86 protein-coding genes, 1 pseudogene and 1 riboswitch (2 of these 88 cut by a window edge) are annotated in these 115,343 nt (G+C 71.3%); of the genes and pseudogenes, 54 read left to right on the top strand and 33 right to left on the bottom strand.

Translation table 11 applies throughout. The features are described from left to right. Nucleotides 1–30, bottom strand: the beginning of a protein-coding gene (pta, locus tag ACTMTU_RS27340; protein ID WP_441266110.1) for a phosphate acetyltransferase. It extends 2,052 nt beyond the left edge of the window; 30 of the gene's 2,082 nt are visible here — the first part of the coding sequence; it begins with the start codon at nucleotides 28–30; its stop codon lies beyond the left edge, outside the window. 303 nt (nucleotides 31–333) lie between these two features. Between pta and ACTMTU_RS27335 the strand changes: the two genes are divergently transcribed. Next, nucleotides 334–1,359, top strand: a complete 1,026-nt coding sequence (locus ACTMTU_RS27335; protein ID WP_441266109.1) for an ATP-dependent 6-phosphofructokinase — start codon at nucleotides 334–336, stop codon at nucleotides 1,357–1,359. A 185-nt stretch (nucleotides 1,360–1,544) separates the two neighbouring features. Continuing rightward, entirely contained in the window at nucleotides 1,545–2,600 is a 1,056-nt protein-coding gene (locus tag ACTMTU_RS27330; protein WP_441266108.1) for a helix-turn-helix domain-containing protein, read from the top strand. Between the two features lie 44 nt (nucleotides 2,601–2,644). Here ACTMTU_RS27330 and ACTMTU_RS27325 read toward each other — a convergent pair whose 3' ends face one another. The 6 genes from ACTMTU_RS27325 to ACTMTU_RS27300 all read right to left on the bottom strand — a co-directional run bounded on the left by ACTMTU_RS27325 (nucleotide 2,645) and on the right by ACTMTU_RS27300 (nucleotide 9,468). Then, nucleotides 2,645–3,265, bottom strand: a complete 621-nt coding sequence (locus ACTMTU_RS27325) for a helix-turn-helix domain-containing protein (protein WP_441266156.1) — start codon at nucleotides 3,263–3,265, stop codon at nucleotides 2,645–2,647. Nucleotides 3,266–3,549: 284 nt separating this feature from the next. After that, entirely contained in the window at nucleotides 3,550–4,374 is an 825-nt protein-coding gene (locus tag ACTMTU_RS27320; RefSeq protein WP_441266107.1) for a carbohydrate ABC transporter permease, read from the bottom strand. Beyond that, the gene (locus tag ACTMTU_RS27315) at nucleotides 4,374–5,240 is read right to left on the bottom strand and encodes a carbohydrate ABC transporter permease (RefSeq protein ID WP_441266106.1); all 867 of its coding nucleotides are present in this window, start codon (nucleotides 5,238–5,240) and stop codon (nucleotides 4,374–4,376) included. Before ACTMTU_RS27315 ends, ACTMTU_RS27320 begins: the two co-directional genes overlap by 1 nt. Before the next feature lie 7 nt (nucleotides 5,241–5,247). Continuing rightward, nucleotides 5,248–6,606: an ABC transporter substrate-binding protein gene (locus ACTMTU_RS27310; RefSeq protein ID WP_441266105.1), complete on the bottom strand. Its 1,359-nt coding sequence runs from the start codon at nucleotides 6,604–6,606 to the stop codon at nucleotides 5,248–5,250. Between the two features lie 154 nt (nucleotides 6,607–6,760). Next, nucleotides 6,761–7,441 (bottom strand): response regulator, encoded by a 681-nt coding sequence (locus ACTMTU_RS27305; RefSeq protein WP_441266104.1) that lies wholly within the window; start codon nucleotides 7,439–7,441, stop codon nucleotides 6,761–6,763. Beyond that, nucleotides 7,438–9,468, bottom strand: a complete 2,031-nt coding sequence (locus tag ACTMTU_RS27300) for an ATP-binding protein (RefSeq protein WP_441266103.1) — start codon at nucleotides 9,466–9,468, stop codon at nucleotides 7,438–7,440. Before ACTMTU_RS27300 ends, ACTMTU_RS27305 begins: the two co-directional genes overlap by 4 nt. 127 nt (nucleotides 9,469–9,595) lie before the next feature. Between ACTMTU_RS27300 and ACTMTU_RS27295 the strand changes: the two genes are divergently transcribed. The 3 genes from ACTMTU_RS27295 to trxA all read left to right on the top strand — a co-directional run bounded on the left by ACTMTU_RS27295 (nucleotide 9,596) and on the right by trxA (nucleotide 11,892). After that, nucleotides 9,596–10,969, top strand: coding sequence for a cation:dicarboxylate symporter family transporter (locus tag ACTMTU_RS27295; protein ID WP_441266102.1), 1,374 nt, complete (start codon nucleotides 9,596–9,598; stop codon nucleotides 10,967–10,969). Nucleotides 10,970–11,154: 185 nt separating this feature from the next. Continuing rightward, nucleotides 11,155–11,547, top strand: coding sequence for a MerR family transcriptional regulator (locus tag ACTMTU_RS27290; protein ID WP_441266101.1), 393 nt, complete (start codon nucleotides 11,155–11,157; stop codon nucleotides 11,545–11,547). Between the two features lie 3 nt (nucleotides 11,548–11,550). Beyond that, a complete protein-coding gene (gene trxA, locus ACTMTU_RS27285; RefSeq protein WP_441266100.1) occupies nucleotides 11,551–11,892 on the top strand; it encodes a thioredoxin in 342 nt (113 codons plus the stop codon). Between the two features lie 31 nt (nucleotides 11,893–11,923). On the opposite strand, the gene ACTMTU_RS27280 is transcribed toward trxA, so the two are convergent. The 3 genes from ACTMTU_RS27280 to ACTMTU_RS27270 all read right to left on the bottom strand — a co-directional run bounded on the left by ACTMTU_RS27280 (nucleotide 11,924) and on the right by ACTMTU_RS27270 (nucleotide 15,277). Continuing rightward, the gene (locus ACTMTU_RS27280) at nucleotides 11,924–13,360 is read right to left on the bottom strand and encodes a WGR domain-containing protein (RefSeq protein ID WP_441266099.1); all 1,437 of its coding nucleotides are present in this window, start codon (nucleotides 13,358–13,360) and stop codon (nucleotides 11,924–11,926) included. 64 nt (nucleotides 13,361–13,424) lie between these two features. Beyond that, a complete protein-coding gene (locus ACTMTU_RS27275; RefSeq protein WP_441266098.1) occupies nucleotides 13,425–14,120 on the bottom strand; it encodes a response regulator transcription factor in 696 nt (231 codons plus the stop codon). Next, nucleotides 14,117–15,277, bottom strand: coding sequence for a sensor histidine kinase (locus tag ACTMTU_RS27270; RefSeq protein ID WP_441266097.1), 1,161 nt, complete (start codon nucleotides 15,275–15,277; stop codon nucleotides 14,117–14,119). Before ACTMTU_RS27270 ends, ACTMTU_RS27275 begins: the two co-directional genes overlap by 4 nt. Before the next feature lie 109 nt (nucleotides 15,278–15,386). On the opposite strand from ACTMTU_RS27270, the gene ACTMTU_RS27265 reads away from it, so the two are divergent. Beyond that, nucleotides 15,387–16,916, top strand: a complete 1,530-nt coding sequence (locus ACTMTU_RS27265) for a hypothetical protein (protein ID WP_441266096.1) — start codon at nucleotides 15,387–15,389, stop codon at nucleotides 16,914–16,916. 215 nt (nucleotides 16,917–17,131) lie between these two features. Next, nucleotides 17,132–19,381 carry a HelD family protein gene (locus tag ACTMTU_RS27260; RefSeq protein ID WP_441266095.1) on the top strand — a complete coding sequence of 750 codons (2,250 nt, stop codon included), beginning with the start codon at nucleotides 17,132–17,134 and terminating at the stop codon, nucleotides 19,379–19,381. Between the two features lie 106 nt (nucleotides 19,382–19,487). On the opposite strand, the gene glgB is transcribed toward ACTMTU_RS27260, so the two are convergent. The 4 genes from glgB to ACTMTU_RS27240 all read right to left on the bottom strand — a co-directional run bounded on the left by glgB (nucleotide 19,488) and on the right by ACTMTU_RS27240 (nucleotide 27,838). Further along, on the bottom strand, nucleotides 19,488–22,199 hold the full coding sequence (gene glgB, locus ACTMTU_RS27255; protein WP_441266155.1) for a 1,4-alpha-glucan branching enzyme: 2,712 nt from the start codon (nucleotides 22,197–22,199) through the stop codon (nucleotides 19,488–19,490). A gap of 354 nt (nucleotides 22,200–22,553) precedes the next feature. After that, the gene (locus tag ACTMTU_RS27250) at nucleotides 22,554–23,930 is read right to left on the bottom strand and encodes a maltokinase N-terminal cap-like domain-containing protein (protein WP_441266094.1); all 1,377 of its coding nucleotides are present in this window, start codon (nucleotides 23,928–23,930) and stop codon (nucleotides 22,554–22,556) included. A gap of 177 nt (nucleotides 23,931–24,107) precedes the next feature. After that, on the bottom strand, nucleotides 24,108–25,844 hold the full coding sequence (treS, locus tag ACTMTU_RS27245; protein WP_441266093.1) for a maltose alpha-D-glucosyltransferase: 1,737 nt from the start codon (nucleotides 25,842–25,844) through the stop codon (nucleotides 24,108–24,110). Further along, entirely contained in the window at nucleotides 25,841–27,838 is a 1,998-nt protein-coding gene (locus tag ACTMTU_RS27240; protein ID WP_441266092.1) for a maltotransferase domain-containing protein, read from the bottom strand. Before ACTMTU_RS27240 ends, treS begins: the two co-directional genes overlap by 4 nt. A gap of 474 nt (nucleotides 27,839–28,312) precedes the next feature. Between ACTMTU_RS27240 and glgP the strand changes: the two genes are divergently transcribed. From glgP to ACTMTU_RS27205, 7 genes are all read left to right on the top strand, one after another. Next, nucleotides 28,313–30,988, top strand: a complete 2,676-nt coding sequence (gene glgP, locus ACTMTU_RS27235) for an alpha-glucan family phosphorylase (RefSeq protein WP_441266091.1) — start codon at nucleotides 28,313–28,315, stop codon at nucleotides 30,986–30,988. Between the two features lie 457 nt (nucleotides 30,989–31,445). Beyond that, a complete protein-coding gene (locus tag ACTMTU_RS27230) occupies nucleotides 31,446–32,981 on the top strand; it encodes an FG-GAP repeat domain-containing protein (RefSeq protein ID WP_441266090.1) in 1,536 nt (511 codons plus the stop codon). A 297-nt stretch (nucleotides 32,982–33,278) separates the two neighbouring features. Continuing rightward, nucleotides 33,279–34,835 (top strand): FG-GAP repeat domain-containing protein, encoded by a 1,557-nt coding sequence (locus ACTMTU_RS27225; RefSeq protein ID WP_441266089.1) that lies wholly within the window; start codon nucleotides 33,279–33,281, stop codon nucleotides 34,833–34,835. Nucleotides 34,836–34,858: 23 nt separating this feature from the next. Then, complete coding sequence (locus ACTMTU_RS27220; RefSeq protein ID WP_441266088.1) at nucleotides 34,859–38,506, top strand: LamG domain-containing protein; 3,648 nt, start codon at nucleotides 34,859–34,861, stop codon at nucleotides 38,504–38,506. A gap of 126 nt (nucleotides 38,507–38,632) precedes the next feature. Then, nucleotides 38,633–45,502, top strand: coding sequence for an RHS repeat-associated core domain-containing protein (locus tag ACTMTU_RS27215; RefSeq protein WP_441266087.1), 6,870 nt, complete (start codon nucleotides 38,633–38,635; stop codon nucleotides 45,500–45,502). A 118-nt stretch (nucleotides 45,503–45,620) separates the two neighbouring features. Further along, entirely contained in the window at nucleotides 45,621–45,914 is a 294-nt protein-coding gene (locus tag ACTMTU_RS27210; protein ID WP_441266086.1) for a hypothetical protein, read from the top strand. Nucleotides 45,915–46,028: 114 nt separating this feature from the next. Beyond that, the gene (locus ACTMTU_RS27205) at nucleotides 46,029–46,499 is read left to right on the top strand and encodes a hypothetical protein (protein ID WP_441266085.1); all 471 of its coding nucleotides are present in this window, start codon (nucleotides 46,029–46,031) and stop codon (nucleotides 46,497–46,499) included. Between the two features lie 63 nt (nucleotides 46,500–46,562). On the opposite strand, the gene ACTMTU_RS27200 is transcribed toward ACTMTU_RS27205, so the two are convergent. Then, nucleotides 46,563–47,240 (bottom strand): helix-turn-helix transcriptional regulator, encoded by a 678-nt coding sequence (locus tag ACTMTU_RS27200; RefSeq protein ID WP_441266084.1) that lies wholly within the window; start codon nucleotides 47,238–47,240, stop codon nucleotides 46,563–46,565. Nucleotides 47,241–47,514: 274 nt separating this feature from the next. Between ACTMTU_RS27200 and ACTMTU_RS27195 the strand changes: the two genes are divergently transcribed. Beyond that, nucleotides 47,515–48,960 carry an NCS2 family permease gene (locus tag ACTMTU_RS27195; RefSeq protein WP_441266083.1) on the top strand — a complete coding sequence of 482 codons (1,446 nt, stop codon included), beginning with the start codon at nucleotides 47,515–47,517 and terminating at the stop codon, nucleotides 48,958–48,960. 69 nt (nucleotides 48,961–49,029) lie between these two features. On the opposite strand, the gene ACTMTU_RS27190 is transcribed toward ACTMTU_RS27195, so the two are convergent. From ACTMTU_RS27190 to ACTMTU_RS27165, 6 genes are all read right to left on the bottom strand, one after another. Beyond that, entirely contained in the window at nucleotides 49,030–50,607 is a 1,578-nt protein-coding gene (locus tag ACTMTU_RS27190) for a sensor histidine kinase (protein ID WP_441266082.1), read from the bottom strand. Nucleotides 50,608–50,666: 59 nt separating this feature from the next. After that, on the bottom strand, nucleotides 50,667–51,407 hold the full coding sequence (locus tag ACTMTU_RS27185) for a Clp protease N-terminal domain-containing protein (RefSeq protein WP_441266081.1): 741 nt from the start codon (nucleotides 51,405–51,407) through the stop codon (nucleotides 50,667–50,669). Between the two features lie 49 nt (nucleotides 51,408–51,456). Then, entirely contained in the window at nucleotides 51,457–52,155 is a 699-nt protein-coding gene (locus tag ACTMTU_RS27180; protein WP_441266080.1) for a response regulator, read from the bottom strand. 163 nt (nucleotides 52,156–52,318) lie between these two features. Beyond that, the gene (locus ACTMTU_RS27175) at nucleotides 52,319–54,346 is read right to left on the bottom strand and encodes a M4 family metallopeptidase (RefSeq protein WP_441266079.1); all 2,028 of its coding nucleotides are present in this window, start codon (nucleotides 54,344–54,346) and stop codon (nucleotides 52,319–52,321) included. A 436-nt stretch (nucleotides 54,347–54,782) separates the two neighbouring features. Next, entirely contained in the window at nucleotides 54,783–56,825 is a 2,043-nt protein-coding gene (locus ACTMTU_RS27170; protein ID WP_441266078.1) for an ATP-binding cassette domain-containing protein, read from the bottom strand. Continuing rightward, a complete protein-coding gene (locus tag ACTMTU_RS27165) occupies nucleotides 56,822–58,834 on the bottom strand; it encodes an ABC transporter ATP-binding protein (RefSeq protein ID WP_441266077.1) in 2,013 nt (670 codons plus the stop codon). Before ACTMTU_RS27165 ends, ACTMTU_RS27170 begins: the two co-directional genes overlap by 4 nt. 151 nt (nucleotides 58,835–58,985) lie before the next feature. On the opposite strand from ACTMTU_RS27165, the gene ACTMTU_RS27160 reads away from it, so the two are divergent. Genes ACTMTU_RS27160 through ACTMTU_RS27145 form a run of 4 tightly spaced genes read left to right on the top strand, consistent with a single transcriptional unit; the run spans nucleotide 58,986 to nucleotide 62,668 of the window. After that, nucleotides 58,986–59,927, top strand: coding sequence for an ATP-binding cassette domain-containing protein (locus ACTMTU_RS27160; RefSeq protein WP_441266076.1), 942 nt, complete (start codon nucleotides 58,986–58,988; stop codon nucleotides 59,925–59,927). Next, nucleotides 59,924–60,712: an ABC transporter permease gene (locus ACTMTU_RS27155; RefSeq protein ID WP_441266075.1), complete on the top strand. Its 789-nt coding sequence runs from the start codon at nucleotides 59,924–59,926 to the stop codon at nucleotides 60,710–60,712. The genes ACTMTU_RS27160 and ACTMTU_RS27155 overlap by 4 nt, the downstream gene beginning before the upstream one ends. 32 nt (nucleotides 60,713–60,744) lie before the next feature. Continuing rightward, nucleotides 60,745–62,019 (top strand): sensor histidine kinase, encoded by a 1,275-nt coding sequence (locus ACTMTU_RS27150; protein WP_441266074.1) that lies wholly within the window; start codon nucleotides 60,745–60,747, stop codon nucleotides 62,017–62,019. Beyond that, complete coding sequence (locus tag ACTMTU_RS27145; protein WP_441266073.1) at nucleotides 62,012–62,668, top strand: response regulator; 657 nt, start codon at nucleotides 62,012–62,014, stop codon at nucleotides 62,666–62,668. The genes ACTMTU_RS27150 and ACTMTU_RS27145 overlap by 8 nt, the downstream gene beginning before the upstream one ends. A 32-nt stretch (nucleotides 62,669–62,700) precedes the next feature. On the opposite strand, the gene glgX is transcribed toward ACTMTU_RS27145, so the two are convergent. After that, nucleotides 62,701–65,007 carry a glycogen debranching protein GlgX gene (glgX, locus tag ACTMTU_RS27140; RefSeq protein ID WP_441266072.1) on the bottom strand — a complete coding sequence of 769 codons (2,307 nt, stop codon included), beginning with the start codon at nucleotides 65,005–65,007 and terminating at the stop codon, nucleotides 62,701–62,703. A gap of 198 nt (nucleotides 65,008–65,205) precedes the next feature. Here glgX and ACTMTU_RS27135 point away from each other — a divergent pair, with 198 nt between their 5' ends. The 7 genes from ACTMTU_RS27135 (at nucleotide 65,206) to ACTMTU_RS27105 (ending at nucleotide 75,662) form a co-directional block, all read left to right on the top strand. After that, the gene (locus ACTMTU_RS27135) at nucleotides 65,206–66,432 is read left to right on the top strand and encodes an Ig-like domain-containing protein (protein WP_441266071.1); all 1,227 of its coding nucleotides are present in this window, start codon (nucleotides 65,206–65,208) and stop codon (nucleotides 66,430–66,432) included. A gap of 188 nt (nucleotides 66,433–66,620) precedes the next feature. Continuing rightward, a complete protein-coding gene (locus ACTMTU_RS27130) occupies nucleotides 66,621–67,868 on the top strand; it encodes a L,D-transpeptidase (RefSeq protein ID WP_441266070.1) in 1,248 nt (415 codons plus the stop codon). A gap of 74 nt (nucleotides 67,869–67,942) precedes the next feature. Then, nucleotides 67,943–68,710: an enoyl-CoA hydratase/isomerase family protein gene (locus tag ACTMTU_RS27125; protein WP_005311653.1), complete on the top strand. Its 768-nt coding sequence runs from the start codon at nucleotides 67,943–67,945 to the stop codon at nucleotides 68,708–68,710. Between the two features lie 191 nt (nucleotides 68,711–68,901). Next, nucleotides 68,902–71,508 (top strand): class III lanthionine synthetase LanKC, encoded by a 2,607-nt coding sequence (gene lanKC, locus ACTMTU_RS27120; protein WP_441266069.1) that lies wholly within the window; start codon nucleotides 68,902–68,904, stop codon nucleotides 71,506–71,508. 43 nt (nucleotides 71,509–71,551) lie between these two features. Beyond that, the gene (locus ACTMTU_RS27115) at nucleotides 71,552–71,680 is read left to right on the top strand and encodes a SapB/AmfS family lanthipeptide (protein ID WP_364598633.1); all 129 of its coding nucleotides are present in this window, start codon (nucleotides 71,552–71,554) and stop codon (nucleotides 71,678–71,680) included. 212 nt (nucleotides 71,681–71,892) lie between these two features. After that, a complete protein-coding gene (locus ACTMTU_RS27110; RefSeq protein ID WP_441266068.1) occupies nucleotides 71,893–73,890 on the top strand; it encodes an ABC transporter ATP-binding protein in 1,998 nt (665 codons plus the stop codon). Continuing rightward, nucleotides 73,887–75,662 carry an ATP-binding cassette domain-containing protein gene (locus tag ACTMTU_RS27105; protein ID WP_441266067.1) on the top strand — a complete coding sequence of 592 codons (1,776 nt, stop codon included), beginning with the start codon at nucleotides 73,887–73,889 and terminating at the stop codon, nucleotides 75,660–75,662. Before ACTMTU_RS27110 ends, ACTMTU_RS27105 begins: the two co-directional genes overlap by 4 nt. Before the next feature lie 57 nt (nucleotides 75,663–75,719). On the opposite strand, the gene ACTMTU_RS27100 is transcribed toward ACTMTU_RS27105, so the two are convergent. Then, on the bottom strand, nucleotides 75,720–76,307 hold the full coding sequence (locus ACTMTU_RS27100) for a LuxR C-terminal-related transcriptional regulator (RefSeq protein WP_441266066.1): 588 nt from the start codon (nucleotides 76,305–76,307) through the stop codon (nucleotides 75,720–75,722). A 441-nt stretch (nucleotides 76,308–76,748) separates the two neighbouring features. Here ACTMTU_RS27100 and ACTMTU_RS27095 point away from each other — a divergent pair, with 441 nt between their 5' ends. Both ACTMTU_RS27095 and ACTMTU_RS27090 read left to right on the top strand, forming a co-directional pair. Further along, the gene (locus ACTMTU_RS27095) at nucleotides 76,749–77,252 is read left to right on the top strand and encodes an ATP-binding protein (RefSeq protein WP_441266065.1); all 504 of its coding nucleotides are present in this window, start codon (nucleotides 76,749–76,751) and stop codon (nucleotides 77,250–77,252) included. A gap of 517 nt (nucleotides 77,253–77,769) precedes the next feature. After that, a complete protein-coding gene (locus tag ACTMTU_RS27090; protein ID WP_441266064.1) occupies nucleotides 77,770–78,393 on the top strand; it encodes an ADP-ribosyltransferase in 624 nt (207 codons plus the stop codon). 58 nt (nucleotides 78,394–78,451) lie between these two features. On the opposite strand, the gene ACTMTU_RS27085 is transcribed toward ACTMTU_RS27090, so the two are convergent. Next, complete coding sequence (locus ACTMTU_RS27085) at nucleotides 78,452–79,090, bottom strand: GNAT family N-acetyltransferase (RefSeq protein WP_441266063.1); 639 nt, start codon at nucleotides 79,088–79,090, stop codon at nucleotides 78,452–78,454. Nucleotides 79,091–79,192: 102 nt separating this feature from the next. Here ACTMTU_RS27085 and ACTMTU_RS27080 point away from each other — a divergent pair, with 102 nt between their 5' ends. Then, nucleotides 79,193–79,408, top strand: a complete 216-nt coding sequence (locus ACTMTU_RS27080) for an EF-hand domain-containing protein (protein WP_005311639.1) — start codon at nucleotides 79,193–79,195, stop codon at nucleotides 79,406–79,408. A 69-nt stretch (nucleotides 79,409–79,477) separates the two neighbouring features. Here ACTMTU_RS27080 and ACTMTU_RS27075 read toward each other — a convergent pair whose 3' ends face one another. The 4 genes from ACTMTU_RS27075 to gcvT all read right to left on the bottom strand — a co-directional run bounded on the left by ACTMTU_RS27075 (nucleotide 79,478) and on the right by gcvT (nucleotide 83,909). Beyond that, nucleotides 79,478–80,863 (bottom strand): L-serine ammonia-lyase, encoded by a 1,386-nt coding sequence (locus tag ACTMTU_RS27075; RefSeq protein WP_441266062.1) that lies wholly within the window; start codon nucleotides 80,861–80,863, stop codon nucleotides 79,478–79,480. 194 nt (nucleotides 80,864–81,057) lie between these two features. Next, nucleotides 81,058–82,317, bottom strand: coding sequence for a serine hydroxymethyltransferase (glyA, locus tag ACTMTU_RS27070; protein WP_441266061.1), 1,260 nt, complete (start codon nucleotides 82,315–82,317; stop codon nucleotides 81,058–81,060). Between the two features lie 22 nt (nucleotides 82,318–82,339). Beyond that, nucleotides 82,340–82,714, bottom strand: a complete 375-nt coding sequence (gene gcvH, locus ACTMTU_RS27065) for a glycine cleavage system protein GcvH (RefSeq protein ID WP_159686883.1) — start codon at nucleotides 82,712–82,714, stop codon at nucleotides 82,340–82,342. Between the two features lie 79 nt (nucleotides 82,715–82,793). Further along, a complete protein-coding gene (gcvT, locus tag ACTMTU_RS27060; RefSeq protein ID WP_441266060.1) occupies nucleotides 82,794–83,909 on the bottom strand; it encodes a glycine cleavage system aminomethyltransferase GcvT in 1,116 nt (371 codons plus the stop codon). Nucleotides 83,910–84,057: 148 nt separating this feature from the next. Beyond that, a riboswitch (glycine riboswitch) is annotated at nucleotides 84,058–84,154 on the bottom strand. A gap of 206 nt (nucleotides 84,155–84,360) precedes the next feature. Between gcvT and ACTMTU_RS27055 the strand changes: the two genes are divergently transcribed. The 10 genes from ACTMTU_RS27055 to ACTMTU_RS27010 all read left to right on the top strand — a co-directional run bounded on the left by ACTMTU_RS27055 (nucleotide 84,361) and on the right by ACTMTU_RS27010 (nucleotide 95,426). Beyond that, nucleotides 84,361–84,984, top strand: coding sequence for an AAA family ATPase (locus tag ACTMTU_RS27055; protein WP_441266154.1), 624 nt, complete (start codon nucleotides 84,361–84,363; stop codon nucleotides 84,982–84,984). Between the two features lie 807 nt (nucleotides 84,985–85,791). Beyond that, on the top strand, nucleotides 85,792–86,541 hold the full coding sequence (locus ACTMTU_RS27050; RefSeq protein ID WP_441266059.1) for an enhanced serine sensitivity protein SseB: 750 nt from the start codon (nucleotides 85,792–85,794) through the stop codon (nucleotides 86,539–86,541). Nucleotides 86,542–86,675: 134 nt separating this feature from the next. Continuing rightward, entirely contained in the window at nucleotides 86,676–87,467 is a 792-nt protein-coding gene (locus tag ACTMTU_RS27045; protein ID WP_441266058.1) for an enhanced serine sensitivity protein SseB C-terminal domain-containing protein, read from the top strand. Nucleotides 87,468–87,678: 211 nt separating this feature from the next. Then, nucleotides 87,679–89,349 carry an ABC transporter substrate-binding protein gene (locus ACTMTU_RS27040; protein ID WP_441266057.1) on the top strand — a complete coding sequence of 557 codons (1,671 nt, stop codon included), beginning with the start codon at nucleotides 87,679–87,681 and terminating at the stop codon, nucleotides 89,347–89,349. An 86-nt stretch (nucleotides 89,350–89,435) separates the two neighbouring features. Then, complete coding sequence (locus ACTMTU_RS27035; protein WP_441266056.1) at nucleotides 89,436–90,437, top strand: ABC transporter permease; 1,002 nt, start codon at nucleotides 89,436–89,438, stop codon at nucleotides 90,435–90,437. Nucleotides 90,438–90,447: 10 nt separating this feature from the next. Then, nucleotides 90,448–91,401 (top strand): ABC transporter permease, encoded by a 954-nt coding sequence (locus ACTMTU_RS27030; protein ID WP_441266153.1) that lies wholly within the window; start codon nucleotides 90,448–90,450, stop codon nucleotides 91,399–91,401. A gap of 6 nt (nucleotides 91,402–91,407) precedes the next feature. Further along, nucleotides 91,408–92,406, top strand: coding sequence for an ABC transporter ATP-binding protein (locus ACTMTU_RS27025; RefSeq protein ID WP_189471313.1), 999 nt, complete (start codon nucleotides 91,408–91,410; stop codon nucleotides 92,404–92,406). After that, nucleotides 92,403–93,776, top strand: a complete 1,374-nt coding sequence (locus ACTMTU_RS27020; protein ID WP_441266055.1) for an oligopeptide/dipeptide ABC transporter ATP-binding protein — start codon at nucleotides 92,403–92,405, stop codon at nucleotides 93,774–93,776. Before ACTMTU_RS27025 ends, ACTMTU_RS27020 begins: the two co-directional genes overlap by 4 nt. A 46-nt stretch (nucleotides 93,777–93,822) precedes the next feature. Next, the gene (locus ACTMTU_RS27015; protein WP_441266054.1) at nucleotides 93,823–94,476 is read left to right on the top strand and encodes a trimeric intracellular cation channel family protein; all 654 of its coding nucleotides are present in this window, start codon (nucleotides 93,823–93,825) and stop codon (nucleotides 94,474–94,476) included. Nucleotides 94,477–94,574: 98 nt separating this feature from the next. Then, nucleotides 94,575–95,426, top strand: coding sequence for a thioesterase family protein (locus ACTMTU_RS27010; RefSeq protein WP_441266053.1), 852 nt, complete (start codon nucleotides 94,575–94,577; stop codon nucleotides 95,424–95,426). A 140-nt stretch (nucleotides 95,427–95,566) separates the two neighbouring features. On the opposite strand, the gene ACTMTU_RS27005 is transcribed toward ACTMTU_RS27010, so the two are convergent. Continuing rightward, a complete protein-coding gene (locus ACTMTU_RS27005) occupies nucleotides 95,567–96,187 on the bottom strand; it encodes a TetR family transcriptional regulator (RefSeq protein ID WP_441266052.1) in 621 nt (206 codons plus the stop codon). A 106-nt stretch (nucleotides 96,188–96,293) separates the two neighbouring features. On the opposite strand from ACTMTU_RS27005, the gene ACTMTU_RS27000 reads away from it, so the two are divergent. From ACTMTU_RS27000 to ACTMTU_RS26990, 3 genes are all read left to right on the top strand, one after another. Beyond that, on the top strand, nucleotides 96,294–96,449 hold the full coding sequence (locus tag ACTMTU_RS27000) for a hypothetical protein (protein WP_167306813.1): 156 nt from the start codon (nucleotides 96,294–96,296) through the stop codon (nucleotides 96,447–96,449). 44 nt (nucleotides 96,450–96,493) lie between these two features. Further along, a complete protein-coding gene (locus ACTMTU_RS26995) occupies nucleotides 96,494–96,865 on the top strand; it encodes a hypothetical protein (RefSeq protein ID WP_441266051.1) in 372 nt (123 codons plus the stop codon). A 132-nt stretch (nucleotides 96,866–96,997) separates the two neighbouring features. Next, nucleotides 96,998–98,161, top strand: a complete 1,164-nt coding sequence (locus tag ACTMTU_RS26990; protein ID WP_441266050.1) for a cysteine desulfurase family protein — start codon at nucleotides 96,998–97,000, stop codon at nucleotides 98,159–98,161. A 79-nt stretch (nucleotides 98,162–98,240) separates the two neighbouring features. Here the strand turns inward: ACTMTU_RS26990 and ACTMTU_RS26985 are convergent, their stop codons facing one another. Beyond that, nucleotides 98,241–98,942, bottom strand: coding sequence for an N-acetylmuramoyl-L-alanine amidase (locus ACTMTU_RS26985; RefSeq protein WP_441266049.1), 702 nt, complete (start codon nucleotides 98,940–98,942; stop codon nucleotides 98,241–98,243). A gap of 61 nt (nucleotides 98,943–99,003) precedes the next feature. Between ACTMTU_RS26985 and mnmA the strand changes: the two genes are divergently transcribed. Then, on the top strand, nucleotides 99,004–100,131 hold the full coding sequence (gene mnmA, locus ACTMTU_RS26980) for a tRNA 2-thiouridine(34) synthase MnmA (protein WP_402245669.1): 1,128 nt from the start codon (nucleotides 99,004–99,006) through the stop codon (nucleotides 100,129–100,131). 90 nt (nucleotides 100,132–100,221) lie between these two features. Here the strand turns inward: mnmA and ACTMTU_RS26975 are convergent, their stop codons facing one another. Next, a complete protein-coding gene (locus tag ACTMTU_RS26975) occupies nucleotides 100,222–101,028 on the bottom strand; it encodes an alpha/beta fold hydrolase (protein ID WP_441266152.1) in 807 nt (268 codons plus the stop codon). A 174-nt stretch (nucleotides 101,029–101,202) separates the two neighbouring features. Then, nucleotides 101,203–101,925, bottom strand: a pseudogene (locus ACTMTU_RS26970) (alpha/beta fold hydrolase); the annotation flags it as partial. Between the two features lie 117 nt (nucleotides 101,926–102,042). On the opposite strand from ACTMTU_RS26970, the gene ACTMTU_RS26965 reads away from it, so the two are divergent. The 10 genes from ACTMTU_RS26965 (at nucleotide 102,043) to ACTMTU_RS26920 (ending at nucleotide 113,595) form a co-directional block, all read left to right on the top strand. Continuing rightward, complete coding sequence (locus ACTMTU_RS26965) at nucleotides 102,043–102,582, top strand: TIGR00730 family Rossman fold protein (protein ID WP_441266048.1); 540 nt, start codon at nucleotides 102,043–102,045, stop codon at nucleotides 102,580–102,582. Nucleotides 102,583–102,589: 7 nt separating this feature from the next. Next, on the top strand, nucleotides 102,590–103,288 hold the full coding sequence (locus ACTMTU_RS26960) for an SDR family oxidoreductase (protein WP_441266047.1): 699 nt from the start codon (nucleotides 102,590–102,592) through the stop codon (nucleotides 103,286–103,288). A 25-nt stretch (nucleotides 103,289–103,313) separates the two neighbouring features. Beyond that, on the top strand, nucleotides 103,314–104,327 hold the full coding sequence (locus tag ACTMTU_RS26955) for a methionine synthase (protein WP_441266046.1): 1,014 nt from the start codon (nucleotides 103,314–103,316) through the stop codon (nucleotides 104,325–104,327). Nucleotides 104,328–104,357: 30 nt separating this feature from the next. After that, nucleotides 104,358–106,541 carry an NAD-dependent DNA ligase LigA gene (gene ligA, locus ACTMTU_RS26950; RefSeq protein ID WP_441266045.1) on the top strand — a complete coding sequence of 728 codons (2,184 nt, stop codon included), beginning with the start codon at nucleotides 104,358–104,360 and terminating at the stop codon, nucleotides 106,539–106,541. A gap of 309 nt (nucleotides 106,542–106,850) precedes the next feature. Next, nucleotides 106,851–108,983 carry a putative bifunctional diguanylate cyclase/phosphodiesterase gene (locus tag ACTMTU_RS26945; protein ID WP_441266044.1) on the top strand — a complete coding sequence of 711 codons (2,133 nt, stop codon included), beginning with the start codon at nucleotides 106,851–106,853 and terminating at the stop codon, nucleotides 108,981–108,983. A gap of 571 nt (nucleotides 108,984–109,554) precedes the next feature. Beyond that, nucleotides 109,555–109,851: an Asp-tRNA(Asn)/Glu-tRNA(Gln) amidotransferase subunit GatC gene (gene gatC, locus ACTMTU_RS26940; protein WP_005311569.1), complete on the top strand. Its 297-nt coding sequence runs from the start codon at nucleotides 109,555–109,557 to the stop codon at nucleotides 109,849–109,851. 5 nt (nucleotides 109,852–109,856) lie between these two features. After that, nucleotides 109,857–111,353: an Asp-tRNA(Asn)/Glu-tRNA(Gln) amidotransferase subunit GatA gene (gatA, locus tag ACTMTU_RS26935; protein WP_356621119.1), complete on the top strand. Its 1,497-nt coding sequence runs from the start codon at nucleotides 109,857–109,859 to the stop codon at nucleotides 111,351–111,353. Further along, nucleotides 111,350–111,592 carry a hypothetical protein gene (locus tag ACTMTU_RS26930; RefSeq protein WP_441266043.1) on the top strand — a complete coding sequence of 81 codons (243 nt, stop codon included), beginning with the start codon at nucleotides 111,350–111,352 and terminating at the stop codon, nucleotides 111,590–111,592. The genes gatA and ACTMTU_RS26930 overlap by 4 nt, the downstream gene beginning before the upstream one ends. Nucleotides 111,593–111,608: 16 nt before the next feature. After that, nucleotides 111,609–113,120 carry an Asp-tRNA(Asn)/Glu-tRNA(Gln) amidotransferase subunit GatB gene (gatB, locus tag ACTMTU_RS26925; RefSeq protein ID WP_441266042.1) on the top strand — a complete coding sequence of 504 codons (1,512 nt, stop codon included), beginning with the start codon at nucleotides 111,609–111,611 and terminating at the stop codon, nucleotides 113,118–113,120. A gap of 187 nt (nucleotides 113,121–113,307) precedes the next feature. Continuing rightward, nucleotides 113,308–113,595 (top strand): hypothetical protein, encoded by a 288-nt coding sequence (locus ACTMTU_RS26920; RefSeq protein ID WP_441266041.1) that lies wholly within the window; start codon nucleotides 113,308–113,310, stop codon nucleotides 113,593–113,595. 53 nt (nucleotides 113,596–113,648) lie between these two features. On the opposite strand, the gene ACTMTU_RS26915 is transcribed toward ACTMTU_RS26920, so the two are convergent. Then, on the bottom strand, nucleotides 113,649–114,557 hold the full coding sequence (locus ACTMTU_RS26915; RefSeq protein WP_441266040.1) for a hypothetical protein: 909 nt from the start codon (nucleotides 114,555–114,557) through the stop codon (nucleotides 113,649–113,651). A gap of 269 nt (nucleotides 114,558–114,826) precedes the next feature. Between ACTMTU_RS26915 and ACTMTU_RS26910 the strand changes: the two genes are divergently transcribed. Then, on the top strand, nucleotides 114,827–115,343 hold the beginning of the coding sequence (locus tag ACTMTU_RS26910; protein ID WP_441266039.1) for a phosphocholine-specific phospholipase C. It continues 1,586 nt past the right edge of the window; 517 of the gene's 2,103 nt are visible here — the first part of the coding sequence; its start codon is at nucleotides 114,827–114,829; its stop codon lies beyond the right edge, outside the window.

Here is a 115,343-nt window from a genome sequence, read left to right as displayed (position 1 = left end):
GATCCCGGTCACGTAAACGCTCCGCGCCACGCGTACTCTCCCGTCCAAGTCCATGGGTGCGATCCGGGGCGTGCCCCGGCCCCCGCCGCTTCGCCGGCCCACCCGGTGCTCCGCCGTACGACGGCGGGGCCCGGGCGCGCCGAAAGGCCGCACGGGGCGGCAATGCCCTCTTGACAATACCTCCGCGGGTGGCTAAGGCGCCCGCCGGGCGGGAACGACGGTGCCGACGGCCCCGAGCGGCGCGGAGTAGCAGGGAGCGCGGGCGTTCCCCGGCCCGTGGGACAATCGGATGTGGGCTCACAAGGACCACTGACGAGCAGGAGACACAGCACGATGCGCATCGGAGTGCTCACCGCAGGCGGAGACTGCCCGGGTCTGAACGCAGTGATCCGGTCGGTCGTGCACCGTGCCATGACGGGTCACGGCGACGAAGTCATCGGTTTCGAGGACGGATTCAAGGGACTCCTCGACGGCCACTACCGTCCGCTCGACCTCAACGCCGTCAGTGGCATCCTCGCCCGCGGTGGCACGATCCTCGGCTCGGCCCGCCTCGAGCGCGGCCGGCTGCGCGAAGCCGCCGAGAACGCGGCCGAGTTGGCGAAGCAGTACGGCATCGACGCGCTCATCCCGATCGGCGGCGAGGGGACGCTCACCGCGTCCCGGATGCTGGCAGAGGCGGGGATGCCCGTCGTCGGCGTCCCGAAGACCATCGACAACGACATCTCCTCCACCGATCGCACCTTCGGCTTCGACACCGCCGTCATGGTCGCCACGGAGGCCATCGACCGTCTGAAGACCACCGCCGAGTCGCACCAGCGGGTCATGGTCGTCGAGGTCATGGGCCGGCACGCCGGGTGGATCGCCCTGGAGTCGGGCATGGCCGGCGGCGCGCACGGCATCTGCCTGCCCGAGCGGCCCTTCGAGGTGGACGATCTCGTCAAGATGGTCGAGGAGCGCTTCGCCCGCGGCAAGAAGTTCGCGGTGATCTGCGTCGCGGAGGGCGCCCACCCCGCCGAGGGCTCCATGGAGTACGCGAAGGGCGAGATCGACCAGTTCGGCCACGAGCGCTTCCAGGGCATCGGCAACCGGCTCGCCGCCGAGCTGGAGCGCCGGCTCGGCAAGGAGGCCAAGCCGGTCATTCTCGGCCACGTCCAGCGGGGCGGCACACCCACGGCGTACGACAGGGTCCTCGCGACCCGGTTCGGATGGCACGCGGTGGAGGCCGCGCACCGGGGCGAGTTCGGCATGATGACCGCTTTGCGTGGCACGGACGTGAAGATGGTGCCGCTGGCGCACGCGGTCACCCGGCTGAAGACCGTCCCGGACAACCGGATGTTCGAGGCCGAGTCCGTCTTCTGAGGATTCGCCCCCGGCCGAACGGCCTTGATCGTCCCCCCGTGGCGATCAAGGCCGTTCGGCGTTCCCCCCGCCGGTGGTTGGCGAAGACCACTCTTGAGTTACCCGCCGCCGCTCGCAAGGCTGTTCCCTGTCCGGGACGTGTCCCACCTTGTCCCAGCAGGTGGGCGGCAGAGGGGGAGCAGCGGATGGACTTCGCCGGGAGCGGTGCCCCGGATCCGGATCGGGTACGGGACCCGGCCGAGTTCGTTGCTGCCATGCAGGCGCTCAAGGACCGCTCGGGCCTGACCTACCGGGAGTTGACGTCCCGTGCGGAGGCGGTCGGGGACGTGCTGCCGCGTTCCACCGTCGCCAACATGCTCGGCCGCACCACGCTGCCGCGCGAGGAACTCGTCGCCGCGTTCGTGCGGGCCTGCGGGGCGGGCCCGGGTGAACTCGACGCGTGGCTGCGGCTGCGCAAGGAGCTGACCCGCCGCGAACGGCCGGGGATCGCGGTGTCGGAGGCGACGGACGGGGGACAGGGCGGACAGGCGCCGGCCCTCACGGAGTCCGGACGCGAACCGCGTTCCGGGGACGAGCCGGCGCCCGCCACGGCGGACGGGGTGTCACTCCGACCCGGCACGGCCCCGCGGCCGGACGGGCCGGAACCTGCGCCGTCCGGCGCCCGGCGGCGGCTCCGGCCGCTGCCGGCGGTGGCGGCGGCCGTCGTGATCGCCGCCGCGGTCACCGCGGCCGCGCTGCACTTCGGAGGCGGCACGGAGGCGGACGACGAGCCGCCCGCGGTGAGCGGGCCGGCTCCCGGACCGGTACAGATACGGGCCGTGGACTCCGGGCTCTGTCTCGCGGAGCAGGGCGGGCAGAACGGCCAGCTCTACCAGCAGCCGTGCTCGCCGGACTCCATCCCCAGGTTCTCCCTGAAACGGATCGGGACCGACTGGCGGCTCGAGACGTTCCACACCACCTTCGGCTGGGGCTGCACCGGCGTCCAGGAGAAGTCCACAGAGGCGGGCGCCCCGGTGGAGGACCAGGAGTGCGGCAAGCGCGGCCCGGCGGAGGCCTTCCGCTTGGAACCGGTGGGCAAGCCCGTGCGCGGCTACCGGCTGCGGCCCGTCCACAGCGGCCTGTGTGCCGGGGTGGAGGCGGCCGACAGTGAGAAGAAGGGCGCCGACATCCGTCAGCTCGGCTGCACGGACGACGGCACGGGCCAGCTGTTCTCGTTCGACCCGAGGCCCGGAAGCTCCTGAAGCCCGAAGCACGCGGGCTCCTGAAGCCCGAGGCCCGCGCGCTCCTAGTGCCCGGGGCCGCGCGCCAGCTCCCAGAAGTGGTCCACGATCCGGTCGAGGTACTCACGGCCCGGCTCGCCGGTGTCGTCGGAGGCCGCGCCCCAGCTGAGGGTGGCCACCATCCGGGACTGGTAGTCGGCGTGCAGTTGCTGGAGGACGTCCTGGAGATGGCCGCGTTCCAGCGGCAGCATCTTGCCCACCGGGCGCACGTAAGCCTGCCAGCGCGAGGTCACCGCGCCCCGCAGCAGCTCGGCGAGCTCCTTGTCGCGGCCGGTCGCGGCGAGCAGTTCGCGGGGCGCCAGGCCGAGCGCTCCCGCCAGGGCCGCGGTCTGCCGCTCGTTGCCCCGCCATCTGCCCGACTCCTCCATCCGCAGATAGGCGGAGGCGTCCATGCCGAGGCGCCGGGCCAGCTCGTCGGGCGCGAGACCGCGGGCGATCCGGTGCTCGCGCAGGCTCGTCGCGGTGGAGAGAAGCTCTCCCGGCGAGCACCACAGCACGCCGGCCAGGGCGGTCAGCTCCCGGGTGTCGGGGACGGCGAGCCCTCGTTCCCACGCGGTCACGGTCTCGGGAGTGACCGGCATTCCGTACTGGGCCCGCAGCCCGTACGCCACATGACCCGGCGCCATCCCCAGGGCCTCGCGCAGTCGGCGCGCGGCGGGGGCGTTGAACGGAGGGGAGGGGTTGTGCTGCACGCGCACAACCTAGGGGCGGCGGTCGCCCGCTGACTACGGTGCGTACACCCAAAGCCACAGCTTGTCGAAAGCTCCGACCTGATCACGCGCCCGTACCGTCGGGACGGCCATGGCCGGGCCGGTGGGGAGTGGGTCACCGCGGTTACCGGGCGGTTCCGTGGCGCCGGGAGCGTACCGCGCCGCCGGGCGGGCCGGCCGTGGCGATACGGGCCTGTCCGTCACCCCTTCACCGCCCCGCCCAGGGCGAAGCCGCCGCCCAGCCTGCGGGAGATCAGGATGTACAGCACCAGCACCGGTGCCGAGTACAGCATCGAGAACGCCGCGAGCTGTCCGTAGACGACCGAGCCGTAGTTGCCGAAGAACGTGAAGATCGAGACGGACGCGGGCAGCTGCTCGGGGCTCAGGAGCAGCATGAAAGGGACGAAGAAGTTCCCCCAGAGCATGATGAACGTGTAGATCGTCACCACCGTCACTCCGGGGCCCATGAGGGGCAGCACCACCCGTGTCAGTGTCTGCAGGTTCGACGCCCCGTCCGTCCACGCGGCCTCCTCCAGCACCACCGGGACGCCGTCCATGAAGTTCTTCATCAGCCAGACGGCGAAGGGCAGTTGCGCGGTCGCCAGGAACAGCGCCGTGCCGTACATCGTGTCGATCAGGTCGACCTGCACGAACAGGCCGTACACCGGGACCATGATCGCGGTGATCGGCAGACAGGTCGTGAACAGGATGGTCAGAAGGTACGAGCGGCCCCAGCGCGACCGGTGCCGCGAGAGCGGATAGGCGGCCAGTGCCGCGCACACCACGGAGACCACCGTCGCGCCCCCGCACAGCAGCAGACTGTTGAGCATCGGCGTGTACGTGATCTCGTCGGTGAGCACCGCGTCGAAGTTGCCGGCCGTGACCGACGAGGGGACCCGCAGCCGCAGGTCCGCCTCCGCGTCCACGGAGGCGAGGACCAGCCACAGCAGTGGCACCGCGAACGCCGCCGCGGTCATCAGCAGCGCCGTGTCGGCCGCGAGGCGCGCACGGGTCGCGCGGCGCATCACAGCTCCACCTTCATCAGCCGCAGATAGACGACCGAGAACAGCGAACCCACCAGCAACAGCAGCAGCGCCACCGCCGTGCCGTAGCCGATCAAGGACTTGAGGAACGCCTGGTCGTACATGAACACCGGCAGGGTCTGGCTGCGGTTGCCCGGTCCGCCGCGGGTCATCGCCCAGATCAGGCCGAAGACCGAGAGGGTCGAGAGGGTGTTCAGCATCAGGTTCGTGCCGATGGAGCGCCGGATCATCGGCAGGGTGATGTACAGGACACGGCGCGGGCCGGACGCCCCGTCGACCTCGGCGGCCTCCGTCACCTCCCGCGGGATCTCCGACAGCGCCGCGGAGTAGATGAGCATCGAGAAGGCGGTGCCGCGCCACACATTGGCGAACGACACGGCCAGGATCGGCAGGGTGAACAGCCAGTTCTGCGCCGGCAGATGCAGCCAGTCGAGGATCGCGTTCAGCGTGCCCTCGCGGCGGAAGAAGGTGTAGAGCAGGAACGCCGCCACGATCTCCGGCAGCACCCACGCAGTGATCACCAGGGTTCCCGTGAGGGTACGCACGGGACGGGACGCGGCACGCATCAGACCGGCGAGGGCCAGGCCCAGGGTGTTCTGGCCGACGATCGCGGACACGAAGGTGAAGACGAGGGTCAGCCCGACGGCGTTGCGGAAGTCGTCGTCGGCGAAGGCACGGCGGAAGTTGTCCCATCCGACGAACTCGGACCCTGCCTGGCCCGTCAGCTGGGTGTCGGTGAAGGCGATCCAGACGCAGTAGCCGATCGGGCCGGCGAGGAACAGCAGCAGCAGGATGGTGGCGGGGGTGAGCGGTACCCACCGCCACCATCCCGTTCGGGAGGCGCTCACCGGTCGCTCACTTGGCGACGACGGCGCCGTCGGTGATGGTCTTCAGTTGTTCGTCGTACGCCTTCGCCGCTTCCGCCGCGGAGGCGTCCCCGGTGGTCACCTGTTCCATCGCTTCGCCGATCGCCGTCGAGACCTGCGGATACACGGGCAGCGCCGGCCGGTAGTGCGTGTACTGGACGAGGCCGGTGAAGAACTCGATGCCCGGCATGGACCTCAAGTAACGCGGATCGGCCGCCACATCCTCGCGCACGGCGATCTGCGCGCCGACGACGCACCACTTCGTCGCGTTCTCCCTGGTCTGCAGCGTCTTCACGAACTCGAAGGCGAGGTCGGGGTTCGCGGCCTTCGCCGGGATCGACCAGGCCCAGCCGCCCGACATCGACACCTTGCCCGGCGCCTGGCCGTGCTGGGTGGGCATCGGAGCCTGGCCGAGCTTCTCGCTCCACTCGGGCCACTCCTTGGGGCCCTTGTTGATCCAGTTCTGGCCCATCCACGAGCCGTCGAGCGAGATCGCGAGCTTCCCCTCCGGGAACCATTCGGTGGCGACGCGGGTGCCCACATTGGGGTCGAGCGCGTCGGAGACGTCCGGCCCGAGCTTCTCCTTGTAGACCGTGCCGACGAAGTCGAGGGCGTCCTTGAAGCCCTGCCCTCCGGTCACCCACTTCTTGGCGGAGGGATCGTAGAGCGGGTCCTCGCCCGTGCCGTACAGCAGCATCTCGAAGCCCTGCATGACGGCCGCCTCGCCGGGGCCCTTGCCGGTGTAGACGTTGAACGGGACGACGCCGGGGACCTTCTCCTTGACGGTGCGGGCGGCGTCGAGGATCTCCGCCCAGTTCTTCGGCTGCCAGTCGGCCGGGAGGCCCGCCTTCGCGAAGATCTCCTTGTTGAACCACAGGCCCCGGGTGTCCGTGCCGTCCGGAACGCCGTACGTCTTACCGTCCTCGGCCTTCGCGGCGCTCTTCGCGGTGTCGACGAACCGGTCCCACTGGTCCCAGCCGGCGAGCTGGTCGTCGAGCGGCTTCAAGTATCCGGCCTTGATGTCGGAGTTGATGCGGAAGGTGTCCTCGTAGACCAGGTCCGGCGCGGTCTTCGGGGAACGCATCATCTGCTGGGCCTTGGTGGCGTAGTCGTTGTCCGGGGCCTGGATCGGGACGAGCTTGACCTTCTTGCCCGGATTCTCCTTCTCGAACTGCCGCTTCGCCGCCTCCAGATAGGCGTCCTTGAAGCGGATCTTGTTGTCCGTGGAACGGTTGTAGACGACCTCCACGGTGTCCGGGTCGCCGCCGGACCCGCTGCCGCAGGCGGTGAGGGTCGCCGCGAGGGCGGTGACAGCGATGGTGAGGGCCAGTGGGGCGGTGGGGCGCACGGGCACGACCTCCTCGGAGCCGGGGGCGCCGGGCAGGACTGCGGTGCGCTTGCTGCCGCGAGCGAGCTGCGGGGCGCGTGGGCTGCTGCCCGGTGACCGTATGACCGGTCAGTTGACAAAAGCAATCCCCGTGCAGAACACGCGACTTGACGGCTCAGCGGACGGTGCTGATCCAGCGGTACTGGAGCTCGGGGCGGCCGATCTGCCCGTACTGGGGCGCGCGGTCGGCCCGGCCGGCGGTGACCAGGTGCTCCAGATAGCGGCGTGCGGTGATCCGCGAGATGCCGACGGCCGCGGCCGCCTCCGTGGCGGTGAGCCCTTCCGTCGACTCGCGCAGGGTGCGCGTGACCGCCTCCAGGGTGGGACCGCTGAGGCCCTTGGGGAGGGACGTGGTGACACGGGGCGTGCGCAGGGTCGCGAGCGCCCGGTCCACCTCGTCCTGGCCGCTCGCCTCGCCGGCGGAGGCACGGAACTCCGCGTAACGGGTGAGCCGGTCGCGGAGGGTGGCGAACGTGAACGGCTTGAGGACGTACTGCACGACCCCGAGCGACACACCCTCGCGGACGATCGCCAGATCGCGTGCGGAGGTGACGGCGATGACATCGGCGGAGTGGCCGGCCGCGCGCAGCGACCGTACGAGCGCCAGCCCGTGCCCGTCGGGCAGGTACAGGTCGAGCAGCAGCAGGTCCACGTCGGTGCGTTCCAGGGCGCGCACGGCCTCGGCCCGTGAATGGGCGATCCCGGCGACCTTGAACCCGGCGACGCGTCCCACGTAGAGGGCGTGCGCGTCGGCGGTGACGGGGTCGTCCTCGACCACGAGAACTCTGATCGTCACGCCGGCACCTCCGCGGGATGCAGCGGCAGCCGCACGGTGAACTCCGCGCCGCCGTCCGGGCCCTGGGCCAGCACGATGGTGCCACGGCCGCGGTGCACCGCCTGCTGCACGAGCGCGAGACCGAGGCCGCGGCCCGCGCCGTGGGTGGACCAGCCGCGCCGGAACACCTCGGCGGCGTCGTCCGGGTCGACACCGGCGCCGGTGTCACCGACGCGCAGCAGCAGCTCACCGCCCTCGACCCGCGCGGTCACGGTGACCCGCGCACGTACGGCGCGGGGCGGCGCCGCGTCCGCGCTGTCGAGGGAGACGCTGCCGTCGGGGACGCTGCGTTCGGGAACGCTGTCTTCGGGCGGCGCGGTCCCGGGGTGGGGCGGCGTGCCAGGTGCGTGCGGGCCATGCGCGTCCTCGCCGTGGGCGTCCGCGCCGTGGGCGGGCGGCTCGTCCGCCGTACGGGAGGCGGGCACCGACGGCGCCGGTGCCGGCACGGGCGCGGTGCCGGCGGGGGAGGGCGGATCGGGCACGGCCGGTGCGGCCGACCTCGTGGCCGTTACGGCCGGGGCGGTGGCCGGGGTCGCGTGCAGGGCCTCGTCAGGCGCCCCGTCCGGCTGCTCGTCCGGCTCCTCGTACGGCGCTTCGGGCGAGCGGGGCGCGGGAGCCAAGGGTGGGGCCGCCGCCGGTGCGGCGGCGACGGGACGGGATTGCGTGCCCGTCTCCGACGCCGCGTCGACGGCGTTGTCGATCAGGTTGCCCAGGATCGTCACCAGGTCGCGGGAGGGGAGCGAGCGCGGGATGACGCCGTCGTCGATGCGGCTGTCCTCCGCGAGGACCAGTTCCACGCCGCGCTCGTTGGCCTGCGCCGCCTTGCCGAGCAGCAGGGCCGCCAGCACGGGTTCGCCGACCGCGTCGACGACGCGGTCGGTGAGGGCCTGGGCCAGTTCCAGTTCGGCCGTGGCGAAGACGATCGCCTCGTCCGCCCGGCCGAGTTCGATCAGTGACACGACCGTGTGGAGCCGGTTGGCGGCCTCGTGGGCCTGGGACCGCAGGGCCTGGGTGAAGCCCCGCTCGGAGTCCAGTTCACCGGAGAGGGCCTGGAGCTCGGTGTGGTCGCGCAGGGTGACGACGGTGCCGCGCTGCTCCCCGCCCACCACGGGCCGGCTGTTGACGACGACGACCCGGTCCGCGGAGAGATGGAGCTCGTCCACGCGCGGCTCGGAGGCCAGCAGCGCTCCGGTGAGCGGCCGCGGAAGTCCCAGGTCCGCGACATGGCGGCCCACGGCGTCCTCGCCGAGCCCGAGCAGCTCACGCGCCCCGTCGTTGGCGAGCGCGATCCGCCGGCCGCCGTCGAGCATGACGAGACCTTCGCGCACGGCGTGCAGCGCGGCCTCGTGGTAGTCGTGCATGCGGCCGAGCTCCGCCGCGTTCATCCCGTGGGTGTGCCGCCGCAGCCGGGCGTTGATGACATACGTGCCGGCCCCGCCGAGCACCAGCGCCGCACCCGCCATGGCGAGCAGCGCCGTGACCTGGTCACGCACCTGCTCGGTGATCTCCTCGACGGTGATGCCCGCGCTGACGATGGCGACGACCCGCCCGCCGTCGTACACCGGCGCCACCGTGCGCACCGACAGCCCGAGCGTCCCGACGTACTGCTCGCTGTAGACCCGACCGTCCAGCGCCGGCTCGATGTGGCCGAGATACGTACGTCCGATCCGGTCCGGCTCGGGATGCGTCCAGCGCCGTCCCTGGGGATCCATGATCACGACGAAGTCCATGCCGGCGTCCTTGCGCAGGCCCTCCGCGTACGGCTGGAGGAACGCCGACGGGTCCTTCGACCGTACGGCCTCCGAGACCGAGGGGGAGCGCGCGGCGGCGGCCGCGGTGGCCCGGGACTGCAGGCGCGCGCTCTCCTCCGCCTGCGACCGGTCGGTGAGGTAGGCGAAGAGCGCGCAGCCGGCCACGATCGCGGCGACCAGCACGACCTGCATCGCGAAGAGCTGGGTCGCCAGGCTGCGGGGACGGGGGATGCGCATGCCGCCAGTCTGCCTGGCCGGATTTGTGTGAACGAAACGAACGCAAGGGTGACCGGTGTCACAGCCTGATGGATAGTCGCTGAGATCCATCGGGACGTGGACGAACATTCGAACGAGGAGGCACCCCGTGGCCACTACAGCCGCAGGCAAGCGGGACCGTACCCATTATCTGTATCTGGCAGTCATCGGCGCGGTGGTGCTCGGCATCATCGTCGGTTTCGCCGCCCCCGGGGTCGCCGTCGAGCTCAAGCCCATCGGCACCGGGTTCGTGAACCTCATCAAGATGATGATCTCGCCGGTGATCTTCTGCACGATCGTGCTGGGCATCGGCTCGGTCCGCAAGGCCGCCAAGGTCGGCGCCGTCGGCGGTCTGGCACTCGGCTACTTCCTCGTCATGTCGACCGTCGCCCTCGCCATCGGTCTGCTCGTCGGCAACCTGCTCGACCCGGGTGCCGGCCTGCACCTCACCGACGCCGCCCGTGAGGCCGGCGCCAAGCAGGCCTCCGGAGCGAGCGAGAGCACCGCCGACTTCCTCCTCGGCATCATCCCCACCACGCTGGTCTCCGCCTTCACCGAGGGCGAGGTGCTGCAGACGCTGCTCGTCGCGCTGCTGGCGGGCTTCGCGCTGCAGGCCATGGGGTCGGCCGGCGAGCCGGTGCTGCGCGGCATCGGACACATCCAGCGCCTGGTCTTCCGCATCCTCGCCATGATCATGTGGGCCGCGCCCGTCGGCGCCTTCGGCGCCATCGCCGCGGTCGTCGGCGAGACCGGTCTGGACGCCCTGAAGTCGCTCGCCGTCATCATGATCGGCTTCTACGTCACCTGCGCCGTGTTCGTCTTCGTGGTGCTGGGCCTGCTGCTCCGCCTGGTCGCCGGGGTGAACCTCTTCTCGCTGCTGAAGTACCTGGGCCGCGAGTTCCTGCTGATCCTCTCCACCTCCTCGTCCGAGTCCGCGCTGCCGCGTCTCATCGCGAAGATGGAGCACATGGGCGTGAGCAAGCCGGTGGTCGGCATCACCGTCCCGACCGGCTACTCCTTCAACCTCGACGGCACCGCGATCTACCTGACTATGGCGTCGCTGTTCATCGCCAACGCGACGGGCGCGCCGCTGAGCGCCTCCGAGCAGATCTCCCTGCTGGTCTTCATGATCATCGCTTCGAAGGGCGCGGCGGGTGTCACCGGAGCGGGTCTCGCGACGCTGGCCGGCGGCCTGCAGTCGCACCGGCCCGAGCTGGTCGACGGTGTCGGCCTGATCGTCGGCATCGACCGCTTCATGAGCGAGGCGCGTGCCCTGACGAACTTCGCGGGCAACGCGGTGGCGACGGTCCTGGTCGGCACGTGGACGAAGGAGATCGACAAGGAGCGGGCCGCCCAGGTGCTGGCCGGCAAGGTCCCCTTCGACGAGAAGACCCTCGTCGACGACCACGCGCCGCACGGCGACAGCGGTCCCTCGGAGGTCCCGGCCCCGCGGGACGACGAGCGTGAGCCTGTGAAGGTCTGACTCTCGGACCTTCCTTCCAGGCGTGTGCCGGACCTCTTCCCCCCTTGGGTCCGGCACACGCCGCTTTCCGTTTCCGGCGGGCGTCGTGCGAGCAGGTTCCGGCGGGCGTCGTGCGAGCGGGTTCCGGCCCCCGTCGTAGGACAGGCGTTGCCTTGACGTCGGCGTCAAGGATTACGGTCTCCGACATGCGAATCGGCGAGCTTGCGGAGCGGGCCGGCACCACCACCCGGACCTTGCGCTACTACGAGTCCCGCGGGCTGCTGCCCGCACGGCGCGCGGTGAACGGCTACCGCACGTACGACGAGGGCGACCTGCGGCTGGTCCGGCAGATCCGGACCCTTCAGGACTTCGGGTTCGGCCTCGAGGAGACGAGGCCGTTCGTCGAGTGCCTGCGCGCCGGCCATCCGGCCGGCGACTCCTGCCCCGCCTCGCTCGCCGTCTACCGGGCCAAGCTCGCCGAACTGGACACGCTGATCGGGCAACTGCGGTCGGTGCGGGCTCAGGTCGGTGAGCAGTTGCTGCGGGCAGAGGCGCAGTTGCCCGAGGGCCCGGACCCACAATGCGAATTCGGAGGCTGACGGATGATCCAGGCAGAGGGCGTGGCCGCGGTGACGGACACGGATTTCGACACAGAGGTGCTCGACGCGGACCGTCCGGTTCTCTTGGAGTTCACAGCGGACTGGTGCGGTCCGTGCCGTCAGCTCGCGCCCGTGCTGAGCGCGGTCGCCCGCGAGGAGGCCGGGCGGCTGAAGGTGCTGCAGATCGACGCCGACACCAATCCGGAGACGGTGGTCCGCTACGGGGTGCTGTCGATGCCGACGCTGATGGTCTTCGACGGGGGTGAGCCCGTGAAGTCGATGGTCGGCGCGCGCCCCAAGCGCCGGCTTCTCCAGGAACTGGAGGACGTGCTCGGCCGAGGATGACGGCGCCGACGGTGACAGCGGCAGTGGTGCCTCAGACGAGGCGGCGGATCTCACCCCGCACCCGGTAGAAGCCGCCCTGCGCGGGATGCAGCGCGTCCACGACGTACCGCGCGCCGGCCTCACGTATGTCGCGCGGGAACTGCACGTTCCACGAGGGCTCGAAGCCGTTCGAGACGACGTGGACGCGGAGTTTGCCGCCGGTGCGCACGCACTCGACCACGACGCCCGTGCTCGGCGGCTCGGAGATCGTCGCCACCGCCGACAGCGACACCGGAGGCGTGTAAGTGGGGAGCGCGGCCGCGGACTTCACGTCTCGTGCGACGGGCACCGTGCCGCGCTGGGCGGCGCCGACGGCACTCTCGCCGGCGTCCATGCACACCAGGGAGCCGTCGGTGGTGACCATGTAGAGCTTCTCGTCCCGGTACTGCATCGACAGCGCGGAACCGCCGCCGGTGCCCAGCTTCCACAGGCGGGTGCCGTCGGCGTCGAAGCAGTACACGGACGACGAGGAGTCACCGGCGAAGACGTGACGCCCGTCGGGCGAGGACGCGCACGAGTAGACGGCGGTGTCGCATCGATAGGTCGCCTCGACGGCGCCGGTGTGCTTGCCGATCTTCTGCACCACGTTCCTGGCGGTGCCGGCGTACACAGAGGTGTCCTCCTGCCAGCCGAAGAGCACGCCGCCCTGCGTCGGCGTGTGCCACAGCTCCCTGCCTCCGTCGGGTGCGTACGCCGTGACTCCGCGGCGGTGGCCGTGGTAGACGGCGTGCTCGTCCGCGCGGACCATCCACGCCTGATCGCCGACGGACCGGCGCGACCACTGGTACTCGTCCTCGTGGTCGATGACGGTCAGCCCTCCGTCGGCGGCGGAGACGTTCAGGACGCCCTCCCGGATGTCGAGCCAGAAGATGTCGACGTCCGCGGCGATGTCGTAGGCGGCGAAGGGCAGCTTCGACGACAGGTCGTACACCTTGCCGTCGTCGCAGCCGGCGTAGATCCAGAAGTCGTCCGCCACCAGGCACTTGACGCCGTCCGGCAGCGAGTAGCGGGCGAGCACCTCGCCGGTGTGGCTGAGGGTGTAGACGTCACCCGCCTGGTTGCCCACCCAGCAGCGGTCCTCGTCGATGTGGATGCCGAACGCCGCCGAGCCCGTGCGGAACCGCCAGAGCACCGGCGCGGTCGAACGTGCCGTGGACGGCGCCGACGCGACCTGACGGCGGGTCACCGGGCGTGCCGTGCGCTGCCCTTGGACGGCGGGCGCGTAGCCCTTGCGAACCTTCTCGCCGATCTTCTTCGCCGCGGCGGCCTGTGCCTTCTCGCCGGTGGGGAAGGCGGAGGTCTGGAGCTGGCCGGCAGCGCCGATCCGGCCGCACCGCACCGAGACGACCGTCCCCTCCACGGTGACCTCGTAGAACTTGTGCGCGCCTCCGCCGTCCTGTGACAGCTCCAGGTACGTCGTTGCAGACATGGCAGACCCCTCCCCAGGACCGAACCGGCGGTCCGTGCACCGCCTGCTCCCACTGCCCTGAACGCTACGGCCCACCACTGACAGCCGGGGGGTCCTGCGGAGCGTCGGCGATGCGATAGCCCACCCCGGGCGTCGTCAGGACCACCGGCGGGCCGCCCAGCTTGCGGCGCAACCGGCCGACGGTGACGGTCACCGTGTTCGTGAACGGGTCGGCGTTCTCGTCCCACACCTGTTCCAGGAGGTCCTCGGCGCTCAGGAAGCCCGGAGCGGCGCGGAGCAGCGCCTCCAGGACGGCGAACTCCTTGACGGACAGCTCCAGCGGGCGGCCGTCGCGGACGGCGGTCCGGCGTACCGGGTCGAGTTCGAGGCCGGCGGCGCGCAGCGTGCGGGCGTGGGCCGCCGGCCGGCGGCGGGCCAGGGAACGGATGCGGAGGACCAACTCCGGGAAGTGGAACGGCTTGCCGAGGTAGTCGTCGGCGCCGAGGGCGAGACCGCTGACCCGGTCGCCGGGCGCCCCGGCCGCGGTCAGCATCAGCACCATGGCGCGGTCGTTCCGCTCGGTGATCATCTGGCAGAGCGTGTCGCCGTGGATGCCGGGCAGGTCGCGATCGAGGACCACCACGTCGTACGCGTTCAGGTCGAGCTTGGCGGCTGCCGCCAGACCGTCGTGCGCGACGTCGACGGCCATCCCCTGATCGCGCAGCCCCTCGGCGACGACTTCGGCCAGCGACCGCGCGTCCTCCACGACCAGAACCCTCACCGTGTCACCTCCGGACCGGCCGCCGACGGCAGCGCCGCCGTCACGCTCAGGCCGCCCTCCGGCCGGGCCAGGAGGGTGAGGCGGCCGCCGTGCGCCGTGACGATCGCCGCGACGATCGACAGCCCCAGCCCCGAACTCCCCTCCGGTCCCGTGCGGTCGGCGCCGAGCCGCTCGAACGGCTGCGTCAGCCGGTCCACCCGCTCCTGGTCGAGGACGGGCCCGCCGGTCGTGACGACGAGGCGGGCCTCGGTGTCGTCGTGCTCGGTGGATATCCGGATCCAGCCGCGATCCTGGTTGTGCACGATCGCGTTGTCGACCATGTTCGCCACCGTCCGGGACAGCAGCGCCGCACTGCCCCGCGTCCAGGTGTCCGGCCTCACCTCGTCGTCGACGGTCAGCGTCTTCGCGGTGATGTCGGCGGCCCGGGCGGTCAGTGCCTCCCGCACCAGCCCGCCGAGGGACACGGGGGTCCGATCCACGAGGGTGCCGTGCTGCGCCCGGGCAAGGACCAGGAAGCCGTCCAGGAGGTGGTCCACCCGGTCGAGTTCGGTGCGCAACCGGCCGGCGAGTGCGACGGTCTGCGCCGCGGGCTCCGGTTTGGCGACGGCCACGTCCAGCGACGCCCGCATCGTCGCCAGCGGCGTACGCAGTTCGTGCGAGGCATTGCCGACGAACCTGCGCTGCGCGGCGAACGAGGCTTCGAGGCGTTCCAGCAGGCCGTCGACCGTGTCGGCCAGCTCCTTGACCTCGTCGGCAGGGCCGGCCACTGCGAGCCGCTGATGCAGGTTCTCCGCGGAGATGCGCCGTGTCGCCGCGGTGATCAGCCGGAGCGGCCGCAGGACCCGCCCGGCGAGGACCCGGCCGAGCAGGAGCGAGACGCCCACCATCACCACCAGCGCGATGAGCGAGCCGGCCAGCAGCTGGTGGTCCTGCTGCCCCTGCATGTCCGAGAGTTGTCCCTCCAGGTCCCGGATCCGCCGCTCGGCGGCACCGGGACCGGCCGGGCCGGCCGGGGGCTGCTCGGGAGCGGCGGTGGTCAGGCGGCTGCCGGACATCAGATAGGTCAGGGCGAGCAGCGCGGTTCCGGACCCGAGGAACCCCGCCGCGTACAAGATCGTGAAGCGCCGTACGACGGTCCCGCTCCGCAGCTTGCCCATGGTCCTCTCCCCGCTCGTCCGGCCGGACCAAGGATGCCCCGCCGCACCTAACAGTGATGTGACAGAGGCGGTTCGGACGGTGTCACGGCCGGATCCGTAGAACCGGACCATGCTTACGACCAACGAACTTCTACGGCGGGAATGGACCGGATTCCGACGCCCGGGCCGGCTGATCGCGATGGCGCTCGCGGCTCTGGTCGTCGTCGCCCTCGGTCTGCTCCACGCGTTCGGCAACCGCGCGTCCTGCGACGGCCCGTGCCCCGCAGAACCGACCGGACCGGACGGCTCCCTCGTCAGCGACCAGTTCTACTTCCTGCATCGTGATCTGGGCGAGAACGGCAGCATCACGGTCCGGATGACGTCCATGACGGGCACCATCACCTATCCACCGCCGGACCATGACCGGATCGTCCCGGGCCTGGTGCCGTGGGCCAAGGCCGGGATCATCATCAAGGACGGTGTCCGCCAGGGGTCCTCCTACGCGGCGCTCATGCTCACCGGCAGCCACGGTGTGCGGATGCAGTACGACTACCGCCACGACATCGCCGGCAGCGGCGGCGGGGTCTCGGCCGGGGCGCCGCGCTGGCTGCGGCTGACGCGGTCGGGCGAGACCGTCACGGGCCACGAGTCCACCGACGGCGAGCGGTGGACGAAGGTCGGCACGGCGAAGCTGTCCGGGCTGTCCGGGACCGTCCAGGTCGGGCTGTTCGCCACCTCCCCCGGCGACCTGACGCTGCGTCGTGTCGGCCTGGGCGGCGCCACGGAACAGGTGCGCTTCACGCAGGCGGGCGGTGTCTTCGACAACGTCGGCCTCAAGGGCGCCGTCTCCGGCGGGGATTGGCGGGGCCAGGCGGTCGGCGAGATGAACCGGACCGACTGGGAGAAGTACCACAAGGCCTCCGGGGCCGTGGTGGAGGGCGGCACGATCACCGTCACCGGCATCGGGGACATCGGGCCGTCAGGTACGGAGGGCGGCGCACGCCCGGTGGAGAGTGTGCTCGGCGGCCTGGGGGCAGGGCTGCTCATCGTGCTCGTGGTCGCGGTGCGGTTCATCACCTCCGCGTACCGCCGCGAGGCCGCGGGCGGCGCTCCGGTCACCCGCCGGGTGCTCGCGGCGAAGACGGTCGTCGTCGGAGCCGTCACGTTCGTGACCGGTCTTCTCGCCGTGGGCGTCGTGATCCCGGCCGGCACGGCGGTCCTGAAGGGGAACGGGATCTCCGTCGTCGGGGTGTCCGCGTTCACCGGTGTGCGGGTGGCCGTCGGTACGGCCGCCGTGCTCGCCCTCGCCGCGGTGCTCGCGCTCGCGCTCGGCGCCCTGCTGAGGCGCGCCCGGCCCGCGATCCTCGTCGCCGTTCTGGCGATCGCGGTCCCGTACGTCGTGACCTCCTTCCCATTGCTGGCCGACGGCCTGTCGCAGTGGCTGCTGCGGGTCACTCCGGCCGCCGGCTTCGCCGTCCGGCAGACCCTCGTCGAACATCCGCAGGTCGTCGCCCACTACGCGCCCTCCACCGGGTACTTCCCGCTTCCGTGGTGGGCCGGGACCGCTGTGCTGGGCACGTACACGGTGTTGCTTCTGGGACTCGCCCTGAGCCGCCTGCCGCGGGGCGACGATCGGCCCGGACAGCCGGACCCGAGGTGACCTTCGGCGGCGCGGGGGCTCGCGAGTCCCCGCGCCGCCGAAGGGTCCCGAGCCCGGCACGCACCAGTACCCGGCCGCTCTGCCGACGGCAACAAAAAACCCGGCCGAATTGACGGCCGGGGTATTTTCCTGGGTATATTTATTGTTTCCGTCCAGAAGATTCGTCACCGGACGGAGAAGTTCAATAAACGTACCTTACCGCGTCAGGAGCTGAATTGTCAACCGAGGAATTGCAGCGGGAACAGCAATTCGTCTCTCTCGTGCACGAGCGGCTCGACCAGCTCCGTGACGAGGCCGAAGCCGCTCTGAACGCCACGATCGCGCAGGTGGGGACGGGCAGGCAGGCGCGGGTCGAGCGGGACATCGGCGTCGTCGAGCATTCGGCGTCGCTGGCGGCCCTGAATGCAGCCGACACCGGTCTGGTATTCGGCCGCATCGACCGGCGCGACGGTGTCACCCATCACATCGGGCGCACCGGAATCCGCCGTGACGACGCGGAACGCACTCCTCTGCTGATCGACTGGCGGGCCCCCGTCGCGCGCCCCTTCTATCTCGCCACCGGTCATGAGCCGATGGGACTGCGCCGCCGGCGGCACATCACCACGCAGGGGCGGACGGTCACCGCGCTGCACGACGAGATCATGGACCTCGCCGACACCACCCGCACCGGCTACGAGTCCCACGACGCCGACGAGGTGCTGCTCGCCGCGCTCGGCAGCGCCCGCACCGGGCGGATGGGCGACATCGTGTCGACCATCCAGGCCGAGCAGGACCGGATCATCCGGGCCCCGCAGCGCGGTGTCCTCGTCGTGGAGGGCGGCCCGGGAACGGGCAAGACCGCGGTCGCCCTCCACAGGGCCGCCTACCTGCTGTACGCGCACAGGGAACAGCTCTCCAAGCGCGCGGTGCTGATCGTCGGACCGAATCCGGCCTTCCTCGGCTACATCGGGGAGGTGCTGCCCTCGCTCGGCGAGACCGGTGTACTGCTGTCGACGGTCGGCGAGCTCTTCCCCGGTGTGCACGCCACCGGCACCGACAGTCCCGCCGCCGCGGCCGTCAAGGGCCGCGCGGACATGGCGGACGTGCTGGCGGAGGCGGTACGCGACCGGCAGCGGGTGCCCGACAAGGACGAGCCGCTCGTCGTGCCGCACGACGACGGCGACCTCGTCATCGACTGGGGCATGGCCGTCGAGGCACGGCACAAGGCCCGCGAGACGGGGCTGCCGCACAACCTCGCCCGCCCTCACTTCGTGTTCCGGATCATCGACGACCTGACGGCCCAGCTCGCGGACCGCATCGGCGAAGACCCGTACGGAGGCCCCAACTTCCTCGGCCCCGACGACATCGCGCAGCTCGGCAAGGCCATCGCCGCCAGCTCCGACGTCCACGCCGCGATCGCCACGCTGTGGCCGCCGCTCACGCCGCAGGAGTTCCTGGCGGACTTCCTCGCGGAGCCCGCCCATCTGCCGGCGGAGGATGCCGCACTCCTCAGGCGGGAGACGGGCCCGTGGACCCCGGCCGACGTGCCGTTGCTCGACGAGGCCGCCGAACTCCTCGGCGAGGACGACTCGGCGGCCCTCGCCCGTGCCGAGGCCGAGCGCGCGCGGCAGATCGCCTACGCGCAGGGCGTGCTCGAAGTCTCCTACGCCTCACGGACGTACGAGTTCGAGGACAAGGACGACGAGGACTCGGAGGTCCTCGCCGCGCACGACATCATCGACGCCGAGCGGATGGCCGAACGCCAGGAGGAGGCGGACCACCGCAGCGCCGCGGAACGGGCCGCCGCCGACCGTACCTGGGCGTTCGGGCACATCATCGTCGACGAGGCGCAGGAGCTCTCGCAGATGGCGTGGCGGCTGCTGATGCGCCGCTGCCCGACCCGGTCCATGACGCTGGTCGGCGACCCCGCGCAGACCGGCGACGCGGCCGGCTGCGCGTCGTGGCAGGAGATCCTCGAGCCGTACGTCGGCGACCGCTTCGAGCACACCCGGCTGGGCGTCAACTACCGGACGCCTGCCGAGATCATGGCCCTCGCCGCCGAGGTGCGGCGCAGCAAGGACCCGGCGTTCGAGCCGCCGCGTTCGGTGCGCTCGACCGGGGTCGAACCGTGGGAGGTGACCGTGGACCCGGCGGAGCTCGCCGCCACTGTCGCCGACAGGGTGGCCGACGCCCCGCGCGAGGGCCGGATCGCGGTGATCGCCCCCACCGCTCTGCACACCGCGATCGCGGACGCCGTTCCGGACGTGTCCGCCACGGGCGAGCCCGATCTGACGCGGCCCGTGGTCCTGCTCGACCCGAGGGCCGCCAAGGGCCTGGAGTTCGACACCGTGATCGTGGCGGAGCCGGACCTGATCCTGTCCGCTTCCGCGCAGGGTGTGAACGACCTCTATGTGGCGTACACCAGGGCGACGCAGCGCCTGGGAGTGGTGCGTACGGGCGGCCGGGCCGGGACCGGAGCGGCCTGAGCCGCCGCCGACGTCGCGGGCGAGCGGGATCGGCCGCCAGGAACGCGCGACGGCCGCGGTCACCTTCGCGGTGACCGCGGCCGTCGCCCTGCGGTTCCGGCCGGGCTCAGGCCGGCCGGAACCAGACCGTCGCCAGTGGCGGCAGGGTCGGCGCGATCGACGTACGGCGGCCGTGGGACTCGACCTGCTCCGCCTTCATCGGGTCCGCGTTGAGGACTCCGGAGCCGCCGAACCGCTCCTCGTCGGTGTTGAGGACCTCCGCCCAGGCGGTGACCGTCTCCGGGACGCCCAGCCGGTAGCCGTGCCGCACCACCGGCGAGAAGTTGCTCACCGCCAGCAGCGGCGAGCCGTGCTTGTCGAAGCGCAGGAAGGCGAACACGTTGTCCTCCCACGCCCCGCCGTCCACCCATGCGAAGCCCTCCGGCACGGTGTCCCGCTGCCACAGCGCGGGAGCCTTGCCGTACACGGTGTTCAGCTCGCGCACGAGGTCCCGCACACCGCGGTGGTCCGGCTCCGCCGCGTACGACGGGTCGAGCAGCCACCAGTCGGGGCCGTGGCCCTCGGACCACTCGGCGCCCTGGGCGAACTCCTGCCCCATGAACAGGAGCTGCTTGCCGGGGTGGGCCCACATGAAGCCCAGATAGGCGCGGTGGTTGGCCCGCTGCTGCCACCAGTCGCCGGGCATCTTGCTGACCAGCGCCCGCTTGCCGTGCACGACCTCGTCGTGCGAGATCGGCAGGACGTAGTTCTCGCTGTAGGCGTACACCATCGAGAACGTCATCTCGTTGTGGTGGAACTTGCGGTGCACCGGTTCGTGCTCGACGTAGCCCAGCGAGTCGTGCATCCAGCCCATGTTCCACTTCAGGCCGAAGCCGAGACCGCCGAATCCGTCGTCGCCCACGTGGTGGGTGGCCCGGGTGACGCCGTTCCAGGCGGTGGACTCCTCCGCGACGGTGACCACACCGGGGCAGCGGCGGTACACGGTCGCGTTCATCTCCTGGAGGAAGGCGACGGCGTCCAGGTTCTCCCTGCCGCCGTGCACGTTCGGCGACCATTCGCCGTCCTCGCGGGAGTAGTCGAGGTAGAGCATCGAGGCGACCGCGTCGACCCGCAGGCCGTCGATGTGGAACTCCTCGCACCAGTATGTCGCGTTGGCCACCAGGAAGTTGCGGACCTCCTTGCGTCCGTAGTCGAACTCGAGGGTGCCCCAGTCGGGGTGCGCCGCCCGCGCCGGGTCGCTGTGCTCGTACAAGGGGCGTCCGTCGAACTCGGCCAGCGCCCAGTCGTCCCTGGGGAAGTGGGCGGGCACCCAGTCCACCAGCACGCCGATGCCCGCCCGGTGCAGGCTGTCCACCAAGTGCCGGAAGTCGTCCGGGGTGCCCATGCGCGAGGTCGGCGCGTAGAAGCCGGTGACCTGGTAGCCCCAGGAGCCGCCGAAGGGATGCTCGGCGACCGGCATGAACTCCACATGCGTGAAGCCGAGGTCCTTCACGTACTTCGGGAGCTGCACCGCGAGCTGGCGGTAGGTCAGCCCGGGCCGCCAGGACGGAAGGTGCACCTCGTAGACCGACAGCGGCGCCTCGTGGACGGGCACCTCGCCGCGGCGTGTCATCCACTCCTGGTCGCCCCACTCGTGGTGCGACTCGGTCACGATCGACGCGTTGGCGGGCGGCACCTCCGTGCGCCGGGCCATCGGGTCGGCCCGCTGCGTGTACGAGCCGTCCGGGCGCATGATCTCGAACTTGTAGAGCGCGCCATCGCCGATGCCGGGCAGGAACAGCTCCCACACGCCGGTCGCGCCGAGCGACCGCATGGGGAAGCCTGAGCCGTCCCAGAAGTTGAAGTCGCCGACCACACGTACGCCCCGCGCGTTCGGCGCCCAGACGGTGAACCGGGTGCCGGTGACGCCCTGGTGCGTCATCGGATGCGCGCCCAGCGCCCGCCACAGCTCCTCGTGCCTGCCCTCGCCGATCAGATGCAGGTCGAGCTCGCCGAGGGCGGGAAGGAAGCGGTACGGGTCCTCGACCTCGAAGCCGTCCTCGTGGCCTTCGTAGGTGACGAGCAGACGGTAGTCGGGGGTCGTCCGCAGCGGGAGGAGGCCGGAGAAGAGGCCGTCGCCGTCGTTGTTCAGCTCGGTGCGCAGGCCCTTGGCGAGGACGGTCACGGACAGGGCGTGCGGACGCAGCACCCGCAGTTCGACGCCGCCGCGCACCGAGTGGGCGCCGAGCAGGGCGTGCGGGTCGTGGTGGCCGCCGCTCAGCAGCCGGCCCCGGTCGTCGTCGCCGAGCGGCTTCGCCGCGCGGACGCCGCGTCCGTCGCGCGGCCGGGGAGCGCCGGCCGGCTTGGCGCGGCCCGCCTTGCCGGGGCCGGACGCGGACCCGCCACGGTCGGCGGACGGGGGGCCGGCCCCGTCCTGACCGTCCCGGTCGCCGGAACCGGTGGTGGTCCTGGTGGTGGCCCCGGCTGCCGTCCCGGCCGTGCCACCGCCCGCCGCAGCCCCTGTGGCGGCGGTCCCGGCCGCTGCCGGGGTCACCGCGGGAGCATCGGAGGCGGGAACGTCCGTGCCCGTGCCGCCGGTCCGGGTGCTCTTCGTGCGGGTGGCGCCCGCCCTGGCACGGGCCGCCCCCGCCGGTGCGGTCGCGGCTCCCGCCGGCTTGGCCGTGCCGGCCCGGGCGCGCGCCGCCCGTGCGGGACGGGCCGCGGTCCCGCCCGAGCCGACCGGCTGGGGTACGGCCGGGTCCGCCGCCGCGGCGGTGTCCGCGCGGGCGGCCTTCCTCCCGCCGGAGCGAGCCGGGCGCGCCCCGGCGCCCGTCGGCACGGAACCGGCGTCGGCCGTCCCCGCCGCCTCGTTCCCGGCGGGCGCGGAGCCCTCCGGTGCGGGGGAGCCGGCTTCGGCCGGCTGCGCGGTCCCGGTCACGGACGGCTCGTCACCGGCGGGCGGCGTGACGGCGCCGGTCGCGGAACCAGGGGCACGGCCGGAGCCGGACCTCGTCCTCTCCGTGTCGCGCACCGCGCCCGGCTCGGCCGGCCCGGCGGGTCCGGTCTCTGCGCTGTGCGTCTCGGTCGGCTGGTGCGGGACTTCCGGTCCCGAGGGCTTGCGGGACGACGGTCGGGCGGTCACGGATTCGGCCTCCTAGGGCGGCAGATGCGTCGGTGGGGGAAGCGGTGCAGGTCAGTCGAGTGCGGCGAGGCGTTCGATCGCGGCCATCGGCACGGGCAGCCAGTCCGGCCGGTGTCTGGCCTCGTAGACGACTTCGTAGACGGCCTTGTCGGTCTCGTAGGCGCGGAGCAGTTCGGGCTCCTCGCGGGGGTCGTCGCCGCCGGCTTCGGCGTAGCCGTCGCAGTACGCCGCACGGCACCGCTCCGCCCACGCCGGATTCCAGGGGCGGTGCGTACGGGCCGCGTAGTCGAAGGAGCGGAGCATGCCCGCAACATCGCGCACGGCGGGCTGCGGACGGCACCGTTCGGTGAGCGGCCTGGCCGGTTCGCCCTCGAAGTCGATGACGGACCAGGGGGTGTCCTTCGGGCCTCGCAGTATCTGGCCGAGATGCAGGTCCCCGTGCACCCGTTGGGCCGCCCAGGTGCGCCCGCGGCCGCCGAGCGTGGCCACCGCGTCGAAGGCGGCGCGCAGCCGCGGCACGTACGGCACCAGCGCGGGTACGGACTGCGCGGCCGTCTCCAGCCGCCGGACCATCGCCGCCGCCAGCCGCTCGGTCTGCGGGCCGCCGAGCTTGACCGTCGGCAGGGTGTCGGCGAGCGCCGTGTGCACCTCGGCGGTCACCCGGCCCAGCTCATGGGCCTCGCCCTGGAAGGAGCGGTCGGCGGCCAGTGCCTCAAGCGCGAGTACCCAGCCGTCGCGGGAGCCCGGGAGGAACGGCTGGAGGACGCCGAGGGTGAAAGGTTCCGGCGTGCTCGTCCCGTACCAGGCGACCGGTGCCGGCACGCGTCCGCAGCCGGCCCGGGCGAGGGCGAGCGGCAGTTCGAGGTCGGGGTTGGGCCCCGGGTGGATACGGCGGAAGAGCTTGAGGATGTACGCGTCGCCGTAGACGAGCGAGGAGTTGGACTGTTCGGCGTCCAGCGGCCGTGCGGGCAGCCGGGCCGGCAGAGCGGGCGCGCCGTCGAACCGCTCGAAGCGCAGCGGCCCGAGCAGGCCCGGCGTGCGCAGCCGTTCCAGCAGGAGCGCGGCGAGCCGCGGGTCGCGGGTCCCCTCGTACACGGTTCGCCCGGCGAGCGGTCCGTCGGTGAGATGGCCGATCAACGCGGATGCCATCGGCGGCGGCAGGGTCTCGCGCACGCCGATGAGCAGTTGGTAGCAGTCGGCGGACGACCGCACGGGCACGTCCCGCTGCGTGACCCGCACGAGCAGGTGCAGCAGCCCGGGGCCGGGCCCGTCCAGGGGCAGCAGCTCCGTCGCGGAGACGAGTGAGAAGCCTCCGACCTCGTACCCCTTGCCCGCGAACCAGCGCTGTTCGGGCAGCCATTGGCGCAGCAGTGGGGCGAGCGAGGGAAGCAGACCGAGCGGAGTCCGGGTGGATGCAGCCTCCGACATGGGCATCGCGTCCTTTCCCCGGGTACACCACGAATGCGCAAAGTGTCCCGGATTGCAGCTGTGGCTGTCCGGCGGCGCGCGGGGGTGAGGGGGGAGTGCCCGAAGCGGGGCGGTGGAAACCGCCCCGCCGGAGTAGGGGGCGCCTTTCGGACCGGTTCAGTCCCCCTCGCGGACACGTCAGGCTGTGGCGGCTGCGCTCTTCGCGTCCTTGCGGAGGCGGAACCAGTAGAAGCCGTGGCCTGCCAGGGTCAGCAGGTACGGCCACTGGCCGATGGGCGGGAACCGCACCCCGCCGATGAGTTCCACCGGATGGCGTCCACTGAAGGTCCGCAGATCGAGCTCCGTCGGCTGCGCGAACCGCGAGAAGTTGTGGACGCACAGGACCAGGTCGTCTCCCCCTTCTTCCTTGGAGGGTGCCTCCCTCAAGAAGGCGAGCACGGCCGGGTTCGAGGAGGGGAGTTCCGTATACGAACCGAGCCCGAAGGCCGGATTCTGCTTACGGATCTCGATCATCCGCCGGGTCCAGTGCAGCAGCGAGGAGGGCGACGACATCGACGCCTCGACGTTGGTGACCTGGTAGCCGTAGACCGGGTCCATGATGGTCGGCAGGTAGAGCCGTCCCGGGTCGCAGGACGAGAAGCCCGCGTTGCGGTCCGGGGTCCACTGCATCGGGGTGCGCACGGCGTCCCGGTCGCCGAGCCAGATGTTGTCGCCCATCCCGATCTCGTCCCCGTAGTAGAGGATCGGTGAGCCGGGCAGCGACAGCAGCAGCGCGGTGAACAGCTCGATCTGGTTGCGGTCGTTGTCGAGCAGGGGCGCGAGCCGCCGGCGGATGCCGATGTTGGCCCGCATCCGCGGGTCCTTGGCGTACTCGGCGTACATGTAGTCGCGTTCTTCGTCCGTGACCATCTCGAGCGTGAGCTCGTCGTGGTTGCGCAGGAAGATGCCCCACTGGCAGTTCTTCGGGATGGCCGGCGTCTTGGCGAGGATTTCCGAGACCGGGTAGCGGGACTCGCGCCGTACCGCCATGAAGATCCGCGGCATCACGGGGAAGTGGAACGCCATGTGGCACTCGTCGCCGCCGGCCGTGTAGTCGCCGAAGTAGTCGACGACGTCCTCCGGCCACTGGTTGGCCTCCGCCAGCAGCACCGTGTCCGGGTAGTGCGCGTCGATCTCCTTGCGCACCCGCTTGAGGAAGGAGTGGGTGCGCGGCAGGTTCTCGCAGTTGGTGCCTTCCTCCTGGTAGAGGTAGGGCACCGCGTCCAGCCGGAATCCGTCGATGCCGAGGTCGAGCCAGAACCGCAGCGCGGAGATGATCTCCTCCTGCACGGCCGGGTTCTCGTAGTTGAGGTCCGGCTGGTGGGAGAAGAACCGGTGCCAGTAGTACTGCTTGCGCACCGGGTCGAAGGTCCAGTTCGACGACTCGGTGTCGACGAAGATGATCCGCGCGTCCTGGTACTGCTTGTCGTCGTCGGCCCAGACGTAGTAGTCGCCGTACGGGCCGTCCGGGTCGCTGCGCGACTGGAGGAACCACGGGTGCTGGTCGCTGGTGTGGTTCATGACGAAGTCGATGATGACGCGCATGCCGCGCTGGTGGGCCGCGTCGACGAACTCCACGAAGTCGGCCAGGTCACCGAACTCGGGGAGCACGGAGGTGTAGTCGGCGACGTCGTAACCACCGTCCCGCAAGGGGGACTTGAAGAACGGCGGCAGCCACAGGCAGTCCACGCCCAGCCACTGCAGATAGTCCAGTTTGGCGGTGATGCCCTTGAGGTCTCCGACGCCGTCGCCGTTGCTGTCCTGGAAGGAGCGGACCAGGACCTCGTAGAAGACGGCCCGCTTGAACCAGTCGGGGTCGCGGTCGCGTGCGGGGGTGTCCTCGAACGTGTCGTGGACGGGCTCATTCACGATCATGATGTGGGTGACCCTCCGGTCTGCTGGGACGGTCGCAGGGTGAGGACGTGCGCGGGCGCGGTACCCGGCTCGAGGCGCACATAGTTCGCCCTGCCCCAGTGATAGGTCTCGCCGGTGAGCTCGTCGCGCACCGGTACGGTCTCGTCCCCTTCGAGACCGAGTTGCGGCATGTCCAACGAGACCGTGGCCTCCTGGGTGTGGTGGGGGTCGAGGTTCGCCACGACCAGGACCACATCGGAACCGGACCGCTTCGAGTAGGCGATCATCCGGTCGTTGTCGATGTGGTGGAAGTGGATGTCACGCAGCTGCTGGAGCGCCGGGTGGCGGCGCCTGATCCGGTTGAGCGTGGTGATCAGCGGTGTGATCGTGCGGCCCTCACGCTCGGCCGTCTCCCAGTCCCGCGGGCGCAGTTGGTACTTCTCCGAATGCCGGTACTCCTCGCTGCCGACCTTGAGCGGGACGTTCTCGCAGAGCTCGTAGCCCGCGTACAGGCCCCAGGACGGCGACATCGTCGCGGCCAGCACGGCCCGCACCTCGTAGGCGGGCCGGCCGCCCTCCTGAAGGTAGGCGTGCAGGATGTCGGGGGTGTTCACGAAGAAGTTCGGCCGCATGAAGGCGGCCGATTCACCGGCCAGTTCGGTGACGTACTCGGTGAGCTCGTACTTGGTGTTGCGCCAGGTGAAGTACGTGTACGACTGCTGGAAACCGATCGCTCCCAGGGTGCGCATCATCGCCGGCCTGGTGAACGCCTCGGCCAGGAAGATGACGTCCGGGTCCTTGCCGTTGATCTCCCCGATCACCTTCTCCCAGAAGACGACCGGCTTGGTGTGCGGGTTGTCGACACGGAAGATCCGCACCCCGTGGTCCATCCAGAAGCGCAGTACCCGGACCGTCTCTCGGACCAGGCCCTTCATGTCCGTGTCGAACGCGATGGGGTAGATGTCCTGGTACTTCTTCGGCGGGTTCTCCGCGTACGCGATGGAGCCGTCGGCCCGGTGGTGGAACCACTCGGGATGCTCCTTGACCCAGGGGTGGTCGGGGGAGCACTGGAGGGCGAAGTCGAGTGCGACCTCCATGCGCAGGGAACGGGCGGCCGTCACGAAGTGGTCGAAGTCGGCGAGCGTGCCGAGTTCCGGGTGGATCGCGTCGTGCCCGCCGAACGCGGAGCCGATCGCCCACGGCACGCCGACGTCGTGGGGGCCGGCGGTCAGTGAGTTGTCCGGGCCCTTGCGGTGGGTGGTCCCGATGGGGTGGATCGGTGGCAGGTACACCACGTCGAAGCCCATCGCGGCGACGGCGGGCAGTCGTTCGGCGGCGGTGCGGAAGGTGCCGGAGACGGGCGGCTCGCCCTCTTCGACGACCGCGCCCTCCGAACGCGGGAACAGCTCGTACCAGGAGCCGTAGAGCGCCCGCCGGCGTTCCACCTGGAGCGGCAGCGGTGGTGAGGAGCTGACCAGCTCGCGCAGCGGATGGCGGGAGAGGGCGGCCTCCGCGTCGGGCGCGAACGCGGCGGCGAGCCGGGCCGCCGCGGGCCTGGCCGTGTCCCGCAGCGCGTCGGCGGCGGCGAGCACGGCCTCCCTGCCGTCCTTCTTCGGGACGCCGGCCGCGGCCCGTTCGTACAGTTTCGCTCCTTCGGCCAGAACCAGTTCGGTGTCGATCCCGGCAGGGATCTTGATGCCGGCGTGGTGGCGCCATGTGGCGACGGGATCGCTCCAGGCCTCGACGGTGTACGTCCAGTGGCCTTCCGTGGAGGGGGTGACCTCCGCTCCCCACCGGTCGGTGCCGGGGGCGAGTTCCCGCATGGGGGTGAAGGGACCGGAGCGGCCCTTCGGGTCGTGCAGCACGACGTTGGCGGCGACTGCGTCATGGCCCTCGCGGAAGACCGTGGCGGTGACCTGGAAGGTCTCACCCGCCACGGCCTTCGCGGGCCTTCTGCCGCAGTCGACGAGTGGGCGGACGTCCAGGACGGGGATGCGACCGATGAGCGAGTTCACAACATCACCTGAGGGCTGTGCGGGCAGGTCGGATCGAGCGGGATGTCTCGTTTGTGCGGGGTGGGTCTCATTTGACTGAGTTTTATTTGTATCTGCTGAAACGGTGACTGGCGGGCTGCGGGCATGTCCGCTCCTGTCCGCGTTCACTCGGGTGGACGGTAGGGAGGCCGTTCGAGGGTGCTCGCCTGCGTACCGGGTGAGCCTTCCCACGCCCTTCGGGTGGGCAATCCGGTGATGTGTTAACTACTAGGACGTACGGGGTCGCACAAGACACATGAAAAGAGACCGGCCCGTCATGTATGGGGAACCGGACTTTTCTGACGGCCGTTTACGCGCCGGATGCGCCAACGCGCCGGTGCGACACCCGTGCGCCGTGGTTACGGAGGGCGCGGACCGATACCGTCGGAAATGACGGAAAAGGACGCACCGTCCTGCGTCCGCTCGGATGTGTACCTCCCCTGCGAAGGTGAACTTGTGAAGGCCATTCGTCGATTCACCGTCCGCCCCGTCCTCCCCGAACCGCTCGGGCCGCTCAGCGATCTCGCACGCAATCTGCGCTGGTCCTGGCACACCGAGACCCGAGAGCTCTTCCGGACCGTCGATCCCGAGGGGTGGCGGGCCGTCGGCGGCGATCCCGTGCGGCTCCTCGGGAACGTGTCCGCCACCCGTATGGCCGAACTGGCCAAAGACCGGCGCTTCCTGCGCAGACTCGCCGCCGCGGCCGACGACCTGGACGACTATCTGCACGGTCGCAGGTGGTACCAGTCCAACGGCGGCGACGGCGGTCCCGACACCCCCGCGTTCCCCGCCGCCATCGCCTACTTCTCGCCCGAGTTCGGCGTCACCGCCGCCCTGCCGCAGTACTCCGGCGGCCTCGGAATCCTCGCCGGCGACCACCTCAAGGCGGCCAGCGACCTCGGTGTACCGCTGATCGGGGTCGGCCTGCTCTACCGGCACGGCTACTTCCGCCAGTCCCTGTCCCGCGACGGCTGGCAGCAGGAGCACTACCCGGTGCTCGACCCGAACGAGCTGCCGGTGAGCCTGCTGCGCGAGGGGGACGGCACCCCGGCCCGGGTGTCCCTCGCCCTCCCCGGCGGCCGGTCGTTGCACGCGCACATCTGGGTCGCACAGGTCGGCCGGGTACCGCTGCTGATGCTCGACTCCGACATCGAGGAGAACGGGCCGGGCGCCCGCGACGTCACCGACCGGCTGTACGGCGGCGGCAGCGAGCACCGGCTGCTCCAGGAGATGCTGCTGGGCATCGGCGGAGTGCGGGCGGTCCGCGCCTACTGCCGGCTCACCGACCGTCCCGCGCCCGAGGTGTTCCACACCAACGAGGGGCACGCCGGGTTCCTCGGCCTCGAACGCATCCGCGAACTGGGCGAGCCGCCCGAGCACGGCGGCAGCGGGCTCGGTTTCGACGCGGCGCTGGAGGCCGTGCGGGCAGGGACCGTGTTCACCACCCACACCCCCGTGCCGGCCGGCATCGACCGTTTCGATCGCGAACTCGTCGCACGCCACTTCTCCGAGGGCGCGGAACTGCCAGGCGTGCCCGTCGACAAGGTCCTTCAGCTCGGCATGGAGACCTATCCGGGCGGCGAGCCCGGCGTCTTCAACATGGCCGTGATGGGACTGCGGCTCGCCCAGCGCGCCAACGGCGTCTCCGAACTGCACGGCGCGGTGAGCCGCAGCATGTTCGCCGGACTGTGGCCGGGATTCGACGCCGCGGAGGTGCCCATCACCTCCATCACCAACGGTGTGCACGCCCCGACCTGGGTGGCGCCGGAGGTGTTCCGCCTCGGCGCCCGGCAGATCGGCACCAGCCGTGCGGAGGACGCCCTCTCCGTGGGCGGCTCCGGGCGCTGGGACTCCGTCGGGAACATCCCCGACGCCGACATCTGGGAGCTGCGCAGGTCGCTGCGCGAACAGCTGGTCATGGAGGTGCGGGAGCGGCTGCGCGCCTCCTGGCGCCAGCGCGGCGCGGGCGCGGCCGAACTCGGCTGGATCGACGGGGTGCTGGACCCGGACGTGCTCACCATCGGCTTCGCCCGCCGGGTGCCCTCGTACAAGCGGCTCACCCTGATGCTTCGTGACCGGGAGAGGCTGACGGAGCTGCTGCTGCACCCCACCCAGCCGATCCAGATCGTGGTCGCGGGCAAGGCCCATCCGGCGGACGACGGCGGCAAGCGGCTGGTGAGGGAGCTGGTGCGCTTCGCGGACGACCCGCGGGTGCGCCACCGCATCGTCTTCCTGCCCGACTACGGCATGGCGATGGCGAAGAAGCTCTACCCGGGCTGCGACGTCTGGCTGAACAACCCGCTGCGGCCCCTGGAGGCGTGCGGCACCAGCGGTATGAAGGCGGCGCTCAACGGAGCCCTCAACCTCTCCGTCCTCGACGGCTGGTGGGACGAGTGGTTCGAGCCGGACTTCGGCTGGGCGATCCCCACCGCCGACGGCGCGTCCACCGACGAGGACCGCCGCGACGAACTCGAGGCCGCGGCGCTGTACTCGCTGATCGAGGAGCGGGTCGCCCCGCGGTTCTACGACCGGGGCACCGGCGGGCTGCCCGACCGCTGGATCGAGATGGTCCGCCGCACCCTGACCACCCTCGGCCCGAAGGTGCTCGCGGGCCGCATGGTGCGCGAGTACGTGGAGCGGCTGTACGCACCGGCGGCGCGGGCGCACCGCGCCCTGGACGCCACCAGCGCACAGGATCTCGCGGCCTGGAAGGCCAGGGTGCGCTCGGCCTGGCGTCAGGTGGCCGTCGACCATGTGGAGGCCGTCGACCAGGACGCGGCCGCGGGCCAGGTGGCGTCGGCGGGTCTCGGCTCGACCCTCACCATCCGCGTCCAGGCGGCGCTCGGCGAACTCCAGCCGGACGACGTCGAGGTGCAGGTGGTCGCCGGCCGCGTCGACTCCGACGACGCCATCCGCGACGCCCAGACCTTCCCGCTGAAGCCGGCGAGCGGCCCGGACCTCGAGGGGCGCTGGGTGTACGAAGGGCCCCTCGCGCTGGACCGGACGGGCCCGTTCGGCTACACGGTCCGCATCCTGCCGGCGCACCGCCTGCTGCCGTCGGGTTCGGACGTCGGGCTCGTCGCCGTGCCGACGGAGACGGCGGGCGAGGACGCAGGCGTGCTGATGCGCTGATGCGCGACGAGGCCGAGAGGCCGGGGACCTGGTACGGCCGCTCCCGTAGGGGGCGGCCGTACGCCGTTGTTCCGGTGGTACGCGGCAGGAATCCCTTTGTGAAGGGCTCGTGACTTCGCATCAAAGGCCATGTGACCAACCTGTGTTCGTGATCGATGGCTCCATGTCGGACATGTGATCTTGTGATGATCGACGTGGGCATGCCATAGTCCCGTTCCGCTTCCGTGGATCGTGGGGGCAGGGAACCGGGCGGCGAAGCACCCGCGGGGCGGGGAGGCCCCGCGGAAACGCTTCCCCACGTTCGGACACGGTCTGCCGGAGCACACGGGGCTTCCCCGGCCATGGGCCGGGGAACGCCCCGACGACCGGTCAACCGAAAGGCCGTCGCCGCTCCTCGCGGAGTACGGCGCGGGGTGGGGGAAACATGCCGTACATCGGCACACGAACGACCCGTGGTGTGACTGCGCTGGCACTCGCCTGCGCCGTCACCGTGCTCGGGCAGGGGGCGGCACCGCTGACCCAGGCGGTCGCGGCCACCGGCTGCGCCGGGGCGCAGCACGACTTCAATGGTGACGGGATCCGCGACGTAGCGATCGCCGACCCGGAGGCCACGGTCGCGGGTCAGGAGCGGGCCGGGCAGATCCACATCGTCTACGGCGGCGGCAAGGGCACGGTCGCGCTCTCGCAGGCGTCACCGAACGTCTCGGACGCGGCGGAGGCCGGTGACCAGTTCGGCTTCTCCTACGCCGTCTACGACGCCAACTCCGACGGATGCAGCGACATCGCCGTCGGCATCCCCTTCGAGGACATCAACCTGACCGACCGCACCGTCAAGGACGCGGGCCTGGTCCACCTGATCTACGGCTCACCGGCCGGCATGGCAGGGAACGGGCTCGGCACCATCGGCTTCCGCCAGGGCAGCGACGGCAAACTCGCCGGAGGCTACGAGGCCGAGGACTGGGTCGGATACGCCGTCGCCGCCGGCAGGTCGGCCACCAACATCCCCTTCCTCGTGATCGGAGCGCCCGGCGAGGACGGCGCCGAGGGCACGGACATGGGGATGTTCCACTACGTCTACGGCACCGCCTACAACGTCGCGCACGTGGCCCAGGACAGCACCGGCGTCTGGGAGGACCCCGAGCCCAACGACCGCTTCGGCGCGTCGATCGCCGCCACCGACCGCCACTTCGTCGTCGGCGCACCCGGCGAGTCCATCGCCACCACCTCCGCGAACGTCGAGTTCGCGGGCGCCGTGATCGCCTTCCGGCCGTCGATCAACACCAACGGCATCCCCGCCCCGCTGTTCGGCATGGGCCAGGGCCGCAGCGGCAGCGGTGACACCACCGCACAGGCCGGCGACCAGTACGGCACGTCCCTGGCGATGGCGCCCTACCGCCCGGCCGGCGCCACCTCGAACTCCGATTCACTCCTCGCGGTCGGCGTCCCCGGCGAGGACCTGGCGACCACCGTCGACGCCGGCGCCGTGCACACGTACCACGTCAAGGCGGACGGGACCGTACAGCCGATCACCTGGATCGACCAGAACCAGCCCGACACGGAGGGCGAGGCGGAGGCCGGCGACTTCTTCGGCCAGCGCCTCGCCGCCGTCAACACCGCCCCGACCGCCACCGGCACCGCGGCGACGATGCGTCTCGCCGTGGGCGTGCCCGGCGAGGAGTCCTCCGAGGCGTACCCGGAGGAGGGCGGCGTGCAGATCCTGCCGCTGCTCGGCGCGCCCGGCGCCGGCGACAGCTGGATCTCGCCCGGCAACGGCATCCCCGCCGCCCGCGCGCCCCGCATGCTCACGGGCATGGGCCTCGGCACGAGCCCCGGCTCGCTCTACGTGGGTGTCCCGTACGGTCCCGTCGCCGACCGGGCCGTCCACGCCTTCCCCTGGAACACGCCCAACGGCGGTGCGCCCACGCAGAGCTGGCGGCCCGGTCAGGGCGGTATCCCGGTCGACGGCGTCGCGTTCGGCGCGTTCCTGAGCTGACGGCAGGAGGCCGGTCCGCGCCGTGGCCGAGGGGCCACGGCGCAGGTGGGCCGTGCAGTGCCGGTGGGCCCCGTGCGCCCCGGGCCGACGAGCTGTCTTGGTGGCGGAGTTCCCCACAGGGCTGTGTCCGGCGTGCCCTCGGACACGTATGCCCGTCCGCGGAAGCCGCTGGGCCCCACCGCGAACGGCGCCGCCCCCGGACCCACGGGCCCCTCGACACACGTGGGCGCCGCACGGCGCCGACGCCGAGATCCTCCGGCGCAAGCAGCCGGGCAGCAAAGGGGAGGAACCAACGCAGTGACCAGTCCTACGCGTCGGCCACGACGCACCACGCGACGACGGACGGCGCTCGCCGCCGGCGCGCTCGTCCTGACCGCCTCGGCCCTGGGCGCCGGGCCGGTGACGCCCGCCGCGGCCGTCGCCGCCGCCTGCTCCGGCGTGGAGTCGGACTTCAACGGCGACGGCATCCGGGACACGGCGATCGCCGACCCGGAGGCGACCGTCAACGGCAAGACCCGGGCAGGCCTCGTACACATCGTCTACGGCGGCGGCAAGGGCACCTTGCAGCTGTCCCAGGAGACCGCCGGAGTACCCGGCGGGGCCGAGAACGAGGACCAGTACGGGTTCGCCCTCGCGGTCTACGACGCCGACGCCGACGGGTGCAGCGACCTCGCCGTCGGAATCCCGTACGAAGACCTGGAGACCCCCGACGCGGGGCTCGTGCAGATCATCTACGGCTCGGCGACCGGTCTCCTCGGCGGCAGGGCCGTCAGAGAACACAAGCAGGGTGCCACCCATTCGCTGGGCGGCGGCGACGAAACCGGTGACTGGACCGGGTACGCCCTGGCCGCAGGCAAGGCCGCCGGCGGTTCCTCGTACCTCCTGATCGGTGCTCCCGGCGAGGACATCGGCACGGTCCCGGACACCGGGGCGTTCTTCTACGTCTCCGCCGACGCCACCACCGCCCACGGCAACCACCAGGACACCGAGACGGCGGGAGCCGTGCCCGGAGTGGCCGAGACCGACGACCGGTTCGGCTCGACGCTCGTGGCCACACCCACCCACTTCGCCGTCGGGACCCCCGGCGAGGCGCTCGGCACCACCACCTTCGCGGGCGGCGTCGCCGTGTTCAGCCACACCCTGGTCTCCGGGTACCCCAAGCCGCTCGTCGGCCTCGCCCAGGACCAGGACGCGATCGCCGGCAACGAGGAGGTGGGCGACGGCTTCGGGACCGCCCTCGCGATGGTTCCGTACCGCCCCTCCGGGGCCACCTCCACCACCGAGTCGCTGCTCGCCGTGGGCGTGCCCGGCGAGGACCTCAAGAGCGTGGTCGACGCGGGTGCCGTCCAGATCTTCAGGATCACGGCGAGCGGCAGCTTCACCGAGACCCAGTGGATCGAGCAGGACACCGCCGACGTCGAGCAGGCGAGCGAAGCCGGCGACTTCTTCGGGCAGCGCCTCGCGGCCGTCAACACCGCGCCCGGCAGCACCAGTTCCGGCACCAATACCCGGCTCGCCATCGGCGTCCCCGGTGAGGAGTCGGCCGAGGAGCACCCGGAGAAGGGCGGCGTCCACATCGTCCCCATGGTCGGCGCGCCCGGAGCGTCCGACGCGTGGATCGACCCGGGCTGGGGCATCCCCGGTGCGCCTGCCTCCACACAGCTCGCCGGCCTGAGCCTGGCCGCGAGCCCCGGCGGGCTCTACGTCGGCATGCCCTACGGGCCGGCGGCCGACCACGGCGTCCACCTCTTCCCGTGGGGCACGGCCGGCGGCGGCGCCCCCACGAAGACCTTCAAGCCCGGCTGGGACGGAATTCCCGCCGGCGACACCGCATTCGGTGCGGCGGTCCGCTGATGAACGACAGGGAGAACGGACACGTGTCCAGACGTATACGACGCGGCCTCGTGCTGCGCGGCGCGATCGCCGCGGTGGCGGCCGGCGCCGTACTGACCGGCGGCTTCAACGCGCTGCCGGACGCCTCGGACGGCAGCGAGGCCGCACCCGAGCAGGCCGCGGTCGGCACCGGCACGCCCGTGCAGACGGAGGCCGAGGCCCTCGCGGTCGCCAAGAAGAGCGGCAAGAAGATCGAGATCCTGGGCATGCGCACGGCACGTCGGGAGATCTACGCCGAGCCCAACGGCACCTTCACCGCCCGCGAGTACACCGACCCGGTCCGCACCTTCCAGGGCGGCTCATGGGTCGACATCGACAGGACCCTGGTTCGCGGCGCCGACGGCAGCGTGGCGCCGAAGGCGGCCGCGGTCGGCCTGTCGTTCTCCGACGGCACGGCGGGCAAGCCGTTCGTCACCATGAAGCAGGCGGGCCGCGAACTGTCGCTGACCTGGCCGCACGGGAAGCTTCCCGCGCCGGTCCTCGACGGTGACACCGCCACCTACAAGGACGCCCTGCCCGGCGTCGACCTCGCGGTGCGCGCCGAGGCGGACGGCTTCGGCCACCTCCTCGTCGTCAAGACCCCGCAGGCCGCCGCCGATCCGCGCCTCGCCAGGCTCGACCTCGGCCTGAAGTCCGAGGGTCTCACGGTGAAGGAGGACGCCACCGGCGCCCTCAAGGCCGAGGACGCCGCCGTCGGCGGCACCGTCTTCGAGGCCGGTAAGCCGGTGATGTGGGACTCGGCCGCCGTCAAGGAGGCAGCCGCCAGGAAGCAGGGCCCGAAGGCGGTCTCCAAGGCGGTCGCCGCCGCGTCCGCGGACGCCGCCCCGGCCCCGTCCGTCGCACCCGAGGCCGCGCTCGCCGGTCCCGGCGGCGGCGGGAAGACCTCACCGCTCGGCATCGAGGTCGGCAAGGGCAAGCTGTCCCTGGTGCCCGACCAGAAGCTGCTCAAGGGCAAGGACACCGTCTTCCCGGTCGTCATCGACCCGATCCAGCGGACCACTTCGCGCACCGCGTGGACCGGCGTGATGTCGGGCATGCCGAGCGAGCAGGACTGGAAGTACTCCGGCAGCGCCGGTGTGGGCAAGTGCCCCACCGACTACAGCCCGGTGTCCTGCAACGGGGTGGGTGTGCGGCGGCTGCTGTTCACCATGCCGATGTCGTTCTACAAGGGCAAGCAGATCCTCGGCGCCACGTTCTCCGCCCGCGTCGAGCACATCTACAGCGCCTCGCCGACCGCGGAGCCGATCCGGCTCTACCGCATCGGCGGCAAGAACTACAGCATCACGTCGTCCTCCAGCTGGTCCAACACCTCGGACGACTGGCTGGATCACATCGGCACGGTCGACAAGGCCATCTCGCCGACCAGCTGCTCGAGCCAGGCCAACCTGCACTTCGAGGCCGGTCCCACTGGTGAGCTGACCAGCGAGGTGAAGACCGCCGCGGCCGAGGGCTGGTCCTCGATGACGCTCGGTCTGCGCGCCGCCGACGAGACCCGGCTGCCCGAGTGGAAGCGGATCTGCGGCAACGCGTACCTCTCCATCAGCTACAACAACCTGCCGCGGAAGATCACCACGCTGTCGCAGGACCCCGGCGGTGTCTGCACCTCCGGCGCGGGCCGTCCTTACGCCGAGAAGCCCCCGCAGCTCCAGGCCATCGCCAGCGACCCCGACCACACGAGCAGCAGCACCGACAAGGTGAAGGTCGAGTTCAAGGTCGACTGGACCGACCCGGTCACCAACGTGGCCAAGAGCTACACGTACCTCACGCCCTCCTGGCTGGCACCGACCTCCGGCACCAAGTTCACGCACACCGTGAGGTCGGAGATTCCGCAGAACACCGTCATCTACTGGAGCGCACGCGCCACCGACGGCGACGGATACGGTCCGTGGAGCTACGACGGGGACACGGTGCGCTGCGAGTTCATCTACGACGCCTCGCTGCCGGGCAAGCCGAACGTGCTGTCCAAGCAGTACCCGTCCAACAGCGTCTACCACGACGGCGTCGGCACCTACGGCTCGTTCACCTTCTCGCCCAACCCGAACGACAGCGTCCCGGACACCGATGTCGTCAAGTACCGCTACGCGTTCGACAGCACGGCCACGCCGACGACCACGATCAACGCCACCTCGGCCGGCGGCCCCGCGACGGTGAGCTGGATGCCGACCCGCGCCGGACGCCACTGGGTCGACGTCATCGCCGTCGACAAGGCGGAGAACCCGAGCACCAAGGCGCACTACGAGTTCCTCGTCACCGAGGGCACGCCCGTCGCCGCCCAGTGGAACCTCGCCGACGCGCCGACCAGCACAGAGGCGCACGACGAGACCGGAGCCTTCTCGGCGACCACCGGCACCGGTGTCACCTTCGGGGTGGAGGGCCCCGGCGGCAAGGCCGACGCCGCCGCCCGCTTCGACGGCACCTCCGCCGCCTACGCCGACGTCAACGAGACGGTCCTCGACTCCTCGAAGAGCTTCAGCGTCAGCGCCTGGGTCCGCCCGAAGGGCACGCCCACCCGTGACATGGCCGTCGTCAGCCAGGACGGCACCGGCGAACCGGGCTTCACGCTCGGCTACGACCAGACGGCCGGCACCTGGGCGTTCTCCGTCCCGGTGACCGACGTGGACACGCTCGGCGAGTGGAAGGCCGTCGCCACGGGCGTCAGCGTCGTCCCCGACCAGTGGGTCCTGCTGACCGGCGTCTACGACGCCACCAAGTCCGAACTGCGGCTCTACGTCAACAAGGACTCGAAGGGCACCGCCTCCCGCCGCTCGGTGTGGCGCTCCTACGGCCCGCTGCAGCTCGGCCGCACCACGGCCAAGAGCGGCTACCGGGACAACTTCGACGGCGACCTCGCCGAGGTCCGCGTCTTCGACCGCGTCCTGCCCGCCGCGCAGGTGGCGGAGATGATGACGGTCAAGCCCGAGCGGAAGAACTACTGGCAGCTCGACGCGGCCACCTCGGGCTCGTCCCCGGACACAGGGGCGGGGCAGGCGCTGACGCTGGCGGGCAACGCCCACATCCACCTGGCGCCCACCGACCCCTTCTCGGCGGACCCCTTCCCGATGGTCGGCAACGGGCACATGGTCCTGGACGGTGCCGGGGACTACGCGACGACGGCGACCGCCCCGGTCACCGGTGCCGCGAGCTTCACGGTCACGGCGCGCGCCCAGCTCACCACGCTCGACCCGGAGAAGGCCCAGACCGTGCTCTCGCTGCCCGGCGCGGCGGCCAATCGTCTCGCCGTCCGCTACCGGCCCGGTCCGGACGCGGAGACGCCGTCGATGTGGGAGCTCGCGGTCGCCGAATCCGACTCGGCCACCGCGACGGTGAAGTCGTTCACCGACGACCAGGAACTGCCCGACACCGATCCGGCGGGTCAGCACCTCGCGGTCGTCTATGACGCGTTCGCCAACGAGATCCGGCTGTACGTGAACGGCATGCTCGCCGACATCGCGCACGGCACCGACGACACCCTGTGGGCCGCCACCGGCGCCCTCCAGGTGGGCCGTTCGGCACTCGGCGGCGGCAGCGAGCACTTCGCGGGCGCGATCGACGAGGTCCGTGTCTACAGCGGAGCCGCGGACAAGAGCGCCATCCAGCAGATGTCCAACCCGATGGCGCTGCCGGACATGTGATCCCGGTGGGCGGGGGTGCCGCACTGCCTGCACCCCCGCCCGTCGGCCGTCCCATCCCTTATCTACGTGTGGAGACACGAGATGCCATTTCGTGGCCGGTTGCTGAACCGGCGCATACCAGGGCGGTTGCTCGCAGCCACCGCTCTCGGGGTGACCATCGCCCTGACCGGCACCACGGTCGAGGCCGTGCCGCTCGAGGAACCGGGCCGCGGCCGACCCGGCGTCCAGGACATCGACCCGCTCAAGGGCAGGGACGCCAAGGCGAAGCCCCGGCCGGGAAACCCGGCGAAGAAGGCCGCCGTCACCCGCCTCGACAAGGCCACGTGGCCGAAGGGCGGCAGCGGCGAGGTCGCCGTGACCGCGAGCGCCGCGCAGGCCGTCACGGTCGGCGGCCTGCCGGTGGCGGTCGCCGCCGTGCAGCCGAAGGCGAGGACGGGGCGCGCGGCGGCCTCGGGCGTGCCGTCCGGGCCCGGCCGGGTCAAGGTCGACGTCCTGCCGGCGAAGCGGGCCGCCGACCTCGGAGCCGGTGCGGTACTCCGGGTCCAGCGCGCGGACGACGCCACGACCGGCGCCAAGGTCCGCCTGTCCGTGGACTACTCGGCGTTCGACGAGGCGTACGGAGGCTCCTACGGAGCCCGGCTGCGCCTCGTGCAGCTCCCCGCGTGCGCCGCGGTCGCCGAACCGGGCAGCAAGGCGTGCCCCGAGCTCGCCACGCCGCTGCCCACGGTGAACGACCCGGTGCGCAACACCGCCTCGGCGGAGATCACGGCCTCGGCCGCCGAGCCGGCCGGCACCTCCACGATGGCGGTGCAGGGCGCGTCCCTCGTGGCACTGGCCGCGGGGACCTCCTCCTCCCAGGGGACCTACGGAGCGACTTCCCTCTCGCCGTCGGCGAGCTGGAGCGTCGCGCGCTCCACCGGTGGCTTCTCCTGGTCCTACCCCATGCGCACGGTGCCGGTGGCCGGAGGGCTCGCACCGTCCGTCGGGCTCTCGTACCAGTCCCAGTCCATCGACGGGCGTACGTCCGCCACCAACAACCAGGGCTCCTGGATCGGTGAGGGCTTCAGCTACGAGTCCGGGTACATCGAGCGTCAGTACAAGCCGTGCACCGAGGACGGCCACGACGGCTCGGCCGAGCAGTGCTGGGCGTTCGACAACGCCACCATCATGCTCAACGGCAGCGCGTCCCAGATCATCAAGGACGACGCGACCGGCCAGTGGCGGCTGTCGAACTCCGACGGCTCCAAGGTGGAGAAGCTGACCGGAGCCACCAACGGTGACAACGACGGTGAGCACTGGCGGATCACCACCCCGGACAGCAAGGAGTACTACTTCGGCCTGAACCGGCTTCCGGGCTGGGCGGCCGGCAACGAAGAGACATCGTCCGTGTGGACGCTGCCCGTCTTCGGCGACGACTCCGGGGAACCCTGCTACAACGCGACGTTCACCAGCGCCCACTGCAAGCAGGCCTGGCGCTGGAACCTCGACTACGTCAAGGACCCGCACGACAACGTCGTCTCCCACTACTACGCCAAGGAGGTCAACCACTACGCCCTGAACGGCAAGACCGACGTCAACGGCACGGCGTACGACCGCGGCGGGTACCTGAAGCGGATCGACTACGGTCAGCGCGACGGGCAGGCCTACGCGGCCAAGGCGCCGGCGCGCGTCGTCTTCGACGTCACCGAGCGCTGTCTGCCGGACACCACCTTCGACTGTGCCGAGAGCAAGCGGACATCGGCCAATGCCGCACGCTGGCCGGACGTGCCGATCGACCGGGAGTGCAAGGCGTCGGTCAAGTGCGGCTCCGACCAGGTCTCGCCGACGTTCTTCACCACGAAGCGGCTCAAGGCCGTCGTCACCCAGATGCGCAAGGACGCGACGGCCTACCAGGACGTCGACGCCTGGCTGTTCACGCATCTGTTCCTGGACAACGGTGACGACTCGAAGACGCTGTGGCTGTCCCAGATCGACCACGAGGGCCGGGTCGGAACCGTGGCCAAGGTGCCCTCGCTGGAGCTCTTCGGCGAGCAGCTGGACAACCGGGTGGACGCGATCGGCGACAACATCGCACCGTTCAAGCGCTACCGTCTGGCGACGGTGATCAGCGAGACCGGCGCCCAGCTGGACATCAACTTCGCCCCCGCCGAATGCACCGTGCCCACCCTGCCGCAGCCGGGCGGGTCGACCAAGCGCTGCTACCCCGTCAAGTGGGCGGCGCCCGGGCACATCGAGCCGATCGACGACTGGTTCCACAAGTACGTGGTCGCCGAGATCGTGGAGACGGACCGCACCGGCGGCGGCGACCGGATGGTCACCCGCTACGACTACAACGGCCCCGCGGGCTGGCGGCACTCGAAGGCGGACGGCATCACCCCCGAGAAGTTCCTCACCTGGGGTGAGTGGCAGGGGTACGGCAAGGTCACCGTCACCAGCGGCTCCGAGGACGTGCAGCGCAGCCGCGTCGACTACACCTACTTCCAGGGCCTCAACGGTGACAAGAAGGCCGGCGGCGGCACGGTCGCCGCCACGGTCACCGACTCCACCGGAACCGTTCACACGGACGACGAGGACTTCACCGGCTTCGAGCTCGAGACCCAGGCGTTCAACGAGGGTGCGGTCGCCACCAAGGTGATCAAGAAGCCGTGGAAGCACCACAGCGCCACCCAGACCAAGAGCTGGGGCACCCTGCGGGCGACGGTCGTCAAGCCTTCCGTCACGCGGGGCTTCACCGCCCTCAAGGCCGGCGGCTGGCGCGAGTCGCGCTCCGAGAGCACGTACGACACGGCGACCGGCACGGGCCGCGTCACACAGGTGAACGACTTCGGCCGGGTCGTCCCGGAGGGGGCCACCCAGGCGGAGAAGGACGCCGCCGCGAAGGACGACACCTGTACCCGTACCTGGTATGCGGACAACACCGGCGCGGGTCAGAACTTCCTCGACCGCGTCAAGCGGGTGGAGGAGGTGTCCGTCGCCTGCTCGGTCACACCCGACCGAAAGAGCCAGGTGCTCTCCGACGTCCGCAGCTACTACGACAACCTGGCCCACGGCGCTGCCCCGACGCGCGGTCTTGAGACGTCCGCCGAGCGTCTGGCGTCGCACGACGGCACCACGGCGACCTACCAGGAGACCTTCAAGAACGGCTACGACAGCTACGGACGCCCGACGTCCGCCACCACCCCCGGCTCGGGGCGCACCACGACCAGCTACACGATGGTCAACGGCCTGACGACGCAGATCAAGGCGACCAACAGCCTCGGCCACGCCACCCTGACGGACTACGAGCCGGCCTGGGGGCAGTCGAAGGGCCAGCAGGACCCCAACGGCAAGCGCACCGACATGACGTTCGACGGCCTCGGACGCATCTCGGGTGTCTGGTTGCAGGACCGCAAGAAGGCGGAGAACCAGACCCCCAACACCAAGTACAGCTACCTGGTCCGCAAGGACGCACCCCTGGCCGTCAAGACGGAGATCGTCGAGGAGGGCGGCTCGTACTCCACCGAGTACAGCCTCTACGACAGCCTTCTGAGGGCGCGTCAGCGTCAGGCGCAGGGGCCGAACGGCACACGCCTGGTGGCCGACACCTTCTACGACAGCCGCGGCAAGCTCAAGGTCGCCTACGACACCTACAACGCCGCCGGAGCGCCGTCCGACCAGCTGCTGATCGTGCGGAACGGCGAGGTCGAGTCGCAGACGCGCCAGGAATACGACGACATGGGGCGTCTGACCGCGACCGTCTTCGCGGTGTCCGGTGTCGAGCAGTGGCGTACGACCACCGTGCACGAAGGCGACCGCACCCACGTCGTCCCGCCGCAGGGCGGTGTGCCCACGACCTCGCTGACCGACGCTTCCGGCCAGGTGACGGAGGTGCGTCAGTACCAGAGCGGCAGCCCGCTGTCCTCCGGTCCCTCGTCGTACACCGCGACGAAGTACACCTACACACCCTCGGGGCAGCTCGAGACGGTGACCGACGCACAGCAGAACGTCTGGTCCTTCGACTACGACCAGCGCGGCCGCCAGGTGAAGAGCGTCGACCCCGACGCGGGAACCAAGATCACCGGATACGACGACGCGGACCGGGTCGTGTCCGTCACGCACGAGGGTCGCAACACCACCGTGACGACGGCCTACGACGGTCTCGGCAGGGTCCTGGCCACCTACGACGGTCCGGTCTCCGGGGGCAAGAAGCTCACGGAGAACCGCTACGACCGCGTCGGCGCGCTCGGCAAGCAGTACGCGTCGCTGCGGTACACCAGCGCCACCGAATACTTCGGAACGGCCGTCCAGGCATTCGACGATCAGTACCGGCCCTTGAAGACGGCGCACGTCGTGCCGGCCTCCGAGGGAGCCCTGGCGGGCACCTATCTCTTCACCAACACCTACAACAGGGACGGCACCGTCCAGACGGCGGGCCTTCCCGCGGCCGGCGGCCTCCAGGCCGAGGTGCTCACCTACGGGTACGACGAACTTCAGCGTCCCGTGACCATGCAGGGCCTGTCCACGTACATCACGGGGACCGTGTGGTCGCCGACCACCGATCTGCTGCAGCTGGAGCAGAACACCGGCGGCAAGAAGGTCTGGCAGACCTTCGACTACGAGCGCGGCACCAAGCGCGTCACCCGAGCCGTGGTCGACGTCGCGGGCTCGACCGGCGGACCGGTCAAGGAGACCGGGTACAGCTACGACAAGTCCGGCAACGTCCTCGCCATCTCCGACATCGGCGCGGGGGCGCCCACGCCCGACGTCCAGTGTTTCCAGTACGACCAGAACCGGCGTCTGTCGGAGGCGTGGACCCCGGCCGCGAACACCGAGGCGGCGACGGGGTCGGGCACGGTCGGCACGATCGCGCCCGTCGACGGGACCGCGCCCGCCGCGTGTTCCGCGGCGCCGGGCAGCCAGGCCCTCGGAGGCCCGGCCGCCTACTGGACGTCGTACCGGAGCGACGAGATCGGCAACCGCACCCAGGACGTGTCGCACGACATCGGCCTGGACGCGACCAAGGACGTCACCCGGACCTTCACCTACGGTGAGGGGCCGGCCGGACCGCACGCGGTGACCAAGGTCGTCGAGCAGACGCCGACGGGGAACCGCCAGTCCTCGTACGGCTACGACGCCGCGGGCAACATGGAGACCCGGACCATCGGCGGCAACACCGAGACGCTCTCCTGGGACGTCGGCGGCAAGCTGTCCAAGGTCGCGCACCCCGACGACGTCACGACTCCGCAGAACGAGGCCTCGGAAACCACCTTCGTCTACGGACCCAACGGCGACCGCCTCAAGCGCAAGGACGCGGACGGCACCACGGTCTACCTGCCGGGTATGGAGCTGCGCCTCAAGCCCGGGGCCACGAAGGCCGAAGCCACCCGCACCTACTCGCACGCGGGCCAGGACGTCGCCGTACGGACCGACGACAACATGGTCACCTTCCTGTCCGCCGACCACCACAACACCGGTGACCTCTCCGTCCACGCGACCACCGGCGCCGTGACGCAGAGGCGTTTCGACCCGTACGGCAACGCACGAGGTGCGGAGCCCGGTTCGTGGCCCACCGAGAAGGGCTTCGTCGGAGGCACGCTCGACAGGAGCACCGGGCTCACACATCTGGGCGCACGTGAATACGACGCGTCCCTGGGCAAGTTCATCTCCGTCGATCCGCTGATCGACTTCGGCAATGCCCAGCAGATGAACGGCTACGCGTACGCCAACAACTCTCCCGTCACGTTCTCCGACCCGACGGGTGCGATTCCCGCGGAGTGCTGGGAAGGGCTCATCACCTGCCGTATGGGCCCGAACGGCTGGGAGTTCGGCGACCCGAAGCCGAAGCCGTCCAAGGAGGAGCAGGAAGTCGCGGCGGCGGAGGCGAACCACCGCGTCGCGGAGTACGCCGTCTCGCAGGTGACCGAGAAGATCATCGAAGAGGTCAAGGACATCGTCGGGGTCAGCGCGCTGCAGGACTGCGCCTCGAACCCCGCGATCGGGACCTGCCTGAAGGCCGCCGCGGAAGTGGCGTCCCTCCTGCTCGGATCGGCACTGAAGGTGCTGATCAAGGGCAAGAAGGTCTACAAGGCCCTCACGCTGATCGACGATCTCTACGACTCGATCAGCAATCTGCGCAAGGCGGAGAAGCGGGTCGACAACGCCAAGGACGCCCTGGAGAAGTCCAAGAAGGCGAAAGCCAAGGCGGACAAGAAGAAACGGGACAAGGACTCATGTGAGAACCACAGCTTCCTTCCCGCCGCGAAGGTGTTGATGGCCGACGGGTCGTCCAAACAGATCAAGGACGTCGTACTCGGTGACAAGGTCACCGTGACGGACCCCGGCACGGGCGAGAACTCGGCCCGCGAAGTCGTCCGGACCATCGTCACGGAGGACGACAAGCACTTCGTGGAGCTGAAGGTCGCCACCCCCGACGGCGCCTCCCGGCTCACCACGACGGTCACCCACCCGTTCTGGGTGGCGTCGGAGCACAAGTGGATCGAGGCGGGCGACCTGCGGCCCGGAATGGAACTGCTCACCCCGGAGGGCGAGCGGATCCAGCTCACCGGACAGCACTTCTTCGACCAGCGCCAGCGCACGCACGACCTCACCATCGCAGGCGTCCACGCCTACTATGTGGCGGCCGGGACGACTCCCGTGCTCGTCCACAACTGCGACGACATCGCCCTGGGCAAGCAGGAGGTCGACGGCGACGACATGGCCCTGGACATCTTCGCCATGGAGCGAGGGGCCACCACCTACAAGGAGTGGGACGACAGCTCCTGGTGGTACGAGCACGTCAACAACTTCCTCAAGGACGGGAAGACCCGCATCCACGTCAACCTCGACGGCATCGACGACCCCGTGGCCTATGCCAAGCTGGGCAGTTCGCTCAAGCCGGCCCCGGAGATGCAGGGAGCGACGCGCTGGGAGATGTACCGGCTGAGCCAGTCCTCGGGTGCCTGGAACCGGGTCACCTGGTACCGCAACGGGAGAAAGGTGGCGAATCCCTTTGAATGACGGCCCGAACGCCGGGGGGCAGGTCCTCTGGTCGAGTCCGCTCAGGTTCCGCCTGTGGATCTACGGGGTGGGGCACTCGCAGCTCCTCATCCGTACCCCCGGGGGACAGGGACAGGACATGGAACCGATCGGTCTCCGCTTCGAAGCCGTGGAGCGGATGAACATCGGCCGGTCCTTCCGCGGCCTCAGCCTGGAGACGGCGGACGACACTGTGATGGCGGAGATCGCCGCCACGGGAGTTCTGAAGCCGCGTCCGAACCCGCTGCTGGCGCTCGTGCTGCGCAGTGAGGACTCGCTCAGCTGGGTCGTCTGCTCGAAGGTGGCCGTCGGGGTGTCCCGGTTCACGGACGACGAGCCCGGTTTCCGGCTCGATCCCGTGCACTTCGCCACCCGGGCCGTCCGGACGCAGTGACCTGAGCCGGCGTACGGCAGGAGCGGGCCGCCCCTGGTGCAACCGGGGGCGGCCCCCCTCTTCGGAAGCGGCCTCGACGGTGAAACGGTGGAACGGTGAAAGGGAGGAACGAGCATGCACCTGGCCTACTCGGCGGACGCCCGGTACGGCCCGCAGGGACACGAGTCCCGCGTGGACCTGACGGCCGTCTCCCGTAGCGACCTGCGGTGGTACTGCTTCCTCGGCGCGTGGCGGATCGAGCACGGAGGGATCGACATCAGCCCTCCCTGGGGCTGGACGCCGCTCTTCGACGCCTTCTACGGGGTCCGGGACGTCATGAAGTCCGCCCGGGACCGCGTGGCGTACGACTGGATCGACTTCACGGAGAACGACGAACGCATCCGCATCGTGCGCCGCGGTGACGACCTCGTGCTGTCACCCACCTACACGGACGCGGAGGTCGTGTGCCGCGTCGACGAGTTCGTCGACGCGGGGCGCGACTTCATCAGGCGCGAACTGGCCGTCGCCGTCGCGGACCACCCGGCGCTCGCGACGAACCCGACCGCCCGGCAACTGGCGGACGAGGTAGGTCTCGTCCTCGGCTGACGGGCGGACGCCCCGGCGCCCGCACGGAGCAGCCTCACAGCTTTTCGGCGGCGGGCCGCCCGCTCAATGGTCCGGGAGCAGGGCCCAGAAGTGGTCGACGATCTCTTCGATGTAGCGCCGGCCGTCCTCGCCGGAGGCCGTGCTGCCGCCGGCGCGGCTGAGGGTCGCCGCCAGGAGGGTCTGGTAGTCCTGCTGCATGGTGCGCAGGGGGTTCTGGAGGTCGCGGCGATCGATGGCGACGAGCTTGGCGATGGCGCGGATGTGGGCCTGCCAGCGGGTGGAGACCGCCTCGGTGAGGAGACGGGCCAGTTCGTCCTCGAGGCCGGTGATGGCGATGAAGTCGCGCGGGGGAAGCCCGAGAACGCTGCCGAGAGCGGCCGACTGGCGCTTGTCGCCTGTCCACAGGCCGGTCTCTTCCATGCGGTGGTAGGCGTCGAGCGTCAGGCCCGTGGCACGTGCGACATCCTCGACGGGAAGGCCGCGGGCGAGGCGGTGCTCGCGCAGGGTGCGGGCGTGACCCATGAGTTCACCGGGGGCGCACCACAAGGCGCCGGCCAGGGCCGTGAGTTCGTCGGCGGTGGGCAGGGCCGTGCCGCGTTCCCACGCCGCGACATGGTCGGGGGTGATGTGGGTCATGCCGTAGGAGGCGCGCATGCCATAGGCGACGTGGCCGTGCGCCATCCCGAGTTTCTCGCGCAGGGTGCGGGCGGCGCGCGCGTTGAATGGGAGGGGTGGATGCACGGTGCGAGAGTAGGCAGTTACTCGCCGCTACTCCATGGTCGCTGTCGCCTGCATCCCGTTATGCGGGATAGGTCGTCAGGGATTTCGTAGGAAACCACAGAGGTGATCGACGGTGTCAATTCCCGTTCGTTCACTGGCTGGTCGTGTACCGGGTCGGGCCACGTATGATCCGCTCGCGAGGTGCCGCATGTGTGTTCGCACAACAGTCGTGAACGCGCTTTCCCCGCGGTCCCGTCATCCCTCTCTCCCACCTGTAGGCCCAGGAGACGCCGCCATGCAGAACAGCGCGACCAGCCCGGCCGACGCGCCGCCCACCGGAACCGGCGGCCCGCTCGACCGGTTCTTTGGCATCACCGAACGTGGCTCGACATACGGCCGGGAGATACGCGGCGGGTTCGCCACGTTCTTCACCATGGCGTACATCCTCGTGCTCAACCCGATCATCCTGAGCAGTGCCAAGGACAAGTTCGGCGAGCAGCTGGACGCCGGGCAACTGGTCACCGTCACGGCCCTGGTGGCCGCGGTCATGACCGTGATCATGGGTGTCGGCGGCAACCTGCCGCTCGCCCTGGCCGCGGGCCTCGGCATCAACGCCGTCGTCGCCTTCCAGGTCGCCCCTCTGATGGGCTGGGACGACGCGATGGGCCTCATCGTGCTGGAAGGCCTGCTGATCTGCGTCCTCGTGGTGACCGGTCTGCGCGAGGCCGTCATGCACGCGATCCCGCAGCCCCTCAAACAAGCGATCAGCGTCGGCATCGGCCTGTTCATCGCGTTCATCGGCTTCGTGGACGCCGGCTTCGTCACCCGTATCCCGGACGCCGCGAACACCACCGTGCCCGTGCAGCTCGGCACCGGTGCGCTCACCGGCTGGCCCATGCTCGTCTTCTGCCTCGGCGTGCTCCTGACGATCGTGCTCCTCGCACGCAAGGTCAAGGGCGCCATTCTCATCAGCATCGTCCTGATGACGATCGTCGCCGTCGTCGTCAACGAGCTGGCGGACGTCAAGTCCTGGGGCCTGACCTCGCCCTCGCTGCCCGACAAGCCGTTCGCCGCCCCCGACTTCGCCCTGCTGGGCGAATTCGACCTCTTCGGCTCGTTCGGCCAGGTCAGCGTGCTGACCGTGGTCCTGCTCGTCTTCACGCTGGTCCTGTCCGACTTCTTCGACACGATGGGCACCGTGGTCGGTGTCACCGCCGAAGCCGGACTCCTCGACGAGCGGGGCCAGGTCCCCGGCCTGGGTCGCGTGCTTCTCATCGACGGTGCTGCCGCCGTCGCGGGCGGCGCCGCCTCCTCCTCGTCCGCCACCACGTACATCGAGTCCGCCGCGGGTGTCGGTGAAGGTGCGCGTACCGGTTTCGCCAACCTCGTCACCGGCGGTCTCTTCGCTCTCGCCCTCTTCCTCGCCCCCGTCCTGACGATCGTGCCCCTCCAGGCCGCGGCCCCGGCCCTCGTCGCCGTCGGCTTCCTGATGATGACCCAGGTCAGGCACATCGACTGGGACCGCTACGACGTCGCCGTCCCCGCCTTCCTGACCATCGTCGTCATGCCGTTCACCTACTCCATCACCAACGGCATCGGCGCCGGCTTCATCGCCTACGTGGTCATCAAGGCGTGCCTGGGCAAGGCCCGTGAGGTGCACTGGCTGCTGTGGGGTACCGCGGTGCTGTTCCTCGTCTACTTCGCCATCGACCCGCTGGAGCAGCTCCTCGGCATCAAGTAGCCGCCGGCGGCCCGGCCGACCGGCTGGGGCGGAAGCGCGTTCCATGACGGGTGAGGGCCGTCCCCGGTGTCACCGGGGGCGGTCCTCCTCGTTGTCGACGTCCGTCACGACGGTCTTCGACGTCAGGCGGTCGTCCTTGAAGCAGAGCCGGTACGCCGGCGTCGTCTCGTACTTCTTCGCGCGGTAGTACTCGCAGCGGCCCGCGTCCGCCGGCTCCGGCTGGACGCCCGACGGCGGGCCGTCCAGAGAGAGCCGGGGGAGGCGGGTGAGGACGTCCGCGCGGGTGTCGCCCACGCGGATGCGGTCGTACTGGGCACGCTCCATCACGGTGCGGGAGTCGCTCCAGAAGCGGAAGCCGAGGATCAGCAGGGCCAGTGCCAGGCCGGCGGCGAGCGGGACCGTGACGGCCTGGAGGAGGTTGCGGCGCACCCGGCGCCGGGCGTCGTGGAGTTCGCCGGCCGTGGTGGGGGCGGGCGGCACCGGGGCGGCGTCCGACGACAGCGGGAGCCGGGCGGTGACGGTGAAGCCGTCGGTGTCGGGGCCGTGGGTGAGGGTGCCGCCCGCGAGGCGGACGCGTTCGTCGAGACCGATGAGGCCCGTGCCGCCGGAAGCGGGCGACGGGGCGCCGTCGGGGGAGCCGCTCCCGGGCGCCGAGGCGCCCGTGGCCGGGCCGCTCGTGACCGTGACGGTGAGGGTGGACCCTGCGGACGCCAGGGACACCCGCACCGGTGCGCCCGGAGCGTGCTTGGCCGCGTTGGTCAGGGACTCCTGGACCACGCGGTGGACCGCCCGGGCAGTCATCGGCCGCAGGGCGGGGGCCTGCGCGGTGCCCTCGTCCAGGGTGACGTCGAGGCCCGCCTCCCGGGCCCGTTCGGCGAGCGCGGCCACCGTCTCCCCGTTCGGCGAGGTCGGTGCCGGCGCCCCGTCCTCCCGGAGCACGCCGACGATGTCGCGCAGCCGGGCCGTGGCGTCGGCCGCCGCCTGACGCAGCTCGCGCGCCGCGAGCTGCTGCCGCTCGCCGAGGCTCGCGTCGACCTCCAGCGCGGCGGCCCGTACCGCGATGAGCGACAGGTCGTGGCCGAGTGAGTCGTGCATGTCCCCGGCGATACGGGAGCGTTCAAGCAGCCGTTCGCGGTCGGCGGCGGTCTCCCGCTCGCGTTCCATGTGCTCGGCCAGCCGCCAGCCTGTGGAGACCAGTTGGGCGTACTGGCGGACGTAGCGGCCGAACAGCCAGGGGACGACGACCACCAGCAGCAGGGTGATCAGCAGGGCGAACCAGGTCCAGAGGTCCTCCAGTGCCAGGGCGAGGACGAGCCCGCCGAGCGCGACGGAGCCGAACGCGACCAGCGCCGGGCGGGCGGTCGCCGTGCGGCGGCCGGAGAGATACCCGAAGGCGGCCATGGCGGGTGCGTAGGAGGCGGTGAAGAGTTCCGGTGTCTGCCAGGCGCTGAGGGAGACGGTGACGACGAGGGACACCAGCGGCCACGACCGGCAGAGCAGGACCGCGAGGCCGAGAAGGGGGACGCCGGTGCCGACCCACCACCATGAGCCGCCGTCGTTCGGGTCGGAGCGCAGCAGGACGCAGAAGGCGAGCACCGCCCACAGCGCCAGGTCGGTGAGGACTTCACGGGCGTTCTCTCTGCGCATGCCCCCACCCTGTCAGGGACCCCGCGTTGGGGCCCCCGACGAAAGTGGGGGCGCATGCCCTACTGCTGCTGCTTCGCCGCCATGAACGCCGCGAGGGTGTCGGTCACCCACTGCTCGGCGGCCTCCTTGCCGACGCCGAGCGACGCCAGCGGACCGCTGCCGTCCTCCGCCTCCAGCAGGGCGAGCAGGATGTGCTCGGTGCCGATGTAGTTGTGCCCGAGGCGCAGTGCCTCACGGAAGGTCAGCTCCAGCACCTTGCGGGCACGCGCGTCGTACGGGGCGATCTCCGGGAGTTCGTCGGCGGCCGGCGGGAGTGCCGTCGTCGCCGAGGCGCGGATCCGTTCGGGGTCGGCGCCCTGGGCGGCGAGCGCCTTCACGGCGAGGCCGTCGGGCTCGGCGAGCAGGCCGAGGACGAGGTGCTCGGGGCCGACGAAGGCGTTGCCGGCGGCGAGCGCCTCGTTGGCGGCCGCCGCGACGACGTTCCTGGCGCGGGGGGTGAAGCGGGCGAAGCCCTGACTCGGATCGAGGTCGAGCGGCTGGTCGGACTGCTTGGTCACGAAACGCTTCTGGGCAGCCTGCTTGGTGACGCCCATGGAGGTGCCGATCTCGGTCCATGAGGCGCCGGACCGGCGGGCCTGGTCGACGAAGTGGCCGATGAGGTGGTCGGCGATGTCGCCGAGGTGACCGGCGGCGAGTACCGCGTCCGACAGTTGGTCGAGCGGCTGGGAGTGGACCTTCTTGATCGCCTCGATCAGATCGTCGAGGCGCACGGGATGCGTGAGACGCACAGGATCGGTCATGCGACAACCTTAGGTTGACGCGACGCTATCGTCAACTCGAAGTTGACGATCAGGGGGTGTCGGCCACCAGCCCGGCCTCGTACGCCAGAATCGCCAACTGCACCCGGTTCCTCAGCTCCAGCCTGGCGAGGACGGCGCTGACATGCGCCTTGACCGTGCCCTCCACCACGTACAGCCGCGCCGCGATCTCCGCGTTGGACAGGCCGGCCCCGACCAGCGCCACGACCTCCCGCTCCCGGGCGGTCAGCGGCTCCAGTGCCGTCCGGGCCTCCGCCGCCCGCGACATCCGTCCCGCGCCGAGCCGGTCGAGCACACGTCGCGCGATCTCGGGGGACAGGCAGGCGGCGCCCTGGGCCGCCGCCCGCACGCCCGCGATCAGCTCTCTGGGGTCCCCGGACTTCAGCAGGAACCCGCTCACCCCGGCGCCCAGGGCACGCTCGATGTACTCGTCCTCCGAGAAGGTGGTGAGCATGACCACCGCCGTCCCGGGCGTCACGCGCCGCAGCTCCTCCGCGGCGGCGAGCCCGTCGAGCCGTGGCATCCGGATGTCGAGCAGGGCGACGTCCGGCCGCCGCCCCAGGGCGAGTTCGACGGCCTGACGCCCGTCACCCGCCTCCGCGACCACCTCGACGTCCGGATCGGCGGCCAGGATCGCCCGCACCCCGGCGCGCATCATGGTCTCGTCGTCGGCGAGCAGGACCCGTACGGGAGCGGCACTGGTGCCGGTCGGACCGGCGGAGGTGGTCATGCCGTCAGCCTAGACATCCGGCAGGCCCCGGCGGACCGACTCCCGGCCGGCGCCCCGGCGGACGGGCGCAGTGGACCGGCAGGCCCCGTACGTGGAAGGGCGCTGCCCGGGAGCCGTCGCGGCGTCCCGGGCAGCGCCCCGGATCAGGGATGTGCGGTCAGCCTCAGAAGGTGAGCTTGAAGCTGTTGATGTACCCGGTGTCGTAGCGGGCCACGTCCTGCACCCGCAGCTTCCAGGTGCCGTTGGCGACCTCGCTGGAGGCGTTGACCGTGTAGGTCGCCTTGACGTTGTCCGCCGAGTCCGAACCGCTCGAGTTCTTCAGGCGGTACGCGGTGCCGTCCGGGGCGAGCAGGTCGATGACCAGGTCACCGCGCCACGTGTGCACGATGTCGACGCCGACCTGAAGGGTGGACGGGGCGTTGCCGGTACGGCCGGTGACGTTGACCGAGGAGGTCACCGCGGCGCCCGCGTCCGGGATGCTGACGTCCGCCGTGTTCTCGAAGACCGTGCCCGGGTCCGGGTCGGGGTCGCCGCCGCCGGGGCGGGCGCCGACGTTGATGCCGGCCCAGGCGTCGGTGACGGCCTTGACCTCGGCGCTGGCCGCGCCGTACAGCTCCGTCGCGACCGCGAGGGTGCCCGTCCTGGCACCCGCGTAGTCGGTACGGGAGCTGAACTTGGTGGTGAGCGCCTTGTACCAGATCAGCGCGGCCTTGTCGCGGCCGATGCCGGTCACCGGCAGACCGTCGGAGGTCGGCGAGTCGTAGTTGACGCCGTTGACGGTCTTGGCGCCGCTGCCCTCGGAGAGCAGGTAGAACCAGTGGTTCGCCGGGCCCGAGGAGTAGTGGACGTCGACATTGCCGATGCCCGAGTACCAGTAGTCCTTGGAAGAGCCGTCCCTGCTCGGCTTGTCCATGTAGCGGAGCGGGGTGCCGTCGCCGCGGATGTCGATCTTCTCGCCGACGAGGTAGTCGCCCACGTCCTGGGAGTTGTTCGCGCTGAACTCCACCGCCGCGGCGAAGATGTCGCTGGTGGCCTCGTTGAGACCGCCCGACTCGCCGCTGTAGACCAGGCCGGCCGTGTTGGAGGTGACGCCGTGCGTCATCTCGTGCGCGGCCACGTCGATCGAGGTGAGCGGCTTGGCGTTGCCGGACCCGTCGCCGTACGTCATGCAGAAGCAGCTGTCCTGCCAGAACGCGTTGACGTAGTTGTTGCCGTAGTGCACACGGGAGTACGCGCCGACGCCGTCACCGCGGATGCCGCTGCGGCCGTGCACGTTCTTGAAGTAGTCCCAGGTGAGGGCCGCGCCGAAGTGGGCGTCGGCGCCGGCGGTCTCCAGGTTCGACGGCGAGCCGTTGCCCCAGATGTCGTCGGGGCCGGAGAAGAGCGTGCCCGTGCCGGACGTACCGCGATTGAGGTTGTACGTCTTGTGGTTGCCGCGGGTCGTGTCGGTGAGCGTGTACGACGGGGCCGTGCCCAGGGTGACCTGCCCGCTGTACTGGGTGTTGCCGGTGCCGTTGTGGACGGCCTGCCACTCGTAGAGCTTCTCGCCGGTGGCCGCGTCGGTCACGACGTGGAGCTCGTTCGGGGTGCCGTCGTGCTGGAGTCCGCCGACCACGGTCTCGTAGGCGAGAGTCGGACTGCCGGTGCCCATCCAGACGACCTTGCGCGGGGCCCGCTCGGCCTTCGTCGCCTTCGAGCCCTCGGCCCGGGCGGCGCCGAGGGCCTGCTTCTCCGCCGTGGCCGGTGCGACGTCCGCGCTGGTGTCGACGCCCTTCAGGGCGGCGCGGGACGCCTTGGTGACCGCCTCGGTCGCACCCGTGGCGGACTCGGCGACCACGAGGTCGCCGCCGAGGACCGGCAGGCCCTCGTAGGTGCGCTCGTAGCGGGTGTGCGTGGTGCCGTCGCGGTCCTGGACGACGTCCCGGACGACGAGCTTCTCCTTGGCGGTGAGGCCGAGTTCCTTCGCGGTGGCGGCCGTCGTGGCGGACGCCTCGCGTATCAGCTCCGCCCGCTGGGCGGGGGAGAGGCTCTTGGGCAGCGCGCCCGGGTCGGCCTTGCCCGCCTTCACGGCGGCGGGCGCCTCCGGCTGGGCGGCGGCCGAGGTTCCGGTCTGGAAGCCGACCGCGAGAAGGGCGGCGGTGGCGATGAGAGCTCCGGTCGCGGTGGCGCGCCGGCGATGCGTGGGTCTCACGCGGACTCCTTCTGCGAGGGGGGTACCGGTCGGCTGGGTGGGTCGGCCGGGCAGAGCATGCGGAGCTGTGGTGCGTGGATCGGGGGAAGACTGGCAGCCGAGAACATGTTCTGTCAGGAGCGCGACAAGAAGTTGGCCGGAATTCGTCCGTTGCCCGATAGGTCATGTTCGGTGAGCGGACGTTTCGCGGATCGTTGCCGGGCGGGGCCCGGACATTCGCCCCGGCCCGACCCGGAAAGCAACCGGATGTTCACGGCGAAGTCTGCATCTGTGAAGGCGGCGTAGCGGTGCTGCTGATCGCGGTCCGGTTCGGGCCTTCCGGGCGTGGCTCATTCCGTACCGGGGCGGGCGGACAGCACGGGCGCCGTCGCGCCCTGCCGCACCGCCCCGGGCCCGCGCGACGGACCGGGCCCGGCGGCCCGGCCCGCCGAGAGGCTCAGCCGACCACGCTGTCCCGCCAGGCCCTGTGCAGTCCGGCGAACCTTCCTTCTCCGCCGATCAGTTCGGCGGGCGCGCCGTCCTCGACGATGCGGCCTTGCTCCATCACCAGCACCCGGTCCGCGATCTCGACCGTCGACAGCCGGTGCGCGATCACCACCGCCGTACGGCCCTGGAGCACCGTGTCCATCGCCCGCTGCACCGCCCGCTCGCCGGGGATGTCCAGCGAACTCGTCGCCTCGTCGAGGATCAGCACCGCCGGGTCGGCGAGCAGCGCCCGCGCGAAGGACACCAACTGCCGCTGCCCCGCGGAGATCCGTCCGCCCCGCTTGCGCACGTCCGTGTCGTAGCCGTCGGGCAGGGACTCGATGAAGTCATGGGCGCCGATCGCCTTGGCGGCCTGCTCGATGTCCGCGCGGCTCGCCTCCGGCCGCCCGAGCGCGATGTTCTCCGCGACCGTCCCGGAGAACAGGAACGCCTCCTGGGTCACCATCACCACCCCCCGGCGGAGGTCCGGCACGGCCAGGTCCCGCAGATCGGTCCCGTCGAGCAGGACCCGGCCCTCGGTGGGGTCGTAGAAGCGGGCCAGCAGCTTGGCGAGGGTCGACTTGCCCGCGCCGGTCGAGCCGACGACCGCGACGGTCTGCCCGGCCGGGATCGTCAGGTCGAACCGGGGCAGCACCTCCCCGCCCGTGCGGTAGGCGAAGCCGACCTGCTCGAACACCACCTCGCGGCCCGGCGTGCCGGACGTGCGCACCGGCAGCTCACGCGGCTCGCGGGCCTCTGGGACCGTCGGCTCCTGCGCCAGCAGCCCCGCGATCTTCTCCAGTGAGGCGGCCGCCGACTGGTAGGAGTTGAGGAACATCCCGAGCCGGTCGATCGGGTCGTACAGCCGCCGCAGGTACAGCACGGCGGCGGCCAGCACACCCAGCGCGAGCGTGCCCTGGGCGACCCGGTACGCGCCCCACAGGACCATGGCCGCGACAGCGGTGTTGGCGACGAGCCGGGAGCCGACGACATAGCGCGCCATCTCCAGCAGGGCGTCGCCGTTGGTGCGTTCGTGGCGGTGGTTGAGCACCTCGAAATCGGCGTCGTTGGCCCGCTCGCGGCGGAAGGCGCGCACCGGCCGGATGCCGTTCATGGTCTCCGCGAACTTCACGATGACCGCCGCGATCGCCGTGGAGCGGTTCATGAAGACGGACTTGGCCCGCCGCCGGTAGATCCGCACCAGCAGATAGAGCGGCACGAACGACAGGACCGCCATGCCGCCGATCCCGAGGTCGAGCCAGAGCAGCATCGCCGAGATGTACACGAAGGCGAGCACGACGCCGATGAGTTCCTGAAGCCCCTCGCTCAGCAGCTCGCGCAGCGACTCGACGTCGGTCGTCGACCGGGAGATCAGCCGGCCGGAGGTGTACCGCTCGTGGAAGTCGACGCTCAGCGCCTGGGCGTGACGGAAGATACGGCCCCGCAGATCGAGGAGCACGTCCTGATTGACCCGGGCGGACGCCCGGATGAATGCGTACTGGAGCGCTCCCGCGGCCACCGCGCACAGCGCGTACCCGGTGCCGACGGCGACCAGCGGCCCGTAGTCCGCCGCGCGGAAGGCCGGGACGCCGCGGTCGATGGCGTACGCCACCAGCAACGGGCCCGCCTGGACGGCGGCCTGCTGGAGCAGCAGCAGCACCGCCGCGAGCGCGACCCGGGCACGGCGGGGCGCGAGGAGCGACCGCAGCAGGGCGCCCGTCGCGCCGGCCGGCGCGGGCAGGGCGTCCCGGTCGAACGGGTCGCCCGCCGGCGCGCCCTTCCCGGGCGGCGCCGTGCCGTCGAGGGCGTCGGCAGCGGTCGCGGGGCCGCTCGTCCCGGGCGCGCTCGCGGGGCCGGCCGCCCTGCGCGTGTCCTGGCCGGTCGCCGATGTGTCCGCCGGGCTGCCCCCTGGCTGGTCCGTCGCCCCCTCCGTCGGTTCGCCCGTAGGCGCCGCGCCCTCTGGCTGCCCTGCCGGGCGTGCCGTCGCCGGCCCCTTTGTCGACCCTGCCGTCACCGTGCCGTCCCTTCGGTCCCCGCGGTCGCGTCCACGTCCGTCCGGCCCTTCGGCGTCTTCGGGTGGTCCGGGGCCCCGGCCACCCGCCCGGGCGCGCCGGTCCCGGACCCGCTTGCCAAGTCGACCGGGCCGTCGGGCCTCTCCGCACCGGTCCCGGACGTGGCTGCCATGTCGACCGGGCCGTCGGGCCCCTCCGCGCCGGACATCAGCCATGCGTACTCGGCGTTCGTACGCAACAGTTCGTGATGCGTGCCCACCGCGGCGATCCGGCCGCCCGACAGCAGCGCGACCCGGTCGGCGAGCATCACCGTCGACGGCCGGTGCGCCACCACCAGCGCGGTGGTGTCCTCCAGGACCCGGCGCAGCGCCGCCTCCACCAGGGCCTCCGTATGCACGTCCAGCGCGGAGAGCGGATCGTCGAGGACCAGGAAGCGCGGCCCGCCGACCACGGCGCGCGCCAGCGCGAGGCGCTGGCGCTGACCGCCCGACAGACTGAGGCCCTGCTCACCGACCTGAGTGGCGGCGCCGTGCGGCAGCGCGTCGACGAAGCCGGCCTGCGCGATGTCCAGCGAGCGGCGCAGTTCCGCGTCGTCCGCGCCCTGAGCGCCCATCAGGACGTTCTCCGCGACGCTCGCCGAGAACAGCGTCGGCTCCTCGAACGCCACCGACACCAGCTCACGCAGCCGTTCACGCGGCATGGCGGTGATGTCCTGCCCGTCGAGGGTGATCCGCCCGGACGTCGGCTCGTACAGCCGGGGCACCAGCGCCGTGAGGGTCGTCTTGCCGCTGCCCGTGCCGCCCACCAGGGCCATGGTCTCGCCGGGCCGCACATGGAGATCGATCCGGGCGAGGACCGGTGCGCTGCCGTCGGGCGCGTCCGGGTAGCGGAACCCGACGCCCTCGAAACGCAGTCCACCGGTCTCCGCCGGGACGGCCCCCGGGGCGCCGGCCGTCCCGCGTCGCTCCTCCGTACGGGCCGCCGTCTCCGGCCCGTCGTGCGAATCGCTTTCCTCCTCTGCGTCCAGCACCTCGAAGTAGCGGTCGGCCGCGGTCGCCGCCTCCTGGCTCATGGCCAGCAGGAAGCCGATCGAGTCCACCGGCCAGCGCAGCGCCAGGGCCGTCGAAAGGAAGGCGACCAGCGTGCCCGCCGACAGCGTGCCGTCCGCGACCTGGATCGTGCCGAGCACCAGCGCCGCGCCGATGGCCAGTTCGGGAATGATCGTGATCAGGGCCCAGACGCTGCCCAGCAGACGTGCCTTGCCCAGTTCCGTGCCGCGGAGGCGTTCCGAAAGACCTCGGAACGCCTCCGCCTGACTGCGGTGCCGCCCGAAGCCCTTGATGATGCGGATGCCGAGGACGCTCTCCTCGACGACCGTCGTCAGGTCGCCCACCTGGTCCTGCGCCTTCCGCGCGACGAGTGAGTAGCGCGCCTCGAAGAGCGAACAGACGACCACCAGCGGCAGTACGGGAACAAGGAGGACGAGCCCCAGCGTCCACTCCTGCCCCAGCAGGATCACGAAACCGACGAGGATCGTGGTGGCGTTGACGAGCAGGAAGGTCAGCGGGAACGCCAGGAACATCCGGAGCAGCATCAGGTCCGTGGTGCCGCGCGAGAGCAGCTGTCCGGAGGCCCAGCGGTCGTGGAAGGCCACCGGAAGACGCTGGAGATGGCGGAAGAGGTCCGCCCGCATGGCCGCCTCCACACCCGCGAGGGGCCGCGCCACCAGCCACCGCCGGAAGCCGAACAGCACCGCCTCCGCGACACCCAGCAACAGCAGGACCAGGGCCCCGAACCAGACCCCGCCCGGATCGCCCGCCGCGACCGGCCCGTCGACGATCCACTTCAGCACCAGGGGGATGACCAGGCTGAGGCAGGAGGCGACTATGGCGACGAGAGCCGCGCTGAACAGGCGTGTACGGACCGGGCGCACATAGGGCCACAGCCGCACGAGCGAACGCACGGCGGAGCGGTCCGTGGTGTCGGAGGTATCCGAATGTGTAGTGGGCATCAGGTGCGAGCCTACGGTTGACCACTGACACCGCTCATGTGGTTTTCCGCCGGGCGGGGGCACCTCCGTCCGGGTGACCGTGGCCCCGCCGCGTCGGAGTCGTACGCCCGTATCAACCGATCGGCCGATGCCGGCTCGAGCGTGATGGGCGATGTGCCGGCCACCGGCCGCGCGGGAGCCTCGTGCCATGGCGATAGTCCAAGTGAACGGCCTGCACAAGGCCTATGGCGGTCGGCCCGCGGTCGACGGTGTGAGCTTCGGCGTCGAGGAGGGCGAGATCTTCGGGATCCTCGGCCCGAACGGCGCAGGGAAGACCACCACCGTCGAATGCGTGGAAGGCCTCAGAATCCCCGACTCCGGCACGGTCAGGGTCGCCGGCCTCGACCCGGTGGCCGACCACGAGCAGGTCACCCGGCTGCTCGGCGCGCAGCTCCAGGAGAGCGAGCTCCAGCCCAAACTCACGGTGCGCGAGGCGCTGGAGCTGTACTCGTCCTTCTACGAGCGGCCGGCCGACTGGGGGCCGCTCGCCGAGCGGCTCGGCCTGGTGCCCAAGCTCGGTGACCGGTTCGCGAAGCTCTCCGGCGGGCAGAAGCAGCGCCTGTTCATCGCGCTGGCCCTGATCGGCCGCCCAAGGGTCGTCGTACTCGACGAGCTGACCACCGGACTCGACCCACGTGCCCGCCGGGACACCTGGCAACTCATCGAGGAGGTGCGGGACTCCGGCGTCACCGTCCTGCTGGTCACCCACTTCATGGAGGAGGCGCAGCGTCTCTGCGACCGGATCGCGGTCATCGACAAGGGCAGGGTCGCCGCGCTCGACACCCCCGCCGGTCTGATCGGCCGGTCCAGCGCGTCGACCGTCGTCTCCTTCACCCCCTCCGGCCCGCTCGACGAGCGGGAACTGGCCGCGCTCCCGCAGGCCGCCTCCGTCACCACCACCGACGGCCGGATCACCGTCCACGGCACCGACGAGACCGTCACCGCCGTGATGTCGCTGCTGGCCAGGCTCGGCATCACCGCCCGTCAGCTCCGCGTCTCCGAGACCTCCCTGGACGACGCGTTCCTCGACCTCACGGAAGAGAGGCTCGGATGACCACCGCCGCTCCCGCCCCCGGCACGGCCCCTGCGCCCGCAAGCGTCCCGGCGTGGGCCGCCGTGCTGCGGACAGAGGCCCGCCTCTTTTCCCGGGAACCCGGATCGCTGTTCTGGATCCTCCTCTTCCCGACGCTGCTCATGACGATCCTCGGCCTGATCCCGTCCTTCCGGGAGGCGTCCGACGACATCGGCGGCCGCCGCGTCATCGACCTCTACGTCCCGGTCGCCGTGCTGCTCGCCGTGATCATGGCCGGGCTTCAGGCGATGCCGCCCGTCCTCGCCGGCTACCGCGAACGCGGCATCCTGCGCCGGATGTCGACCACCCCGGTCCGGCCCTCCGTGCTGCTGTCGGCCCAGCTCGCCCTGCACGGCGTCGCGGCGCTCGCGTCCGCAGTGCTCGCGCTGGCCGTCGGCCGCGTCGCCTTCGGCGTCGCCCTGCCCGGGCAGCCCGCCGGCTACGTACTCGCGATGGTGCTGACGACCGCCGGCGCGCTGGCGCTGGGCGCGACCGTCTGTGCCGTCTCCCGGAACCAGAAGATCGCCACCGCCGTCGGGTCGGTGATCTTCTTCCCGTCGATGTTCACCTCGGGCGTCTGGCTGCCCGTCCAGACCATGCCCGGCACACTCCAGCGCATCGTGGAGTTCACGCCGCTGGGCGCGGCGTCGCAGGCTCTCGACCGGGCGGCGGCGGGCAGCTGGCCCGCATGGACGGACCTCGGCGTCACGGGACTGTGGGCCGTGCTGCTCACCGCCGCGGCCGTCCGCTGGTTCCGCTGGGAGTGATCAACATGGCCGGGGTGGGGGACACTTGGCGCATGAGGCTGTCCGACGCCGTGCAGAGACCAGGGGCGGGCGTCCCCGTCGAGGAGCGCTGGGGGCAGTTCTACCGCTACGGCCCCTACGCCCTCCTGGGACTCGCGACCGTGATCGCCGGCGCCGTCGCCGGCCAGTTCATGGACCGCGCGGAGATGCGCGCCGCCGGTGCACTGGCCCTCGCCGCTCTCGCGCTCGAGGTGTGGTGGGGCGTGCGCGGGGCGGACCAGGAGGAGCACGCCCGGACCGGGCAGATCTACTACGCCCTGCGGACCGTCCTCGCCTTCGCCCTCACCTGGCTGAATCCGCTCTTCGCCGTCTACGCCGTTCTCGGCTACTTCGACTCCGGCCACCTGCTGCCCGGCCGCAGGGCGTACGCGGGGCTGCTGGTCACCGCCGTGACCATGGCGGGCTCCCAGGCGGGCGGCCTGCCGCCCGCCTCCACGCTCCAGTGGGTCCTCTTCGGCGGTCTGTACGTCCTCAACGCCTCGCTGTGCCTGATCTTCGCCCGCTTCGGCGTCCAGGAGGCCGAGCGGGCCAAGGAACGCCTGGCCACCATCCAGGCGCTGGAGCTCGCCAACGCCCGCCTGGAGCTGGCCCTCGAGGAGAACGCGGGCCTGCACGCCCAACTCCTCGTGCAGGCCCGCGAAGCGGGCATCGCGGACGAACGCAGCCGGCTTGCCGCAGAGATCCACGACACCATCGCGCAGGGCCTGGCCGGCATCATCACCCAGCTCCAGGTCGTCACGTCGACCGACGACCCGGACGTCGCCGGCGAACACCTGAACCGGGCCTGCGCCCTGGCCCGCCACAGTCTCGGAGAGGCCCGCCGCTCCGTGCAGAACCTGGGCCCGGCGGCCCTCGAGCACGCCACCCTTCCCGAGGCCCTGGAGAAGACCGTCGCCGACTGGTCCCGGCGCACCGGCGTGCGGGCCCGCTTCACCGTCACCGGCACCGAGGAGCAACTGCACGACGAGGTCGCCGGCACCCTGCTGCGGATCGCGGAGGAGGCCCTCGCCAACACCGCCCGCCACGCGGACGCCGCACGGGCCGGCGTCACCCTGTCCTACATGGGCGACGAGGTCACCCTCGATGTCCGCGACGACGGCCGGGGGTTCGACCCGCTCGCCGTCGCACCGCGTTCCGGTTCCGGCGGCTTCGGACTCGACGGCATGCGGGCGCGCGCCGAGCGGATCGCGGGCACCGTGGCCCTCGAATCGGAGCCGGGCCAGGGCACGGCGGTGTCCGCTCGCGTACCGTTGGTGCGCCATGGCTGAACATCCTGTCAACGAGCGCACCGTCACGCTGATCGTCGTCGACGACCATCCCGTCGTACGGGACGGCCTGCGCGGCATGTTCGAGTCCTCGGCCGGCTTCCAGGTCCTCGGCGAGGCCGCGGACGGCCCTGCGGGCGTCGAACTGGCCACCCGCCTCGACCCCGACGTGGTCCTGATGGACCTGCGGATGCCCGGCGGCGGGGGAGTGGCGGCCATCGCCGAGCTGGCGCGGCGAGGCGCCCGGTCCCGGATCCTCGTCCTCACCACGTACGACACGGACTCCGACACCCTGCCGGCCATCGAGGCCGGCGCGACCGGCTACCTCCTCAAGGACGCTCCCCGCGAGGAGCTGTTCACGGCGGTACGGGCCGCCGCCGAGGGGCGTACGGTCCTGTCGCCCGCGGTCGCCGCCCGTCTCGTCTCGCACGTCCGCGCCCCGGCGGCGCCCGGCAACGAAGGTCTGTCGGCGCGCGAGCGGGAGGTGCTGGAGCTCGTCGCCAAGGGCACCTCCAACCGCGCGATCGCCCGCGAACTGTTCATCAGCGAGGCCACGGTGAAGACCCATCTCACCCATATCTTCGGCAAGCTCGGCGCCAAGGACCGCGCCGCGGCGGTGGCCCTGGCGTACGACCGCGGCATCCTCGGCTGAACGCCGGGCCGCGCCACCGGCCCGGCGGCGCGTCAGGTCCGCACCCTCAGCAGCAGCACCGACCTCCCCGGCACCCGCACCACGCAACCGCCTTCGTGCACGGTGCCCGGAGCGGTGCTCTGGTCCTCCAGCGAGGTGTCCACGACCAGTTCGTACGCCGCCGCCCACGGCGGTCCGGGCAGCCGGAAGTCCACCGGCTCCGCCGCCGCGTGCAGCACCGTCAAATAGCTGTCGTCCGTCACCTGACAGCCGCGCGCGTCACGGCCGGGGATGTCCCGGCCGGAGAGGTAGAGGGCGAGGGTGGCGGACGGCGCGTACCAGTCCTCCTCGGTCATCTCGCTGCCCTGCGGCGTGAACCAGGCAAGGTCCCGCAGCCCGTCGGCGGCCTGCGGCCGGCCGGAGAAGAAGGCGCGTCTGCGCAGCACCGGATGGCTGTGCCGCAGCGCCAGCAGCCGCCGGGTGAGCTGAAGCAGACCGGCGGGCCCCGGCTGTTCGAGCAGCGACCAGTCCACCCAACTGACCTCGTTGTCCTGGCAGTAGGCGTTGTTGCTGCCGCCCTGGGTGCGGCCCATCTCGTCGCCGGCGACGAGCATGGGCACGCCCGTCGACACCAGCAGGGTGGTCAGCAGATTGCGCAGCTGCCGTCGGCGCAGGGCCTGTACGGCCGGATCGTCGGTCTCTCCCTCGACGCCGCAGTTCCAGGAGCGGTTGTCGTCGGTGCCGTCCCGATTGCCCTCGCCGTTGGCCTCGTTGTGCTTGCGCTCGTAGCTGACCAGGTCGCGCAGGGTGAAGCCGTCGTGTGCGGTGATGAAGTTGATGGACGCGTACGGCCGCCGCCCGCCCCAGGCGTACAGGTCGCTGGAGCCGGACAGCCGGTAGCCGAGATCACGCACATCGTGCAGCGCGCCGCGCCAGAAGTCGCGCACCGAGTCCCGGTAGCGGTCGTTCCACTCCGTCCACAGCGGCGGGAACGCCCCCACCTGGTAGCCGCCGTTGCCCACGTCCCACGGCTCGGCGATCAGCTTCACCCGGCGCAGCACCGGGTCCTGCGCGATGACGGCGAGGAACGGGGACAGCATGTCGACGTCGTGCATCGAGCGGGCCAGCGCCGCGGCCAGGTCGAAACGGAAGCCGTCGACGCCCATCTCGGTCACCCAGTAGCGCAGCGAATCCGTGATCAGCCGCAGCACTTGGGGCTGCACGACGTGCAGTGTGTTGCCGCAGCCCGTGTAGTCCGCGTATCTGCGGGCGTCCCCCTGGAGACGGTAGTAGCCGCGGTTGTCGATCCCGCGCAGGGACAGCATCGGCCCCAGCTCGCCGGCCTCCGCCGTGTGGTTGTATACCACGTCGAGGATGACCTCGATCCCCGCGGCGTGCAGCGCGCGCACCATCCGCTTGAACTCGCCGACCTGCTGACCGGCGGTGCCGGTGGCCGCGTAGGCCGCGTGCGGGGCGAAGTACCCGATCGAGTTGTAGCCCCAGTAGTTGCGCAGCCCGCGGCGCAGCAGGTGGTCCTCGTGCGCGAACTGGTGCACCGGCAGCAGTTCGACCGCCGTCACACCGAGCCGCACCAGATGCTCGATCGCCGCCGGGTGGGCGAGCCCCGCGTACGTGCCCCGCAGTTCCTCCGGGATGCCCGGGTGCAGCCGGGTGAATCCGCGGACGTGCAGTTCGTAGATGACCGAGTCGGCCCAGGGCGTCTTGGGCCTGCGGTCGTCCATCCACTCGTCGCCGCCGGCGTCGTCGTGGACGACCACCGCCTTGGGGACGAACGGGGCCGAGTCCCGGTCGTCGCGAACGGTGTCGGCGACATGCTGCTCCGGCCAGTCGCGCACATGCCCGTAGACCTCCGGGGGCAGGGCCCCGTAGTCGTTGCCCGCGCCCGCGTCGACGGCCCTCGCGTACGGGTCGAGCAGGAGCTTCGCCGGATTCCACCGGGCTCCCGTCCAGGGGTCCCAGCGGCCGTGCACCCGGTATCCGTACCGCGTGCCGGGCCCCACGCCGGGCACGAAGCCGTGCCAGATCTCATGGGTCAGTTCGGTGAGCGGCAGCCGGGTCTCTCCACCCCGCTCGTCGAAGAGGCAGAGCTCCACCCCTTCCGCCCCGCCCGCCCACAGCGCGAAGTTGGTCCCCGCCACCCCGTCCGGCCCCGTCCGGAACCGCGCGCCCAGGGGCGTCGGCGCCCCCGGCCACATGGGTGGTCTGCGGGAGCCCGTGTCCGGCTCCCCGGCATCGGTCCTCGAACGGCGTGCGGCCGGGCCGGCCACCGCCGAACGGGTGCCGGGCGGCTCGCCCGGCACCTGCTCCCGCACCGTCTCCTGCTCGGCTGCGCTCGACACCTGCCGGCCTCCCGCGGCTCGTCGGGCCCCCGCTCGAGGTGCTCCCGGGCGGCAGGTCCCGCAAGGAGCACTGCCCGCGGCGTCCCGGCCGCGGCACCCCACGCGTGGTCCTGTCACCATTTCTGCCCGCGCCGCCCCCGTCCCAACATCGCCCGCCGTTCACGTTGCCCCCGCCGGGTGGTCGTCGTTGACCGGTACGTGAGACATGTACTGAAGCGGGCAGGGCACAGGGCCGCGGTCGCCCTGGCAGGAGCAGGACTGATCGCGGGCCTCGTCGGCTGCTCCGGCGGGGTGCCGGCCATCGGCGACAAACCGCGCGCGACCAATGACACCATCCGGGTCACTCCCGAGGACGGCGCGAAAGAGGTGCGCCCCGACGACACCGTGGAGGTGCGGCTGCCCAGCGGGCGGCTGGAGCGGGTCGAGGTCACCCGGACCGAGGACGCCACGAAGACCGTGGTCGAGGGGCGGATCTCCGACGACGGTCTGCGCTGGGCGCCCGAGAAGGGCACCCGGCTGAAGCTCGCCGCCAAGTACAGCGTGGACGTGGTGGCGCTGGACGGCCACGGTCGTCGCTCCGCCCGCCACACGACGTTCACGACCCTGGTCCCCGACAGCCGGTTCATCGCGAACTTCAAACCGGAGAACCGTTCGACCGTGGGCACGGGGATGATCGTGTCCTTCTCCTTCAACCGGAAGATCGAGAACCGGGCCGCCGTGGAGCGCGCGATCCGGGTGAGCTCGCAGCCGCCTGTGGAGGTCGCCGGCCACTGGTTCGGCAAGGAGCGTCTCGACTTCCGCCCCCGCACGTACTGGAAGCCGGGCACCGAGGTCACGGTCGACATGCGGCTGCGGGACGTCGAGGCGGCACCCGACGTGTACGGCATCCAGAACAGGACCGTCTCCTTCACGATCGGCCGGTCCCAGGTGTCCCGGGTCGACGCGGCGGCGCACACCATGAAGGTGGTGCGTGACGGACAGGTCCTGGCGACCGTTCCGATCACCGCCGGCGCGCCCAAGTCCACGACGTACAACGGCAAGATGGTGGTCACCGAGATGCACGACGTGACCCGGATGAACGGCGCCACCGTCGGCTTCACGAACAAGGACGGCAAGAGCGAGTACGACATCAAGGACGTGCCGCACGCCATCCGGCTGACCACCTCCGGGACCTTCCTGCACGGCAACTACTGGACCCCCGCAAGCGTCTTCGGCTCGGACAACGTCTCGCACGGCTGCGTGGGGCTCCGGGACGACAAGGGCGGCAGCAGCGAATCCCCGGCGGGCTGGTTCTTCGACCGGACCCTGATCGGGGACGTGGTGGAGGTCGTGGGATCCAAGGACAGGACGGTCGCACCGGACAACGGCCTCGGCGGCTGGAACCTCGACTGGCAGCGCTGGAAGGCGGGTTCGGCACTGCGCTGACCGGGCAGAACCCTCTCGCCCGCCCGTAGGCGGCCCCACACGGTCCCATGGACGACTTGGGACCGAACGGTGACATTCGGGGGCACATTTGACGACCTGCGGTGTGATTATCTATCGCCGTGCGTGCGTGAGGCGCGCGGGGGTGGGGGCCGTGGCGGTGCCAGGCCGTGCGAGGGGAGTACACGACTGTGAACGGGCAGCCGATATCGGGGGCATCGGCCGGAAACGGACGCGGGCGCGGGGGCGCCGTGCTGTCCGCTCTGGTCATGGGGGCGATGCTGGTTCTGACCGCCTGCGGAGGCGGGAGCTCCGCCAAGGGCGGTGACAAGAACCCCGGCGGCAAGGACGGCAGCGGCAAGGTCGAGAACGCGGCGTCCCAGGCGGTGGTCACCATCTCGCCGAAGGACGGCGCCGACGCGGTCGCGACCATGGGCGCCCTGAAGGTGACCGCGGCCAAGGGCAAGCTGACGACGGTCACCGTGCAGGACGACAAGGGCACGAAGATCGAGGGCCGGATCGCCGCGGACGGCGCCAGCTGGCAGCCGCTTCAGCACCTGGCGGGCGCCACCAAGTACAAGGTGCACGCCGTCGCCGAGGACGCGGACGGCCGTGAGTCCGCAAAGGACACCACCTTCACCACGCTGGTACCCAAGAACACCTTCATCGGCCACTACACGCCGGAGGACGGCGCCACCGTCGGCGTCGGCATGCCGGTCTCCATCAACTTCACCCGCGGCATCACCGACCCGGCGGCGGTCGAGAAGGCCATCACGGTGACCGCCGAGCCGTCCGTGCCGATCGAGGGCCACTGGTTCGGCAACGACCGCCTCGACTTCCGTCCCGAGAAGTACTGGGCCGCGGGCACGAAGGTCACCGTGAAGCTCAACCTGGACGGTGTCGAGGGCCGACCCGGCGTGTACGGCAAGCAGGCCAAGAGCTTCTCGTTCACCATCGGCCGCAGTCAGGTCTCCACGGTCGACGCGAGCGCCAAGACCATGAAGGTCGTGCGCGACGGCAAGGAGATCAAGAGCATCCCGATCACCGCCGGCGCGCCGTCGACCACCACCTACAACGGGCAGATGGTCATCAGCGAGAAGTACAAGGTGACCCGGATGAACGGCGCCACCGTGGGCTTCGGCGGCGAGTACGACATCAAGGACGTGCCGCACGCGATGCGGCTGTCCACCTCGGGCACCTTCGTCCACGGCAACTACTGGGCCTCGCCCGGCACGTTCGGCTCTGCGAACGTCAGCCACGGGTGCATCGGGCTGCGGGACGTGCGCGGCGCGTACGACAAGAACACCCCGTCGGCCTGGTTCTACAACAACTCGATCATCGGCGACGTGGTGATCGTGAAGAACTCCAAGGACAAGCAGATCGCTCCGGACAACGGCCTCAACGGCTGGAACATGTCCTGGTCCGAGTGGACCAAGTAGGACGCGACGCGGGGCCCGGTGCTGTGAGCAACAGCACCGGGCCCCGACGCGTTAACGCGCACTAACCTCTCCTCATGACCGTTTCACTGGAAGTCTCCGAAGGCGTCGGCACCATCAGGCTCGACCGCCCTCCGATGAACGCCCTCGACATCGCCGTCCAGGACCGGCTGCGCGAGCTCGCGGAGGAGGCCGGCCGCCGTGACGACGTGCGGGCCGTGATCCTCTACGGCGGTGAGAAGGTGTTCGCGGCAGGCGCGGACATCAAGGAGATGCAGGCCATGGACCACGCGGCGATGGTCGTGCGCTCCCGGGCACTGCAGGAGTCCTTCACCGCCGTGGCCCGTATCCCGAAGCCCGTCGTCGCGGCCGTCACCGGCTACGCCCTCGGCGGCGGCTGTGAGCTCGCGCTCTGCGCCGACTACCGGATCGCCGCCGACAACGCCAAGCTCGGCCAGCCGGAGATCCTGCTCGGCCTCATCCCGGGCGCGGGCGGCACCCAGCGGCTGTCCCGGCTGATCGGCCCCTCCCGCGCCAAGGACCTGATCTTCACGGGCCGCATGGTCAAGGCGGAAGAGGCGCTCTCCCTCGGCCTGGTGGACCGTGTCGTCCCCGCCGCCGAGGTGTACGAGCAGGCACACGCCTGGGCCGCGGCGCTGGCCAAGGGGCCCGCGCTGGCGCTTCGCGCGGCGAAGGAATCGGTGGACGCCGGACTCGAGACGGACATCGAGACCGGGCTCGCCGTGGAACGCAACTGGTTCGCCGGCCTGTTCGCCACCGAGGACCGGGAACGCGGCATGCGCAGCTTCGTCGAGGAAGGCCCGGGCAAGGCCAAGTTCCTCTGACCGCACCTGGTCGGGCACGGCTCCGGCTCTGTCCGGGCCCCGGGCAGTGGGCCCCGCTCGGCCGGGCCGGCCCGCCGCGTGCGGCCCTGGTTACCTGTGCGTACCGCACGTTCGGAAGGTGACAGCGGTGACTGTCGGGCGCCCGGCGGCGCGTGACAACGTCACTCCTGTCACCGACCGAGGGAGTGTGCGTGAACAAGGGGTACGCGGTCTACTGCGACGCCGACCGGCACTTCTACGACGCGCCGCACTGCCTGGAGTTCGCAGCGGAGACCTCTCACGGCTCCCTGTACGAGGCGGCGCGGCTGCCGGTCCCCGAGGGCTGGCTCAGCCACCGCACGGGCGACTGGCTCGCCCTGCGGCCCGTCGACCAGGCGCTGCCGTCCCAGGGCTGGAAGATCCATGTCTCCGCCTCCCTCGGCAACGCGGAGTCCGTGCTCACCACGGTCCGGACGTACTGCCTGGCGCACGGGGTGGCGTTCAAGTTCGTCCCGAGCCGCTACCTGCTGCACCAGCGCAACGCCAAGTACGCCGACCGGGCGGCGAGCGGCAAGTTCATCACGGTCTACCCGGCGGACGACGCCCGGTGCGGTCGGATCGCGGGCGATCTCGCCGCGCTCCTCGACGGCGAGCCCGGCCCGTACATCCTCAGCGACCTGCGCTGGGGCGCGGGACCGGTGCACCTGCGCTACGGGAGCTTCACCCGCCGCCACTGCTACGACGAGCACGGTGAGCTGCGCCCCGCGATCGAGAACGGGGCCGGCGCGCTCGTGCCCGACCCGCGCGAACCGGTGTTCCGCATACCCGGATGGGTCACCCCGCCCGACTATCTGCGGCCCCACCTCGAGGCCCGTGGCGCGGTGGCTGTCACAGACCTGCCGTACACCATCGACAAGGCGCTGCACTTCTCCAACGGCGGCGGGGTCTACGAGGCTCACCACAAGGCCACCGGCAGGCGGGTCGTGCTCAAGGAGGCCCGCCCGTACGCCGGCCTCGCCGCCGACGGCGCCGACGCGGTGACCCGCCTGGACCGGGAACACCGGGCGCTGCGGCAGCTGTCGGGGCTCGACTGCACACCGGAGGTCGTGGACCGCTTCGTGCTGGGCGAGCACCACTTCCTCGCACTGGAACATGTGGCGGGCCGGCCGCTCAACTCCTTCTTCGCCCGCAGGCACCCGCTGATCGACGCGGACCCTTCGCCCGAGCGGCTGGACGAGTACACCCGGTGGGCGATGCGGATGCACGGCCTGGTCGAACAGGCGGTGGCCGACGTCCACGCACGCGGAGTGGTCTTCAACGATCTGCACCTGTTCAACATCATGGTCGCCGAGGACGAGGAGTCCGTCGTACTGCTCGACTTCGAAGCGGCACGCCCTGTGGGGGAGCACGGCCGCCAGATCGTCGCCCACCCGGCGTTCGTCGCCCCCGCCGACCGGCGCGGCACCGACGTCGACCGCTACGCGCTGGCCTGCCTGCGGATCGCCCTGTTCCTGCCGCTCACCAGCCTGCTCGCCGTCGACCGGGGCAAGGCCGCGCACCTGGCCGACCTCGCGGCACGGCACTTCCCGGTGCCCCGCGACTTCCTCGACGAGGCCGTACGGGAGATCGGACGCGACCCGGCCGGGGGGCCGCCCAACGCGCCGGCGGGACGGTCTCTCCGGTTCCTCCCCGTGGAACCGGACGACTGGCCGCGCAGCCGCGACTCGATGGCCGGGGCGATCCTCGCGTCGGCGACCCCGGAGCGCGAGGACCGGTATTTCCCCGGCGACATCGCGCAGTTCGCGGCCGCGGGCGGCGGAGCGGCCTTCGGCCACGGTGCCGCCGGAGTGCTCTACGCGCTCCACGAGAGCGGCTCCCCGGCCTGCCCCGCCGCCGAGGAGTGGCTGCTGCGTCACGCGAAGGCACCCGACTCGGGCACTCCGCTCGGGTTCTACGACGGCCTTGCCGGCATCGCCTGGACCCTTCACCGGCTGGGACACACGGACCCCGCCCTGGAACTCGCCTGCCGGATTCTCGAACAGGACTGGTCGGCACTCTCACCCGACCTGCACGGCGGCACGGCCGGACTCGGCCTCGCCTTCGACGCACTCGCCGCCGCCACCGGGGAGACGGCCCTGCACGACGCCGCCCTCCGCTGCGCGGAGTTGACGGCCCGCCCCGTCCCCGCCGGCGCCGGGACCGGGCGGAGCCCACGGCGCACCGGGCTGCTGCACGGGTCCGCGGGCCGGGCGCTGCTATTCGTGCGGCTGCACGAACGCACCGGGAACACCGCGCTGCTCGACCTGGCGGCCGAGGCGCTGCGCGACGACCTGTCCCGGTGCGTACAGGGTGCCGCGGGCACCCTCCAGGTGGACGAGGGCTGGCGCACGATGCCCTACCTGGGAGCGGGCAGCGTCGGCATAGGAATGGTGCTCGACGATTACGCGGCCCACCGCCGCGACGAGACCTTCGACCAGGCGCGCCGCGAGATCGTGCGCGCCGCGCAGGCCACGTTCTACGCACAGCCCGGCCTCTTCCGCGGCGCCGCCGGCATGGTCCTGCACCTCGCGCGTACCACCACGGGCGGCCCCGGCACCACAGCGGAGGACGTGCGCCGCCAGATCCGCTCTCTGGCCTGGCACGCCATGTCCTACGAAGGCCGGCTGGCCTTTCCCGGTGAGCAGATGATGCGGCTGTCGATGGACCTGTCCACCGGTACGGCCGGCTGCCTGCTGGCACTGGCGGCGGCGCTCGGCGACCGCCCGGCGCAGCTGCCGTTCCTGCCGCCGCTGCGGCACCCCCAAGAACCGGCCCCGTGACGGGGTCGTCAGTAGCACCGTCCCCGACAGAGAGGAAAAGATCATGACCCTGCTGGACCTGCAGTCGATGGAGACCCCGAAGGAAGAGGCCATCGGCGACGTCGAGACCGGCAGCCGCGCCAGCCTGCTGCTGTGCGGTGACAGCAGCCTCAGCGTGACCACCTGTCACTGATCCGGCGTGGCTCCGCGAGCGGCGCACGTCGCGGCGGAGTCCTGGCGCCCCCGGAGCACATCTCCGGGGGCGCCGCGGCGTCCGGAACGCGGCTCCGAGCGGCGGCCGGCGCTCCCCGGCCGAGCCCCGGAGCGGCTTCCGGGGGTGGCCTCCGGGGCGTCCTCCGCAGAGGACTGCCGGGACGAGCGCCGGAGACGGGTGACCGGAGAGGGGTGACGAGGCTGGAACGGGCCGAGCGGGTGCGGGGCGGGCGACAGCGTGAGAAGCAACGGCGTGACCAGGGGCAGCCGGCCGCGAAGCCCCGAGGCGAGAGCAGGCGGGAGAAGGGCCGTACGGCGCCGGTGGGTGGAGGAGACGCACTCCTGCGCGGCACGGTGCGGCGCACCTGGTTCATCACCGCCGTCCTCGGCCTGAGTTCGACGGCCGCCGCCGGGTGCGCGCTCGCGGTACCCGCCGTCATCGGGCACGCGCTGGACCTGATGCTGGACCGACGCCCCGGGGTGGGGCCATGGCTCGCGCTGAGCGCCGTGCTGCTGGCGGGCGAGGTCCTGCTCGAGGCGGCACGCGTCCTGCTGAGCCAACTGGCGAACGCCCGCGCCACCGCCTGGGTACGGGTCCGGGCGCTGACGGGGCTGCTCGGCAGTCCGCTCGAGAGGGCGGCCCCGTACTCTCCCGGTGACGTCGCCGCCCGGCTGTGCGTGAACGCGGCGGACAGCGGCGCCGCGCCCGCGGCGCTCGCGACCATCGTCTCTTCACTGCTCACCCCCGTGGGCGCCCTCGTCGCCCTCGCGCTCATCGATCCGTGGACCGCTGCCGTGTTCCTGGCCGGTGTTCCGCTGCTCCTTCTGCTGCTGCGTGCCTTCGCCCGTCACTCGTCCGACAGCGTCGGCCGCTACCAGCGGGTGCAGGCCGACATCGCCGCCCGGCTGACGGAGGCACTGGAGGGCGCCCGTACGGTCGCCGCGGCGGGCACCGTCGGCCGCGAGGCGCGGCGCGTCCTCGCCCCGCTCGACGAACTGGCCCTGCACGGACGGCGTATGTGGACCGTCCACGGCCGTGCCGTGGCGCACAGCGGCGTGCTGCTGCCGCTGCTCGTCACCGCCGTCCTCGCCGTGGGCGGTATCCGCGTCTCCCAAGGCGCCCTGAGCGTGGGGGAACTGCTGGCGGCCTCGCGCTACGCGGCGCTCGCAGCGGGCGTCGGCGGGGTCGCGTCCCCGCTCGGCGCGCTCGTCCGTGCCCGCAGCGCGGCCCGTCGCACGGCCGAACTCGCGGACCTGGAGCCGATGTCCCACGGCTGCGAGGTCCTGCCCGTCGCCGGAACCGGCGCCCTGGAACTCAGAGGGGTCGGTGTGGTGCGCGGCGGCGTGCCGTTGCTCACGGACGTGACGCTGAAGGTGCCCGGAGGCGCGACGGCCGCCGTGGTGGGCCGGTCCGGCTCCGGCAAGTCCAGCCTCGCCGCCGTCGCCGGCCGGCTCGAGGACCCGGACGCGGGACAGGTGCTCCTCGACGGCGTACCGCTGTCCCAGGTGGTGCGCGGCGAACTTCGCGCCTGCGTCGCCTACGCCTTCGCACGACCCGAGTTCCCCGGCGGCACGGTGGCCGAGGCAGTGGCGGCCGGAGCCGTCCCCACGAGCGGCGAACAGGTCCGGCACGCCGCGGCCCTCGCGCACGCCGACGGCTTCGTACGCCTGCTGCCCCAGGGGTACGGGACACCGCTGGACCAGGCGCCGTTGTCCGGGGGCGAGCGGCAACGCCTCGGACTGGCCAGGGCCTTCGTACGCCGAGGGCGTCTGACGATCCTGGACGACGCGACCTCCAGCCTCGACACGGCCACGGAACGCCAGGTGGAACTCGCGCTGTCGCGTTCCTCGCTCACCGGCACGCGGCTGGTCGTCGCGCACAGGGTGTCCACCGCCGCCCGGGCCGACCTGGTGATCTGGCTGGAGGCGGGCCGCGTCCGACGCGTCGCGCCGCACGACGAGCTGTGGCGCGACCCGGACTACCGTGCGGTGTTCGCCCCGGGGCCGGAACAGCCGGCCTGCCCGCACCCGCCGGCAGGGGGAGACCCTCTGTCCACGCCGGATCCGCCCGCCGCGCCCGACCGCGTGCCTGCGCGGGACCCACTTGCCGCGGGCGCGGCCCCGCCGCCGCGGACCGGCCCGCCGCCCGCCGCTCCGGTCGCTCGACGCGGCTTGGGGTCGGGGCGATGAGCCGGACCGCCGCCCGGCCCGGTCACGGCCCCTCCGTCACCGACCGGGTGGCCGCCCGCCGCCTCGCGGCACCGGCCCGGCGTTTCCTCCTGAGCAGGAAGCGGACTCTGTTCGGGCTCATGGCGCTGTCCGCCGCCGAGTCCGTGCAGACGTTCCTCGGTGGTTACGGAGTCGCCAGAGCACTCGACGACGGTTTCCTGCGGGCGGACACCGTGACGGGTCTGCTCTGGCTGGCGCTGGCGGCCGGGGTGATTCTGCTCGGCGCTCCCGTCACCCGCGGGGTCTTCGCCCTGCTCGCCGATCTGACGGAGCCGCTGCGCGACGCTCTGGTCCGCCGAGCGGTGACGCACGCGCTGCGCAAGGCCACCGCCCCCGGCGGATCGGTCGACGGCACGGCCGTCTCCCGGTTGACCAGCCAGACGGAGATCGCCCGGGACAGCTTCGCGGGGCTTGTGCTCACCGCGCGCTCCTTCGTCTTCGTCGCCGCCGGGGCCGCCGTCGGCCTGCTGTCGCTGGCACCGCAGTTCCTGCTGATCGTTGTGCCGCCGCTGCTGCTGGGAGTCGCGCTGTTCATGATGTCGCTGCTGCCGATGGCCCGCGCCCAGCACCGTTACCTCGACGCCGACGAGGCGATCGGCCGGCACGCGCAGGGCGTACGGACGGCCCTGCGCGACATCGTCGCCTGCGGCACGCAGGACGCGGCCGCCGCACGGGGGCGGCTCGACGTCGACGAGGCCGCCGCCGCGGCACGGTCGATGGCCCGCTGGGCAGCCGTGCGCACCCTCGCCGTGGCCGTGGCCGGTCAGCTGCCGGTCCTCCTCCTCCTGGTCTGCACGCCGTGGCTGCTGGGGCAAGGTGTATCGGCAGGAGCGCTGGCGGGTGCCCTCACCTATCTGCTTCAGGCCCTGCTGCCCGCCCTGCACTCACTGATGACGGTGCTCGGCGCCGCGGGCGCCCGGCTGCTCGTGGTCCTCGGCCGGCTCACCGAGCCGTACCCGGACACGGCCGTCGGCCCTCCCGCCGCAGGCCCCCGGCCCGGTCCCCCGACCGGTGGGGCGGCGGTGGAAGTGCGGGGCGTCCGGGTCTCCTTCGGGTCGCGGGCGCGTCCCGTCCTGGACGGGCTGGACCTGTCCGTCGCCGAGGGGGAGCACCTCGCGGTCGTCGGGCCGAGCGGCATCGGCAAATCGACACTGCTCCAGGTCGTGGCCGGCACGCTGGCGCCATCCGAGGGGACGGTGCGGCTGGCCGGGCACCCCCTCGTGCCGGTGCCGCCCACGGACCTGACGGGCCTGCGCACCCTTCTCCCGCAGGACGCGTACGTGTTCACCGGCACGCTCCGGGACAACCTCTGCTACCTGCGCCCGCACGCCCCGCGAGCGGCCGTGGAGGAGACCGTGCGGGCGCTGGAGCTGGAGCCGCTCGTGGCCAGGGTCGGCGGCCTGGACGCGATCCTGACACCGCGGACCCTCTCCCAGGGCGAGCGGCAGCTCATCGCCCTCGGTCGTGCCCACCTCTCCCCGGCGCCCGTGCTGCTGCTCGACGAGGCGACGTCCCATCTGGATCCCTCGACGGAGGCGGTGGCCGAGCGGGCTCTCGCCGCCCGCCCGGGGACCCTGGTCGTGGTGGCCCACCGGCTGTCGTCGGCGCTCCGGGCGGACCGCGTCCTCGCCCTCGACGGCACGCACGCCCGGTGCGGAACGCACGAGGAACTGCTCGTGCGTTCCGCTCTGTACCGGGACCTGGTGGGGCACTGGCACGGCACGGGCCGCTGACACGACCGGCGGCCGCGGTCCGTGCACGTGCCGGAGCGGCCCGGTCCGCCGACCCGGTCAGGTCCAGCCGGCTCCCTGCGCGATGCGGATCGCGTCCACCCGGTTGCGGGCCCCCACCTTGCGGATGACGCTCGCCATGTAGTTCCGGACCGTCCCCTGGGACAGGTGCAACGACGCGGCGACCTCCGCTATCGGCTGCCCCTTGGCGGCCAGCGCCAGTACGGTCAACTCGCGCTGCGTGAGGGGCATTTCCGCCGCCGCCAGGAAACCGGCGGCGAGTGCCTCGTCCACGAACCGGTCGCCCTTCGCCGCGCGGCGCACCGCGGTGAGTAATCGGCTCTTGGAGCCGTCCTTGTCGACGAACCCGAGGGCACCGGCCTCATGGGCCCTGCGCAGCACCCCCGGTCGCTGCGCAGGGACGAGCGCCACGAGGGCGCCCCTGCCGGTCGCCGTCCGGTCAGCGGCCCTGGCCGGCTCGAGGCACTCGGCGTCGATGACGTAGACGTCCGGCACAGGACCGCCAGGGGTCGGTCTCTGCGGCCAGTGCGCAACTGAGGAGACATCGAACTCGCCGCCGCAGCACAGCAGTTCCTCGAGCGCCGCCCGCAGCAGCCCGGCCTCGTACACCACAGTCACCCGTATCATTTCCCACCCTCGTTATGCCCGTCACACGGTTCGGCGTGACGCTCCTGATCCGCCCCTCCTCTGAGTGCCCCCGCGATGGTCCGGGGAACGGGGCTTTCGGAAGCGCAGGGGCGCACGAGGTGGCGGATTGGCCGGATGAGTACCCGGGCCGTGAAGCCGGTGCAGGCCATCGAGGGCTCCGCGGGAAGGCACCGCACGACAAATGGCCTGATACCACGCACCCGTGAGCTGTGGGCGGAGGGCGGTACATCGGCGTCGGCCGGCTGCCGTGGGTCCCGGCGTCACTCGTGAGGGTGGCCTTCACCCGGGTTCAGGCGGGCGGGCCACACCTGGCGTCGTCGGGGCCGGATGCCGTTCGAGCCGGTCGTGCCGTCCTGTTCCGAGGGGCTCCGTTCCGCGGTAACGGCCACGCGGACGGGCGGCAGGGGCCATGATGGAGACATGGCGGGCCTCGAGGGTGTGGGACAACCGCGGCAGCGCGTCAGCGCGACCGCCGCACGGTGGGTACCGGCCGCCGACGACGAACAGGCCCTGAAGGCCGTCGAGTTGTACGGCAACCCCACCGACGCGGAGGTGCGCCTCCCCTCCCGGCCCGAGTCCGCCGCCACCGCCCGGCGGCTCACCCAGTGCGTGGTGCTGCGCCAGTGGGCGCTGCCGGCGCAGACGGGCGAGTACGCGGTCCTGCTCGTCTCCGAGCTCGTCGGCAACGCGGTACGCCACACCGGGGCGCGGGTGTTCGGCTTACGGATGCTGCGCCGCCGGGGCTGGATCCGCATCGAGGTGCGCGATCCGTCCCGGGGGCTGCCCTGTCTGATGCCCGTCGGCGAGATGGACACCAGCGGCCGGGGGCTGTTCCTCGTCGACAAACTCGCCGACCGCTGGGGCGTGGACCTGCTGCCGCGCGGCAAGACCACCTGGTTCGAGATGCGGGTCGCCGACCGCTGACGCGCGTCGCCGTACGCCGGCGGGCCCGCGACACACAGAAGCCCCCGTGCGCCGCGACACACAGAAGCCCCCGTGCGCCGCGATGGCGGCGACTCGGGGGCTTCTGTGTGGAGCGCCGTGGATCGGGGGGTGTATCCACGGCCGCTGATGTCGACCTGGCCCGGGTCAATGGGGGTCGTGGCATCGACTATGACAGACGGACTCCTCATCTCCAAAATCCTATAAGCGGGCAAAAGGTATCCAATGGGAGATGTCGTCAAGGGATCGTAGGTGAGTTCGCGCACTCACCTGGCATTCCATGCATAAATATCCCTACCGGGGTTTGTTTCTTCGGTCTCGGGGAAGCGGTAGGCGTGCATCTCGTCGGTAGCGGTCCGCATGGATCCGTCGTCCCCCCGCAGCCCGGCCGGTACGCCCTCGGTCACACCGGTGCGGTCCGGGGACCCACGTTGAGCAACTCGCCCACCTGCGGGTGACGATGCGCGGCCCGGTGCCGTCGCACCGGGATGGTGTCCCCATGATCACCACTCGCTCGCGGCGCCGGGCCGCCGTGCTCACTATGGCCCTGGCCGCCACCCTCGTCCCCGCGGCGGCAGGAACCGCCGCAGGCACCGTCCCCGCGGCACCGGCCGCAGCCCCTGCCGCCGCCGCGGCCGCCACCTGCCCGGTCGTCGACGACCCGCTCCACGCCGCCGCCGACCGCAGCGTGGACATCGACAAGATCACGCCGAGGCCGTCGTTCCGCACCAACTGCAAGCAGCTGTACCGGGCCGACGGACGCGGCCCCGAGGTCATCTTCGAGCAGGGCTTCCACCCGAAGGCGCCGCAGACCGGGCAGTACGACATCGAGAAGTACGTCCTCGTCAATCAGCCGTCGCCGTTCGTCTCGACGACCTACGACCACGACCTCTACAAGCAGTGGAAGAGCGCCTGGAACTACTACATCGACGCCCCCGGCGGCATCGACGTCAACGAGACCATCGGTGACACCCACCGGTGGGCGGAACAGGTCGAGGTGGCTTTCCCCGGCGGCATCAACCGGGACTTCATCGTCGGCGCCTGTCCCGTCGACAAGGAGACCAGGCGCGAGATCATGAGCGAGTGCCGGGACAACCCGAACTACCTGCCCTGGCGCCTGTGACCTGAACGGAAGAACGCCGCCCCGGGCCCGACCGGCCCGGGGCGGCGTTCCCGCGTCGTCACCGCGCCGCGAGCAGCGCCTCGGAGCCGACCGGCCGGAACCCCGCCCGCTGGAACGCGCGCACACTGCGTGCGTTGCCGGGCGATTGCTGGGACCACAACACGGGCCCGGGCACCAGATGCCGGGCGGCGACGGCGAGTCGGGGACCGATGCCCCTGCCGCGCGCCTCCTCGTCGACCTCGACGGACACTTCCCAGCGGCCCGCCAGCCCCCGGCCCAGGACGAGCACTCCACCGTCTGCCGCCCACACCCGTACCTCGTCGCGGCGCTTGAGGGCGCCGACCACCCGGGGATGCTCGCGGTCCTGGATCTCGCGCAGTTCGACACCGGGATCCCCTGGCAGCGCCTCCGCGACCGTCACCAGGTCGATGGTGTCCATGGACCGGCCGGTGCGCCGCATCAGGGCGGCCAGGAAACCAGGGTTCATGGTGGCGGCCAGCCGGTCCGAGGCGGTGGCGGCCAGTTCGGCCCGTATCCACTCCGGGTCCTCGGCCGTGAAGACGACCGAGTGCGCGGTGAAGGCCACCACGCCCTCGTCGCGTGCACCGGGCCTGTCCACCACCGTCACACCGCCGTCCGAGGGCGGGAACCGCCCCTGCGCCGCGGCGGCGAGTATCCGCCCCAGTTCGTCGCTCATCGCATCTCTCCCCGTTCGTGGGTACAGGCCTCGCCTCCATGATCGACGACGCGGGCCGATAATCTGACCCCCGTCAGTAATGCACCAAGAAGGGGTGGACCGGTGGCGGACATCGAGTCAGCACGCAAGGCGTTCGACCGTTACGACGCGGACGGCGACGGCTTCATCACTGCGGCCGAGTACAAGACGGCCATGGCTCAGATGGGTGACTGGAACGTCACCGAGTCGGTGGCCGAGGCCGTGATCGCCGCACAGGACACCGACAAGGACAAGCTCCTGTCGTTCGACGAGTTCTGGGCCCACCTGAACAAGGCCTGATCCCGCACGGGACATGGGAAGGCCCCCGGCGCGGCGCCGGGGGCCTTCCCATGCCCGAAAGGGCTGCGGTCAGCATTCGATGATGTTCACCGCGAGACCGCCGCGGGCGGTCTCCTTGTACTTGACCGACATGTCGGCGCCGGTCTCCTTCATCGTCTTGATGACCTTGTCCAGGGAGACCTTGTGGCTGCCGTCGCCCCGCATCGCCATCTTCGCGGCTGTGACCGCCTTGACCGCCGCCATGCCGTTGCGCTCGATGCACGGGATCTGGACGAGGCCGCCGACGGGGTCGCAAGTGAGGCCCAGGTTGTGCTCCATGCCGATCTCCGCGGCGTTCTCGACCTGCTCCGGGGAGCCGCCGAGCACCTCGGCGAGCGCGCCCGCGGCCATCGAGCAGGCGGAGCCGACCTCGCCCTGGCAGCCGACCTCCGCGCCCGAGATCGAGGCGTTCTCCTTGAAGAGCATGCCGATCGCGCCCGCGGCGAGCAGGAAGTCGACGACGCCCTTCTCGTCGGCGCCGGGCACGAAGTTCATGTAGTAGTGCAGGACCGCCGGGATGATGCCCGCGGCGCCGTTCGTGGGGGCGGTGACGACCCGGCCGCCGGCCGCGTTCTCCTCGTTCACGGCCATGGCGTAGAGCGTGATCCACTCCATGGCGAGAGCCTGCGGGTCGCCCTCGGAGCGCAGCTTGCGGGCCGTGGTGGCGGCCCGTCGGCGGACCTTGAGACCGCCCGGCAGGATGCCCTCGCGGGACATGCCGCGCGAGACGCACGCCTGCATGACCCGCCAGATCTCCAGGAGCCCCTCCCGGATCTCGTCCTCGGTGCGCCAGGCCTTCTCGTTCTCCAGCATCAGCGCGGAGATCGACAGACCGGTCTCCTTGGTGAGACGCAGTAGCTCGTCACCGGTACGGAAGGGGTACTTCAGGACGGTGTCGTCGGGGACGATCGGGTTGTCGCCCGCCGCCCCCTCCTGAGAAAGCACGGTCTCGTCGACGACGAACCCGCCGCCGACCGAGTAGTACGTCTTCTCCAGCAGCGTCGTGCCCTCGGCGTCGCGGGCGAGGACCGTCATGCCGTTGGCGTGGTACGGCAGGGCCTTGCGGCGGTGCAGGACGAGGTCCTCGTCGAAGTCGAAGTCGATCTCGTGCGCGCCGAGCAGGTTGATCCGCCCGTCCGCCTTGATCCGCTCGACCTGCTCGTCGGCGCTCTCGACGTCGACCGTCCGGGGAGAGTTGCCCTCCAGGCCCAGCAGGACGGCCTTGGGAGTGCCGTGGCCGTGCCCGGTCGCGCCCAGCGAGCCGTACAGCTCGGCCCGTATCGCCGTCGTGTGGGCGAGCAGGCCCTCGTTCTTCAGGCGCCGGGCGAACATCCGGGCGGCGCGCATCGGGCCCACCGTGTGGGAGCTGGACGGGCCGATGCCGATCGAGAACAGGTCGAAGACCGAGATGGCCACGGGAAACTCCTTGTGGGTGGTAGACGCCGTTGTCTGCCGTGTAGTGCAGCGGCGCGCAGCGCCTCGTGTACGGGTGGCGTTGGGCGCGGAGGCATTGCGTGTGCGTGGTGCTTACGTGGTGCGGGGCACCGCGCGCACGGTCCAGTGTGCGCGGTGCCCCTTTTGTTTTGTTCGGGTCCGTTACGGGAGATCCGTCACAGACCAGGATAGAGCGGGTGCTTCGCGGCCAGGGCCGTGACGCGGGCGCGCAGCGCCGGCACGTCGTACGACGGCTTCAGGGCCTCGGCGATGATGTCCGCGACCTCGCGGAAGTCCTCGTCCTGGAAGCCGCGGGTGGCCAGCGCCGGGGTGCCGATCCGCAGACCCGAGGTGACCATCGGCGGCCGCGGGTCGTTCGGGATGGCGTTGCGGTTGACCGTGATGCCCACCTCGTGGAGACGGTCCTCGGCCTGCTGACCGTCCAGCTCGGAGTTGCGCAGGTCCACCAGGACCAGGTGCACGTCCGTGCCGCCGGACAGGACGGAGACGCCGTGCTCGGTCACGTCGGCCTGGACCAGACGCTCGGCGAGGATGCGGGCGCCGTCCAGCGTGCGCTGCTGGCGCTCCTTGAACTCCTCGGAGGCGGCGACCTTGAAGGAGACCGCCTTCGCCGCGATGACGTGCTCCAGCGGGCCGCCCTGCTGGCCGGGGAAGACCGCGGAGTTGATCTTCTTGGCGAGCTCGGCGGTGGAGAGGATCACGCCGCCGCGCGGACCGCCGAGGGTCTTGTGTGTGGTCGTGGTGACGACGTGGGCGTGCGGCACCGGGTTGGGGTGCAGACCCGCGGCTACCAGGCCGGCGAAGTGCGCCATGTCGACCATCAGGTAGGCGCCGACCTCGTCGGCGATCCTCCGGAAGGCCGCGAAGTCCAGCTGGCGCGGGTACGCGGACCAGCCGGCGACGATCAGCTTCGGCTTGGACTCCTTGGCGAGGCGCTCGACCTCGGCCATGTCGACCTGACCGGTGGCGTCGTCCACGTGGTAGGCGACCACGTTGTAGAGCTTGCCGGAGAAGTTGATCTTCATGCCGTGGGTCAGGTGACCGCCGTGGGCCAGGTTCAGGCCCATGATCGTGTCGCCCGGCTTCAGCAGCGCGAACATCGCGGCCGCGTTCGCCTGCGCGCCCGAGTGGGGCTGCACATTGGCGTGCTCGGCGCCGAACAGCGCCTTGATGCGGTCGATGGCGATCTGCTCGACCACGTCGACGTGCTCGCAGCCGCCGTAGTAGCGGCGGCCCGGGTAGCCCTCGGCGTACTTGTTCGTGAGGACGGAGCCCTGTGCCTCCATGACCGCGACCGGAGCGAAGTTCTCCGAGGCGATCATCTCGAGGGTGGACTGCTGACGGTGGAGCTCGGCGTCGACAGCGGCGGCGACATCCGGGTCCAGCTCGTGGAGAGGGGTGTTGAGAAGCGACATCACTCGGTCCCTAAGGTTTTGGTCAGCCGGCGAAATCGGTGTACTCGTCCGCGGAGAGCAGGTCCTTCGGCTCCTCGCTGACGCGTACCTTGAAGAGCCAACCGCCCTCGAACGGGGCGGAGTTCACCAGGGACGGGTCGTTGACGACGTCCTCGTTGGCCTCGGTGACCTCACCGCTGACCGGGGAGTACAGGTCGCTGACCGACTTGGTGGACTCCAGCTCGCCGCAGGTCTCGCCCGCGGTCACCGTGTCACCGACCTCGGGGAGCTGGACGTACACCACGTCGCCGAGCGCGTTGGCCGCGTGCTCCGTGATGCCGACCGTCGACACGCCGTCCTCGGCGGCCGACAGCCACTCGTGCTCCTTGCTGTAGCGCAGCTGCTGGGGGTTGCTCATGACCTGAATTCTCCTGTACGCGGGGGAGTGCTGGTGAACGGGGAGAGGGTGCGGACGATCACTTCCGGCACCCCGAGGATCACTTCTGGCGCTTGTAGAACGGCAGCGCCACGACCTCGTACGGCTCGTGGGTGCCCCGGATGTCGACGCCGACCCCCGGAGCGCCCGGCGCGGCGTGGGCCGCGTCCACGTAGGCCATGGCGATCGGCTTGCCGAGGGTGGGGCTCGGGGCGCCCGAGGTGACCTCGCCGATCACTGTGCCGTCCGCCACCACCGACATACCGGCACGGGGGACCCGGCGGCCCTCCGCGATCAGCCCGACGAGCTTGCGCGGCGGCGCGGACTCGGCACGCTCCGCGGCGGCCGTGAGCGCCTCACGGCCGACGAAGTCGCCCTCCTTCTCGAACTTCACCACCCGGCCGAGGCCCGCGTCGAACGGGGTGAGCGCCGTGGTCAGCTCGTGCCCGTACAGCGGCATGCCCGCCTCCAGGCGCAGCGTGTCACGGCAGGACAGGCCGCACGGGATCAGACCGGCGGGCGCGCCCGCGTCGGTCAGCGCCTGCCAGAGCTTCTCGGCGTGCTGCGGCTCGACGAACAGCTCGAAGCCGTCCTCGCCGGTGTAGCCGGTGCGGGCGATCAGCGCCGGGACGCCGGCCACGGTGCCCGGCAGGCCCGCGTAGTACTTCAGGCCGTCCAGGTCCGCGTCGGTCAGGGACTTCAGGATGCCGGGGGACTCCGGGCCCTGGACCGCGATCAGCGCGTACGCGTCACGGTCGTCACGGACGGTGGCGTCGAAGCCCTGGGCGCGCCCGGTGAGGGCGTCGAGCACGATCTGGGCGTTGCCGGCGTTGGCGACGACCATGTACTCGTCCTCGCCGAGGCGGTAGACGATCAGGTCGTCGAGGATGCCGCCGTCCTCCTGGCAGATCATCGTGTAGCGGGCGCGGCCGAGGCCGACGGTGCCGATGTTGCCGACCAGCGCGTAGTTCAGCAGGTCGACGGCCTGCGGACCGGTGACGGTGATCTCACCCATGTGGGACAGGTCGAACAGCCCGGCCTTGGTGCGGACGGCGTTGTGCTCGTCACGCTCGCTGCCGTACCGCAGGGGCATGTCCCAGCCTGCGAAATCGGTCATGGTCGCGCCCAGCGACCTGTGCAGGGCGTCGAGTGCGGTCAGACGGGGGGCGTTGCTCATAGGTGTGGCTCCCAGGGCATGGCTGCGAGGACAATCCTCCCCATCTGTCATCGGAACCTGAGAGGTTCGCCCCGACTACGCGTACGGGTAGTCGTGACTTGCACCTTGGGTGGAGCCACTCGAATGCGGCTCGCTTTTCAGATCTGCCTCATCACACGCGGTACGGGGCCTGAGAGATTCAAGGGAGGAACTTGCTCCTTCGGCGCCCGCCACAGAGGTGGCAGGGACTCTCCCGCGTGGATTCAAGCGGCCGGTATGGAGTTTGCGCGCACATCATTGCACGCATCGGGGAAGAGTGGAGCGTGAGGCCGCCCTGAAAACACTTGAGCCGCATTACCAATTCTTTACACTTCATGGGCAAGGGTGTGGGATGACCCGACACGGGGAGGGGACGACGTTGCAGCCGACCGGTGCCTACGCCACGACCACGGGGGTGCCCGCGCCACCGGGCATGTCCGCCGTCCCGTCCCGGGCCGGAGCGGCCACGCCCGCCCTGCCCGCCCTGCCCGTCCTGCGCGACCTGCGGCAGCGGGCCGGGCGCAGCCCGCACAGCCTGATCTTCGCCGCCGGTGACGTGGTGGTCGTCTCCGGCCTCCCTGGCAGCGGCAAGTCCACGCTGATCCGGCGCGCGGCGAGCGGCCTCGGCATCGACTCGCAGGACACGCGGGACCGCTGGGACGCCCGTGCGCCCCGCTTCCTGCCGTACGCGGTCTACCGCCCGCTGGTGCGGCTCGCCCACTACGCCGGACTGCGGCGTGCCCTACGCTCCGGCGCGAGCGTCGTCGTGCACGACTGCGGCACACAGGCGTGGGTGCGGCGCTGGCTCGCCCGTGAGACACGGCGGCGCGGCACGTCCCTCCACCTGGTGCTGCTGGACGTGACACCCCAGGTCGCGCGGGCGGGCCAGCGCGAGCGGGGCCGCGGCGTCTCGGGCTACGCCTTCGCCCGCCACCGCCGGGCCGTCTCCCGCCTGGTCACCGACGCGGAGGCGGGCCGCCTGCCGGGCGGCTGCGCCTCGGCGGTCCTGCTGGACCGCGAGGCGGCGGGGACGCTGGGGCGGCTGGGCTTCGGATAACGACCGCCTCCACGACCGCTGCGCGAGCCCTGCTCCCTCCCCGCCCCCGCCCGTACCGATGCACGGCTCCGTCGCGGCCAAGCCCCGGAGGCCCGCACCGCGCGCCCGCGCCGCGTCCTCCATCTCCTCGCACCGCCCGCCGGCCGTGCGAGGTACGCCCGGACGGCTGATTTCGCTCCACGAAATCAGCCTGGCCGGCGGCGCTTGTGTGGTCGGTGGCGCCGGCGTGCGTCGGCTGCGCCGGGCTGGGGCTCGGCCGATGGGGTGTTCGCGGCTTGATCGGCGGTGCTTGCCGGGTCGGCAGCACACGCCTGCGTCGGCCGCGCCGGGCTCGGACTCGGCCGATGGGGTGTTCCCGGCCTGGTCGGCGGCTCCTGCCCGTCGGCGGCGCCGGCCTGCGTCGGCCGCGCCGGGCTCGGACTCCGCTGATGGAATTTGCAGCCGTGCCTGCCGCGGCTGAGCTCTTCGCCTGCCAGGTTCCGGACCCGCCTGCGGCGGCCCGAGCCTTCGCAGGCGGCTCAGGCCTCCGCCGGACCGAGGCAAATCCAGCCTCGCCGGCGTTCGAGACGCGGGGGGGGGGGCGGTGGGGGTCCCCCCACGCCGCCAGGCGTAGGGCGAGGAGCCCCCGCAAGCACCGCGCGGAGCGCGGTGGCGGGGGCGGGCGGAGCCCCCACGCGGCGGAGCCGCACATCGGTACAGCGGGAAGGGGCGGGGAAACGCTCCGCGCAGCGGCCACGCCCCCGACGCTAGGGTCGTCGCGCACGACCACGCACCGCCCACCGCTGGGGCCCGCACGAAGGACACCGCATGGACATACCCCGCACCGGCTGGCCCGGCAACGAGCTCGAGGAGGTGCTCGCCGCCTCCCTCGGCAACCCCGCGGCCGGCGGCCGCCTCGTAGAGGTGCTCGGCCGCAGCCCGATATGGGTCCCGCTGCCCAACGGCGGCAACCAGGAGAGCCGCGACCTCGATCTGCCGACCATGGAGATCGACGGCGCCGCTTATGTCCCCGTCTTCAGTTCGGAACAGCAGTTCCTCCAGTGCGTCGGTGCCCATATGCCGTTCACCGTCGCGCCCGCCAGGGAATTCGCCCGCGGGCTGCCCCCGCAGCTCGGTATCGCCGTGAATCCGGGCGGCGCCGTGGGCGCCCCGTTGCCGCCCGCCGCGGTCGCCGAACTGTGCCGGGTGGGGCGGACGCCGCTCGAGGGTCCGGCCTCCGGCGGCCGGGTGCGGCTCTTCGAGCCGGACTGGCAGGAGGAGCCGGTCGACTTCCTCGCCGCCGCGGCAGGCGAGTTCGAGGCCGTCGGCGTCGTGCTGACGGGCCGCCGCGCGCTCGCCTCCATCGAGGGCGACGCGCCGACACTCTTCATCGGTGTGCAGCTCTCGTCATGGGAGGGCGTCGAGCGCAACGCCCCCATGGACGCCCTCGGCCGGGCCATGGGCCGGGTCCAGCCGCCGTGGCCGGTCAACCTGGTGCTTCTCGACGTCGCGCAGGATCCGGTGGCCGACTGGATGCTCGAGCGGGTGCGCCCCTTCTATCAACGACAGCACGCGTAGGGCTCGGGCCTGACACGAAAGAGAGACCCTGTGGTCAAGTCTTTGCCAGGAGGGCCGATTAAGCTGGTTTGATGGCCTGACCAGCCTGACAGAGGCTGTGCGGAACGGTGGGACCGAACGAGGGGCGGAACAGGGTGAGTGCGTCAGGCACCGCGGCGGCCGGGCAGGTCGAGCACATGCTGCGCCAGGTGACTCCCGGCCGCTACGACGCGTACGAGGCGCTGCTGCACGCCCTCGCCGACCCCGCGGGCGGCCGGATCTGGATGCTGCTGTGGCACGGCCGGCCCGGCTCGCCCGACGCCCAGTACGGCAACATGGAGATCGACGGCGTCTGTTACGCCCCGTGCGTCACCTCCCCCCAGGAGCTGGCCGTCTCCGGCTGGAACCGTGCGCACGAGGTCACCACCGGCCGGGACATCGCCCGCGCCCTCTACCCGGACCGCTGGGGCATCTGGCTGAACCCGCACGCGCCCGGCGGCGGTGTCGGCGTGCCGTGGCTGGATCTGCGCCGTATCGCCACGGGTCTGGACCGGATGCCGGCGGGACCGCTGCGGCTGTCGGACCCGGCGATCGAGATCCCGCAGTTCTACGCCCTGCTCACGCAGAACGCCCACCGTACCCCCGCCGTCCGCTCGCTGCGGCGTGCCTGGGTGCAGCCCGCGGTGGGGCCCGCGTACCTGGCCATCGGCCTGGATCTCTACGACACCGGCCCGCAGTCGGTCGAGACGGTGCGGGTGATGATGCGGCAGTCGGTGGCCGCCGTGCCGGACGGCCTGCCGGTGTCGACCGTGGCCATGTCCGACGAGTACGACCCGGTCACCATGTGGATGCGCGTCAATGCCCGCCCCTTCTACGACCGCGACGCCCACGCGGGGGCCCCGGCCGCCGGCGGCGGGTACGGATATCCTCCGCCGCACACCCGCTGAGCTGGGCCGCTGCGGAAATGACGGGAACGAACTCCGCCGGATGTCAAGGGTGTTAAATCGTCTGGCGGGGATGTCCCGTATCTGCCCGGTTTGTTGAGTGTCCGGGTCTCGAGTAGGTATCACCGCTATCCGGACTGTTCTCCCAGGTGTCTCCCGTCTGTAGTGTTCGGCCGTCAAGACCTCTCCCACGGCGGAACCTCGGGGTGGACCCATGCGAATATTCAAGTCCGGAGCTGTCCGGGCGATCACGGCGGCGGTGGCCGTCGGCCTGATCGCCACCGGCTGCGCCAGCGAGCGGGGCAAGGACGGTGACAAGGGGGGCGACAAGGACACGTTCGTGTTCGCCGGCGCCGGTGACCCCGGCTCCCTCGACCCTGCGCTCGCGAGCGACGGTGAGACCTTCCGGGTCACCCGTCAGGCCTTCGAGGCCCTGCTCGAGCACGAGTCCGGCGGCAGCAAGCTCGTCGGCGGTCTCGCCGAGAAGTGGTCCAGCGACCCGGCCGGCAAGGTGTGGACGTTCAACCTGCGCAAGGGTGTGAAGTTCCACGACGGAGAGGCGTTCAACGCCGCCGCGGTCTGCGCGAACTACGACCACTGGTTCAACTGGAAGGGCACCTACCAGTCGAGCGCGGTCTCCTACTACTGGCAGACCATCATGGGTGGCTTCGCCAAGAACGAGGACAAGGAAGCCCCCAAGCCGAACTACAAGTCCTGCACGGCTAAGGACGAGAACACGGCGGTCATCGAGGTCAACGAGCCCTCGGCGAACCTGCCCGGCGGCTTCTCCCTCCAGGCGCTGGCGATCCACTCGCCGAAGGCCATCAAGGAGTACGCGAAGCAGGACGCGACCGCCAAGGGCGACGCGATCACGTACCCCAAGTACAGCCAGGAGGCCGGCACGGTCGCCGGCACCGGCCCGTACAAGATCACGAAGTGGAACAAGGGCAACAAGGAAGTCACCCTTGAGCGCTTCGACGACTACTGGGGCGAGAAGGCCAAGGTCAAGAACCTGGTCTTCCGCACGATCGACACCGAGGCCGGCCGCCGGCAGGCGCTGCAGGCCGGTGACATCGACGGTTACGACCTGGTCGCTCCGGCCGATGTGAAGACGCTGGAGAAGGAGGGTTACGAGGTCCCGACCCGTGACGTCTTCAACATCTTCTACGTCGGTATGACGCAGTCGAAGAACCCCGCGCTGAAGAAGCTCGAGGTCCGGCAGGCCATTTCGCACGCCATCGACCGCGAGGGCATCGTCAAGACGCAGCTGCCCGAGGGCGGCAAGGCCGCGTCCCAGTTCATGCCCGACACGGTGGCCGGTTTCTCGGACAAGGTGAAGACCTACCCGTTCGACACCAACAAGGCCAAGGAGCTCCTCAAGAAGGCCGGTGAGGAGAAGCTCAAGATCGAGTTCTGCTACCCGACCGAGGTCACCCGCCCCTACATGCCGGCGCCGCAGGACATGTTCGAGCGCATGAAGGCCGACCTGGAGAAGGCCGGCATCACGGTCACCCCGAAGGCCATGAAGTGGGCCCCGGACTACCTGGACGCCACCGAGGCCGGCTCCTGCGCCCTGCACATGCTCGGCTGGACCGGTGACTTCAACGACGGCTACAACTTCATCGGCACCTGGTTCGCCGGGCCCGACAAGCAGTGGGGCTTCAACGACAAGAAGGTCTTCGACGCGGTGAACGCCGCCTCGAAGGTCACCGACCCCGCGGGTCGCGTCGAGGCCTACAAGAAGGCCAACGAGACGATCATGGAGTACGTCCCCGGCGTCCCGATCTCGGCCTCCCCGCCGGCGATCGCCTTCGCCAAGAACGTCAACCCGCCGAAGGTCTCCCCGCTGACGCAGGAGAACTTCGCCGAGGTCTCCTTCAAGTAATCGAAACCCCAGCGGGTCCGCCCGGCCACAGAACCTCGGTGGCCGGGCGGACCCGCATCGACGCACGTAAGAAAGGGGCATGCGGGGTGCTGCGACTCGTCGTACGAAGACTGCTACAGCTCATACCCACCCTGCTCGGCCTGTCGGTTCTGCTCTTCCTCTGGCTGAACCGGCTGCCCGGCGGACCCGCCTCAGCGATCCTGGGCGAGCGGGCGACCGAAGCCGAAGTGGCGCGTATCAACCGGGCCCTCGGGCTCGACCAGCCCGTCTACGTCCAGTACTGGCGCTTCCTCAAGCGCATCTTCGAGGGCGACCTCGGCACGTCCGTCCAGACCGGTCAACCGGTGTTGGACGAGTTCACGACGCGTTTCCCGGCAACGGTGGAACTCAGCATCGCCGCGATCCTCCTTGCCATCGTTGTCGGAATCCCGCTCGGCTACCTGGCGGCCAAGCGCCGCGGCGGCTGGCTGGACGTGGCCTCCGTGTCCGGATCGCTGGTCGGCATCTGTATTCCGGTGTTCTTCCTGGCGCAGCTGCTCAAGGGCGTGCTGGCCGAGCCGCTCGGCCTGCCGACCTTCGGTCGACTCCCGAGCGGTCTCGACGCCACCGAGGTCACCGGATTCGCGGTGCTGGACGGCCTGTTGACGGGTGAACTCGACGCCAGCTGGGCGGCGATCAAGCATCTGATCCTGCCCGCGATCGCGCTGGCCTCCATCCCGCTCGCCGTGATCGTGCGGATGACGCGGGCCAGCGTCCTGGAGGTCCTCGGCGAGGACTACGTCCGCACCGCGGAGTCCAAGGGCCTGGAGAAGCGCGTTGTTCGCGGCCGTCACGTGCTGCGTAATGCGCTGCTTCCTGTGGTCACCGCCGTGGGTCTGCTCACCGGAAGCCTCCTCTCGGGCGCGGTGCTCACCGAGTCGGTCTTCACCTTCGGAGGCATCGGCTCCTTCATCCGCACCTCGATCGACGCCCGCGACTACCCGGTGCTCGTCGGGTTCATCCTCTTTATCGCGATGGTGTACGTCCTCATCAACCTGCTGGTCGACCTCGCGTACAGCATCATCGACCCGAGAGTGCGGGTGCACTGACGTGACGACCATGACGAAGAAGGCCGACAAGATCGATCGGCTCGCCGAGCTGATGCAGACCTCCGAGACCACCAGCGGCGCCAGCCTGTGGCGCGAGGCCATGCGGCGGCTGCGGTCCAGCAAGATGGCGATCATCGGCGGCGTCATCATCGCGTTGTTCGTGATCCTCTCGATCATCGGACCGTGGATCGCTCCGCACAGCCCGTCCGCCCAGACGTGGCGGGGCGAAGTCTTCGCCAACAGGGGCGAATTCGTCGGCGCGCGCGACGGGAACTGGTTCGGCCTCGACCACCTGGGCCGCGACATGTTCTCCCGGATCCTGGTCGGAGCCCGGCAGACCCTGATGGTCGGCGTCGTGTCGATGCTGATCGGTCTGATCGTCGGCGCCCTCATCGGTGTGCTCTCCGGGGCGGCCGCGACGCTCGGCGGCAGGGCCGGCGAGCGCGTCGACACGGTGATCATGCGCTTCACCGACATCATGCTGTCGCTGCCGTCGCTGCTGCTGGCGGTCTCCATCGCCGCGGTGATGGGGCAGTCGCTGACCACCGTGATGATCGCGGTCGGCGTCGTGCAGATCCCGATCTTCGCGCGGCTGCTGCGCGGTTCGATGCTGGTGCAGGGCAGCTCCGACTACGTACTCGCGGCGAAGGCGCTCGGCATCAGGAAGAAGCGGATCGTCTTCACGCAGATCCTGCCGAACTCGCTCAGCCCGGTGATCGTCCAGGCGACGCTCAGCCTCGCCACCGCGATCATCGAGGCCGCGGCCCTGTCCTACCTGGGCCTCGGCAACCCGGATCCGGCGATCCCGGAGTGGGGCGTCATGCTCGCCCAGGCCGAACGGTTCTTCGACAACGAGCCCATGATGGCGGCCTACCCCGCCATCGGCATCATCATCACCGCCCTCGGCTTCACCCTGCTCGGCGAGGCCACGCGCGAAGCCCTCGACCCGAAGCTGCGAGGCTGAAGTCCCATGGCACTGCTCTCAGTTGAAGAACTCAGCGTCACCTTCACCGCCAAGGGCCGCAAGGACTCCACGGCCGTCGACGGCGTCTCGTTCGACGTCGACCAGGGCCAGGTCGTGGGCCTCGTGGGCGAGTCGGGCTGCGGCAAGTCCGTGACCTCGCTCGCCCTGATGGGCCTGCTGCCCGGCAAGGGCGTGAAGGTCGGCGGGCGCGCGGAGTTCGACGGCAAGGACCTGCTGAGCATGAGCCCGCGCAAGCTGCGGGACATGCGCGGCAGCCAGCTGGCGATGATCTTCCAGGACCCGCTGTCCTCGCTGAACCCGGTCGTCCCCATCGGCGTCCAGGTCACCGAGATCCTCGAACGCCACCGCGGGCTCAAGGGCGAGGCCGCCCGCAAGGAAGCGGCGAACCTGCTGGACCGGGTCGGCATCCCCGACCCGACCCGGCGGCTCAAGGAGTACCCGCACCAGCTGTCCGGCGGTATGCGCCAGCGCGCGCTCATCGCCATGGCCGTCGCGTGCGCTCCCCGGCTGCTCATCGCCGACGAGCCGACGACCGCGCTCGACGTGACCATCCAGGCGCAGATCCTGGAACTGCTCAAGGAACTGGTCGACCAGGAGGGCACCGCCCTGCTGATGATCACCCACGACCTGGGCGTCGTGGCCGGCCTCTGCGACCAGGTCAACGTGCTGTACGCGGGCCGGGCCGTCGAATCCGCGGGCCGCCGCGAGCTGTTCGCGCACCCCACCCACCCGTACGCGCACGGTCTGCTCGGGTCCATCCCCCGGCTGGACGCGCCGCGCGGCGAACCGCTCAGCCCCATCCGCGGATCCATCAACGACCGGATCGCCTGGGCGGACGGCTGCGCGTTCGCGCCGCGCTGCGACTACTACACGATGGAGTGCCTGACCGGCACACCCGAACTGACCGAACCACGCGCGGCCGGACACCAGGTGCGTTGCGTCAACCCGGTCCTTCCCAAGCCCAAGGCGGAGGTCTCGGCATGAGCCTGCTCGAACTCGACGATGTGAAGGTCCACTTCCCCGTCAGGAAGGGCGTCCTCTTCAACCGCACGGTCGGCCATGTCTACGCCGTCGACGGTGTGTCGCTGAAGGTCGAGGCCGGTCAGACGTACGGGCTGGTGGGCGAGTCCGGCTGTGGCAAGACGACGCTCGGCCGCGGTGTGCTGCGTCTCGTGGACATCACCGACGGCGAGGTCGTCTTCGACGGGACGGACCTGGCGAAGCTGCCGGAGGAGGAGATGCGCCGGTACCGCCGGCGTCTGCAGATGGTCTTCCAGGACCCGCTCGGCAGCCTCAACCCGCGGCAGAACATCGAGTCGATCCTCAGCGAGGGCATGGCCGCGCACGGGATCGGCAAGGACCAGGAGGAGCGCCGGGAGAGGATCAAGGAGATCCTCGCCAAGGTCGGCCTGCCCACCAACGCGCTCTCCCGCTACCCGCACGAGTTCTCCGGCGGTCAGCGCCAGCGCATCGGCATCGCCCGTGCGCTGGTCCTCGAGCCCGACGTGATCATCTGCGACGAGCCGGTCTCGGCGCTCGACGTGTCGGTGCAGGCGCAGGTGATCAACCTGCTGGAGGAGCTCCAGGAGTCGATGGGCCTGACGTACCTCGTCATCGCCCACGACCTGGCGGTCGTCCGGCACATCTCGGACGTCATCGGGGTCATGTACCTCGGCTCCCTCGTGGAGGAGGCGCCGAGCGACGCGCTGTACGCGGGGCCCAAGCACCCGTACACCAAGGCGCTCATGTCGGCGGTCCCGGTGCCCGACCCCGAGGTGGAGGACCGCCGCGAGCGGATCCTGCTCCAGGGTGACCTGCCCTCGCCGGCCAACCCGCCGGCGGGCTGCCGCTTCCACACCCGGTGCCCCTGGGCCCAGGACAGGTGCGCGGCCGAACGCCCGGTGCTGACGGACGTCGGTGACGGGCACAAGGTGGCGTGCCACTTCGCGGCCGAGATCGAGGCGGGGACGCTGGAGCTGACGCGCCCGACCGGCATCGAGGCGGTCACGGAGACCAAGGCCGTCGCGGCGGAGGGCCCCGACGCCGACAAGGTCGCGATCCCGGCGCAGTCGTCGGGCGACGAGCCGGCGGCGAAGAAGAAGGAGCAGGAGCGGGAGCACGACTCCGCGGAGGTCGAGGAGCCGGCCAAGGCCGACGCCGACGCCGATGTCGAGGACCAGGCTTCGGCCGAGACCGACGCTCCGGTCGAGACCCACGGCGCGGAGACCGATGCTCCCGCGAAGGCGGAGGACGTGGATCCTGCGGGCGACGCCGATGCCGGTGGGGACGCCGCCGAAGAGGCCGACGCTCCGGAGTCGGACGCCTCCGGCGTGGAGTCGGCAAAGACCGGCTGACGGACCGCCGCACATCTTGGAGCACCGGGCGTTGTAGAACTGTCCGGTGCTCCAAGAACTGTTCACCCCCTCCGTCCAGCATGCTCTCGAGATCGTCGGCATCTTCGTCTTCGCGATCTCCGGGGCACTGCTCGCCGTCCGCAAGAACTTCGACGTGTTCGGCATGGCCGTCCTCGCCGAGGTCACGGCGCTGGGCGGTGGGCTGCTGCGCGACCTGATCATCGGGGCCGTACCGCCCGCGGCCTTCACCGATCTCGGGTACTTCGTCACGCCGCTGGTCGCGACGGCGCTGGTGTTCTTCCTGCACCCGCACGTGGAGCGGATCCAGGTGGCGGTCAACGTGTTCGACGCGGCCGGGCTGGGCCTCTTCTGCGTGACGGGGACGACCAAGGCGTACGAGTACGGTCTCGGACTCACCTCATCCGCCACCCTCGGGCTCGCCACGGCCGTCGGCGGCGGTGTGCTGCGCGATGTGCTGGCCAACGAGGTGCCCTCGCTGCTGCGCTGGGACCGTGACCTTTACGCCGTGCCCGCGATGGTGGGTGCGGCGATGGTGGTGCTGTGCATCCGCTTCGAGGCGCTGAACCCGTTCACGAGCGGGCTGGCCGTGGTGACGGCGTTCGTCCTGCGGCTGCTGGCGATGCGTTTCCACTGGCGGGCGCCGCGTGCCTGGAACCGGCGTTCGGAGGCGAGCGAGTGAGGACCGGCGCCTGACGAGGAGCGGCCGGGTCGCGTGGCACCGGTGTGACGCAGCGCGCAAAGCTACCGCTTAGTAGTTGTCTGTTGTACCGTACCGCCATGGCTGAAGCAGCGACTCAGGCGACCGTCGGCAACAGTGAATTCGACCGGGACACGGCGATCACGCGGCGCGCGGACGGCGTCTACGACGTGGAACTCTCGGCGGGCTGGACGATCATTCACGCCGTCAACGGCGGCTATCTGCTGGCCCTCATGGGCCGGGCGCTCGGTGACGCGCTGCCGCACCCCGACCCCTTCTCCGTGTCGGCGCACTACCTCACGGCCTCCCAGCCGGGGCCCGCGGTGATACGCACCCAGACCGTGCGCACCGGCCGCACGCTCTCCACCGGTCAGGCCTCGCTCTTCCAGTACGAGGAGGACGGGACCGAGGTCGAGCGGATCCGTGTGCTGGCCACCTACGGCGACCTGGACTCGCTGCCCGACGACGTCCGCACCGCCGCCGTGCCCCCGGCGATCCCGCCGCTCGAGCAGTGCCTCGGACCCGCCGACGGGCAGCCTTCGATACCCGGCAGCTCGGCGATCACCGAGCGGCTCGACATCAAGCTGGACCCGGCGACGGTCGGATGGGCGATCGGCGCGCCCTCCGGCAAGGGCGAGATGCGGGGCTGGTTCGGTCTCGCGGACGGCCGCGACGCGGACCCGCTGTCCCTGCTGCTGACGGTGGACGCGCTGCCGCCGACGTCGTTCGAGCTCGGGCTCTCGGGCTGGACCCCGACGGTCGAGCTGACCACCCACATCCGCTGCCGCCCGGCGCCCGGGCCGCTGCGGGTCTCGATCACCACGCGGAACCTGGCAGGCGGCTTCCTGGAGGAGGACGCGGACGTCTGGGACTCCGCGGACCGTCTGGTGGCCCAGTCCCGCCAGCTGGCCAAGGCCCCTCGGGGCCAGTAGCCCCGCCTGCGGCCCTGCGGCCCTGCGGCCCTGCGGCCCTGCGGGTCCTGCCGCATCGGCGCGCCCCGCCGTCAACAACGTCTCCGGCTGCCTCCCGCCCTCTGTGGTGGGAGGCAGCCGGTGCGTTTCCGGCAGGAAGGTCAGGGCGCGTCCAGCCAGTGGCGGCGGCCGAGGCTGATGAGGCGCAACTGCCGTACGGCCAGGGCGCGGACCCTGTCCTCGCCGCCGGGGCCGGCCTCCAGGAAGGACGAGGCCGTCATCACCATGTGGTCGACGTACACGCCGGCCAGCATGCGGAGGTCCTCCTCGCTCCAGCCGGCCGACTCCGGTTCGTCGGCGAAAGCGGCCGCCACCTCCTCGGAGAAACGGTCGAGTTGCTCGCCTATCGCCGCGCGGACCGCCGCCACGCCGCCGTGCCGCTCGCGGGCGATGAAGCGGACGTGGGCGGGGAAGGTGCGGACGAGTCCGGCGACCAGCGCCACGGTCCGCTCGATGCGGGCCTCGTCGTGCGGCTCGCGCAGTGCCTCCCCGATCGTGAGGTGCAGGCTGCCGAGCGTCGCCTCGACCAGCGCCACCCCGAGGTCCGCCGTGTCGCGGAAGTGCCGGTAGAACGCGGTCGGCGCGACACCCACGGCCCGAGTGACCTCGCGCAGCCCGAGGCTGCTCAGGCTCTGCTCCTCGAGCAGCTCCAGCGCGGCGTCGAGGAGGGCCTGCCGGGTCTTCTGCTTCTGGGCCTGACGGATGCCGGCGGTGTGACTCATGACATCGAGTAAACAACCGTTCTCCGAAGAAGGAAAGAGTAGACTCGCCAGTCAGTGAACAATCGTACTTACAAGTGTTCACCCAGAAGTCGCCGAAAGGATGACGATGATCGCCCTTGTAGCAGCACTTCTTCTGCTCGGAATCATGCTGGGCGCCGTGGTCCAACTCCCCGCGTCCGTCTCGCTGGTGGCAGCCTCCGCCATCGGCTGCTGGCTGCTCGTCTTCGCCGTGCGCGAGCGCGGCCGGGCCCGCCGCGACTGAACCGCCCGCACAGTCCTCGTACCGGAACCGGAAGGAGAGACGTCATGCAACTCGCCGAACTCGTACGTCCCCGGCCCCACGGCGGCGACCGCCGCCCATCCGCGGCAGCCGGCGCCGAAGACGCCCCTGAGGCGCCGACGGTCGCGAACGGCCCGGGGGACGGCCCCGCGGCGGAAGGCCGCAAGGACGCCGACGGCATGGCTGTCGCGGCCTTCGTGCTCGGCCTCGTCGGGCTGCTCGTGATGAACATCGTGCTCGGCCCCACCGCCGTCGTGCTCGCGGCGCTCGCCCTCCGGCGCGGCACCGTACGCCGCGGCCGCGCACTCGTCGGCCTTGCCCTCGGCGTCGCCGATCTCGTGGTGCTCGCCGTGCTCGTGACCGTCAACGGCACGGTCGTCTGGGGCTTCGGAGGCTGATCGCCGACGGTCCCGGCCGGGACAGAGCCGCTCCCGGCCCCCCACCCGTCCAGCCCGGGGCGCAGGCCCGGGGCCCGTGCGCCCCTGCGCCGCGTCCGCGCCCCCACGGAGCCTCGTAGAATCGAGGCCACCATGGCTTACCTCGACCACGCCGCGACCACTCCGATGCTGCCGGAGGCCGTCGAGGCGATGACCGCCCAGCTCTCCGTCACCGGCAACGCGTCCGCACTCCACGCAGCCGGGCGACGGGCCCGCCGTACCGTCGAGGAGGCCCGCGAGACGCTCGCGGAGGCCCTCGGCGCCAGGCCGAGTGAAGTCGTCTTCACCTCGGGCGGTACCGAGGCGGACAACCTCGCCGTGAAGGGCCTGTACTGGGCACGCCGCGGCGCCGACCCCGCCCGCACCCGCGTACTGGCCAGCCCGGTCGAGCACCACGCCGTGCTCGACGCGGTGGACTGGCTCGGCGAACACGAGGGCGCGACCGTCGAGTACCTGCCCGTCGATCCGTACGGCAGGGTCCACCCCGAGGCGTTGCGCGAGGCCATCGGCCGGAACCCGGACGACGTTGCCTTCGCCACCGTCATGTGGGCCAACAACGAGATCGGTACCGTCATGCCGGTCGCCGAACTCGCGGCCGTGGCGAAGGAGTTCGGCGTACCGCTGCACGCCGACGCGGTCCAGGCCTTCGGACAGCTCGATGTGGACTTCGCCGCGTCGGGGCTCGCGGCGATGACGGTCTCCGGACACAAGATCGGCGGCCCCTACGGCATCGGCGCCCTGCTGCTCGGCCGCGAGTACAGCCCCGTCCCCGTCCTGCACGGCGGCGGCCAGGAACGCCACGTGCGCTCCGGCACCCTCGACGCCCCGGCCATCGCCGCCTTCGCGGTGGCCGGCCGGCTGGCCGCCGAACGCCGCGAGGACTTCGCCCGCGACATCGGCTCCCTGCGCGACGACCTCGTGCGCGCCGTGCGGACCGCCGTCCCCGACGCGATCCTCGGCGGCGACCCGGACAACCGGCTGCCCGCCAACGCGCACTTCACCTTCCCGGGCTGCGAGGGCGACTCGCTGCTCCTGCTGCTCGACGCCCAGGGCATCGAATGCTCCACCGGCTCCGCCTGCACCGCCGGCGTCGCGCAGCCCAGCCACGTCCTGCTCGCCACCGGCACGGACCCGGACCTCGCCCGCGGCACCCTGCGCTTCAGCCTCGGCCACACCTCGACGAAGGCCGACGCGGAAGCCGTCGCCCAGGCCATCGGCCCGGCGGTCGAACGGGCGCGTACAGCGGGCCTGAGCTAGCGCGGCCCTGCTCGAAACCGGGGCGACAGCGACGCCCGGGCGCCCCGCACCGGCGCCCTGGTGCCCGGGCGTGGTCGGCTCAGGCGCTGTTCTCCGTCGCCTCCGCCGCCCGCCGGGCCGCCGGCATCTCCGCCGCGACGAGCTTCATGTACTTCGGCCAGTCCCAGTGCGGCCCCGGGTCGGTGTGGTCCGTCCCCGGGACCTCGACATGTCCCACGATGTGCTCCCGGTCCACCGCTATGCCGTGGCGCACGCAGATGTCCGCCGTCAGCTTCGCCGAGCCGCGGTACATCGCGTCGGTGAAGTCCTGCGGCCGGTCCACGAAGCCCTCGTGCTCTATGCCGATGCTGCGCTCGTTGTACGAGCGGTTTCCGGCGTGGTACGCGACGTCGAGCTCGCGGATCATCTGCGCCACATGACCGTCCTTGCGCACCACGTAGTGGGTCGCCGCGCCGTGCAGAGGGTCCCTGAAGACCTTGAGCGCGGTCGGATAGCTGCCCTGCACGACATGGATGACGACCCGGTCGATCTCGTAGTCGTCGGGGCGGTCGGCCAGCCGCCAGTTCGCCGCGTTGGCCGCGACCCACTGCGCGCCCGCGTGGTCGATCTCACCCTCCTTGCGCGGAGTGCGCACCCACGGCATGCCCCGCCACAGCCGGCGCAGCTCCTCCTCAACGAGGACGCCCCCGCCGATGACCGCCGCCCCGCCGCCGATCAGCACGGCCCGCCGGCTCACGCCGCGCTTCCTGCCGTCCCCGCCATGCTTGTTGTCGCTGCCCATGACGGTCACAACGCATACTCGCGAGCTTTCGGTTCCCCGGCACCCGTACCCTGGTAGCGCTATGACTGAGACTTCCCAGCGTCCCCTCCGTGTCCTCGCCGCCATGTCCGGCGGCGTGGACTCCGCCGTCGCCGCCGCCCGCGCGGCAGAGGCCGGTCACGACGTGACCGGTGTGCACCTGGCGCTCTCCGCGAACCCGCAGTCCTTCCGCACGGGTGCCCGCGGCTGCTGCACCATCGAGGACTCGCGCGACGCCCGCCGTGCCGCGGACGTCATCGGCATCCCCTTCTACGTGTGGGACCTGGCAGAACGCTTCCGCGAGGACGTCGTCGAGGACTTCATCGCCGAGTACGAGGCGGGCCGCACGCCCAACCCGTGCCTGCGCTGCAACGAGAAGATCAAGTTCGCCGCGCTGCTCGACAAGGCCCTCGCGCTGGGCTTCGACGCGGTGTGCACCGGCCACTACGCCACCGTGGTCCTGAAGGACGACGGCAGCCGCGAGCTGCACCGCGCCAGCGACATGGCCAAGGACCAGTCGTACGTGCTGGGCGTCCTCGACGAGAGGCAGCTCGCGCACGCGATGTTCCCGCTCGGCGACACGCTGACCACCAAGGACGAGATCCGGGCGGAGGCCGAGCGGCGCGGGCTCGCGGTCGCGAAGAAGCCCGACAGCCACGACATCTGCTTCATCGCCGACGGTGACACCCAGGGCTTCCTGGCGGACCGCCTCGGCACCGCGGAGGGCGACATCGTCGACGAGTCGGGTACGAAGCTCGGCAGTCACGACGGCGCCTTCGGGTTCACCATCGGGCAGCGCAAGGGCCTGCGCATCGGCCACCCCGCGCCGGACGGCAAGCCGCGCTACGTCCTCGACATCTCCCCGGTGAACAACACGGTGACCGTCGGCCCGGTCGAGGCCCTCGACGTCACGGCCCTGACCGCGATCAAGCCCCGCTGGTGCGGCGCGGCCCCGGAGGGGCCCGGCACGTACACCGCCCAGCTGCGCGCCCACGGCGGCGAGACGGAGGTGACGGCAGAGCTGGTCGACGGCTCGGAGCTGCGGGTCACCTTCACCGAGCCGGTCCGCGGCGTGGCCCCCGGACAGGCGGTCGTACTCTACGACGGCACGCGGGTGGTCGGCTCGGCGACGATCGCGACGACGACCCGGCGGGCGACGGCCGTCGCCTAGGCATCCCTGTCCGGATCCGGTCGGACCCGCCCGGATCCGGACGAACTGTACGGAACGGGACGGACCCGGCAAGGTCCGGAAGGGGATGCGCTAGGCCACCTGCTCCTTCAGGAACGCCAGCAGTGCCGCGTTGAACCGCGCGGGCTGCTCGGCCCCCGGAAGGTGCCCTGCGCTCTCGATCACCGTGAGCGTGGCGTGCGGGACCAGAGCACGCATCGCCTCCGCGTCGGAGACCGGGGTGTACGCGTCGTCCGTCCCGACGACGATCAGCACCGGCGTCTGCACCGCGGCCAGCGTGTCGCGGTAGTCGGGCCGTTCCGCGCGGCCGCGGAGGGCCGCGGCCGCGCCCTCGGGCGCGGTCGTGCGCATCATCGTCAGCACCCGCGCCGCGACCTCCGGCATCGCCGTGACGTTGTACGCCGCCAGCATCTTGTCGATCACTTCGTCCGCGTAGCCGTCCATGCCCTCCGCGAGCAGCCTGTCGGCGAGGCTGTTGCGGAAGGCCTTGCCCTCCTCCGTCTCCGCGACCGGGGACGTGTCCGACAGGACGAGCGCCCGCACGCGCGGCGCGTACGAACGCTGGAACTCCATCGCGATCTGGCCGCCCATGGAGACCCCGCCGACCACGACGCGCTCGAGACCGAGTCGGTCGAGGAGGCCCGCGATGTCGTCGGCGAAGTCGGAGAGCAGAGTCTTGCCGGGGATCACTTCGCTCTCGCCGTAACCGCGCAGGTCGGGGGTGATCACGCGGTATCCGGCCGCGGTCAGGGCCTCGGCCTGGGGCGCCCAGAGGGAGCGGTTGAAAGGGTGCCCGTGGACGAGGACGACAGGCACGCCGTCGACAGGGCCCTGGTCGCTGTAGTGGATCGCTGCACCGTTGACGGTCACTCGGCTCATGCCAGGCACTCTACAAGTGTGGTCAGGGACATGATCGGCGCCAACCGGCCGTGGTCGGGCGGCACTTCCGGCCACGCCCGGGTCCATGGGGCCGGGGCGCGTCGCCTCCCGCGCGGTGCCCGTCATTCGGCGAAGAAACCGGACCAGCGTCGGCGCCAGTACGTGCGGGGCCACTTCGTGCGTCTGGCCCGTCAAGGTGCGGTGGCGGCCTCGGGGGAGGGCCGTCGCCACGGCGCGGGCGGCCTCGCGCATCCCGACGGGGCTCGCGCCACCGTCGACCACCATCACACGGGCCGTGATGGTGGCGAGGAGCGCCGTGGGCACCATGCCGTCGCCCATCACCTCATGGTCGTACACCAAGGTGTGCGCCAGCGCCTCCATGCAGGACCACACCGGCAGCTGGCGGAGCCCGGCGACCGTCTCCTCGGCCGTCCCCGTCGCGGCCAGGAAAGCGGCGAGCGCGTCACCCCGCCGCCCGTCGGCGAGGAGGGCCGTCATCCGGCCGACGTACTCGGTGGTGCCGTGCGCGGCCGCCGGGTCGGTCTCGAACGGCGGTTCGTAGACGGAGATTTGGGTGATCGGCAACCCGGCCGCCGCGGCGCGCAACGCCAGCGCCGCACCCGAGGAGATGGCGTGGACGGCGGCCCGTCCGCCCGCCGCCCCGATGACGGCGGCGAGGTCCTCGATCTCGCGCCGCACCGCGTACGGGGCCGTGTCGCCACTCGCTCCCCGGCCACGGCGGTCGTACGTGAACACGCTGAAATGCGGGGCGAGCAGCTCGGCCAGCGGCGCGTCGGAGGCGGCCGTGCGCAGCGCTCCGCCCACCAGGACCAACGCCGGTCCGCTGCCGCGCCGTTCGTAGGCGATGAGGGTGCCGTCCGCGGACTCGGCCTTCATCACAGCCGTGCTCATGGTGGTGTCCATGAGAGGGCTGACCGGGCCGCTCGCGAGAACTCATCGCTCCGGCGCGAAGATTTCGTCAGAGATGTCGGTGCCCCCCTTTACGGTGGTCGCATGAACATCTGCGTCTTCCTCTCCGCCGCCGATCTCGACGAGCGCTACACCCGCCCCGCCCGCGAGTTCGCCGAGCTCATCGGCAAGGGCGGTCACACACTGGTGTGGGGCGGTTCGGAGAGCGGGCTTATGAAGGTCGTGGCGGACGGCGTGCAGGAGTCCGGCGGGCGGCTGGTCGGCGTCTCCGTCGAGTTCCTTCAGGCCAAGGCGCGGGCGAACGCCGACGAGATGGTGATCGCCAAGGACCTCGCGGAGCGCAAGGCGCTGCTGCTCGCCAGGTCCGACGCCGTCGTGATCATGGTCGGTGGCACAGGGACGCTCGACGAGGCGACCGAGATCCTGGAGCTGAAGAAGCACGGCCATCACGCCAAGCCGGTCGTCCTGCTCAACGCCGCGGGGTTCTACGACGGCCTCAAGCAACAGTTCCAGCGGATGGAGGACGAGGGCTTCCTGCCCCTGCCGCTGACCGACCTCGTGTTCTTCGCCGAGGACGGCGCCGGTGCCATGGCGTACCTCGAGGAGTCCGCCGGCATCCAGTAGTGCGAGCATGGCGGGCATGACCACCCATCTGATCACCGGCGCAGGATCCGGCATCGGCGCGGCCGTCGCCCGTCGTCTGCACGAGCGGGGCGACGATGTCGTCCTCGTCGCGCGCGACGCGGGCCGGGCCAAGGAGTTCGAGGCGCGCTACCCGGGAGCCGGCACGCTTGTCGCCGACCTGGCGGACCCCGACCGGATCTCCTGGGCCCTCGGGCACCAGTCCATGCCCGAGAGCGTCGACTCACTGCTGCACATCGCGGGCATCGTCGACCTCGGACCGGTCGGCGACCTGCGTCCGAAGACCTGGCACCAGCAGCTCAACGTGAACCTGATCGCGCCCGCCGAGCTGACCCGGCTGTTCCTTCCCCAACTGCGGGCCGCGCAGGGCCATGTGGTCTTCGTCAACTCCGGCGCCGGCCTCGCCGCCCACGCCGAGTGGGGCGCGTACGCCGCCTCCAAGCACGGCCTGAAGGCCCTCGCGGACTCCCTGCGGCACGAGGAGCACGCCGCCGGAGTGCGGGTCACCTCCGTCTACCCGGGGCGTACCGCGAGCCCCATGCAGGCCAAGGTGCACTCGCAGGAGGGCAAGGAGTACGACCCCGCCCGCTGGATCGACCCCGAGTCGGTCGCCACGGCGATCCTGACCGCGCTGGACCTGCCGCGCGACGCGGAGATCAACGATCTGACGGTGCGGCCGGGGCGCTGAGCGCGGCGGCACGTACGCTGCCGGGGTGAGCGAGAAGAACGAGTTCCGATGGGGCCCCGCGACCGGCGTGGGCTCCCTGCCCGGCGGCGACGCACGCGAGGCGGCGAGGACGGTCACCGGGTCCTTCGAGGAGTTTGTCCACTTGGCGGAACTGCCCGCCCGGGGGCCGGGCGCCGACATGATCGGCCGGACCGTCGGCCTCCTCGTCGAGATGTACGCCCATGTGGAGCCGAGCGGCTGGCGGATCAGCGACCGGCCCGGCCGCGACACCCGCAGGGCCCGCTCCTGGATGGGCGAGGACCTCGACGCGCTCGAGGAGTTCACCCAGGGCTACGAGGGCCCGCTGAAGGTGCAGGCCGTCGGCCCGTGGACGCTCGCCGCCGCCCTCGAACGGCGCGGCGGCGAGGCCGCGCTCGGCGACCCCGGCGCGTGCCGGGACCTCGCCGCCTCCCTCGCCGAGGGACTGCGTGACCATCTCGCCGAGGTGCGCCGCCGGGTCCCCGGAGCCCGTGTCGTGCTCCAGCTCGACGAGCCGTCGCTCACGGCCGTGCTGCGCGGCCAGGTCAGGACCGCCAGCGGCTACCGCACGTACCGCGCAATCGACCGGCAGGTCGTCGAGAGCACCCTGCGGGAGGTCATGGCCGCCGCGGAGGGACCGGTGGTCGTGCACTCCTGTGCACCGGACGTGCCGTTCGCGCTGCTGCGCCGCGCCGGCGTGCAGGGAATCTCGTTCGATTTCGGACTGCTCACGGAACGTGACGAGGAGTCCATCGGTGAGGCGGTGGAAGGCGGCACGAAGCTCTTCGCGGGCATCGTCCCCTCCACGGACGCCGCGTCGGCCGGATTGTCGGTGGGCGCCGATATCGTCAAGGGTGTACGGACACTGTGGCGCAGGCTGGGGCTGAATCCGGGGACTCTCGCCGAGTCGATCGTGATCACTCCGACGTGCGGGCTCGCGGGCGCCTCGCCCGCGTACGCCCGCGCGGCGCTCGCCCACTGCGTCCGCGCCGCGAGATCCCTCGCGGACAACCCTGAGTAACGGGTGCACGGACAACGGGAGGACGAAACGGTGGCCGGCGAACAGCAGACGAACCTGCCCGCCCAGGCACGGGAGGAGCACGCGCTCCTGTCCGAGCAGATCGAGGAGCACCGCTTCCGGTACTACGTGAAGGACAGCCCCGTCATCAGCGACGCCGAGTTCGACAAGCTCCTCCGGGAGCTCGAAGGGCTCGAGGAGCGCCATCCGGAGCTGCGCACGCCCGACTCCCCGACCCAGAAGGTCGCGGGGGACTACGAGACCGAACTGACCAAGGTCGAGCACCGCGAGCGGATGCTCTCCCTGGACAACGCCTTCGACGAAGCGGAGCTGGCCGCCTGGGCCGAGCGCGTCGCCCGTGACGTCGGCGCCCCCGGCTACCACTTCCTGTGCGAGCTGAAGGTCGACGGCCTCGCGGTCAACCTCACCTACGAGAAGGGCCGGCTGACCCGTGCGGCGACCCGCGGCGACGGGCGCGTGGGCGAGGACATCACTCCGAACGTCCGGACCATCGCCGGAATCCCCAAGCGGCTCAAGGGCGACCGCATCCCCGGCCTCGTGGAGATCCGCGGCGAGGTCTACTTCCCGATGGAGCAGTTCCAGGAGCTCAACGCCCGCCGTGTGGCAGCCGGCGAACAGCCCTACGCCAACCCGCGGAACTCGGCCTCCGGTTCACTGCGCCAGAAGGACCCCAAGGTCACCGCCACGCTGCCGCTGCGCATGGTGGTGCATGGCATCGGCGCCCGTGAGGGCCTGACGATCGACCGGCTCTCCCAGGCGTACGACCTGCTCCGTGAGTGGGGCCTGCCCACCGCCCGGCACAACAAGGTGGTCGGCTCGCTCGACGAGGTGCGGGAGTTCATCGCCTACTTCGGGGAGCACCGCCACTCCGTCGAGCACGAGATCGACGGGGTCGTGGTCAAGCTCGACGAGATCCCGCTGCAGGGCCGTCTGGGGTCGACCGCGCGTGCGCCGCGCTGGGCGATCGCCTGGAAGTACGCGCCGGAGGAGGTCAACACCAAGCTGGTCAACATCCGCGTCGGAGTCGGCCGAACCGGTCGCGTCACCCCGTACGCACAGGTCGAGCCGGTGACGGTGGCGGGCTCCGAGGTCGAGTTCGCGACCCTGCACAACCAGGACGTGGTCAAGGCCAAGGGCGTTCTCATCGGCGACACGGTGGTGCTGCGCAAGGCCGGTGACGTCATCCCCGAGATCCTCGGCCCCGTGGTGGATCTGCGGGACGGCAGCGAGCGGGAGTTCGTGATGCCGGCCGAGTGCCCCGAGTGCGGCACCGCCCTGCGCCCCATGAAGGAGGGCGACGTCGACCTGCGCTGCCCCAACGCCCGCTCGTGTCCTGCCCAGTTGCGGGAGCGGCTCTTCTACCTGGCGGGGCGCAGGGCTCTCGACATCGAGCACTTCGGTTACGTCGCGGCCGCGGCGCTCACCCAGCCGCTGGAGCCCGCGGAGCCGCCGCTCGCCGACGAGGGCGACCTGTTCGACCTCACCATGGAGAAGCTGCTGCCCATCAAGGCGTACGTCCTCGACCAGGACAGCGGCCTTCCCAAGCGGGACCAGAAGACCGGCGAGGACAAGATCGCGACGGTGTTCGCCAACCAGAAGGGCGAGCCGCGCAGGAACGCCGTGGCGATGCTGGAGAACATCGCGGCGGCCAAGGAGCGTCCGCTGGCCCGGATCATCACGGGGCTGTCGATCCGTCATGTGGGCCCGGTGGCCGCCGAGGCGCTCGCCCGTGAGTTCCGGTCCATCGACCGCATCGAGCAGGCGACGGAGGAGGAGCTCGCGGCCGTCGACGGCGTCGGCCCGACCATCGCCGCCGCGCTCAAGCAGTGGTTCGAGGAGGACTGGCACCGCGAGATCCTGCGCAAGTGGCGTGCGGCGGGCGTGCGGATGGAGGAGCACGGCCCGGGGGAGGACGCGGGGCCGCGTCCCCTCGAAGGGCTGACGGTCGTCGTCACCGGAACGCTGGAGAACCACACCAGGGATGGCGCAAAAGAAGCGCTCCAGAGCCTCGGAGCGAAAGTGGCCGGTTCCGTATCGAAGAAGACGAGCTTCGTGGTGGTCGGTGACAATCCCGGCTCCAAGTACGACAAGGCCGTGCAGTTGAAGGTGCCGGTTCTGGACGAGTCGGGCTTCGCGGTCCTTCTCGAAGAGGGACCGGAGGCGGCTCGTGAGGCTGCTGTGACCGAGGAGGCATGACAAAAGGGGCTCGGACGGGCGCTCGACGGGGGCGCATGAGGCGCACCGGCGCGGCACGAGGGGCAGGATCCGGACGCCCGGAGCGCCGGTGGAACGCCCAGTACAGGTCACGCGTTCACCGCATACCAGATGGTTAAGGGTGGCCGGGTCGCATTCGGGCAAGAGCTGTAGAGCGCTGCCCGTGCAGGTCTCCCGCGGCCTACTGTTGAAATGTGCGCCTGTCGTGCACGGCTGCGTGGTGGGATTCAGTCGTGGTGGCATGACAACGGGAGCCATCGCGAGGCACCGCCGGCTGTGAGAGGGACGGGAATGAAACCGACCGAGAGCGCCGCCCCGGTCTCACGGCCGCGTGCACTCGCGGCCCTGGTGGGCAGGAAACCCGGTCTGCCCGCGGCCGTCGTGGCAACTGCCGCGCTCGTGCTGGGCATCGGAGTCGTACGGGCCCTCCAAGAGGGGCACGCGCTCTTCCCCACAGGCACCGTCGGCTGGTCGCTCGCCGTGCTCACCGGGATCATCGTCGGGCATCTCGTCGCCCTCGGCCGCGACCGCTGGTGGGGCGGCGCGGGATCGGGTGCCGCGCTCACCCTCGCCACCCTGCTCCTGTTCGGCTGGGTGGCGGCGGGCCTGGTCTCCCTCGCCGTCGTGGCCCTCGTCGGCGCCGCCTGCCGCAACCGCTGGCGGCAGGGCGTGCTGCACGGCGCCGTCGACATCCTCGGCATCGGAGCGGCGGCGCTCGCGCTCGCCCTCTTCGACGTCGTGCCCACCGTCGAGCGGCCCTGGGACCCGCTCAGCTGGGAGCCCGCGGCCGCGCCCGAGGTGATCCTCGCCGCCACCGCGTATCTGGGCGCCACCCGGCTGCTGCTCTGGTACGTGCTGGCACCGCAGGCCGGCGGTCTGCCGACCGTCGCCCGCACGGCCCTGCTGCGGCAGGGCCTCGTCGCCGTCGCGCTCGTCGGCATAGCGCCGCTGATCTGCGTCGTCGCCGTCGCGATGCCGCTGCTGCTGCCGCTGTTCGCCGTACCGCTGATCGCACTGGACTCCACGCTGTGGATCGCCAGGGCCAGGGCCGAGGAGCAGCTGCGTGACCCGCTCACCGGGCTGCCCAACCGGCAGTGGCTGCTGGAGCGCACCTGGTCCGCACTGGAGGACGCGGAGAGCAGCGGCGCACGCGCCGCGCTCGTCCTGATCGACCTCGACCGCTTCCGGTCCGTCAACGACACACTCGGTCACCTCGCGGGGGACCGGCTTCTGTTGCAGATCGCCGACCGGCTCCGGCTCGCCCTGCCGCGGGGCGCGGAGGCCGCGCGGCTCGGCGGCGACGAGTTCGCCGTGCTGCTGCCCACCGCCGACTCCACGACGTCCGCGCAGCGGATCGCCCGGCACCTCGTCGCCGATCTGTCCTCCCCGCTCGACCTCGACGGGCTCACCCTCGTCCTGGAGGCCAGCGCCGGACTGGCCGTCTTCCCCGACCACGCGCTGGACGCCGAAGGGCTGCTGCGCCGCGCCGACGTGGCGATGTACCAGGCCAAGCGCGACCGGACAGGCGTCGAGGTGTACGAGTCCAAGCGCGACAGCAACACCCCCGACCGGCTCGGTCTCCTCGGCGACCTGCGCCGCGCGCTGGACGCCGGAGACGTCGAACTCCACTACCAGCCCAAGGTCCGCTTCGACGGGCATGTCGCCGGTCTCGAGGCCCTCGTCCGCTGGGTCCACCCCGAGCGGGGGCGGGTCCCCCCGGACGAGTTCATCGCCATCGCCGAGTCCTCGGGACTGATGCCGCACCTGACCGAGTACGTCCTCGAGACGGCGCTCGCCCAGGTCGCCACATGGCGCGCGCAGGGACTCGAGGTCCCGGTCGCCGTCAACGTCTCGCCGCGCGACGTCCACACACCCGGCTTCGCCGGGGCCGTGGCCGCGCGGCTCGCCCGGCACGGCGTCCCCGCGGGCGCGCTGCAGCTGGAAATAACGGAACACGTGCTGCTGGAGGACCCGCAGCGGGCCGCGGACACCCTGGCGGGGCTCGCCGACCACGGCGTGAAGATGTCGCTGGACGACTTCGGCACCGGCTACTCGTCCCTGGTGCACCTGCGCCGGCTGCCCGTCAGCGAGCTGAAGATCGACCGCTCCTTCGTGGCCAGGCTCGCGGTCGACGCCGAGGACGCGGAGATCGTCCGCTGCACCGTGGACCTCGCCCACTCCCTCGGCCTGCTGGTCGTCGCGGAGGGCGTCGAGGACGACGAGACCTGGGAGCGCCTGAGAGACCTGCGCTGCGACGCGGTGCAGGGGTGGCTGGTCGCCGCAGCGATGCCTCCCCAGGAGGCCACGGCGTGGCTGCTGGCCCGCGGCGAGCACGGCTGGCACCGTCCGGCCCTCCCGGCGGCCGGCGAGATCCCCCCGCCCCAGCCGCGCGCGAACCGCACGTCGGGCCGGGCGGTGACGTAGGCCTTTGACGGCGGCCCGTCGTCGGCCGGCCGCTCCCCGCCCCTGGCGGGCGGCGGCTGTCGGCCCGCGGCGGGCACGGCCGGCACCGTCCGGCCCCTCCCGGCGGCCGGCGAGATCCCCCCGCCCGTCGGGCCGGGCGGTGACGTAGGCCCCTGACGGCGGCGTTCCCGACGTTCCCCGCCCGACGGCGGCCCGCTGCCGGGCGAGATCCGCTGCCCGCCCTGGGCCGGCAGTCGTCTGCCGGCCCGTCGACGGGTCCGGCTTCCGCCCGGTCGGCCCCGGCGCCGTGGAGCACGGGGCACCCGGCCGTATCGGCGACGGTGGTGCCCCGGTGCGCGTAGCGTCCGGTCCCGGGCCCGGCCGGGCAGCAGGCCCGGCGCGGGCCCGCGCAGGGGTCATGGGCAGCAAGCCGCCGTGGCGCGGGCCGGGGGTTTCGGGGTGGGGCACCACCCCCGGCAGCCGGGCCACGAGGGGAGGCCGCGGCGGGGGAAAGCAAACCGTTTCACGGTCAGCGGCGCTCGCCCCATAGGATTGGGCCAAAACCATCACACTCACCCCTGAGGATCGCTGCATGCCTGGCATCACGCGCGAGGAGGTCGCCCACCTCGCACGGCTGGCGCGTCTGGAGCTGTCCGGCGAAGAGCTCGAGCACTTCGCCGGACAGCTCGACGACATCATCGGCGCGGTCGCCCGCGTCTCCGAGGTCGCCGACCAAGACGTACCGCCGACCTCCCACCCGCTGCCGCTGACCAACGTCATGCGCGCGGACGAGGTCCGTCCGTCGCTCACCCCCGAGCAGGCGCTCTCCGGCGCCCCGGCCCAGGAGCAGCAGCGTTTCAAGGTGCCGCAGATCCTGGGGGAGGACTAATCACCATGTCGGACAGCATCATCAAGCTCACCGCCGCCGAGATCGCCGCGAAGATCGCCGCCGGCGAGCTCACGGCCGTCGAGGTGACGCAGGCCCACCTGGCCCGTATCGAGGCCGTCGACGAGAAGGTCCACGCCTTCCTCCACGTCGACCGCGAGGGCGCCCTCGCCCAGGCCCGCGCCGTCGACGAGAAGCGCGCGAAGGGCGAGAAGCTCGGTCCTCTCGCCGGTGTCCCGCTCGCGCTGAAGGACATCTTCACCACCGAGGGCATCCCCACCACGGTCGGCTCCAAGATCCTCGAGGGCTGGATCCCGCCGTACGACGCGACGGTCACCCAGCGGCTCAAGGCGGCCGACGTCGTCATCCTCGGCAAGACCAACATGGACGAGTTCGCCATGGGGTCCTCGACCGAGAACAGCGCGTACGGCCCGACGGGCAACCCGTGGGACCTCACCCGTATCCCCGGCGGCTCCGGCGGCGGCTCCAGTGCCGCGCTCGCCTCCTACGAGGCGCCGCTCGCCATCGGCACGGACACCGGCGGCTCGATCCGTCAGCCCGCCGCCGTGACCGCGACGGTCGGCGTCAAGCCCACGTACGGCGGAGTGTCGCGGTACGGCATGGTCGCGTTCAGCAGCAGCCTCGACCAGGGCGGGCCGTGCGCCCGTACCGTCCTCGACGCCGCCCTGCTCCACGAGGTCATCGCCGGGCACGACCCGCTCGACTCGACGTCCATCGACGCGCCGGTGCCGCCGGTCGTCGAGGCGGCCCGCAACGGCTCCGTGGCCGGGATGCGCGTCGGCATCGTCAAGCAGTTCCGCGGCGAGGGCTACCAGGCCGGCGTCGTGCAGCGCTTCGACGAGTCGGTGGAGCTGCTGAAGGAGCTCGGCGCCGAGATCGTCGAGCTGGACTGCCCGTCCTTCGACCTGGCGCTCTCCGCGTACTACCTGATCGCGCCCTCCGAGTGCTCCTCGAACCTCGCCCGCTTCGATGCCATGCGTTACGGCCTGCGGGTCGGCGACGACGGCACGAAGTCCGCGGAGGACGTCACCGCGCTCACCCGCGAGGCCGGCTTCGGTGACGAGGTCAAGCGCCGCATCATGCTCGGCACGTACGCGCTCAGCTCCGGCTACTACGACGCGTACTACGGCTCCGCGCAGAAGGTCCGCACCCTCATCACCCGGGACTTCGAGAAGGCGTTCGAGCAGGTCGACGTGATCGTCTCCCCGACGACGCCGACCACCGCCTTCCCGATCGGCGAGCGCGCCGACGACCCGATGGCGATGTACCTCGCGGACCTGTGCACCATCCCGACCAACCTGGCCGGCAACGCGGCCATGTCGCTGCCCTGCGGTCTCGCACCGGAGGACGGCCTGCCCGTCGGCCTGCAGATCATCGCCCCGGCAATGAAGGACGACCGTCTGTACAAGGTCGGTGCAGCCGTCGAGGCGGCGTTCGTGGAACGCTGGGGGCACCCGCTGCTTGAGGAGGCTCCGTCGCTATGAGTGCCATGGCAAAGAAGGCCAAGAACTTCAAGAAGTCCAAGACCGGGCTGTACGTATCGCTCGGCAGCACCGCGTTCGGCGCGATCAGCGTCGCCAAGCAGGCCAGGCTGGCCCGCGAGGACGGCGACATGCTGCGGCTGATCGACGCCGCGGTGTCCGCCGCCGCCATCGTCACCGGCCTGGCCATCCTCTACCGCGAGCTGAAGCGGCTCGGCGACGACGACGTTCTGCTGGGCTGAGAGGGAAAGTTTCATCGTGACCGTCACTGAACTGGTGTCGTACGAGGACGCCCTCGCGTCCTACGACCCCGTCATGGGCCTCGAGGTCCATGTCGAGCTCGGCACCAAGACCAAGATGTTCTGCGGGTGCTCCACGGAGCTGGGCGCCGAGCCCAACTCGCAGACCTGCCCCACCTGCCTCGGCATGCCCGGCTCCCTGCCGGTCGTCAACGCGGTCGCCGTCGAGTCGGCCGTCAAGATCGGCCTCGCGCTGCACTGCGAGATCGCAGAGTGGTGCCGCTTCGCCCGGAAGAACTACTTCTATCCGGACATGCCGAAGAACTTCCAGACCTCGCAGTACGACGAGCCGATCGCCTTCAACGGCTATCTGGACGTCCAGCTCGAGGACGGCGAGGTCTTCCGCGTGGAGATCGAGCGCGCCCACATGGAGGAGGACACCGGCAAGTCGACCCACGTCGGCGGCGCCACCGGCCGTATCCACGGCGCGTCCCACTCCCTGCTCGACTACAACCGGGCCGGTATCCCGCTGATCGAGATCGTCACCAAGCCGATCGAGGGCGCCGGCACGCGGGCTCCCGAGGTCGCCAAGGCGTACGTCGCCGAGCTGCGCGAGCTCATCAGGGCCCTCGGCGTGTCCGAGGCCCGCATGGAGATGGGCCAGATGCGCTGCGACGTGAACCTGTCGCTGCGTCCGAACGGCACCGAGAAGTTCGGCACCCGTTCCGAGACGAAGAACGTCAACTCGCTGCGCAGCGTGGAGCGTGCGGCCCGTTACGAGATCCAGCGGCACGCCGCGGTGCTCTCGTCCGGCGGCACCATCGTGCAGGAGACCCGGCACTTCCACGAGGACGACGGCTCCACGACGTCCGGACGGGTCAAGGAGGAGGCGGAGGACTACCGCTACTTCCCCGAGCCCGACCTGGTCCCGGTCGCGCCCACGCGCGAGTGGGTCGAGGAGCTTCGCGCCACCCTGCCCGAGCTGCCGCGTCTTCGGCGCAACCGGCTCCGTGAGGAGTGGGGCGTCTCCGAGCACGACATGCAGTCGATCCTCAACGCCGGCGCGGTCGACCTGATCGTCGCCACGATCGAGGCGGGCGCACCGGCCGACCAGGCCCGCAAGTGGTGGATGGGCGAACTGGCCCGCAACGCCAACGAGTCGGGCAAGGCCCTGGACGAGCTGCCGATCACCCCGGCGCAGGTCGCCCGGGTGACCGCGCTGGTCAAGGAGGGCTCGCTCAACGACAAGCTGGCGCGCTTGTGTCTCGAGGGTGTGCTCGCGGGCGAGGGCGACCCGGACACCGTCGTGGACAAGCGCGGCCTGAAGGTCGTCTCGGACGAGGGCGCGCTCGGCGCGGCCGTCGACGAGGCCATCGCGGGCAACGCGGCGATCGCGGACAAGATCCGCGGCGGCAAGGTCGCGGCGGCGGGAGCGCTCGTGGGCGCGGTCATGAAGACCACCCGCGGCCAGGCCGACGCGGCCAGGGTGAAGGAACTGATCCTTCAGAAGCTGGGCGTCACCGAGGGCTGACGGCTCTCTGCACGGCGAGGGCGGCGCGCACCACGGGTGCGTGCCGCCCTTCCGTGTTCCCGCGTCCACGTCGCGTACGGGCCCGGAGTCGGCAGCGCGGCATGCGCCTTCTTGGTCAAGGCGGCAGCATCCCCACCGGGGGTGAATCCCCGCGTTACCGATCAGGGAGCCGGGCCGTTGTCACGACATGACCAAAGCACACCGTGTACTCGCCGCTCTCGCCCTCGCCACCGGCGCCTCCGCGCTCGCGGCCCCCGCCGCGACCGCCGCCTCCCCCGAACTCCCCGTCGGGACGCTGTCCGTCATGGACACGGTCGACACCCTCACCGAAGGCTCCGTCGCACCGGAGCAGCGCGGGCAGATGCCGAGCACCTCCGAGCAGCTCTCCGGCCTCAACAGGCTGGCCGAGGTGCCCGGTGAGCTGGACCCGCTCACCAGCCAGGCCGCGCCCGTGGCGGGGCTGCTCGGCGCCTAGGGTCGTCCGTCCGGACCGGGCCGGATGCCGGACGGCGGCGGGCGGACGTGCGGTCAGTGGCGGACGCCCAGTACCGGCAGCCACAGTTCGCCCCGGTCCTTGCAGCTCACGTCCCTCGCACGGAGCTCCTCCGGCGCCCTGGTGCCGCGGGCGCACAGCTCGGTGACGACGAGGGCCGCCAGGTCCGCGGCGCTCTCCGGCCCGGGATCGGGGAAGTCCGTCTGCCACCAGCCGCGGTCCCTGCTCTGCCAGCCGCGGGCGAGCATCGTCCTGGCGCGGTCCTCGTCGTTCTCCCCGTCGCGGTCGTCGATCGACGCCTGGAGGCCGTCCTCGAGGCTGTAGGACACGAGCAGTTGGCGGCCCCGGTCAACGGCGCTGGTCAGGCAGAAGCTCGCCCAGTCGGTGCCGACCTGCACCGGCAGCTGTTCCACCCACGCCGCGAGAAGCAGCTGAAGGCCGTACTGGAACTGCCCAAGGTCCGCGGCGGGACGGCCGCCCGGACGGGACGTCGGGCGCTCACCGGGGCCGCTGCGGTCCAGCTGCCACACGTACGGAAGGAACGCCGGGTCGTACGGCTCGCCGCCGGACCACGCGCCGCCCCACTCGAAGGCACGCCGCTCCTCGCCCTCGAGGGTCAAGGTGTCGTGGACCGACAGCCCCACCTGCTGCCGGTCCCCGGCGAGCAGGACGGTTCTGCGGCCGTCACGCCAGCGGACGCTCGGGCCCTCCGCCGAGCCGCCGTACAGCGTCGGCTCGCCGATCCGTGCCACGATCGCGTCGTACACCCCCTGGAGCGCGAGGCGGCGCCCGGCAGGGGTGCTGTCCGGCTCGTGGACGAGCACGGGGACGGGGGCCCGGCCCAGGTGCGGGCCGGGCGCGTCATGGAGCATGCGGGCGAACTCCGCGGCGTCCGCGGGCGTCAGGGCCGTCTGGTGGATCCCCCTGTATTCCATGACGGCCATCGTGCCAGTCGGCGCCGACAAATCCGCTCGTCTTGTGGACCACGGCCGATTCCCGCCGTCGTGCGCCCCTCGAGGCCGGATGCCCTGCCCCAGTACGGCGGAGCGGGCGGTTCCGCCGCCGGCCGGATGCCGATTGGACTTCCTGGCCGGACTCTTGGACGTTCACCACTCGGATGTCACCAGGCCTTCTCGCCGACATCCGCTCCGATTACCGTCCCTGCGGAGCAATGGCTCAAGGATGAACCATTGGCCGTCGACGGGAGGTCGGGATGTCACCGGAGATTTCGCGCAGAAGAGTGCTCGCGCTCGGTACGGGAGCACTCGGCGCGGCGGCCGCGGGATCGCTGCTGCCGCCGTCTCTCCAGGCGGCGCTCGCCGCTGATCCCCCGGCCGGCGGGCTGCGCGCGGTCGAGCACGTGGTGATCCTCATGCAGGAGAACCGGTCCTTCGACCACTACTTCGGGACACTGCGCGGAGTGCGCGGCTTCGGCGACCGCAACGCCGTCGAACTCCCCTCCGGCCGGACGGTCTTCGAGCAGCCCGCGTCGCAGGGACCGGTGCTGCCCTTCCCCGTCCGGGAGGCCGCGGCGGCGCAGCAGAAGGACCTCCAGTACATCGGCGACCTCGACCACTCGTGGGGCGGCGGCGCCAAGGCCTGGCGCGACGGATGGATGGACGGCTGGGTCTCCGCGAAGACCGCCGCGACCATGGCCTACTACGACCGGCGCGACCTGCCGCTGCACTACGAGCTCGCGGACACCTTCACCATCTGCGACGCCTACCACT

The organism is Streptomyces sp. OZ13, assembly GCF_052068155.1.
Lineage (GTDB): Bacteria > Actinomycetota > Actinomycetes > Streptomycetales > Streptomycetaceae > Streptomyces.
This window is presented reverse-complemented; position numbering and strand designations above follow the sequence as displayed.

Bases quoted from the DNA above. Each gene is read 5' to 3' on its own strand.
- ACTMTU_RS27335 (WP_441266109.1), top strand. From the start codon at position 334: ATGCGCATCGGAGTGCTCACCGCAGGCGGAGACTGCCCGGGTCTGAAC.
- ACTMTU_RS27330 (WP_441266108.1), top strand. From the start codon at position 1,545: ATGGACTTCGCCGGGAGCGGTGCCCCGGATCCGGATCGGGTACGGGAC.
- ACTMTU_RS27325 (WP_441266156.1), bottom strand. From the start codon at position 3,265: ATGGCGCCGGGTCATGTGGCGTACGGGCTGCGGGCCCAGTACGGAATG.
- ACTMTU_RS27320 (WP_441266107.1), bottom strand. From the start codon at position 4,374: ATGCGCCGCGCGACCCGTGCGCGCCTCGCGGCCGACACGGCGCTGCTG.
- ACTMTU_RS27300 (WP_441266103.1), bottom strand. From the start codon at position 9,468: ATGCGCATCCCCCGTCCCCGCAGCCTGGCGACCCAGCTCTTCGCGATG.
- ACTMTU_RS27290 (WP_441266101.1), top strand. From the start codon at position 11,155: ATGCGAATCGGCGAGCTTGCGGAGCGGGCCGGCACCACCACCCGGACC.
- trxA (WP_441266100.1), top strand. From the start codon at position 11,551: ATGATCCAGGCAGAGGGCGTGGCCGCGGTGACGGACACGGATTTCGAC.
- ACTMTU_RS27280 (WP_441266099.1), bottom strand. From the start codon at position 13,360: ATGTCTGCAACGACGTACCTGGAGCTGTCACAGGACGGCGGAGGCGCG.
- ACTMTU_RS27270 (WP_441266097.1), bottom strand. From the start codon at position 15,277: ATGGGCAAGCTGCGGAGCGGGACCGTCGTACGGCGCTTCACGATCTTG.
- ACTMTU_RS27265 (WP_441266096.1), top strand. From the start codon at position 15,387: ATGCTTACGACCAACGAACTTCTACGGCGGGAATGGACCGGATTCCGA.
- ACTMTU_RS27250 (WP_441266094.1), bottom strand. From the start codon at position 23,930: ATGTCGGAGGCTGCATCCACCCGGACTCCGCTCGGTCTGCTTCCCTCG.
- treS (WP_441266093.1), bottom strand. From the start codon at position 25,844: ATGATCGTGAATGAGCCCGTCCACGACACGTTCGAGGACACCCCCGCA.
- ACTMTU_RS27210 (WP_441266086.1), top strand. From the start codon at position 45,621: ATGGAACCGATCGGTCTCCGCTTCGAAGCCGTGGAGCGGATGAACATC.
- ACTMTU_RS27205 (WP_441266085.1), top strand. From the start codon at position 46,029: ATGCACCTGGCCTACTCGGCGGACGCCCGGTACGGCCCGCAGGGACAC.
- ACTMTU_RS27195 (WP_441266083.1), top strand. From the start codon at position 47,515: ATGCAGAACAGCGCGACCAGCCCGGCCGACGCGCCGCCCACCGGAACC.
- ACTMTU_RS27190 (WP_441266082.1), bottom strand. From the start codon at position 50,607: ATGCGCAGAGAGAACGCCCGTGAAGTCCTCACCGACCTGGCGCTGTGG.
- ACTMTU_RS27185 (WP_441266081.1), bottom strand. From the start codon at position 51,407: ATGACCGATCCTGTGCGTCTCACGCATCCCGTGCGCCTCGACGATCTG.
- ACTMTU_RS27180 (WP_441266080.1), bottom strand. From the start codon at position 52,155: ATGACCACCTCCGCCGGTCCGACCGGCACCAGTGCCGCTCCCGTACGG.
- ACTMTU_RS27165 (WP_441266077.1), bottom strand. From the start codon at position 58,834: ATGCCCACTACACATTCGGATACCTCCGACACCACGGACCGCTCCGCC.
- ACTMTU_RS27160 (WP_441266076.1), top strand. From the start codon at position 58,986: ATGTGCCGGCCACCGGCCGCGCGGGAGCCTCGTGCCATGGCGATAGTC.
- ACTMTU_RS27155 (WP_441266075.1), top strand. From the start codon at position 59,924: ATGACCACCGCCGCTCCCGCCCCCGGCACGGCCCCTGCGCCCGCAAGC.
- ACTMTU_RS27150 (WP_441266074.1), top strand. From the start codon at position 60,745: ATGAGGCTGTCCGACGCCGTGCAGAGACCAGGGGCGGGCGTCCCCGTC.
- ACTMTU_RS27145 (WP_441266073.1), top strand. From the start codon at position 62,012: ATGGCTGAACATCCTGTCAACGAGCGCACCGTCACGCTGATCGTCGTC.
- ACTMTU_RS27125 (WP_005311653.1), top strand. From the start codon at position 67,943: ATGACCGTTTCACTGGAAGTCTCCGAAGGCGTCGGCACCATCAGGCTC.
- ACTMTU_RS27115 (WP_364598633.1), top strand. From the start codon at position 71,552: ATGACCCTGCTGGACCTGCAGTCGATGGAGACCCCGAAGGAAGAGGCC.
- ACTMTU_RS27105 (WP_441266067.1), top strand. From the start codon at position 73,887: ATGAGCCGGACCGCCGCCCGGCCCGGTCACGGCCCCTCCGTCACCGAC.
- ACTMTU_RS27100 (WP_441266066.1), bottom strand. From the start codon at position 76,307: ATGATACGGGTGACTGTGGTGTACGAGGCCGGGCTGCTGCGGGCGGCG.
- ACTMTU_RS27095 (WP_441266065.1), top strand. From the start codon at position 76,749: ATGGCGGGCCTCGAGGGTGTGGGACAACCGCGGCAGCGCGTCAGCGCG.
- ACTMTU_RS27090 (WP_441266064.1), top strand. From the start codon at position 77,770: ATGATCACCACTCGCTCGCGGCGCCGGGCCGCCGTGCTCACTATGGCC.
- ACTMTU_RS27085 (WP_441266063.1), bottom strand. From the start codon at position 79,090: ATGAGCGACGAACTGGGGCGGATACTCGCCGCCGCGGCGCAGGGGCGG.
- glyA (WP_441266061.1), bottom strand. From the start codon at position 82,317: ATGTCGCTTCTCAACACCCCTCTCCACGAGCTGGACCCGGATGTCGCC.
- gcvH (WP_159686883.1), bottom strand. From the start codon at position 82,714: ATGAGCAACCCCCAGCAGCTGCGCTACAGCAAGGAGCACGAGTGGCTG.
- gcvT (WP_441266060.1), bottom strand. From the start codon at position 83,909: ATGAGCAACGCCCCCCGTCTGACCGCACTCGACGCCCTGCACAGGTCG.
- ACTMTU_RS27055 (WP_441266154.1), top strand. From the start codon at position 84,361: ATGTCCGCCGTCCCGTCCCGGGCCGGAGCGGCCACGCCCGCCCTGCCC.
- ACTMTU_RS27050 (WP_441266059.1), top strand. From the start codon at position 85,792: ATGGACATACCCCGCACCGGCTGGCCCGGCAACGAGCTCGAGGAGGTG.
- ACTMTU_RS27040 (WP_441266057.1), top strand. From the start codon at position 87,679: ATGCGAATATTCAAGTCCGGAGCTGTCCGGGCGATCACGGCGGCGGTG.
- ACTMTU_RS27030 (WP_441266153.1), top strand. From the start codon at position 90,448: ATGACGAAGAAGGCCGACAAGATCGATCGGCTCGCCGAGCTGATGCAG.
- ACTMTU_RS27025 (WP_189471313.1), top strand. From the start codon at position 91,408: ATGGCACTGCTCTCAGTTGAAGAACTCAGCGTCACCTTCACCGCCAAG.
- ACTMTU_RS27020 (WP_441266055.1), top strand. From the start codon at position 92,403: ATGAGCCTGCTCGAACTCGACGATGTGAAGGTCCACTTCCCCGTCAGG.
- ACTMTU_RS27010 (WP_441266053.1), top strand. From the start codon at position 94,575: ATGGCTGAAGCAGCGACTCAGGCGACCGTCGGCAACAGTGAATTCGAC.
- ACTMTU_RS27005 (WP_441266052.1), bottom strand. From the start codon at position 96,187: ATGAGTCACACCGCCGGCATCCGTCAGGCCCAGAAGCAGAAGACCCGG.
- ACTMTU_RS27000 (WP_167306813.1), top strand. From the start codon at position 96,294: ATGATCGCCCTTGTAGCAGCACTTCTTCTGCTCGGAATCATGCTGGGC.
- ACTMTU_RS26995 (WP_441266051.1), top strand. From the start codon at position 96,494: ATGCAACTCGCCGAACTCGTACGTCCCCGGCCCCACGGCGGCGACCGC.
- ACTMTU_RS26990 (WP_441266050.1), top strand. From the start codon at position 96,998: ATGGCTTACCTCGACCACGCCGCGACCACTCCGATGCTGCCGGAGGCC.
- ACTMTU_RS26985 (WP_441266049.1), bottom strand. From the start codon at position 98,942: ATGGGCAGCGACAACAAGCATGGCGGGGACGGCAGGAAGCGCGGCGTG.
- mnmA (WP_402245669.1), top strand. From the start codon at position 99,004: ATGACTGAGACTTCCCAGCGTCCCCTCCGTGTCCTCGCCGCCATGTCC.
- ACTMTU_RS26975 (WP_441266152.1), bottom strand. From the start codon at position 101,028: ATGAGCCGAGTGACCGTCAACGGTGCAGCGATCCACTACAGCGACCAG.
- ACTMTU_RS26965 (WP_441266048.1), top strand. From the start codon at position 102,043: ATGAACATCTGCGTCTTCCTCTCCGCCGCCGATCTCGACGAGCGCTAC.
- ACTMTU_RS26960 (WP_441266047.1), top strand. From the start codon at position 102,590: ATGGCGGGCATGACCACCCATCTGATCACCGGCGCAGGATCCGGCATC.
- ACTMTU_RS26945 (WP_441266044.1), top strand. From the start codon at position 106,851: ATGAAACCGACCGAGAGCGCCGCCCCGGTCTCACGGCCGCGTGCACTC.
- gatC (WP_005311569.1), top strand. From the start codon at position 109,555: ATGCCTGGCATCACGCGCGAGGAGGTCGCCCACCTCGCACGGCTGGCG.
- gatA (WP_356621119.1), top strand. From the start codon at position 109,857: ATGTCGGACAGCATCATCAAGCTCACCGCCGCCGAGATCGCCGCGAAG.
- ACTMTU_RS26930 (WP_441266043.1), top strand. From the start codon at position 111,350: ATGAGTGCCATGGCAAAGAAGGCCAAGAACTTCAAGAAGTCCAAGACC.
- ACTMTU_RS26920 (WP_441266041.1), top strand. From the start codon at position 113,308: ATGACCAAAGCACACCGTGTACTCGCCGCTCTCGCCCTCGCCACCGGC.
- ACTMTU_RS26915 (WP_441266040.1), bottom strand. From the start codon at position 114,557: ATGGCCGTCATGGAATACAGGGGGATCCACCAGACGGCCCTGACGCCC.